Annotated in this window: 116 protein-coding genes and 2 pseudogenes (2 of these 118 running past the window's edge); 39 read left to right on the top strand and 79 right to left on the bottom strand. The window is 32.4% G+C overall.

The window, feature by feature from the left end:
* Positions 1 to 438 carry the 5' end (the start) of a glycosyltransferase family 4 protein gene (locus C7J89_RS11765; protein ID WP_103295392.1) on the bottom strand. Its footprint begins 612 nt before the window's first position, so only the first 438 of its 1,050 coding nucleotides appear in the window; the start codon lies at positions 436 to 438; its stop codon lies off the left edge, out of view.
* Positions 439 to 823: 385 nt separating this feature from the next.
* On the opposite strand from C7J89_RS11765, the gene gdpS reads away from it, so the two are divergent.
* The 4 genes from gdpS to pepT all read left to right on the top strand — a co-directional run bounded on the left by gdpS (position 824) and on the right by pepT (position 4,595).
* Positions 824 to 1,894: a GGDEF domain-containing protein GdpS gene (gdpS, locus tag C7J89_RS11770; RefSeq protein ID WP_103295393.1), complete on the top strand. Its 1,071-nt coding sequence runs from the start codon at positions 824 to 826 to the stop codon at positions 1,892 to 1,894.
* 177 nt (positions 1,895 to 2,071) lie between these two features.
* A complete protein-coding gene (locus tag C7J89_RS11775) occupies positions 2,072 to 2,833 on the top strand; it encodes a threonine/serine exporter family protein (protein ID WP_103295394.1) in 762 nt (253 codons plus the stop codon).
* Between the two features lie 19 nt (positions 2,834 to 2,852).
* Positions 2,853 to 3,347 carry a threonine/serine exporter family protein gene (locus C7J89_RS11780; protein ID WP_103295403.1) on the top strand — a complete coding sequence of 165 codons (495 nt, stop codon included), beginning with the start codon at positions 2,853 to 2,855 and terminating at the stop codon, positions 3,345 to 3,347.
* 12 nt (positions 3,348 to 3,359) lie between these two features.
* Complete coding sequence (pepT, locus tag C7J89_RS11785; protein ID WP_103295395.1) at positions 3,360 to 4,595, top strand: peptidase T; 1,236 nt, start codon at positions 3,360 to 3,362, stop codon at positions 4,593 to 4,595.
* 600 nt (positions 4,596 to 5,195) lie between these two features.
* Here pepT and C7J89_RS11795 read toward each other — a convergent pair.
* The 3 genes from C7J89_RS11795 to C7J89_RS11805 form a co-directional block, all read right to left on the bottom strand.
* Positions 5,196 to 6,317, bottom strand: a complete 1,122-nt coding sequence (locus C7J89_RS11795) for a glycerate kinase (protein ID WP_103295397.1) — start codon at positions 6,315 to 6,317, stop codon at positions 5,196 to 5,198.
* Positions 6,318 to 6,561: 244 nt separating this feature from the next.
* Positions 6,562 to 6,882 carry a bacillithiol system redox-active protein YtxJ gene (gene ytxJ, locus C7J89_RS11800; protein ID WP_061855249.1) on the bottom strand — a complete coding sequence of 107 codons (321 nt, stop codon included), beginning with the start codon at positions 6,880 to 6,882 and terminating at the stop codon, positions 6,562 to 6,564.
* A gap of 132 nt (positions 6,883 to 7,014) precedes the next feature.
* A complete protein-coding gene (locus tag C7J89_RS11805) occupies positions 7,015 to 7,908 on the bottom strand; it encodes an EMYY motif lipoprotein (RefSeq protein WP_103295398.1) in 894 nt (297 codons plus the stop codon).
* A gap of 119 nt (positions 7,909 to 8,027) precedes the next feature.
* Between C7J89_RS11805 and C7J89_RS11810 the strand changes: the two genes are divergently transcribed.
* The 3 genes from C7J89_RS11810 (at position 8,028) to C7J89_RS11820 (ending at position 9,927) form a co-directional block, all read left to right on the top strand.
* On the top strand, positions 8,028 to 8,552 hold the full coding sequence (locus C7J89_RS11810) for a GrpB family protein (RefSeq protein WP_103295399.1): 525 nt from the start codon (positions 8,028 to 8,030) through the stop codon (positions 8,550 to 8,552).
* Positions 8,553 to 8,648: 96 nt separating this feature from the next.
* Positions 8,649 to 9,599 carry a UDP-N-acetylmuramate dehydrogenase gene (murB, locus tag C7J89_RS11815; protein WP_103295400.1) on the top strand — a complete coding sequence of 317 codons (951 nt, stop codon included), beginning with the start codon at positions 8,649 to 8,651 and terminating at the stop codon, positions 9,597 to 9,599.
* 13 nt (positions 9,600 to 9,612) lie between these two features.
* Positions 9,613 to 9,927: a CHY zinc finger protein gene (locus C7J89_RS11820; RefSeq protein ID WP_061855253.1), complete on the top strand. Its 315-nt coding sequence runs from the start codon at positions 9,613 to 9,615 to the stop codon at positions 9,925 to 9,927.
* A gap of 137 nt (positions 9,928 to 10,064) precedes the next feature.
* On the opposite strand, the gene nrdF is transcribed toward C7J89_RS11820, so the two are convergent.
* From nrdF to nrdI, 3 genes are all read right to left on the bottom strand, one after another.
* Complete coding sequence (gene nrdF, locus C7J89_RS11825; RefSeq protein ID WP_103295401.1) at positions 10,065 to 11,033, bottom strand: class 1b ribonucleoside-diphosphate reductase subunit beta; 969 nt, start codon at positions 11,031 to 11,033, stop codon at positions 10,065 to 10,067.
* 104 nt (positions 11,034 to 11,137) lie between these two features.
* Positions 11,138 to 13,243: a class 1b ribonucleoside-diphosphate reductase subunit alpha gene (gene nrdE / locus C7J89_RS11830; protein ID WP_103295402.1), complete on the bottom strand. Its 2,106-nt coding sequence runs from the start codon at positions 13,241 to 13,243 to the stop codon at positions 11,138 to 11,140.
* Positions 13,206 to 13,604, bottom strand: coding sequence for a class Ib ribonucleoside-diphosphate reductase assembly flavoprotein NrdI (gene nrdI / locus C7J89_RS11835; protein WP_061855256.1), 399 nt, complete (start codon positions 13,602 to 13,604; stop codon positions 13,206 to 13,208). Before nrdI ends, nrdE begins: the two co-directional genes overlap by 38 nt.
* Positions 13,605 to 14,270: 666 nt before the next feature.
* On the opposite strand from nrdI, the gene C7J89_RS11840 reads away from it, so the two are divergent.
* The 5 genes from C7J89_RS11840 to C7J89_RS11860 all read left to right on the top strand — a co-directional run bounded on the left by C7J89_RS11840 (position 14,271) and on the right by C7J89_RS11860 (position 20,108).
* A complete protein-coding gene (locus tag C7J89_RS11840; protein ID WP_061855257.1) occupies positions 14,271 to 15,152 on the top strand; it encodes a DMT family transporter in 882 nt (293 codons plus the stop codon).
* Positions 15,153 to 15,176: 24 nt separating this feature from the next.
* Positions 15,177 to 15,677, top strand: a complete 501-nt coding sequence (gene queF / locus C7J89_RS11845; RefSeq protein WP_048792563.1) for a preQ(1) synthase — start codon at positions 15,177 to 15,179, stop codon at positions 15,675 to 15,677.
* A gap of 156 nt (positions 15,678 to 15,833) precedes the next feature.
* Positions 15,834 to 17,348, top strand: coding sequence for a peptide MFS transporter (locus tag C7J89_RS11850; protein WP_061855259.1), 1,515 nt, complete (start codon positions 15,834 to 15,836; stop codon positions 17,346 to 17,348).
* A 205-nt stretch (positions 17,349 to 17,553) separates the two neighbouring features.
* The gene (locus C7J89_RS11855; protein WP_061855260.1) at positions 17,554 to 19,059 is read left to right on the top strand and encodes a peptide MFS transporter; all 1,506 of its coding nucleotides are present in this window, start codon (positions 17,554 to 17,556) and stop codon (positions 19,057 to 19,059) included.
* Between the two features lie 119 nt (positions 19,060 to 19,178).
* Positions 19,179 to 20,108, top strand: coding sequence for a diacylglycerol/lipid kinase family protein (locus C7J89_RS11860; RefSeq protein ID WP_103294978.1), 930 nt, complete (start codon positions 19,179 to 19,181; stop codon positions 20,106 to 20,108).
* A gap of 40 nt (positions 20,109 to 20,148) precedes the next feature.
* Here C7J89_RS11860 and C7J89_RS11865 read toward each other — a convergent pair whose 3' ends face one another.
* From C7J89_RS11865 to C7J89_RS11925, 12 genes are all read right to left on the bottom strand, one after another.
* Positions 20,149 to 20,685, bottom strand: a complete 537-nt coding sequence (locus C7J89_RS11865) for a 5' nucleotidase, NT5C type (RefSeq protein WP_061855262.1) — start codon at positions 20,683 to 20,685, stop codon at positions 20,149 to 20,151.
* Between the two features lie 64 nt (positions 20,686 to 20,749).
* Positions 20,750 to 21,805 (bottom strand): histidinol-phosphate transaminase, encoded by a 1,056-nt coding sequence (gene hisC, locus C7J89_RS11870; protein ID WP_103294979.1) that lies wholly within the window; start codon positions 21,803 to 21,805, stop codon positions 20,750 to 20,752.
* A 147-nt stretch (positions 21,806 to 21,952) separates the two neighbouring features.
* Positions 21,953 to 23,467 carry an ABC transporter permease/substrate-binding protein gene (locus C7J89_RS11875; RefSeq protein WP_103294980.1) on the bottom strand — a complete coding sequence of 505 codons (1,515 nt, stop codon included), beginning with the start codon at positions 23,465 to 23,467 and terminating at the stop codon, positions 21,953 to 21,955.
* Positions 23,467 to 24,426, bottom strand: coding sequence for an ABC transporter ATP-binding protein (locus C7J89_RS11880; RefSeq protein WP_103294981.1), 960 nt, complete (start codon positions 24,424 to 24,426; stop codon positions 23,467 to 23,469). The genes C7J89_RS11875 and C7J89_RS11880 overlap by 1 nt, the downstream gene beginning before the upstream one ends.
* A gap of 214 nt (positions 24,427 to 24,640) precedes the next feature.
* Positions 24,641 to 26,419, bottom strand: coding sequence for a DNA helicase RecQ (gene recQ, locus C7J89_RS11885; protein ID WP_061855266.1), 1,779 nt, complete (start codon positions 26,417 to 26,419; stop codon positions 24,641 to 24,643).
* Positions 26,420 to 26,432: 13 nt separating this feature from the next.
* Complete coding sequence (locus tag C7J89_RS11890; RefSeq protein WP_172459012.1) at positions 26,433 to 28,316, bottom strand: ABC-F family ATP-binding cassette domain-containing protein; 1,884 nt, start codon at positions 28,314 to 28,316, stop codon at positions 26,433 to 26,435.
* Positions 28,317 to 28,549: 233 nt separating this feature from the next.
* Complete coding sequence (gene ltaS, locus C7J89_RS11895) at positions 28,550 to 30,490, bottom strand: polyglycerol-phosphate lipoteichoic acid synthase LtaS (protein ID WP_103294983.1); 1,941 nt, start codon at positions 30,488 to 30,490, stop codon at positions 28,550 to 28,552.
* A gap of 720 nt (positions 30,491 to 31,210) precedes the next feature.
* The gene (locus C7J89_RS11900; protein WP_103294984.1) at positions 31,211 to 32,215 is read right to left on the bottom strand and encodes a 5-oxoprolinase subunit C family protein; all 1,005 of its coding nucleotides are present in this window, start codon (positions 32,213 to 32,215) and stop codon (positions 31,211 to 31,213) included.
* Positions 32,203 to 32,910, bottom strand: a complete 708-nt coding sequence (locus C7J89_RS11905; RefSeq protein ID WP_103294985.1) for a 5-oxoprolinase subunit B family protein — start codon at positions 32,908 to 32,910, stop codon at positions 32,203 to 32,205. The genes C7J89_RS11900 and C7J89_RS11905 overlap by 13 nt, the downstream gene beginning before the upstream one ends.
* Before the next feature lie 368 nt (positions 32,911 to 33,278).
* Positions 33,279 to 33,887 (bottom strand): aminotransferase class IV, encoded by a 609-nt coding sequence (locus tag C7J89_RS11915; RefSeq protein WP_103294987.1) that lies wholly within the window; start codon positions 33,885 to 33,887, stop codon positions 33,279 to 33,281.
* A complete protein-coding gene (locus C7J89_RS11920) occupies positions 33,887 to 35,026 on the bottom strand; it encodes a chorismate-binding protein (protein WP_103294988.1) in 1,140 nt (379 codons plus the stop codon). Before C7J89_RS11920 ends, C7J89_RS11915 begins: the two co-directional genes overlap by 1 nt.
* On the bottom strand, positions 35,010 to 35,603 hold the full coding sequence (locus C7J89_RS11925) for an anthranilate synthase component II (RefSeq protein WP_106884414.1): 594 nt from the start codon (positions 35,601 to 35,603) through the stop codon (positions 35,010 to 35,012). The genes C7J89_RS11920 and C7J89_RS11925 overlap by 17 nt, the downstream gene beginning before the upstream one ends.
* A 236-nt stretch (positions 35,604 to 35,839) precedes the next feature.
* Between C7J89_RS11925 and queC the strand changes: the two genes are divergently transcribed.
* The 6 genes and pseudogenes from queC to C7J89_RS11955 form a co-directional block, all read left to right on the top strand.
* Entirely contained in the window at positions 35,840 to 36,514 is a 675-nt protein-coding gene (queC, locus tag C7J89_RS11930; RefSeq protein WP_103294990.1) for a 7-cyano-7-deazaguanine synthase QueC, read from the top strand.
* On the top strand, positions 36,514 to 36,939 hold the full coding sequence (queD, locus tag C7J89_RS11935; protein ID WP_103294991.1) for a 6-carboxytetrahydropterin synthase QueD: 426 nt from the start codon (positions 36,514 to 36,516) through the stop codon (positions 36,937 to 36,939). The genes queC and queD overlap by 1 nt, the downstream gene beginning before the upstream one ends.
* On the top strand, positions 36,932 to 37,648 hold the full coding sequence (gene queE, locus C7J89_RS11940) for a 7-carboxy-7-deazaguanine synthase QueE (protein ID WP_061855277.1): 717 nt from the start codon (positions 36,932 to 36,934) through the stop codon (positions 37,646 to 37,648). Before queD ends, queE begins: the two co-directional genes overlap by 8 nt.
* 255 nt (positions 37,649 to 37,903) lie before the next feature.
* Positions 37,904 to 38,491 carry a hypothetical protein gene (locus C7J89_RS11945; protein WP_103294992.1) on the top strand — a complete coding sequence of 196 codons (588 nt, stop codon included), beginning with the start codon at positions 37,904 to 37,906 and terminating at the stop codon, positions 38,489 to 38,491.
* Between the two features lie 70 nt (positions 38,492 to 38,561).
* On the top strand, positions 38,562 to 38,813 hold the full coding sequence (locus C7J89_RS11950) for a GlsB/YeaQ/YmgE family stress response membrane protein (protein ID WP_061855279.1): 252 nt from the start codon (positions 38,562 to 38,564) through the stop codon (positions 38,811 to 38,813).
* Positions 38,814 to 39,015: 202 nt separating this feature from the next.
* Positions 39,016 to 39,784: pseudogene (locus tag C7J89_RS11955) on the top strand (transposase); the annotation flags it as partial.
* Between the two features lie 71 nt (positions 39,785 to 39,855).
* Here the strand turns inward: C7J89_RS11955 and C7J89_RS11960 are convergent.
* The 10 genes from C7J89_RS11960 to norA all read right to left on the bottom strand — a co-directional run bounded on the left by C7J89_RS11960 (position 39,856) and on the right by norA (position 51,492).
* Entirely contained in the window at positions 39,856 to 40,890 is a 1,035-nt protein-coding gene (locus tag C7J89_RS11960) for a glycosyltransferase family 2 protein (protein WP_103294994.1), read from the bottom strand.
* Between the two features lie 232 nt (positions 40,891 to 41,122).
* Complete coding sequence (locus C7J89_RS11965; RefSeq protein WP_103294995.1) at positions 41,123 to 41,962, bottom strand: aldo/keto reductase; 840 nt, start codon at positions 41,960 to 41,962, stop codon at positions 41,123 to 41,125.
* 228 nt (positions 41,963 to 42,190) lie between these two features.
* On the bottom strand, positions 42,191 to 43,540 hold the full coding sequence (locus C7J89_RS11970) for a hemolysin family protein (protein ID WP_103294996.1): 1,350 nt from the start codon (positions 43,538 to 43,540) through the stop codon (positions 42,191 to 42,193).
* Positions 43,541 to 43,916: 376 nt separating this feature from the next.
* Positions 43,917 to 45,866, bottom strand: coding sequence for a PTS fructose transporter subunit IIABC (locus tag C7J89_RS11975; RefSeq protein ID WP_103294997.1), 1,950 nt, complete (start codon positions 45,864 to 45,866; stop codon positions 43,917 to 43,919).
* A 1-nt stretch (position 45,867) separates the two neighbouring features.
* Positions 45,868 to 46,791, bottom strand: coding sequence for a 1-phosphofructokinase (gene pfkB, locus C7J89_RS11980; RefSeq protein WP_061855285.1), 924 nt, complete (start codon positions 46,789 to 46,791; stop codon positions 45,868 to 45,870).
* Positions 46,788 to 47,546, bottom strand: a complete 759-nt coding sequence (locus tag C7J89_RS11985; RefSeq protein ID WP_061855286.1) for a DeoR/GlpR family DNA-binding transcription regulator — start codon at positions 47,544 to 47,546, stop codon at positions 46,788 to 46,790. Before C7J89_RS11985 ends, pfkB begins: the two co-directional genes overlap by 4 nt.
* 234 nt (positions 47,547 to 47,780) lie before the next feature.
* Positions 47,781 to 48,257: a Cys-tRNA(Pro) deacylase gene (gene ybaK / locus C7J89_RS11990; protein WP_103294998.1), complete on the bottom strand. Its 477-nt coding sequence runs from the start codon at positions 48,255 to 48,257 to the stop codon at positions 47,781 to 47,783.
* Between the two features lie 82 nt (positions 48,258 to 48,339).
* Positions 48,340 to 49,209: a UTP--glucose-1-phosphate uridylyltransferase GalU gene (galU, locus tag C7J89_RS11995; RefSeq protein WP_061855288.1), complete on the bottom strand. Its 870-nt coding sequence runs from the start codon at positions 49,207 to 49,209 to the stop codon at positions 48,340 to 48,342.
* Positions 49,210 to 49,338: 129 nt separating this feature from the next.
* Complete coding sequence (locus tag C7J89_RS12000) at positions 49,339 to 50,076, bottom strand: hypothetical protein (protein ID WP_103294999.1); 738 nt, start codon at positions 50,074 to 50,076, stop codon at positions 49,339 to 49,341.
* A gap of 249 nt (positions 50,077 to 50,325) precedes the next feature.
* On the bottom strand, positions 50,326 to 51,492 hold the full coding sequence (gene norA / locus C7J89_RS12005) for a multidrug efflux MFS transporter NorA (RefSeq protein ID WP_061855290.1): 1,167 nt from the start codon (positions 51,490 to 51,492) through the stop codon (positions 50,326 to 50,328).
* 205 nt (positions 51,493 to 51,697) lie between these two features.
* Here norA and C7J89_RS12010 point away from each other — a divergent pair, with 205 nt between their 5' ends.
* The 3 genes from C7J89_RS12010 to C7J89_RS12020 all read left to right on the top strand — a co-directional run bounded on the left by C7J89_RS12010 (position 51,698) and on the right by C7J89_RS12020 (position 53,309).
* Positions 51,698 to 52,126: a PPC domain-containing DNA-binding protein gene (locus C7J89_RS12010; RefSeq protein ID WP_061855291.1), complete on the top strand. Its 429-nt coding sequence runs from the start codon at positions 51,698 to 51,700 to the stop codon at positions 52,124 to 52,126.
* A gap of 284 nt (positions 52,127 to 52,410) precedes the next feature.
* Positions 52,411 to 53,043, top strand: a complete 633-nt coding sequence (locus C7J89_RS12015; RefSeq protein ID WP_061855292.1) for a DUF1361 domain-containing protein — start codon at positions 52,411 to 52,413, stop codon at positions 53,041 to 53,043.
* Positions 53,040 to 53,309 (top strand): hypothetical protein, encoded by a 270-nt coding sequence (locus C7J89_RS12020; protein WP_048792531.1) that lies wholly within the window; start codon positions 53,040 to 53,042, stop codon positions 53,307 to 53,309. Before C7J89_RS12015 ends, C7J89_RS12020 begins: the two co-directional genes overlap by 4 nt.
* A gap of 104 nt (positions 53,310 to 53,413) precedes the next feature.
* On the opposite strand, the gene C7J89_RS12025 is transcribed toward C7J89_RS12020, so the two are convergent.
* Genes C7J89_RS12025 through C7J89_RS12040 form a run of 4 tightly spaced genes read right to left on the bottom strand, consistent with a single transcriptional unit; the run spans position 53,414 to position 56,231 of the window.
* A complete protein-coding gene (locus tag C7J89_RS12025) occupies positions 53,414 to 54,022 on the bottom strand; it encodes a DedA family protein (protein ID WP_061855293.1) in 609 nt (202 codons plus the stop codon).
* 27 nt (positions 54,023 to 54,049) lie between these two features.
* Positions 54,050 to 54,349 (bottom strand): hypothetical protein, encoded by a 300-nt coding sequence (locus C7J89_RS12030; protein ID WP_061855294.1) that lies wholly within the window; start codon positions 54,347 to 54,349, stop codon positions 54,050 to 54,052.
* Positions 54,350 to 54,368: 19 nt separating this feature from the next.
* Positions 54,369 to 55,277 (bottom strand): aldo/keto reductase, encoded by a 909-nt coding sequence (locus C7J89_RS12035; protein WP_103295000.1) that lies wholly within the window; start codon positions 55,275 to 55,277, stop codon positions 54,369 to 54,371.
* 30 nt (positions 55,278 to 55,307) lie between these two features.
* Complete coding sequence (locus C7J89_RS12040) at positions 55,308 to 56,231, bottom strand: CobW family GTP-binding protein (protein ID WP_103295001.1); 924 nt, start codon at positions 56,229 to 56,231, stop codon at positions 55,308 to 55,310.
* Positions 56,232 to 56,459: 228 nt separating this feature from the next.
* Here C7J89_RS12040 and C7J89_RS12045 point away from each other — a divergent pair, with 228 nt between their 5' ends.
* Positions 56,460 to 56,903, top strand: a complete 444-nt coding sequence (locus tag C7J89_RS12045) for a global transcriptional regulator MgrA (protein WP_061855296.1) — start codon at positions 56,460 to 56,462, stop codon at positions 56,901 to 56,903.
* Between the two features lie 129 nt (positions 56,904 to 57,032).
* Here C7J89_RS12045 and cydC read toward each other — a convergent pair whose 3' ends face one another.
* Entirely contained in the window at positions 57,033 to 58,712 is a 1,680-nt protein-coding gene (gene cydC / locus C7J89_RS12050) for a thiol reductant ABC exporter subunit CydC (RefSeq protein ID WP_103295002.1), read from the bottom strand.
* A complete protein-coding gene (locus C7J89_RS12055; protein ID WP_103295003.1) occupies positions 58,709 to 60,340 on the bottom strand; it encodes an ABC transporter ATP-binding protein/permease in 1,632 nt (543 codons plus the stop codon). Before C7J89_RS12055 ends, cydC begins: the two co-directional genes overlap by 4 nt.
* A gap of 265 nt (positions 60,341 to 60,605) precedes the next feature.
* Between C7J89_RS12055 and C7J89_RS12060 the strand changes: the two genes are divergently transcribed.
* The 4 genes from C7J89_RS12060 to C7J89_RS12075 all read left to right on the top strand — a co-directional run bounded on the left by C7J89_RS12060 (position 60,606) and on the right by C7J89_RS12075 (position 63,390).
* A complete protein-coding gene (locus tag C7J89_RS12060; RefSeq protein ID WP_103295004.1) occupies positions 60,606 to 61,481 on the top strand; it encodes an undecaprenyl-diphosphate phosphatase in 876 nt (291 codons plus the stop codon).
* Positions 61,482 to 61,653: 172 nt separating this feature from the next.
* Complete coding sequence (locus C7J89_RS12065; RefSeq protein WP_061855300.1) at positions 61,654 to 62,352, top strand: hypothetical protein; 699 nt, start codon at positions 61,654 to 61,656, stop codon at positions 62,350 to 62,352.
* A gap of 7 nt (positions 62,353 to 62,359) precedes the next feature.
* Entirely contained in the window at positions 62,360 to 62,818 is a 459-nt protein-coding gene (locus tag C7J89_RS12070) for a YaiI/YqxD family protein (RefSeq protein ID WP_103295005.1), read from the top strand.
* Positions 62,819 to 62,823: 5 nt separating this feature from the next.
* Positions 62,824 to 63,390, top strand: a complete 567-nt coding sequence (locus C7J89_RS12075) for an LOG family protein (RefSeq protein WP_061855302.1) — start codon at positions 62,824 to 62,826, stop codon at positions 63,388 to 63,390.
* A gap of 31 nt (positions 63,391 to 63,421) precedes the next feature.
* Here the strand turns inward: C7J89_RS12075 and C7J89_RS12080 are convergent, their stop codons facing one another.
* The 4 genes from C7J89_RS12080 to C7J89_RS12095 all read right to left on the bottom strand — a co-directional run bounded on the left by C7J89_RS12080 (position 63,422) and on the right by C7J89_RS12095 (position 65,435).
* On the bottom strand, positions 63,422 to 63,967 hold the full coding sequence (locus C7J89_RS12080; RefSeq protein WP_103295006.1) for a GNAT family N-acetyltransferase: 546 nt from the start codon (positions 63,965 to 63,967) through the stop codon (positions 63,422 to 63,424).
* A 107-nt stretch (positions 63,968 to 64,074) separates the two neighbouring features.
* A complete protein-coding gene (locus C7J89_RS12085) occupies positions 64,075 to 64,371 on the bottom strand; it encodes a hypothetical protein (RefSeq protein ID WP_103295007.1) in 297 nt (98 codons plus the stop codon).
* Positions 64,372 to 64,657: 286 nt separating this feature from the next.
* Positions 64,658 to 64,924: an SA0632 family lipoprotein gene (locus tag C7J89_RS12090; protein ID WP_061855305.1), complete on the bottom strand. Its 267-nt coding sequence runs from the start codon at positions 64,922 to 64,924 to the stop codon at positions 64,658 to 64,660.
* Positions 64,925 to 64,967: 43 nt separating this feature from the next.
* Entirely contained in the window at positions 64,968 to 65,435 is a 468-nt protein-coding gene (locus C7J89_RS12095; RefSeq protein ID WP_103295008.1) for a GNAT family N-acetyltransferase, read from the bottom strand.
* Positions 65,436 to 65,526: 91 nt separating this feature from the next.
* On the opposite strand from C7J89_RS12095, the gene C7J89_RS12100 reads away from it, so the two are divergent.
* Positions 65,527 to 66,210, top strand: a complete 684-nt coding sequence (locus C7J89_RS12100) for a DUF1129 family protein (protein ID WP_103295009.1) — start codon at positions 65,527 to 65,529, stop codon at positions 66,208 to 66,210.
* Positions 66,211 to 66,248: 38 nt separating this feature from the next.
* Here the strand turns inward: C7J89_RS12100 and C7J89_RS12105 are convergent, their stop codons facing one another.
* From C7J89_RS12105 to C7J89_RS12125, 5 genes are all read right to left on the bottom strand, one after another.
* Positions 66,249 to 67,409 (bottom strand): MFS transporter, encoded by a 1,161-nt coding sequence (locus C7J89_RS12105; RefSeq protein ID WP_061855308.1) that lies wholly within the window; start codon positions 67,407 to 67,409, stop codon positions 66,249 to 66,251.
* A 189-nt stretch (positions 67,410 to 67,598) separates the two neighbouring features.
* Positions 67,599 to 68,081, bottom strand: a complete 483-nt coding sequence (locus C7J89_RS12110; RefSeq protein ID WP_061855309.1) for a DUF456 domain-containing protein — start codon at positions 68,079 to 68,081, stop codon at positions 67,599 to 67,601.
* A gap of 5 nt (positions 68,082 to 68,086) precedes the next feature.
* Entirely contained in the window at positions 68,087 to 69,295 is a 1,209-nt protein-coding gene (locus C7J89_RS12115) for a sugar efflux transporter (protein WP_103295010.1), read from the bottom strand.
* A gap of 26 nt (positions 69,296 to 69,321) precedes the next feature.
* The gene (locus C7J89_RS12120) at positions 69,322 to 70,176 is read right to left on the bottom strand and encodes a LysR family transcriptional regulator (protein WP_061855311.1); all 855 of its coding nucleotides are present in this window, start codon (positions 70,174 to 70,176) and stop codon (positions 69,322 to 69,324) included.
* A 218-nt stretch (positions 70,177 to 70,394) separates the two neighbouring features.
* Positions 70,395 to 71,018 (bottom strand): ribonuclease FAU-1 family protein, encoded by a 624-nt coding sequence (locus tag C7J89_RS12125; RefSeq protein ID WP_170066449.1) that lies wholly within the window; start codon positions 71,016 to 71,018, stop codon positions 70,395 to 70,397.
* 200 nt (positions 71,019 to 71,218) lie between these two features.
* Here C7J89_RS12125 and C7J89_RS12130 point away from each other — a divergent pair, with 200 nt between their 5' ends.
* Entirely contained in the window at positions 71,219 to 72,328 is a 1,110-nt protein-coding gene (locus C7J89_RS12130; protein ID WP_103295012.1) for a 5-methyltetrahydropteroyltriglutamate--homocysteine S-methyltransferase, read from the top strand.
* A 74-nt stretch (positions 72,329 to 72,402) separates the two neighbouring features.
* Here C7J89_RS12130 and C7J89_RS12135 read toward each other — a convergent pair whose 3' ends face one another.
* The 3 genes from C7J89_RS12135 to C7J89_RS12145 all read right to left on the bottom strand — a co-directional run bounded on the left by C7J89_RS12135 (position 72,403) and on the right by C7J89_RS12145 (position 74,456).
* Positions 72,403 to 72,885, bottom strand: a complete 483-nt coding sequence (locus C7J89_RS12135; RefSeq protein WP_103295013.1) for a cupin domain-containing protein — start codon at positions 72,883 to 72,885, stop codon at positions 72,403 to 72,405.
* A complete protein-coding gene (locus C7J89_RS12140) occupies positions 72,885 to 73,601 on the bottom strand; it encodes a YebC/PmpR family DNA-binding transcriptional regulator (RefSeq protein WP_103295014.1) in 717 nt (238 codons plus the stop codon). The genes C7J89_RS12135 and C7J89_RS12140 overlap by 1 nt, the downstream gene beginning before the upstream one ends.
* 195 nt (positions 73,602 to 73,796) lie before the next feature.
* A complete protein-coding gene (locus C7J89_RS12145; RefSeq protein WP_103295015.1) occupies positions 73,797 to 74,456 on the bottom strand; it encodes a Bax inhibitor-1/YccA family protein in 660 nt (219 codons plus the stop codon).
* Positions 74,457 to 74,805: 349 nt separating this feature from the next.
* On the opposite strand from C7J89_RS12145, the gene C7J89_RS12150 reads away from it, so the two are divergent.
* Entirely contained in the window at positions 74,806 to 75,624 is an 819-nt protein-coding gene (locus tag C7J89_RS12150) for a LysM peptidoglycan-binding domain-containing protein (RefSeq protein WP_103295016.1), read from the top strand.
* Between the two features lie 160 nt (positions 75,625 to 75,784).
* Here C7J89_RS12150 and C7J89_RS12155 read toward each other — a convergent pair whose 3' ends face one another.
* From C7J89_RS12155 to C7J89_RS12175, 5 genes are all read right to left on the bottom strand, one after another.
* Positions 75,785 to 76,792 (bottom strand): inorganic phosphate transporter, encoded by a 1,008-nt coding sequence (locus tag C7J89_RS12155; protein ID WP_103295017.1) that lies wholly within the window; start codon positions 76,790 to 76,792, stop codon positions 75,785 to 75,787.
* Positions 76,793 to 76,805: 13 nt separating this feature from the next.
* On the bottom strand, positions 76,806 to 77,423 hold the full coding sequence (locus tag C7J89_RS12160; RefSeq protein ID WP_061855319.1) for a DUF47 domain-containing protein: 618 nt from the start codon (positions 77,421 to 77,423) through the stop codon (positions 76,806 to 76,808).
* A gap of 340 nt (positions 77,424 to 77,763) precedes the next feature.
* Positions 77,764 to 78,798 (bottom strand): sensor histidine kinase, encoded by a 1,035-nt coding sequence (locus tag C7J89_RS12165; RefSeq protein WP_103295018.1) that lies wholly within the window; start codon positions 78,796 to 78,798, stop codon positions 77,764 to 77,766.
* Positions 78,791 to 79,465, bottom strand: a complete 675-nt coding sequence (locus tag C7J89_RS12170; protein WP_103295019.1) for a response regulator transcription factor — start codon at positions 79,463 to 79,465, stop codon at positions 78,791 to 78,793. The genes C7J89_RS12165 and C7J89_RS12170 overlap by 8 nt, the downstream gene beginning before the upstream one ends.
* An 18-nt stretch (positions 79,466 to 79,483) precedes the next feature.
* Positions 79,484 to 80,401, bottom strand: coding sequence for a Rossmann-fold NAD(P)-binding domain-containing protein (locus C7J89_RS12175; protein WP_103295020.1), 918 nt, complete (start codon positions 80,399 to 80,401; stop codon positions 79,484 to 79,486).
* A 113-nt stretch (positions 80,402 to 80,514) separates the two neighbouring features.
* Here C7J89_RS12175 and C7J89_RS12180 point away from each other — a divergent pair, with 113 nt between their 5' ends.
* Positions 80,515 to 81,021, top strand: a complete 507-nt coding sequence (locus C7J89_RS12180) for a GNAT family N-acetyltransferase (protein ID WP_103295021.1) — start codon at positions 80,515 to 80,517, stop codon at positions 81,019 to 81,021.
* A 51-nt stretch (positions 81,022 to 81,072) separates the two neighbouring features.
* Here the strand turns inward: C7J89_RS12180 and C7J89_RS12185 are convergent, their stop codons facing one another.
* From C7J89_RS12185 to C7J89_RS12235, 11 genes are all read right to left on the bottom strand, one after another.
* On the bottom strand, positions 81,073 to 82,104 hold the full coding sequence (locus C7J89_RS12185) for an alpha/beta hydrolase (protein ID WP_061855324.1): 1,032 nt from the start codon (positions 82,102 to 82,104) through the stop codon (positions 81,073 to 81,075).
* A gap of 280 nt (positions 82,105 to 82,384) precedes the next feature.
* Entirely contained in the window at positions 82,385 to 82,885 is a 501-nt protein-coding gene (locus C7J89_RS12190) for a hypothetical protein (RefSeq protein WP_048792497.1), read from the bottom strand.
* Between the two features lie 154 nt (positions 82,886 to 83,039).
* Positions 83,040 to 83,405, bottom strand: a complete 366-nt coding sequence (dhaM, locus tag C7J89_RS12195) for a dihydroxyacetone kinase phosphoryl donor subunit DhaM (protein WP_103295022.1) — start codon at positions 83,403 to 83,405, stop codon at positions 83,040 to 83,042.
* Between the two features lie 2 nt (positions 83,406 to 83,407).
* A complete protein-coding gene (gene dhaL / locus C7J89_RS12200) occupies positions 83,408 to 83,983 on the bottom strand; it encodes a dihydroxyacetone kinase subunit DhaL (protein WP_103295023.1) in 576 nt (191 codons plus the stop codon).
* Positions 83,984 to 84,004: 21 nt separating this feature from the next.
* Positions 84,005 to 84,970 (bottom strand): dihydroxyacetone kinase subunit DhaK, encoded by a 966-nt coding sequence (dhaK, locus tag C7J89_RS12205; protein ID WP_103295024.1) that lies wholly within the window; start codon positions 84,968 to 84,970, stop codon positions 84,005 to 84,007.
* Positions 84,971 to 85,092: 122 nt separating this feature from the next.
* Positions 85,093 to 86,109: a FecCD family ABC transporter permease gene (locus tag C7J89_RS12210; protein ID WP_103295025.1), complete on the bottom strand. Its 1,017-nt coding sequence runs from the start codon at positions 86,107 to 86,109 to the stop codon at positions 85,093 to 85,095.
* Complete coding sequence (locus C7J89_RS12215) at positions 86,106 to 87,107, bottom strand: FecCD family ABC transporter permease (RefSeq protein ID WP_061855329.1); 1,002 nt, start codon at positions 87,105 to 87,107, stop codon at positions 86,106 to 86,108. The genes C7J89_RS12210 and C7J89_RS12215 overlap by 4 nt, the downstream gene beginning before the upstream one ends.
* 10 nt (positions 87,108 to 87,117) lie before the next feature.
* Positions 87,118 to 87,921 (bottom strand): ABC transporter ATP-binding protein, encoded by an 804-nt coding sequence (locus C7J89_RS12220; RefSeq protein WP_061855330.1) that lies wholly within the window; start codon positions 87,919 to 87,921, stop codon positions 87,118 to 87,120.
* Positions 87,922 to 88,172: 251 nt separating this feature from the next.
* Positions 88,173 to 89,009, bottom strand: coding sequence for a YitT family protein (locus C7J89_RS12225; RefSeq protein ID WP_061855331.1), 837 nt, complete (start codon positions 89,007 to 89,009; stop codon positions 88,173 to 88,175).
* Between the two features lie 422 nt (positions 89,010 to 89,431).
* The gene (locus C7J89_RS12230; RefSeq protein WP_061855332.1) at positions 89,432 to 90,661 is read right to left on the bottom strand and encodes a NupC/NupG family nucleoside CNT transporter; all 1,230 of its coding nucleotides are present in this window, start codon (positions 90,659 to 90,661) and stop codon (positions 89,432 to 89,434) included.
* A 279-nt stretch (positions 90,662 to 90,940) separates the two neighbouring features.
* The gene (locus C7J89_RS12235; protein ID WP_103295026.1) at positions 90,941 to 92,659 is read right to left on the bottom strand and encodes an ABC transporter ATP-binding protein; all 1,719 of its coding nucleotides are present in this window, start codon (positions 92,657 to 92,659) and stop codon (positions 90,941 to 90,943) included.
* A gap of 232 nt (positions 92,660 to 92,891) precedes the next feature.
* On the opposite strand from C7J89_RS12235, the gene pbp4 reads away from it, so the two are divergent.
* Positions 92,892 to 94,181 carry a penicillin-binding protein PBP4 gene (gene pbp4, locus C7J89_RS12240; RefSeq protein ID WP_103295027.1) on the top strand — a complete coding sequence of 430 codons (1,290 nt, stop codon included), beginning with the start codon at positions 92,892 to 92,894 and terminating at the stop codon, positions 94,179 to 94,181.
* 436 nt (positions 94,182 to 94,617) lie between these two features.
* Here pbp4 and tagD read toward each other — a convergent pair whose 3' ends face one another.
* The 4 genes from tagD to C7J89_RS12260 form a co-directional block, all read right to left on the bottom strand.
* Complete coding sequence (gene tagD / locus C7J89_RS12245) at positions 94,618 to 95,016, bottom strand: glycerol-3-phosphate cytidylyltransferase (protein ID WP_061855335.1); 399 nt, start codon at positions 95,014 to 95,016, stop codon at positions 94,618 to 94,620.
* Positions 95,017 to 95,114: 98 nt separating this feature from the next.
* Entirely contained in the window at positions 95,115 to 96,173 is a 1,059-nt protein-coding gene (locus C7J89_RS12250) for a glycosyltransferase family 2 protein (RefSeq protein WP_103295028.1), read from the bottom strand.
* On the bottom strand, positions 96,170 to 97,261 hold the full coding sequence (gene tarB / locus C7J89_RS12255) for a teichoic acid glycerol-phosphate primase TarB (protein ID WP_103295029.1): 1,092 nt from the start codon (positions 97,259 to 97,261) through the stop codon (positions 96,170 to 96,172). Before tarB ends, C7J89_RS12250 begins: the two co-directional genes overlap by 4 nt.
* A 128-nt stretch (positions 97,262 to 97,389) precedes the next feature.
* Positions 97,390 to 98,190, bottom strand: a complete 801-nt coding sequence (locus tag C7J89_RS12260; protein WP_048792484.1) for an ABC transporter permease — start codon at positions 98,188 to 98,190, stop codon at positions 97,390 to 97,392.
* Between the two features lie 392 nt (positions 98,191 to 98,582).
* On the opposite strand from C7J89_RS12260, the gene tagH reads away from it, so the two are divergent.
* Positions 98,583 to 99,377 carry a teichoic acids export ABC transporter ATP-binding subunit TagH gene (gene tagH / locus C7J89_RS12265; protein WP_103295030.1) on the top strand — a complete coding sequence of 265 codons (795 nt, stop codon included), beginning with the start codon at positions 98,583 to 98,585 and terminating at the stop codon, positions 99,375 to 99,377.
* Positions 99,378 to 99,764: 387 nt separating this feature from the next.
* A pseudogene (locus C7J89_RS12270) lies at positions 99,765 to 99,953 on the top strand (IS5/IS1182 family transposase); the annotation flags it as partial.
* Positions 99,954 to 100,059: 106 nt separating this feature from the next.
* Here the strand turns inward: C7J89_RS12270 and C7J89_RS12275 are convergent.
* Both C7J89_RS12275 and tarA read right to left on the bottom strand, forming a co-directional pair.
* Entirely contained in the window at positions 100,060 to 100,860 is an 801-nt protein-coding gene (locus C7J89_RS12275; protein ID WP_103295032.1) for an ABC transporter permease, read from the bottom strand.
* A 35-nt stretch (positions 100,861 to 100,895) separates the two neighbouring features.
* Positions 100,896 to 101,642 carry an N-acetylglucosaminyldiphosphoundecaprenol N-acetyl-beta-D-mannosaminyltransferase TarA gene (gene tarA, locus C7J89_RS12280; RefSeq protein WP_103295033.1) on the bottom strand — a complete coding sequence of 249 codons (747 nt, stop codon included), beginning with the start codon at positions 101,640 to 101,642 and terminating at the stop codon, positions 100,896 to 100,898.
* A gap of 189 nt (positions 101,643 to 101,831) precedes the next feature.
* On the opposite strand from tarA, the gene C7J89_RS12285 reads away from it, so the two are divergent.
* Positions 101,832 to 102,575, top strand: coding sequence for a M50 family metallopeptidase (locus C7J89_RS12285; protein ID WP_103295034.1), 744 nt, complete (start codon positions 101,832 to 101,834; stop codon positions 102,573 to 102,575).
* Between the two features lie 131 nt (positions 102,576 to 102,706).
* On the opposite strand, the gene C7J89_RS12290 is transcribed toward C7J89_RS12285, so the two are convergent.
* Positions 102,707 to 103,351 (bottom strand): metal-dependent transcriptional regulator, encoded by a 645-nt coding sequence (locus C7J89_RS12290; RefSeq protein ID WP_103295035.1) that lies wholly within the window; start codon positions 103,349 to 103,351, stop codon positions 102,707 to 102,709.
* A gap of 122 nt (positions 103,352 to 103,473) precedes the next feature.
* On the opposite strand from C7J89_RS12290, the gene C7J89_RS12295 reads away from it, so the two are divergent.
* The 3 genes from C7J89_RS12295 to mntC are packed head-to-tail and all read left to right on the top strand — an operon-like array spanning position 103,474 to position 105,973.
* Positions 103,474 to 104,202, top strand: a complete 729-nt coding sequence (locus C7J89_RS12295) for a metal ABC transporter ATP-binding protein (protein ID WP_103295036.1) — start codon at positions 103,474 to 103,476, stop codon at positions 104,200 to 104,202.
* 14 nt (positions 104,203 to 104,216) lie between these two features.
* The gene (locus C7J89_RS12300) at positions 104,217 to 105,047 is read left to right on the top strand and encodes a metal ABC transporter permease (protein ID WP_103295037.1); all 831 of its coding nucleotides are present in this window, start codon (positions 104,217 to 104,219) and stop codon (positions 105,045 to 105,047) included.
* Positions 105,044 to 105,973 carry a manganese ABC transporter substrate-binding lipoprotein MntC gene (gene mntC / locus C7J89_RS12305; RefSeq protein WP_103295038.1) on the top strand — a complete coding sequence of 310 codons (930 nt, stop codon included), beginning with the start codon at positions 105,044 to 105,046 and terminating at the stop codon, positions 105,971 to 105,973. The genes C7J89_RS12300 and mntC overlap by 4 nt, the downstream gene beginning before the upstream one ends.
* A gap of 237 nt (positions 105,974 to 106,210) precedes the next feature.
* Here mntC and C7J89_RS12310 read toward each other — a convergent pair whose 3' ends face one another.
* The 9 genes from C7J89_RS12310 to C7J89_RS12350 all read right to left on the bottom strand — a co-directional run bounded on the left by C7J89_RS12310 (position 106,211) and on the right by C7J89_RS12350 (position 114,927).
* Positions 106,211 to 108,259 carry a cation:proton antiporter gene (locus tag C7J89_RS12310; RefSeq protein ID WP_103295039.1) on the bottom strand — a complete coding sequence of 683 codons (2,049 nt, stop codon included), beginning with the start codon at positions 108,257 to 108,259 and terminating at the stop codon, positions 106,211 to 106,213.
* A gap of 251 nt (positions 108,260 to 108,510) precedes the next feature.
* The gene (locus tag C7J89_RS12315; protein WP_061855346.1) at positions 108,511 to 108,957 is read right to left on the bottom strand and encodes a Na+/H+ antiporter subunit G; all 447 of its coding nucleotides are present in this window, start codon (positions 108,955 to 108,957) and stop codon (positions 108,511 to 108,513) included.
* Positions 108,932 to 109,234 (bottom strand): Na+/H+ antiporter Mnh2 subunit F, encoded by a 303-nt coding sequence (gene mnhF2 / locus C7J89_RS12320; protein ID WP_103295040.1) that lies wholly within the window; start codon positions 109,232 to 109,234, stop codon positions 108,932 to 108,934. The genes C7J89_RS12315 and mnhF2 overlap by 26 nt, the downstream gene beginning before the upstream one ends.
* The gene (mnhE2, locus tag C7J89_RS12325; protein ID WP_103295041.1) at positions 109,231 to 109,713 is read right to left on the bottom strand and encodes a Na+/H+ antiporter Mnh2 subunit E; all 483 of its coding nucleotides are present in this window, start codon (positions 109,711 to 109,713) and stop codon (positions 109,231 to 109,233) included. The genes mnhF2 and mnhE2 overlap by 4 nt, the downstream gene beginning before the upstream one ends.
* The gene (gene mnhD2, locus C7J89_RS12330) at positions 109,713 to 111,212 is read right to left on the bottom strand and encodes a Na+/H+ antiporter Mnh2 subunit D (RefSeq protein ID WP_103295042.1); all 1,500 of its coding nucleotides are present in this window, start codon (positions 111,210 to 111,212) and stop codon (positions 109,713 to 109,715) included. The genes mnhE2 and mnhD2 overlap by 1 nt, the downstream gene beginning before the upstream one ends.
* A complete protein-coding gene (gene mnhC2, locus C7J89_RS12335; protein WP_061855350.1) occupies positions 111,205 to 111,552 on the bottom strand; it encodes a Na+/H+ antiporter Mnh2 subunit C in 348 nt (115 codons plus the stop codon). The genes mnhD2 and mnhC2 overlap by 8 nt, the downstream gene beginning before the upstream one ends.
* On the bottom strand, positions 111,549 to 111,974 hold the full coding sequence (mnhB2, locus tag C7J89_RS12340; protein ID WP_061855351.1) for a Na+/H+ antiporter Mnh2 subunit B: 426 nt from the start codon (positions 111,972 to 111,974) through the stop codon (positions 111,549 to 111,551). The genes mnhC2 and mnhB2 overlap by 4 nt, the downstream gene beginning before the upstream one ends.
* Positions 111,961 to 114,357: a DUF4040 family protein gene (locus tag C7J89_RS12345; protein WP_103295043.1), complete on the bottom strand. Its 2,397-nt coding sequence runs from the start codon at positions 114,355 to 114,357 to the stop codon at positions 111,961 to 111,963. The genes mnhB2 and C7J89_RS12345 overlap by 14 nt, the downstream gene beginning before the upstream one ends.
* Positions 114,358 to 114,375: 18 nt before the next feature.
* The gene (locus C7J89_RS12350; RefSeq protein ID WP_103295044.1) at positions 114,376 to 114,927 is read right to left on the bottom strand and encodes a tyrosine-type recombinase/integrase; all 552 of its coding nucleotides are present in this window, start codon (positions 114,925 to 114,927) and stop codon (positions 114,376 to 114,378) included.
* A gap of 147 nt (positions 114,928 to 115,074) precedes the next feature.
* Here C7J89_RS12350 and sroA point away from each other — a divergent pair, with 147 nt between their 5' ends.
* Positions 115,075 to 115,281, top strand: coding sequence for a sigS mRNA-stabilizing protein SroA (gene sroA, locus C7J89_RS12355; protein ID WP_103295045.1), 207 nt, complete (start codon positions 115,075 to 115,077; stop codon positions 115,279 to 115,281).
* Positions 115,282 to 115,293: 12 nt separating this feature from the next.
* Positions 115,294 to 115,343, top strand: the 5' portion of a protein-coding gene (locus tag C7J89_RS12360) for a DUF2922 domain-containing protein (protein ID WP_172459013.1). The gene runs 184 nt beyond the window's last position; the window shows 50 of its 234 coding nt (coding positions 1-50); the start codon lies at positions 115,294 to 115,296; its stop codon lies beyond the right edge, outside the window.

The raw sequence follows: 115,343 nt of genomic DNA on the forward strand, positions 1-115,343 counted from the left end.
GGCATTAGTAATTGCTACAATCCAAATAATTGTAATTGGTACACTTAAAATTCCAAAATGAATCGTCGGACCAATAGGTAATGAAATAAAGTCAATTGTTACACCATAATAAACAACAACGATTGCTGCAACAATTTGACCAATCAATTTAATTATTGGTTTCAAATCATATATATCATCAATTAAACCGACAAGATAGATTAATACAGAACCAATAACTAGCGGTTTAACCTCCGTTTCAATCGGATGTCCTAACCAGATACCCAGTAGAAAAGAAAACAAAATAACAGTACCACCTAGAACAGATACTGGCTTAGTATGTACTTTTCTAAAATTGGGTTTATCTACAATATCCATTTTTTGCGATACTTTTATGATTATTGGTGTAAGTATTAAACTGACGATCATTGAGAAAATGATTAATAATAATGTATACATCAGTTCACCTTCATTATTTTTAATTCTGAATATTTTCAAATCTTATTACCGATTTATTTATTAAGATACTTTGCTGTTTAGTGTTTTATAATTAACTCACCAACACTGTTTGAATATTGTCATATATACTAGTAGTATCTTCATACTCACCTAACTAATATAACTTATATGTATTTATGAACACAAATACTTATGTATCTAGAAAAATAAAAATATTCTTAATGTCTATTATCAAATTATTTTTAGTTTAATTTATTATATCATTCACAAAGTTCATTTAACATGAAAATATTGCCATGTGATGAAATTACAGGAATATTAATGACAAATTGTAAGTTTTCACTTACAATAACAAAGTGTCTTTTTAAAGGAGCGTAAAAAATTAATGTTTGAAGCTATTGTTTATAATATTGCAGTTACAGTAGCTGGTATATATTTATTCCACCGGCTACAATACTCAGAAAACAAAATTATGGTTTTTTCTAAAGAATATGTATCTGTATTAATGACCATTTTAGCGTTATTATTATCAGCTTATCCTATTCCTCTATTTAATACCTATTATCTCGAATTAACTTTCGTACCATTATTATTTATAGGAAGATATACGAATGCTGTATATACCGTTGCCGCAGCGGTTATTGTGTCATTGGTCAATATTTTTATTTTCGACCATTCGATTATAAGTGGCATCATTTTAACAGTTATTGCGATTATCGTAAGTACAGTAGGTCCATTTTTAAAACAAAGTGACATCATGGCAGTACAAATTCTTAATGGTATCAGTTTAATTATCTATTTAATATTAGCTTTGATTAGTCCTTATGTTGAATTAATGGAAGTATTGTTCTTAATTCCGATTTCATTCGTATTAACGTTAACGTCGTCTATTACCTTTGTCGATATTTGGCACTTCTTCTCATTAGTTAACAGATATGAGCATGAAGACAGTATCGATTATTTAACTGGATTAGGTAACGTTAAAGAATTTGATAGACATTTAAATGAGGTCTCAAGCATAGCAGAACAAAACAACGAAAGTTTAGGTTTATTACTTATTGATATAGATGGCTTCAAAGATGTAAACGATCAATACTCACATAAAGCTGGGGATGCAGTGCTAAGACAAATGGCACAATTACTCATAAACTATGTGCCACAACATTTTAAAATTTATCGTAATGGTGGCGAAGAATTTTCAATTGTACTTAGAGACTATACTTTAGATCAATGTGTAAAATTAAGTGAATCGATTCGTACTGGTGTGGAACAATCATCATTCCACTTACCAGATAAAGCAGTTATTAAACTGTCAGTTTCTATCGGCGTTGGATTTTTAACAAAAGAAGATTATAAATCTCAACGTAAAGTATTCAAAGATGCAGATGATATGTTGCATGTAGCAAAAAACGAAGGACGTAACCAAGTCATGTTTAATCCTATCGTTAAATTATAATTACGGAAACAGCAATTCATTATTTATTATATGGATTGCTGTTTTTTAGGGTACAATATAAATATTGAATTTATTAATTACTAATTAAGATTAGAACCTTGTTGCTGACTATTGAAAGTTGGGTAAAGAGGTTGTAAACTTTCAATTGTTCTATTATCCAAGTTGGAGGTGGCATCAATGTCCGAATCAATCACCATTATTGATGAAAATAAAGTGATTGACCTAGTGCTTATTGCAGGTAGAATACTACTTGAAAGCGGTGCTGAAACTTATCGCGTCGAAGATACAATGAATCGTATGGCCGCAAGTTATGGCCTTGAAGATACATATAGCTTTGTAACTTCTACTGCTATTATTTTTTCGTTGAATAATCGTACAAACACAAGATTAATTCGTATAAGAGAACGAACTACAGATTTAGAGAAAATTGCGCTAACAAATAGTTTATCGCGTAAAATATCAAATAATGAAATAACAATTGATGAAGCTAAAAATGAACTTATTGAATTACATCGTTCATCTTTACAATATTCATTTTACACACAATTTTTTGCAGCAATGATTGCTTGTGGCTTTTTCTTATTTATGTTCGGTGGTGTCGCACATGACTTTATATTTGCAGCTATCGCCGGTGCACTAGCCTTTTTAACTTTTGGCTTTGTGCAAAAATTTATTCAAATTAAATTCTTCTCAGAATTTATTAGTGCCGCAGTCGTCATTACATTTGGTGCCATATGTACAAAATTGGGATTAGCTTTAAACCAAGATACGATAACCATTGCCGGTGTTATGCCTTTAGTTCCCGGTATTTTAATTACCAACGCGATTCGTGATTTATTAGCTGGTGAATTATTAGCTGGTATGTCGCGTGGTGTTGAAGCGGCGCTTACTGCTTTTGCCATAGGTGCAGGCGTAGCCATCGTATTATTGATATTTTAAGGAGGAATGAATCATGGTTTTGTTATATTATTTAAGTCAATTTGTTATTAGTTTCATAGCCACGACGCTCTTCTCCATTATCTTTAATGCGCCTCGTCGCCTATTATTGGCATGTGGTTTTGTTGGCGCTATGGGTTGGATTATATATAAATTCACACTTGATGCAGACCTCGGTAAAGTAATGGCAGCTTTTTTAGGAAGTTTAATATTAGGCGTCATGAGTCATACGATGAGCCGTCGTTATAAACGACCGGTAATTATATTTATCGTACCTGGACTTATCCCGCTCGTGCCTGGTGGTTTAGCTTATGAGGCAACAAGATTGCTTGTTTCAAATAACTATACACATGCCGTAAATACTTTTCTAGAAGTAACCCTTATTTCTGGTGCCATCGCCTTCGGTATATTATGTGCAGAAATAATGTATTACATATATACGCGAATCAAGCAATATTATGGTAAAATGAAGGGCAAAACATATAAAAAATCTTATGATATCAATAACAGAGCTTAAGGGGTGCAAAAAATGAAATCAGAAATAATAGAAAGATTAAAACGATACGTCCAAATTGACACTCAATCTAATCCAGAATCAGAAAATACGCCATCAACTGACAAACAATGGGATTTATTACATTTATTGGAGCAAGAATTACAAGATTTCGGCCTAACTACAGAATTAGACGACAATGGTTATCTATTTGCAACGTTAGAAAGTAATGTTTCTTATGATTTACCTACAGTTGGATTTTTAGCTCACGTCGATACGTCACCGGACTTTAACGCAACTAACGTAAATCCTCAGATTATCGAAGATTATGACGGTCAACCGATTAAACTAGGTCATACAAATCGCATATTAAGCCAAGACACGTTCCCTGCTATGCGTAAAGTTGAAGGACACACATTAATGGTTACTGATGGTACATCGTTATTAGGCGCTGATGATAAAGCTGGTGTTGTAGAAATTATGGAAGCATTAAAATATTTAATTACACACCCTGAAGTAAAACACGGCCGTATTCGCGTTGGATTTACCCCTGATGAAGAAATTGGGCGCGGACCACATAAGTTCGATGTTGAAAAATTCAATGCGGATTTTGCTTATACAATGGATGGTAGTGAATTAGGTGAATTACAATACGAAAGTTTCAATGCCGCTTCGGCAGTTGTAACAACAAACGGCGTCAATGTACACCCTGGTTCAGCAAAAAACGCTATGATTAATGCCATCTTACTTGGCAATCAATTTAATGCTTTGTTACCACAAAATGAAGTTCCAGAAAGAACTGAAGGCTATGAAGGATTTTACCATTTAATGCAATTTAATGGCGATGTAGAAAAAGCTACACTCCAATACATTATTCGTGATCACGATCGCCAACAATTTGAATTACGTAAAAAACAAATGCTAGAAATTGCAGATAATATTAATGCGCATTATGAAGATGACCCAGTACAAGTTTCAATCAATGATCAATATTATAATATGGGCGAAAAAATCGAACCTAATCCGCACGTTATCGATATTCCAAAAAGAGTGTTTGCAAAATTAAATATCGAACCTAACACTGAACCTATTCGTGGCGGTACAGATGGTTCACAATTATCTTACAAGGGACTACCTACACCAAACATTTTTACTGGTTGTGCTAACTTCCATGGTCCATTCGAATATGCTTCTATCGATGTTATGGAACAAGCAGTGTCTGTCATTGTAAATATTGCTGAGGAAGTAGTTAATTACTACGATGAACAATAATCATTAAATTAAATGATTCAATATAAAAGAAACGTCAAACGCTATCGTGTTTGACGCAGACTGTCGACAAAGTCTACGACTTTGTCGACAGTTTTTTATGCGCATACTTTCCCAAGATACAGTTTCAGCCAGAAATTCTACACAGATCAATCTGTGAGAATTTCTAAGGTCTTTAACTCTTACTGTTCCCTCCGGAGTCAGCGCATAAATACTGCCCAATGTAAATTTATTATATGATAATAAGTGTATTAATACATTGGTAGTGATGATGTTGTTAAACAAGTCTATGGATAAAAGAAATCAATATGAAATAATATCAATTTCTGAATTAGTTCCAAAAGCACATTTACTACGTAAAGTTGATAAAATGCTCGATTCGAATTTTGTATATCATCTTGGCGAAGACAAATACTGTTTATATAATGGACGACCCTCAATTGCCCTGTTATTTAAGTTAAAATACTATTAATCTAATGATTATTCGGTATTTAGTCAATGCGTCAAACGATTAAAGAAATTGAAACTACAGTATTAAAAAAACCTTTAAATAATATCGTATCTAATATCATTTAAAGGTTTTGTGTATTTATATAATATCATTTATTCAACATTAAATGGAGTCTGTAATAATTTCAAAGCTTGTATCGTATAATGTCTGATTTGAATACCCATTTTAAAATCAGTGTAACTTTCTGGCATTTCGATAAAGGTATTAAACATTGCCGTAACACCCATCGTTTCAAACTGATCAAATTTATCACTCGTTGCACAAACAGCTATAGCAGGCTTTTGATGTTTCGTCGCTAATTCAGCAATACGAATTGTTGTTGTCTCTAACAACTGGTCATCTTCATTCACACCTTCACCAAAAATAATTAAGTCCGCTTGTTCAATTAATGATTCTAAATGCGTAAGTTGATCTACAAGTTCATGACTCGTTAATATTTCAGCCTGATACAAATGACTTAAAAGAGAAGCGATACCGCCACCAGCGCCACCACGTTCTACTAAACCAATAGCACTATGTAACTCACCTTTTAAAATTTCACTGAAATACCAAATTAAATTATCAATCTCAACTGCTTCTTCACGACTCATATGCTTCGCTTCATAAATCTGCATAATTTCACTTTTCTTGCCATATAATTTACTATCAAAATCTGACATTAATTGGAAATTTACGTCTTTTAAGCGCGGATGTATATTAGAAAAATCAACACTACGTATTTGTTTTAAAATATGTGTACCTTGACGCGTATCGACTTCTACTGCCTCGTCATCATAAAATTTAACGCCTAATGCTTGTAACATACCAGCACCACCATCAAAACTATCAATACCACCTAATGAGATAATGATATGTTCTGATTGGTTATCTAAAGCATTAGCAATCACTTCCCCCATGCCATAACTTGAACGTTCACGTGTAGGTTTATGGCCTTTGAGGAATAAATTCCCTTCAATAACCGTCATATTGTTATCTGTAATGCCATAAACTGCCTCTACTTCATTCATGTCTGCATCGTGTGCCGTCACTCTATATTTCGTCCCTGATTGCCATAAAAATACCGAATCCATTAATTCATGGCGTCCATTAAACAATGGCACTTGCACGATATCAGCTTTTGGTATTTTATTAGCAATTGCCTCTTCCACATATCTATTGGCTTGATAACTAGAAATTATTCCGTTAAATTCATCCATAGCTACTAATACTTTCATTTTTGTCACCTCATATTTAACATAGTTGCACTTTTATTATTTTTTCTTCTAACTCGTTAAACAACTATTGATCCACTAAGTTATTGGTTGTTATTTACATTAATTTAACAGTTATCTATATTGATTTGTTCATTGTTATATTATACATGTAGTATCAAAATATTTCACATCAAAAGAAAAAGCTTGTTAGCCTTTAAATTATTTAGTAAGGCATAACAAGCAAATTTTAATTATTATGTGATTTTTATTCTTCTGCTTTAGCTAATGATGAAACATTAATTTGTTCATGACTAGCGTTCCATATTGCTTTTCCATCTACGAAATAAAACGCTTGTGGTGATTCATGTTTAACTTGTGTTTGTTCTTCAATGTAATCAGATAATTTACGCTCTTGTTGGACTACTAAATAGTATCCATCCATGTCTCTTTCATATAAAAATTTATTGAATTGATCATATGCGTTTGCTGATATTGGGCATGTTTCACTATGCTTAAACACAAAAACATATTTATTTTCATTGACGACTTGTTCAAACTGGTCAATCGAACTCAGCTTTATAGCCATTCTATTCACCTCTAAAAAGATTTAACGCACTATTACTAAATAACAGTGTGTAAGTTATAAGATATTTTCATATCAATGCTTTCCATTATACACAAATAACTTTTTGTTGTTAACCACCTATTTAAAAGTTATTTAATTGTATTTAGACTTTATTTTTTTGAATTCTTTATCGAAATCATCTTGATATTTATCTAAATCTTTACCTTCTTTAGGTAAATGTTTGTAATCAATTGTCGATAATTTTTGACCAATATCTAAAGTCTCTTCTCTCGTTTCATAGTAATTTTGTAAACTATAATACATTTCTATCGTGTGTTTGCGCGCTGCATTAACGTGTTCATCACTAATATTCGTTTGATTCAAATCTTTAATTTGTTTATTAATCAGTGGCATAATGTCATTGTTAATTGACGCTTTTATTTCTTTTGGATTTGAAGTCTGCGTACTCTTTTCTGCTGTTTGTTTTAATTCCTTATTATTGTCTTCTATTTTTTTGGTAATCGTTGCTACATCGCTACTATTACCCGATTTTTCGGCTGTTTTCATATTATTTTCTACGATGGATCTATTTTTTTCAAATAATTTAGTGTAATCTAATATATCTTCGTTAGCCTTAATAGATTGATTACATAAATCCACAAACCTTTTAAGTTCATTCAACTCATAAACTTGTTTCTTTACATCTTTTTTATACGTTTTCTTTAATCCTTTTAATTCACTCGTCTTTGCTTTAAGATCATTTGCAGACTTTTCATACGCTTTTATTTTAGGTACTAAATCACTATTAATTTCGTTTTGTATATCATTAATTTCTTTTTTGTTTTTATCTGTAGTATCAGTCTTTCTTAATGAGTCTAATTTTTCGATATGTATTTTATTAAGTGTCTTTTTTACTTCATGTTCTTTACTTTTCGAATCGTTTAATGACGATTGAAAGTCTTTAAAATCAGCATCATGCTTATTACCACAGGCAGTTAGTATAAAAATGAGACAGACAAATAAGATTAAACTTATGATTTTTTTCATCTTCGCACTCCTTATTACTCGTATTATACATAAACATATTTAACTTGAAAATGATATGTGATATATTATTTCAGAATTTACTAATTCCTTAACAGCATATAAAGGAGCTATGATTACTTATGTATAGCAAAGTTCAACCACTTATAACTGCATCTAACAATCCAGATTTTAAACGACAATATAAAGAGATTCAAGCTGTGTTATTTAATTTATTAGATTCACCAGTTAAATCTACATATCATATAGGTGGTACTAGCCATTTTAGTTATCCAACTGAACCTGTTTTAGATATTTTAGTTGGCGTAAATAACTTGCATGATATTACGGCTTTAGATGAAAAACGTTTAAATTATGAAGGTTTTTACCGTTTACATCATTCATATAAAAAGAAAGTCATTATGGCAAAATTCAATAATTTAATTGAGTTAAAACAAGTTGTTCGCTTACATATATTACAACAAGATAGCGATTTATTCGAACAATATTTAACGGTGCATGATTACCTATCTAATGACCAAAATGTAGCAATGTCATTTGCACAACGTAAACAAGAAATTTTAAATAATGTAGAAACAATACGTGCATATGAAAATCAAAAACAACAAGTCTTCTCTACTTTATATAAACAAATACCTAAAAAATAATTTTAACTTTTACAATTAAGTCTAACTATTTAATTATTACTAAAAATAATGCCTTACAATTTAGCATATTTAGTTAATAGTTGCTATAATAAATAAATGAATTCATTCAGAAAGGATGTTCTAGTAGTGCATAAAGATTCTATCTTAAAAGAACTAGAAGCGCTTGTTCCTGAAAGTATTATTAAAGTTGACGAGCCGCTTAAACGCTACACTTACACAGAAACTGGAGGTAAAGCGGATTATTATTTAACTCCAACTTCTAACGAACATGTACAAGCAATACTACGTTTCGCATATAAAAATGACATACCTGTTACATATTTAGGCAACGGTTCTAATATTATTATTCGAGAAGGCGGAATTAGAGGCATCGTTATTAGTTTATTATCATTAGATCATATTGAAGTGTCAGACAATGTCATTATTACTGGTAGTGGTGCTGCTATAATTGATGTTTCACGTAAAGCAAGAGATAATTCACTTACAGGCTTAGAATTTGCATGTGGTATACCTGGCTCAATCGGAGGCGCTGTATTTATGAATGCTGGCGCTTATGGTGGAGAAGTAAAAGATTGTATCGATTACGCATTGTGCGTTAATGAACAAGGCGATCTTATTACGCTAACAACTAATGAACTAGAATTAGACTATCGTAATAGTATTGTACAAAAACAAAACTTAGTCGTACTTGAGGCTTCATTCTCGCTTACACCTGGCGACAAAACGGAAATCCAAAGTAAGATGGATGATTTAACAGAACGTCGTGAATCTAAACAACCATTAGAATACCCTTCTTGCGGCAGTGTTTTCCAAAGACCACCAGGTCACTTTGCAGGAAAATTAATTCAAGATTCCGATTTACAAGGTTATCGCATCGGTGGTGTTGAAGTTTCTACAAAACATGCCGGCTTTATGGTTAATGTAGATAACGGAACTGCAACTGATTACGAAAATCTTATTCATTATGTTCAACAAACAGTCAAAGCTAACTTCGATATCGAACTTAATCCTGAAGTTAGAATAATTGGTGAACATCCAATAGATTAATAGGAGACATTGTATGGTTAAAGTATATGGTTCTACAGTAGACGATGAAACAAGATGTACACACTATCAAACACCATTAGATGTTATCGCTATTAAATTTAAATGTTGCGATAAATATTATCCTTGTTATAAATGTCATAACGAACATGAATCACATCAAATAGTGCGCTGGGAGTCCTCTGAGTTTGACCAAAAAGCGATACTATGTGGCGTTTGTAAACATGAACTTACAATTAATGAATATATGATGACAGAAACATGCCCAAATTGTAACGCGCATTTTAACAATCGTTGTAAGTTTCACTATCATCTTTATTTTGTAATTTAAATATAAAAAGGTTAGGCTTCCTTAAATGGAGGACCTAACCTTTTTTGCTTAACTAAAACATACTAAGATTAGCTATAAAGAAATCTATGACGATAGATTTCTTCATAGCTATTTTTTATAGTTATTTATTATTTTATTTAGTCTTCAAAGATAAAATCTTCATCTTTTAATGCTTCAACGTTTAACGCTAAAGTATAGCCATCGCCTTTAACTGAGAAGAAATCATGGTTTTTTGTTGAAGTATCTAACGCGTTTTCAATAATTGGGTTAAATTCGCGTTCTTCAAAATATGGTTCGAAACCTAAGTTTGATAATGCTTTATTACCATTGTATCTTACATAGTTTAATACATCTTCTGCAATACCAATTTCATCGTAAAGTCCATGTGTATAGGACACTTCATTTTTATATAATTCATCTAGCAATTTATACATTTCTTGATCTGCTTGTTGTTTTTCACTTTCTGATAACTCATTGCGTAAACTTTGAGCATCCATACCAGTGAATACACCATGGATAGATTCATCTAATAAAATTTTACGAATGATTTCGCCAGAAGTTGTCATGCGTCCTTGTCCAGCTAAATATAGTGGATAATAGAATCCTGAATAGAATAAGAATGTTTCTAAGAAGACACTTGAAACACGTGCCATATATTGATCGAAAATAGAGGCCTCTTTACCCCATAACTTGTGATAGTTCGCAATAATTTTATCTGATTTAAATTTTAAATGTGGTTCTTCAATAACCCATTTATCTAGTAAATAGTTAGTTTCACTAGACGGTAATAACGTCGTAAATATATGTGAATAACTTTTAGCATGAATTTGTTCCATCATTGCCATAAATGAATAAACGGCTTTCTTACGTAAATCAGTCGTATGTAACATAATTAGTGGCATACCATCATCAGCTTGATGTGTATCCAATCCAGTCAAACCAGCTAGAGCCTTTTTAAAAGCGTCTTTTTCAGCATCTGTTAATGTTTTCCAACTTGCGATATCTTTTGATACTTTAAATTCAGTTTCAACCCACATTTGCGAGATGTTTTGGCGCCAAAACATATTCGTCATATCTTCTTGCGTATTCCAATTGACTGCTTTCATAAGTTTAATGCTCCAATCTATTTTTAAAATGAACAATGATATGCAGAGATTAGTATATGATCTAATCCCTGCACCATTGCTTTTTGTCGTTTCTTAATGCTTAGTTAAATTGCACAGCTTGTACACTCTTCAACGCTTAATAATTTATTACGCGTATAATATAGTGACTTAAGACCTTTATGGTGTGCATATACATATAATCTAGAAAGTTCACGTGTAGAAATCTCAGAATTTACATATAAAATAGTAGAAATACCTTGGTCTACGTGAGTTTGTATTGTAGAAACTAAATCAATAAGCTTCATTTGATCAGTATTGAATGCTGATTTGTAATACCACATTGTTTCTGGTGATAAGAAAGGCATAGGGTAAAATGTTTCAGCATTACCGTAAGTACGACGTTCAATTTGATCAACGATTGGCATTACAGAACTTGTCGCATTTTGTACGTAAGAAATACTTTGTGTTGGTGCAATCGCTAGACGATAAGCATGGAATAAACCATGTGTTTCGACTTTTTCTTGTAAAGCTTTCCAATCTTCTGGTGTTGGTATTTCTAAACCGTCAAATAATCTACTAACTTTATCATATTTTGGTTCAAATGATTGAGAAGTATAGAATTCAAAATATTTTCCATTAGCATAATCTGATTTATCGAAGTCTTTGTATACTTCACCACGTTCTTTAGCTATTTCCATTGAACGTTCAAGAGAATAATAGTTCATAATCATAAAGAATGTATTGGCAAAATCTTTTGCTTCTTCTGATTCGTAATTAATTTTATTTTTCGCTAAATAACCATGTAAGTTCATAACACCAAGACCAACTGAATGTAATTCACTGTTAGCTTTTCTAACTCCTGGCGCATTTTTAATATCTGCTTCATCACTTACAACCGTTAATGCATCCATACCTGTGTGTACTGAATCTCTAAATTTACCAGATTCCATCACATTAACAATGTTTAATGAGCCTAAATTACATGAAATGTCACGCTTAATTTCATCTTCTGTACCATAGTCGTTAATTATAGAAGTTTCTTGTAGTTGGAAAATTTCAGTACATAAGTTACTCATTTTAATTTGGCCAATATTAGAGTTAGCGTGGACTTTATTCGCATTGTCTTTAAACATTAAATAAGGATAACCTGATTGCAATTGTGTTTGAGCAATTGTATTTAACATTTCACGTGCATCTTTTTTCTTTTTATCTACATTAGGATTAGCTACAAGCTCATCATAATAAGCATCTAAATCGATATCATCTAATGTAACACCGTATTCATTGTATATCGTATGTGGTGCGAACATATGGAAGTCTTTACCTTCTTTAGCTAATTCAAAGAATTTAGCAGGTACGATTAAGCCAGTTGAAATAGTAGATAGTCTCAAGTCCTCATCAGCATTTACTTTTTTAGTATCTAAAAATTCTTCTACGTCGTAATGGAAAATATTTAAGTATACTGCACCCGCACCTGGACGTTGTCCAAGTTGATCTGCATAACTAAAACCACCTTCTAGTGATTTAGCAACTGGTAGCACACCTTTTGCTACACCTTTGATGCCTTTAATTGCTTCTCCACGTGCACGTAATTTAGATAAGTTAATTGCAACGCCGCCACCAATTTTACTTAATTGTTTAGCTGTAGCATCGATAAAGTTAATAGAATTCAAGCTATCGTCTACTTCAAGTAGGAAACAAGAAACAAGTTCACCACGACGCGCACGTCCAGCATTTAAAAATGTAGGTGTTGCAGGTTGGTAACGTTGTTCTATCATTGCTGAGATAAATTGTTTTGCAGTCTTTTTGTCACCATTTGCTAAATATAAAGATACGATTGCTACGTGTTGGTTGTAGTCTTCTAGATATTGTTGTTTATCGTTTGTTTTCAATGCATAATCTTTGAAAAATTTACTTGCAGACATGTAACTAGCAAATTTGAAATCGAAGCTACGTGCATATTCTGTCACTTCTTCTAGTTCTGCTTCTGAATATTTTTCAAATACATCAAAATAAAAATCATTATCTACTAAATAATGAAGACGTTCAAGTTCAGTATCAAAGTAAATTGTTTTATCTTGAATTTCTTCTAAATATACTGCTAAAGCTTCTTGATCTTTCTCTAAATTGAAAAAGCCATTCTCTTTACGTTTAGTAACTTCATTATTTAATTCAATATGATTGTATTTCTTCTCGTCTATAGTCTTCATAGAATTGCCCCACCTTATCCTTAAATTGTTCTACATCATTGGATGTACCTTGTACTTCAAACTTTATTAATAATGGTACTTGATAGCTTTCAGCTATACTACGTCCGGCTTTGGCAAAATTTTGGCCCCAATTACGATTTCCGCTTGCGGCCACGGCTTTTAATAAGTCACCGTTTGTGTCTAAAAATGACTGTACTGGTTGAGGAACCTCGCCAAACCCTATTGTTCCAGTGACCAAAATGAAAGGTTCATCAATACGTTCTGAACAATTCGTTTGTGTAATTTCCATCGTGTTTGTTAATTCTGCTTTGTTGATAAATCTTCTGACATTACCCGAAAATGAAAAGAATACGACTTTCATTGGTACACCTTCTTTCTAAATCAACATTGAACATTTAAAAATAAAACGTTAATTCACACTAACGTTTTTCAAACACAAAACTAATATGGTAAACACAATATATAGTGTAATTAATTAAAAACTGTCTATATATGGAACAATTAAGGTCTTTAAAAACCTTAATTTGTCATGTTTCCATTAAATTTTCATAATAATTAGTTTGTAATTTTGTATTTTTACAATTATTAATACTGTTTTAAAACACAACATATAGTAGTGCTGTTTTTTAACCAGTACTATATTATGTGTTTAATTATACATAACAAACAATTACTTTTAAAGGCTCAAGAAGTGACAAATTTCTTACTAAACAGCATAAATGGCACCATTTCAACGTTACAAAACGAAAAAAATTTTTTTCTAAAATTTTAAGGGCTTTTAGTTGATTTTTCCTGAAAAATCGCAACTCGTTGGCGCACATAGCTTTAAGCCCCTCGCTTTATTCTTCAATTTTTATTAAATAAATTTATTACTAAATAGCTTTGTAAATTAGTATCGCTAAAGAGAACATTTGTTCGTATAAATATGATAGTATACTTTTATATTTATTGCAAGCGCATGTGTACATTTTAAGATTAACTGTGCTAATATAAATACGTTAAAATTTTAAGAATGAGGCGATATACAGTGAATCCAAAAGTGAAAGGTATCATTGCTATATTAATTTCTGCAATTGGCTTCAGTTTTATGTCTGTATTTTTTAGATTAGCCGGAGATCTTCCTGTTTTCCAAAAGTCACTTGCCAGAAATTTAGTATCATTATTTATACCTTTATATTTCATAATTAAATACAAGCAACCTCTATTCGGTAAATTAAGTAGTCAACCGTTGTTAATTTCTCGTTCGACACTTGGTCTCATCGGTGTGCTTTTAAACATCTATGCAATCGATCATATGGTACTAAGCGATGCCGACACATTAATGAAATTAAATCCATTTTGGACGATTTTGCTTAGTCTTATTTTCTTAAATGAGAAAGTACGAAATTATCAAATTATCGCAATGATCGTTGCTATTGGCGGCATGCTTTTCGTAGTCAAACCAGAATTTTCATCTGCTATGATTCCGGGAGTCGGCGGTCTATTATCAGGTATTTTTGCCGCTAGTGCTTATACATGTGTACGTGCTTTAAGTACGCGTGAAGCACCTTATACGATTGTATTCTACTTCTCATTATTCTCAGTAGTAGTACTTATACCTTTTACACTCTTTACGTATGAACCTATGACTTGGTTACAATTGCTTTATTTAATAGGCGCTGGCTTATCTGCTGCCGTCGGACAAATAGGTATTACATTGGCATATAGTTACGCACCGGCAAAAGATATTTCAATCTTCACTTATGCATCTATTATTTTTACAGCATTTTTCGGTTTAATTATCTTTGGAGAATCTCCAGATGTATATGCCGTCTTAGGTTATATTATAATTATTGGTGCGAGTTACTACATGTTCGAAAAAGCACGACGACAAAATATTGCTGCCGTTAAAGAAAATCAACGTAAGTAAATAATTTTAAAGGAGGTAATCAAATTGGCACAAGGCCGAAATAATGAAGAATTACAAGATATAACACTTTTAGGTAATCAAAATAACAAATATGACTTTGATTATACCCCTGAAGTATTAGAATCATTCGATAACAAGCATCAAGGTCGAGACTATTTCGTGAAATTCAACTGTCCTGAGTTCACATCTTTATGTCCTATCACAGGACAACCTGATTTCGCTACCATTTATATCTCATATATACCTAATATAAAAATGGTAGAGTCTAAGTCTTTAAAGCTATACTTATTTAGCTTTAGAAATCATGGTGACTTCCATGAAGATTGTATGAATATTATTATGAATGACTTAATTGACTTGATGGATCCACATTATATAGAAGTTTGGGGAAAATTCACTCCTCGTGGAGGTATTTCGATAGACCCTTACACAAATTATGGCAGACCTAATAGTAAATATGAACAAATGGCAGAACATCGCTTAATGAACCATGATTTATATCCAGAAAAAATAGATAATCGCTAATAAGCATTCTCCGTAATAAACTTAGTTTATTATGGAGTTTTTATTTTCGTACAAATTTAATAAAAGAAATCATTAATATGTACCCACAAAAAATACACTTGTTTTTTATATAAAAACAGTATAAAATTAGTTCAACTATTTAAGGGGAGTGAACAAATGAGGAAAATTAGTTATACACATGAAGAAATCATGGAAAGTACACCAAGAACAGGATTTTTCGGACATCCGAAAGGACTAAGTACTTTATTCTTTACTGAATTTTGGGAGAGATTCAGTTACTACGGAATGAAAGCAATACTGATTTATTATTTATACTATAGCGTCGCAAAAGGCGGATTTGGTTTAGATGAAGCCGTAGCACTACAAATCGTTGCGCTATACGGAACACTCATTTACATGTCTGGTGCCATAGGAGGATGGATTGCTGACCGAATTACAGGTACACAACATGCCCTATTCTATGGTGGCGTTCTAATAATGATAGGTCATATTTTGCTATCATTACCAAATAATTTAACACTTGTAATGGTCGCTTTATTATTCATTATTGCAGGAACTGGTTTATTAAAACCTAATATATCAACAACTGTCGGCGAGTTGTACGATCGTAATGATGTTCGTACAGACTCTGCATTTACAATATTTTACATGGGGATTAACTTAGGTGGTTTATTAGCACCTTTAATCACTGGATTTTTACAAACTCGAGTAGGATTCCACGCTGGATTTTTAGTTGCAGCTATCGGTATGTTCTGTGGTTTAGTAGTATTCATCATCAGACGTAAAGGTACGTTAGGCCTAGCAGGATTAAACGTACCTAATCCGTTAACAAAACCTGAAATTAAACGTCTTAGTTTATTAACGGGTATAGTGGTTGTTTTATTCCTTATCTATTTATTAGTTCTTAAATTGAACAATGCACTAACGTTAGAAAACTTCAGTCTACTTGTTACTATTATAGGTATCGTATTACCTATTGGTATTATTATAAATATGATAGCAAGTAAAGATGTTACTAAAGATGAAAAATCTCGTGTACTTAGTTATATACCACTGTACATAGCTTCAGTAGCATTTTGGATGATTCAGGAACAAGGTTCTACAGTATTAGCGAACTTTGCAGATAAAAAAACACAACTAGAAATGTCCGCTTTAACAAATGGATTAATAGATTTCTCTATACCGGCGTCATGGGCCCAATCACTTAATCCTATATTTATCGTAGTTCTAGCACCTATTTTCGCTACGCTATGGGTAAAATTAGGTAAGCGTAACCCACCTACTGTACATAAGTTCGCTTACGGTACAATCATTGCCGGTTTGTCATATCTAGTAATGATTATTCCATTAGCTACAGGCGCAGCATTAATTAATCCACTGTGGTTAGTATTAAGCTTTTTACTAATTACAATTGGGGAACTATGTATTTCACCAGTAGGTCTATCTACTACTACTAAATTAGCTCCATTAAGCTTTACGGCTCGAATGATGGCTTTATGGATGTTAAGTAACGCGACGGCTCAAGGTATAAATGCACAACTTGTAGTCGTTTATACAAAGATAAATCAAAGCGATTATTTCATGTACTCAGGTGCATTCGCAGTAGCGATTGGTGTTATCCTTTTAATTATTTCACCTATCGTTAAACGTGCTATGAAAGGCGTTTACTAATATTACAAACTAACGGTCAACCATTTAGGTTGCCGTTTTTTTATTGCGCAATAATTAACATTTTTTATTTTTATTGTTAAAAAACTTATTATTAAAATAAACTGAATTTTTAGAATATTATTATTATTAGAATATTATTGCAATTAATTTTATTTAAGAGTAAAATCCCTTTTATACATAATTGTAGAAGAAAGGTTGGGTGTTTATGCATAACGATAGCACATACAAACAACAGCTTGACGGGATTCCACAGAAAGGATTCTTTGGACATCCAAGAGGATTAGGCGTACTATTTTTTGTCGAATTTTGGGAGCGATTTAGTTATTACGGCATGCGTGCGTTACTAATCTTTTATATGTACTATAGTCTTAAAGATGGTGGCCTAGGTATCGATGAAACAACTGCTCAATCGATCATGGCTGTCTATGGTTCATTAATATTTATGACTTCCGTTCTTGGCGGTTGGGTAGCCGACCGTATTACCGGAACGCGACAGGCAACCATTCTTGGTGGTGTGCTTATAATCATCGGTCATATTTGTTTAAGTTTACCAATTGGACTAACTGGCTTATTCATATCGATGTTCTTTATTATCGTTGGTTCTGGCCTTATGAAACCAAATATTTCAAATATTGTGGGTCGTCTTTATCCAGAAGATGATAAAAGAATGGATGCCGGATTTGTAATTTTCTATATGGCTGTAAATAGTGGTGCCTTAGTTGCGCCATTCATACTAAACCAATTTATTCACGGTGGTAATTTCCATATTGGTTTCTCAATCGCAGCTTTCGGAATGTTCTTAGGATTAATTTGGTATATGTTATTTAATCGTAAAAACTTAGGAGATGTGGGTATGTCACCAACAAACCCATTGACTCAAGATGAACGAAAAAAATACATAGGTATATTCTCTGGAATAATCGCACTTATTATTATTATAGTAGTCATCGCAGCTTTAACGCACACGTTATCATTTAATTTAGTAAGTTACACAGTCCTTGTATTAGGTATAGCTTTACCTATCGCTTACTTCATTATTATGATTCGTAGTAAAGAAGTAACAGACGATGAACGTTCTAGAGTTTACGCATTTATTCCTTTATTTATATTAGGTGTGCTATTTTGGTCAATACAAGAACAAGGTTCAAATGTGTTAAATATTTACGCTATTAAAAATTCTGACATGTCGTTAAATATTTTTGGTTGGCATACGCCATTTGGAATGGCTATTTTCCAATCAATTAACCCATTATTTATTATTCTGCTCGCACCAATTGTTTCAGCCTTATGGAAAAAACTTGGTACAAAGCAACCAAGTTTGCCTTCTAAATTCGTTTTAGGTGCAGCACTAGCGGGTGTTTCTTATTTACTTGTTGCTGTTATTGGGCACGCTTCAGGTGCATCACACTTTAGTGTAAACTGGGTAATCTTATCTTACGTCATTTGTGTGGTTGGGGAATTATTCCTATCACCTACAGGTAGCAGTGCCGCAGTTAAATTAGCTCCAAAAGCATTTAACTCACAAATGATGAGCTTATGGCTATTAACTAATGCAACTGCACAAGCAATTAATGGTACTTTAGTTAAATTAAGAGCACCACTAGGCGATACAAATTACTTCTTATTCTTAGGAATTATCACGGTAGTAATCAGTATTATCATCACTGCCTTTATTCCTAAAATTGTTAAAGGTATGCGCGGTATTAAATAAGAACTATCATTCAACAATATTGGGTGCAACACCATGGTTATTTAAAATAATCGTGGTGTTTTATTATGTGCTTTAAAATATAGTATAATAAGTTTATGCACTACCTAGGAGGCACTTTAATGACGCAAACATACAATCATGGCGTTTTATTTTACCATGAACATTCTGGTATTAAAGATATATACGAAGGCTTAGGAGAAGTCGCTAAATCTTTAACTACTATATGTAAACACTTATCAATACAGTTAAGTGAAGATGAAGGAAATATCATAGAATTTTGTAAATCAATCAAATCACAGCAATATAGTGATGATGTAGATATAATTTTCATTCTTGGTGGCGACGGTACCGTTAACGAATTAATCAATGGTGTGATGCAGCATGAATTAAATATCCCTATCGGTATTATTCCAGGTGGCACGTTCAATGATTTTACTAAAACATTGAATTTAAATAATGACTTTAGAGTTGCTAGTCAACAATTAACAGAAACTACATTAAAATCATATGATGTTATGAAGGTAAATGATCGATACGCATTAAACTTCGTAGGCTTAGGTCTAATAGTCCAAAATGCCCTTAATGTTCAAGAAGGCAATAAAGACCTTTTTGGCAAATTAAGTTATGTGAGTTCGACGATGAAAACACTTGTAGATCCTGTGAAGTTTAATTATAAAGTAAATGTAGACGGTAAAGAACTAAGTGATGAATCATCAATGATATTAGTGGCAAATGGACCATTTATTGGCGGTAACCGCATCCCATTAACGGATTTAGCTCCAGACGATGGCTATTTAAATATATTCATTTTTGATGAGCAAAAATTTAATATATTTACGGATGTCTTTAAACAACGTGATAGTTTAAATTGGAACAATATGACAAAAGGTATAACACATATCCCTGCAAAAGAAATCACTATAGAAACAGACGACACACATAAAGTAGATATCGATGGTGAAATTGCCTTAACGACACCTTTAAATATTCAAATTATTCCTCAAGCCATCAAAATATTAACCGTTGTTGATGAATCAACAAATAATTAAAAAGACTGAAGCGCTGCTTATGCAACGCTCCAGTCTTTTATTATTTATTTCCCAAGAAATAATCTTCTACATCTTCCCAGTTATTAACACGTGCAAATCTATTATCATCAACATTATGAGATGCTGTGTACATAATAGGTTTACCTGTAAAGATACTTAATTGTCGAGGATTATCATCAATTAAATAATCTGCTTTGACTATGTTTTTACGCCCACAAAACACAAAATGTTGTGGATCTAAAAATGGAAAGTGTTGTCTTAACCATTCATATTTGTCGTGGAATGACGTTGGTACGTCCATCGCTGCCGTAGCAATATAAACGTCATAATGGGCAGTTAGTTTTTTAACTGCTTCTTGTGCACCTGCCATCACGTCAAGTTGTCTGAAAAAGCCAGGCTCTCTTAATATTTCAGTTAATAAGCCATCATGTTCAGGCATCGCATGACGTAATTTCTTACCTTCTAACATATCATATGTGATACTTAAGTCCATACGGTCGTTTACACGTTCAATAAGTGACCCCACAGTATCTGCTAATACTTCATCCATATCAATTGCAATTGATTCTCTAGTCATTAATCATTCTACTCCCTTTTATAAGCTATTCTCTCTGTGCCATTATTACTAGCATCAATCACACTTAGTAATCGAAAGATTTTAATACTTCTATCATTTTATCATTTTGTTCAGGAAAACCAATTGTTATTCTAACACCATTTGGGAATGGTCTAGTGATGCAGCCTACTTTAAGAAGTTCTTCATATAAAGCATCTGGACGATTAGTATTGACGAACACAAAGTTCGTTTGACTTGGATAGAAATGCTCGCTTTGAGGAATAGCAAAGAACTTTTCTCTCTCTTTAGCATTATAGTCAGTTATAGATTTAAGATAAGCTTGATCTTCGAATGCGGCTATTGCAGCATATTCTGATAAACGACCTACGTTAAATGGAGGTCTTATAATATTCCATTTTTCTATAGCTTCTTTAGCTGCAATCACATAACCTACGCGCAAGCCAGCTAAACCATAAGCTTTTGAAAATGTTCTTAGTAAAAAGGCATTATCATGTTCTTGTTGTAATGCTAAAGAATTTGGAAAATCATCAGCTGTTACAAATTCAGCGTATGCTTCATCAATAAGTACAGGTATATTACTTGGTGCTTGATTTAAGAAATGTTTCAACTCATCATGTGTAAAATATGTACCCGTTGGATTGTTAGGATTACATAACCATATTAATTTTGTATTTTCGTCCACGGCGTTCAACATACCTTCTAAGTCAAAATGACCATTATTTAAAGGTACTTGTTTTACTTCTGCCGCTTCGACAACAGCATTATGCGTATATTGGCCGAATGTCATTTCACTCGTTACAATATTATCTCCAGGAGTTAGCACCGCTCTTGAAATCATTAAAATTACTTCATCTAGACCTGCGCCAAATAAAATACGACTTTCATCAATATTTAATTCATTACTTATTGCTTCTCTTAATAACGGAGACCCTGTTTCAGGATAGTAATATAATTCATCTAAATGCGCAGTAATCGCTTCTTTCACTTTTGGTGAAGGTCCATGTAAATTTTCATTTGACGCTAATTTATATAATTCTCCTTCAATGCCATAAGCCTCTTTTAGCGCACGTGGCGACAAACCTGGTTGATAAGCTGATAGTTGTTCTATTTGTTTTTTCATCTTGTTGTTGGTCCCCCTTTAGATCTTTTATAATAAAAACTTATCCGTTATTATAACGCTTTAACTGAATGAAAAGCAATAACATCAGCTATTAAACATAAAAAATGAGTTGAACGATCATGTTGCAATCGCTCAACTCATTTCTAGTTATTTAATTAAATGATGCTTTTTCAAATAATTTTTGGCTACAGTATATGGATCTTTATTTTTAACTGTGACTTGATAATTCATTTCTTGCATATCTTCATCAGAAATTTTACCGGCTAATTTATTCAATGGTGCCTTAATTTCAGGATGCTTTTTCAAGTATGATTGTTTAAACATTGGCGCGCCCTGATAAGGTGGGAAAACGTGTTTATTATCTTTTAATGCAACCATATGATACTGTTTTAATTCAGCATCTGTAGAGTATGCATCTATCAGATTAATGTCACCTTTTTGTACGGCTTGATATCTCAATTTAGGTTCCATCGTTCTAACCTTACCTAGGTCTAAACCATAAGCTTTTTTAACCGCTGGATAACCGTCTCCACGGTCATTAAATTCTAAAGTAAAACCAGGTTTAATTTTATCTTTAACTTTGTTTAAATCATCAATGGTTTTAATATTATTTTTCTTCGCGAAGTCTTCCTTCACAGCCAATGTATAAGTATTATTATATTTCATTGGTTTTAACATCGTCATATTATATTTATGCTCTAAGCTTGTTTTAGCTTGATTATATACTTTTGGTTCTTCTTTAGATGTTAACTTCTCTTTTGTTAATTCACCTAATACGGTACCAGTAAATTCTAAATAACCATCTATATCGTCTGATTTTAAAGCGTTGAATAAGAATGACGTTTTGCCCATTCCATCTTTCACATCGACAGTATCATTCGTATTTTCCTCTATAAGAATTTTATACATATTTGTGATAACTGAAGGTTCAGACCCTAATTTACCGGCGATAGTTACTTTATCACCTTTATTGGCTAACATAGGGCCTATAATGACAAGTAATAAGATTACCGCTATAGAAACTAAAGAAATAATTAGTTTTTTGTATGATAGCTTTTGCATAAAACGCAATACTAAATCAAATAAGATAGCAAGTAATGCTGCCGGAATGGCACCAATTAATATGAGTGATGAATTGTTACGGTCAATCCCTAGTAAAATAAGATCACCAAGACCACCCGCACCAATTAAAGCTGCTAATGTTGCAGTACCGATAATAAGTACCATCGCAGTTCTAATACCTGCCATAATTACAGGCATAGCTATTGGTAGTTCAACTTTAGCAAGTCTACGTCCAGGCTTCATACCTATCCCTTTTGCTGCTTCGACTAAAGAAGGATCCACTTCATCTATACCAGTATATGTATTGCGTAATATTGGTAATAATGCATATACGACAAGTGCAATTACAGCGGGTATTTTACCTATACCAAATAACGGAATCATCAATCCTAATAATGCTAAAGATGGTATAGTCTGTAACACAGCAGCGATATTCATAACTATTTCTGATACTTTTTTTGTTTTTGTTAATAATATTCCAAGTGGCACACCAATTAAGGCTGCAATCAGTAAAGCAATAAATGACAGTTGTATATGTTCAAATATTGTCGTTACAAGTTGTCCTTTACGATCAGAGAGCGTTTGAATTAACTCATGCATTAGTTGCTCCCCCCTTTAACTTCTGCTAAATAATTAAACATATCTTCTCGCTTTAAAATATGCTGTTTATTATTTTGTTGATTAGTGACAATGACTGCAGGATGTTGGGCAAGATAAGCATACGCATCTTTAATGGTAGCTTCACCATCGAGTGTTGGATATTCATTCTTCAGATCATCCACTTGTTCAACATCATGGTTAATAACATCACGTAATTTTATATTGCGTGTATCGCGTTCTAAATGGCTACCCATAAATTGTTTTACAAAGTCGCTTTGTGGATTGGTCATAAATCCTTCTGGCGTATCTATTTGTTCAACTTTCCCATCATTCATTAAACAAATCCTATCCCCTAATTTCATTGCTTCCTCAATGTCATGCGTAACGAATACGATAGTTTTCTTAATTTTTTGCTGTAATTCTATCAAGTCGTCTTGTAATTTCTCACGACTAATTGGATCCAGTGCACTAAACGGCTCGTCCATTAAGATTACAGGCGGATCTGCAGCTAAAGCACGAATAACCCCAATTCTTTGGCGTTGTCCCCCAGATAATTCATCGGGTTTACGATTTTTAAATTGTTCTGGATCCATATTTACCATGTTGAGTAATTCATCTATACGGCTATCGATGTCTTTTTGTTTCCACTTTTTCATTTGCGGTACTTGCGCTATATTTTCTTTTATCGTCATATGCGGAAACAACGCAATTTGTTGTAGTACATAGCCTATATCCCAACGCATTTCATAGACCGGATAATCACTAATCGGTTTGTCATTAAAGTATATATAACCACCGGTTAAGGCAATTAAGCGATTAATCATTTTTAAAGTTGTGGTCTTCCCACAGCCTGAAGGCCCTATCAAGACAAAGAATTCTCCTTGTTCTATATTAAAACTTACATCTTCTACTGCTAATTTATCCCCATAACGTTTTGACACGTTATTAAACTTAATCATATCTTCACCTTCAATTTTTATTTCCTAAAGTGCAATTCCACATCATTTATTTTTATATCGTTCTACATATACCCGTAAAAAAAAGTATTAAATATAAAATTTTACATTTCTATATTTCTTTTTATAAAAAACGTTTGCATAGCTAAACTTTCAGTCTAACTACGCAAACGCTTATACGTTATTATTAACTTTTCAAATGTAAGTAAGTTTTTAATTAAATTTGAGCTTTATATGATTGAATCGTTTCTAAAAACTTCGGACAATAATGTTTTAATTTATAGCTACCGACGCCATCAATAGAAATCATATCTTGTTTGGATTCTGGTTTACGTTTAGCAAATTCTTCTAACGTATAATCAGAAAATACGCTAACAGGCGCGATATCCAATTGCTCACTTAGTTTTTGACGTACATCTTTTAATTCATCAAATAACGCTTTATCAACACCTTCAACCGTATTGATACTTACTTTTTCTTTCGACTTACGTTTAAATGGTGTTGTAAATACTACTTTTTCTGCGTTCAACAATGATTTAACGTTACTGTCACATGTCAGAATCTCATCGTTTTCATTTAAATAACCTTTAAAGCGTAATTCGTCGATTAAATGACTTAAATCAGAAGTCGTATAATCTTTCATAATGCCATGCGTTGATAATTTATCATATTCACAATAACGAATATAATCAGTTAGTTCACCGCGTAACACTTGAATAATCACACCATAGCTTTCTTGTTGCTTCATACGTGCAATACAGCTAATAATCATCTTCGCTTCATGCGTCATATCATAAGTTTTATTTTCACGCACACAATTACTACATTGTTGGCATTCTTCTAACTTTTCGTTAGGTTCAAAGTAATGTACTAACGTCGCTTCTAAACATTTTTTAGTTTTCGTATATTGAATCATTTTAGTTAATTTTTCGCCCATCTTGTCTTTATAATCATCGTCTGCTTTAGATGATGAGATAAAGTATTGATGTAATCCGATATCACGTTCACTAAAGAGTAAAATACAATCACTTTTCAAGCCGTCACGACCTGCACGTCCTGCCTCTTGGTAATATGATTCCATATCTCCTGGCATGTTGTAGTGAATAACAAAACGTACGTTAGATTTATCTATACCCATACCAAAGGCATTCGTGGCTACTACGACTCTCACACGGTCATAGACAAAGTCATTTTGAGCTAGTTCTCGTTCTTTATTCGTTAAACCAGCATGATAAATCGTACTATTAACATTATTATCTTCAAGCGCCTCATGTAATTCTTCTACTTGTTTACGCGTCGAACAATAAATAATACCCGCTTCTTGTTTATGCTGACTTACATAATCAATCACAAATTTTTGTCGTTGATATGTAGGGTTTACTTTAAATACTAAATTTCGTCGTTTAGTACTTGTCTTTACTTCATCAGCCTTATTAATATTCAAGCGTGACATAATATCTTTTTGAACTTCTGCTGTTGCTGTTGCCGTTAAAGCTACGATGGCAAAGTCCTGTGGCAAATCAAAAACTTTATAAATGACATCTTGATAGCTTGGTCTGAAGTCATGTCCCCATTTTGATATACAGTGTGCCTCATCAAACGCAACTAATCGAATAGGAAGTTGTTGTAATAGGCTAATAAAATAATCGTTATCAAAACGTTCTGGTGCTACATATAAAAACTGTATTTCACCCTTTAGCAATTGTTGTTCTATTGCTTTTTGTTGCTTTTGAGTCAAACTACTATTTAAAAACGCAGCGCTAATGCCTGACGCTTTTAATTGGTCTACTTGGTCTTTCATTAATGAAATTAACGGACTGATAACAATCGTCGTCCCGCCCAGCATTAAACCTGGTACTTGATAACAAATTGATTTTCCCCCACCTGTAGGTAATACACCTAACACATTACGATGAGATATAATTTTACTTATGATTTCCTTTTGGCCAGGACGGAAGGTGTCGTAACCAAAATAATGTGATAAAGTTGCTTCCATGTTATAAAATCCCTCATTGTTCTTTTAATTCTTCAAGCTCGGCCCATCTAGTAATATCTTCATCATATAGCTGCTGAAGTTGTTGTTGTTCCTCGTTTAATTCTTTGATTTTACCATAATCAGAACTGGCATCTATCATTTCTTGTTCAATATTATTTAATCGTTCTTCAGTTTGATCTATTCTATCAATTATCGTGTCAAACTCTTTTTGTTCTTTATAAGATAAACCTTTTTTACGTTTCGTCGGTTGTGATGTCTTTTGCTTATGTTGCACTTTATTACCAGCACTCGATTTATCTTGCGCTTTTTTATGTACTTCATAATCTTCAAAACTACCAATTATACGTTCTATCTTACCGTCATGAATATACCAATATTCTTGTGCAACTTTATTTAAAAAGTAACGATCATGACTAACAGTGATTACTGTACCCCCAAAAGAGCTAATGTAATCCTCTAAAATTGTTAATGTTTCAGTATCTAAGTCATTTGTCGGTTCATCTAATAATAATACATTAGGTTGATGTACAAGTAATTTTAATAAATATAAACGTTTCTGCTCGCCACCAGAAAGTTTAAATAACTTTTTACCATGTGTAGCACTTGGAAATAAGAAGCGCTCTAAAAGCTGTGTAACTGACACCGTTGTCCCATCTTGTTCACGTGCCATTTCACTTTCTTCTCTTAAATAGTCAATCATTCTGATGTCTCTATCTAAGCGCTCATCGGTTTGTTTGAAGTAAGCCACTTTAACTGTCTGACCAATTTTCAATGTACCTTCATACTGTTGATCATCATTATTTAAAATATTAAGTAACGTTGTCTTACCTACACCATTAGCACCTACGATACCTATACGTTGGCCATTTTGAATAATTTCAGTAACATCCGCAAATAATGTACGCTGATTAATTTGTTTAGTCACATGTTCTAATTCAAATACTTGTTTACCTAATCTAGAATAAGCTAAATTCAGAGACCCTTTATCTTGTTGATGTTGCTCTTTTACGTCTTGTTCTAAATCATTAAAGCGATTAATACGTGCTTGTTGTTTCGTCGATCTAGCCTTCGCACCAGCACGCATCCAAGCCAACTCTTGCTTATATAAAGCCTTTTGCTTTTGTTGTTGTTTTTGTTCTATAAGTTCATTCTCAGCCCTCATCGCAATATAACTTTCATAATTGCCTGGATATGACGTGAGACGACCACGGTCTAATTCAATAATTCGTGTTGAAACCTCATTTAAAAAGTATCTATCATGGGTTACAAACAATACAGTATGCGGATATTGTTTTACATAATTGATTAACCAATTAATTGATTCAAAGTCTAAATGGTTTGTCGGCTCATCTAGTAATAATAAATCTGGTTGTTCTATTAATGTTTTAGCTAAACCTACGCGCTTTTGTTGACCACCAGATAACTCATTTACTTTTTTTGTCGTATCTACAATACCTAATTTTGATAAAATCGTTTTAATTTCAGCATTGTAATCCCAAGCATCGTTTGCATCCATAGCTTCTTGTGCTTGCATCATACGTTGAAAATCTGTGTCACTTTGTGTTTCGCTATATTGTTTAACTGCCAGTTCATAGCGTTGTATTACTTTTAATGTTGTAGTGTCGGAGTTTAATACGGCTTCAAAAACAGACACATCTTCATCAAATGACTGTTTTTGAGATGAATAACGAATGCGATAATCGTTAGGATGATTGATATCCGCTTCAAAATCTTCGTCTATCCCAGCCATTACCTTTAATAAAGTACTTTTTCCTGTACCATTAATACCAACTAATCCAATCTTTTCGCCACTAGAGATTGATAATTGTAAGTCATCAAAAATTATTTTGTCGGCATAAGATTTATGTAAATGTTCAATTTTATATGCTTCCAACATGCAACATCCTTTTAACATCGAATATTCTGATTATCTCTATTAAATTAATTTTCAGTTCTATATATTATACACCTTTTAATAGCTAAATGATACTCTTGCGCCGACATCCATTAGATTTTCCAGTAAAGTAACTATCTATAGTTCATAATTTTTCAGCATTAATTGAAAACCCTATCATTTTTTAATCATAAAAAAAACCAAGACAACTCATGTCGTCTTGGCTAAAAACTATATTATTTTTTCTCTTGTCCTTTAGGACCTGATTTATATTCATATTTTGCTGGATTAACTTTTTTGAAATCTGGATTTTTGTAGAATCTGAATAAATCACCGTTTAAGACATCGTCACTCATTTCTAAATCTTTATCTGTTTGTTGTTTACGTTTTTCGAAGTCTTTCGGTTTAGTAGTCATTGGTTTGTTATCTTTGTTTGAGTAGATTCTACCATTTACATATTTATAATCTTTAGTCACAAAGTCACCATTTCTGAATGGTACTGTATCGTTGTGGTCTTTAGATAATAAGTCAGTACCCATCATCAAGTAGTTTTTAGAATCGATACCTAATAAGTGTAATACTGTAGGCATAACGTCTTGTTGACCAGCATAAGTTTTATCAATTGTACCTTTTTTACCAGGTATTTTCAGCCAGAAACCAGTACGATTTAAGTCTGTGAATTTAGCTGCGTCAATTTTTTCGCCTAATAGTTTTTCCATTGCTTTGTTATGATTTTCAGAAATACCATAGTGGTCACCATAAATCATAATTATAGAGTCTTTATATAGACCTTTTTTCTTAAGATCACCGATAAATTGTTCTAATGATTGGTCTAAATAATTAGCCGTTTGGATATATCCATCTACAGTTGAATCACCAGTGTGTGGTTTTTCAATTGACGCATCTTGTGGTGATAAAGTGAATGGGTAATGGTTTGTTAATGTAATCATATGATTGTAGAACGGTTGTTTTTCTTTCGCTAAGTAATCAACTGATTCTTTAAAGAACTCTTTATCTTTAAGACCTAAGTTTTGGATATTCTTTTGTGACATATCATAGTATGTTGCATCATAGAACTTATCGATACCAAAGTGTCTATAGATTTGGTCACGGTTCCAGAACGTTTTGTAGTCACCATGCATTACGCTAGATGTATAACCTTGTTGTTGGTCTAAAATAGCTGGTAATGATTGGAACGTGTTGTTTCCTTTAAGAGAAAAGGCAGACCCTTGTGGTAAACCATATAAACTGTTGTCCATCATAAACTCTGAGTCAGATGTCTTACCTTGACCAGTTTGGTGGAAGAAGTTTGGATAGTATCTGAAATCTTGTTTACCAGATGAAAGTTTATTTAAGAATGGTGTTACTTCTTGTCCATTTACTCTCTTATTAATTAAGAATGTTTGGAAACTTTCTAAGTGAATTTTGATAATGTTTTTCTTCTTAGCCACACCATAATATTCTTTGTTTGGTGTAGTACGTCTTTGTTTGGTGTAATTTAAGACTTTCGTTAAATCATCTTCGTTAGCCAATGCTTTTTGTTGGCTGTTTTGAATTGTTTTAACACCATCATAAACAGTGAAGTTGTATGGTCCTAAATATTTAACTAAGTATTTGTGATCAAAAGTACGTGATAATAATTGAGGACGATCAGATTCTGCAAATGCTAAATTTAAGAAAAATAGTGCTACTGATGCTGCCATTACTACCGGAACAAACTTTTTACTAAATACACGTCTATCTAACCATTTGTGCTTGAATATCAATACGAATAAATAAATAATCGTATCAATAAAGTATACAAAGTCATACCATTTGAATGATGCAGTTACTGCGCCACCCATTGAATCAACGTTTCCTACTTGGTTTAAAGTACTAAATGTTAAAAAGTCAGAGAAGAATCTGAAATAAACAACATTCGCGTAAAGTAAGAAACTAAGTAAAAATCCACCTATAAAGATAAACCAAAATGCTTTTTTACCTTTAAAGAATAAGAACACACTTAATATTAGTGCTATCAAACTATATGGATTCATTAAAAGAATTAAGTTTTGAACTAATCCTTTAACACCTAAAGAAAAATCAACATAATAAGAAAAATACGTTTTTAAAGTAACAGTTAACACTGTTAGAATAAAAAACGCAAATAGCGTTAATTTCTTCTTGTGTAAACTCATGATCGTTTCCCCCGATATTATCAATTTACAGGACGGAGATTATAATTTCCTATCCATATTAATACATTTAACTATTGCTTTAATAAATAATTAAGCAAAACTGATAACTTATTGCAAAGTTATGTATTACTGTTGGCTAAAGTTACATTCGATGAGTTTAACATTACACTTAACGTTGCATAACACAAGTTGCTATTAAGCCCAATCCAAACTCCTAATTTGATTTAAAGTAATAATTTTTAATTATAGTTAATGACTGAAATAAATTTTTGTTAATGGTTGTAAAAACACTCTAACAATTATAGCGTTTTGTAACCTTTTTGTAAAAAACGCACATAGTTCAATTTATAAATATATAGTAATAATCAACAAATATCAAGTGTTAGGGTGATTTAAACATGAAATACACATCACCTTTATTTATAATTCAAGCCTTCAAAATTAATGTCATCAATAGATTATACTTATTTTTTTCCGCTAATTAATCAGACCACAGACTTAGAAAGCAAAGCGTAATATCTCACTTTTATAAATAATTGTAATGCAAATTGTCCACTGGCTTACATATAAGCATTTAATACATAGAAAAATATTTATATTTTAACATCGATGAACCCTCAACTAATATTTAATAACAATTATCGACATTCATTGAGAAGCAAATATTAACTTGGTGCACAAAAATAGAGATGAAGTTCTAATGTAGAACCCCACCTCTATTTATTTTTGCATTTCGAGCTGCATTCTATATTCTATACCATGGAATAATTGGTTTAACCAGTTATTAAACTTAATTAAATTTTCTTCCGCCGTCTCAACATCGATAAATTGGAATTTCAATTTTTCTCCTTGATGCTTTTGTCCTAATTTAGTTAGATGGTAAGTTGCAATCGTTCCTATTTGAGGATAACTACCTAACGTGTAATGGTCATTTAATAAAATAATTGGCGTACCGTCTCTTTTAACTTGTATCGTGCCACGTTTAACAGATTGATGTAGCGGCATATCTTCGTAATACGCTTTAACAGACTGACCTTCAACTAACATACCTACCCTATTGGCTTTACTCGTGACTTTATATTCACTCAAAGTAAAACGATCTAATGTATCTTGGTCAAAATCCTCTGTACCTTTATTTTTTATAACGTGAAATACATCAGACATATAGTTGAACGACAATGCATAACCATCTATTCCCCAATTGGTTTGTCTCGTATGTTCTAAATTCTCAAATAATTTGTGATGACGTTTAGAATAATTACGTTTCATATTAATTTCGTCACCTTTTTTCAAGCTACGTCCGTGGAATCCACCAATTTTAGCTTTAAAATCTGTAGCGGTTGAACCTAGCCATTCATCTAATTCAAATCCACCACCTACGGCTAAATAGACTCTTGATGTACGTTGTGTCTCAACAAATCGTAAGACATCACCTTTTAACATCAAGTATAATTTATTTGGTAATACGGTTAAATCATCAGTCGTCGCCTTAAATGTCCCACCGCTTAAAGCGATCAATGTTGGTTCAGTAAAACGTATACGAGCCATTCTATTAGTCATTTCAAGTGTTGCTTCATTTTTGTCATTTGCTACAAGTCGGTTAGCAATTTCGTGAGACAAAGTGTCTAAGGCACCACCTGGAATGACACCTCGGTCTTCATAACCTTGTCTACCAAAGTCTTGAAAGCTTGAAAATAATCCTTCTTCCTCTATTATGATTGACATGGTTTGAAGCCCCCTAAATCTATCTCGTTTTCTTTACATGGTATAAATCTTACATTATCGCCAAGTGTAAGCTTAGTAAAATCGTCTTTCTCAGGATTGAATAAAGTTTCTGGCGTATAACCAATAACGAGCCAATCTCCATATGTATCTGTCGTATTAATGCCAGTCTTTTTCCCTTCAATAATAACCGCACCTGCTGGAATAAAGGATTTTTGTTTTCCTGTATGATTAACAAATAAGCGCTCATCCATGCCTGTTAAATAAGGAAAGCCTGGAGAATATCCCATCGTAGATACAAAGTAGGTACAATTTGTATGTCGGTTAATAAAAGTGTCTAAATCAATATTATAGTATTGTAATAGTTGCTCTAAATCAGGCCCATATTCTCCACCGTATATGACTGGAATATTTGTTATCCCTTCAGGTGTATCATCATGAATAATTTCTAACCTAATTGAATAAACTAAGTCTTTCATATATTGAAAAGGTGATTGAATATGATGATGCTTAATCATACTGCGCGCATCATAACAAATCATCATATCTGATTCAGTTGGTACAATTTCTGTTATAAATGGGAAATTGCGTTCTAAAAGATAGGACTTTAATGCTAATAAGTCTTCAGTTAAATCCTTTGATACCTTTTTCTCTATAGAGACTACTATAGCTTGATCCCCTTGACTATATATTTTCATACTTGCACCTCATCATAATTTCTTAATGATAAAAAACATTTAATCCTTTGACTAAAAGTTCAATAATGTCACCAACCAAAAAATAAACTAATACAAATTGTATTAAGCAAAAAACAATAAGCACACAATAATTCACTATCGTAGCATGGTCTTTATGGTTGTGATTAATAACCCACTTAGCAATTATCGTTACTCCAATAATTAATAGTAGCCATAAAATTATCATTATTTTCTCCGTTCGGGTTGTTAGTTAAATTTATCAATATAATTTCTTTACTATAATTTTTGAATCATTGTTGTTCACTTGAGTAATTAAATTTCTAAATAAACTGTATATAGTAATAGTTTACCTTTTTTCTTTATATATTCTATAGATAAATTTCTACATCGGCAACCTCACGTAAACTATTTAATAGAAAAACTTTAATCTCATTGTTTTGTAGTTTACGTACGAAAGTAGTCACATCATAATTTTTAATTTCTAATGAACCTTGTTCTATCAAAGATCTTCTCATCGTGCCACGTAAAAAATCTTGTTCGAATTCTGGCGTATAGCATTGTTCGTCTTCTTTTACCATTATATTACCAATATCAAATTCTAATATTTTACCTTTGTCATCATGTAATAAAATAAGATCTGTAGAATGATCGTGTTGCAGATGATCTCGCTGCGTTGTTTTATGAATAAGGTCTTGTTTATTAACTGCTTTATCTAACTTAACCAAACGAGCAGTAAAGTATTGTTTGTCAGGTAATTCAGCTATTTCAAATGACACTTCTCCTTGTTGATCAATCATTATTTTTAATCGTTTAAGTTGATTAGGATAATTTTCTAAAATGTGACTAATCACTTTGTCCCACTGCTTATTATCAAAATTTATCTTCAATGCTTCGCAAGAATTTTGAATTCTCTCTTTATGTAATGCTAATCGTTTAATTTCATTATTTTCGAGTCTCATCGTTTCAAATAATTTCATTATAAGCACTCCAATATTTTTACTTTGTCATTAAATTCTTTTATTTCTTTATCCGCTTCCGAATCTATCGTTATACCTGCACCTACACCATAAATTGCTTGTTCTCCTATATATTGAATAGTTCGGATTGGTACGTTGAAAATGGACTTACCATTCGGCATTAGCAATCCAATCGTTCCGCAATATACATGTCTCGGTACTTGCTCTAATGATTTAATAAATTTCATTGTATTAATTTTAGGTGCACCGGTAATTGAGCCACACGGGAACAGTGATGCTAATATTTTATTCAATGACGTCGATTGAGGAAGTTGTCCCGTAACCATCGATGTCATTTGAAATACAGTATCATATTTTTCAATATGAAATAATTTGTAAACTTTTACGCTATTTGTTGTTGCAATACGTGCAATGTCATTGCGTAGCAAATCCACTATCATGACATTTTCTGCTTTATCTTTCTCAGATTGTGCTAACGTTGTATATTGCATTTCATCATCAGCGGGTGTAACGCCACGAGACATTGTACCTTTCATTGGTTTACTAACAATAACATTGTCGTTATTGTTAAAAGTTCCTTGTTGAAAGAATAATTCTGGTGAAGACGAAGCTATTTGTAATTCATCAGTATCTATCATTACTGAATAATTTCCATTATTAGCAAGTTGCAATTGTCGATATAAATCGTAAATAGGTCGTTGAATGTTGTCAGTTAATCTTGTAGTGTAATTAACTTGATACGTATTACCGTTAATAATTTCTTGCTGTATACGTTCAATGTTTTTCGTTAATATTTCATTGGATTCTGTAAATTGGAAATTGTGACATTTATCATACTCATATGGTGCTTGTTCAGTTACTTGTGTGACTGAATCAAAAACATAAGCAGCTGCATACACATATGGACCATGAACACTCACCACTGCCATATCTTCATTATAATAATTAGCTGCTTCATAAGGTAAATAAAGTGCTACATATTTATCTTGGCTTTGCATCGCTTCGGCAAACGATACTACAGCCCCTACCTCATCAATGGTCCAAGCTATTTTTTTAGCGCTATAATCTGTACATTCAATATGATACGTTTCAAAATCATTTGCGTCAGTCATATAGCGATAATTAAATTGAATGTGCACAGTGTTCACCTGCTTTCGTTAAAAATAATTGTAACTGTTTATGTCCATATTCACTTGAAATAGATTCAGGGTGATATTGAACTCCATATAACGGTAATTGTTCATGCTCAACTGCCATAATAATTTGTTCTTCATTATAAGCTACAATATTTAATTCAGATGGTATTGATGCCGTATGTGCAATCAATGAGTGATAACGCATAACTTGAAAATTTTGCTTTAAGCCTTTAAAAATACCACTATTTGTATGCGTCAAAGTCGTTACATGACCATGCACTGGTTTGTCACTTTTAATTATTTTTCCTCCAAAATACTCAACGATTAATTGAAAGCCTAAGCAAACACCGAGAATAGGTGTAGTTGCTGCAAAAGTTGTAATTACATAACTTAATACGGGATAATCACTTGGTTTACCTGGCCCTGGCGAGATAATAATTGCTTCAGGTTTTAAGTATTGTAATGCCGTTATATCAACTTGATCCACATCAATGACTTTGACTGGTTGCTGAGAAATATTTTTTGTATAATCAACAAGATTATATGTAAATGAATCTTTATTGTCGATGACGATAATCATATTATTACCTCTTTCATACCATTCTATTGTTAGCCGATTAGTGCTATTATGCCAAATATCAACTTGATTTTACAGTTTAAATATATTATTCTAGTCATCATGTAAATGAATAAACAGAGGTTTCTAGCTGACACCCTCTATAAAAAACTAGACTTAACGCGTCTATCTTTTTATAGAGATAGACGTTTTTTTATGTCTTATTACAGTAGTTACTTTTAAGGAGAGCGAATTTTTAAATGAACGAACAATTACTAGATAACAATAAAGCCATTGTAGTGTTTAGTGGTGGCCAAGATAGCACAACATGTTTATTTTGGGCCAAGAAACATTTTGATGAAGTTGAATTAGTAACTTTTAAATACGGACAAAGACATGCGCAAGAAATCGAAGTTGCACAAGCTATAGCCGAAGAGCAACAACTTAAACATCACGTTCTGGATATGTCTCTATTATCTCAATTAACACCTAACGCTTTAACAGACCCTAATATGGCTATTGAAGCAAACGACGATGAAATTCCAAATACTTTTGTCCCTGCACGCAATTTATTATTTTTATCTTTTGCTGGCGCTTTAGCTTATCACCTTAATGCGAAAAATATAATCACAGGTGTATGTGAAACAGATTTTTCTGGTTACCCAGATTGCCGTGATAGTTTTGTTAAATCTATGAATGTTACTTTAAATTTATCAATGGATAAAAACTTTGTAATTCATACGCCATTAATGTGGTTAGATAAAAAAGAAACTTGGGCATTGAGTGATGATTTAGGAGTTTTAGATTACGTTAGAGAACGCACATTAACTTGTTATAACGGTATTATTGGCGATGGCTGTGGCACGTGTCCAGCATGTAAGTTACGTGCACGTGGTTTGAACAATTATTTGGTTGAAAAAGGAGCGAATAACTAATGTTTCAACAAAATTATCCTCAAGTAAATCATAACTATGTATTCGAATTAAATAAGGACTTTAACTTTTCAGCTGCTCATTATATTCCAAGTGAAGATGCCGGAAAATGTATGCGCACACACGGACATACTTATTTTGTAAACTTAACAATAGCTGGTGATGAACTTGATCACAACGGTTTTTTAGTTAATTTTAGTGATTTAAAAAAACTTGTTCACGGTTCATTCGATCATCAATTATTAAATGAATTGCCAATGTTCAAAGGTAAAAGTCCATCAACAGAAGTAGTGGCACAAACAATTTATGAAATAATACAAAATAACTTAGACGCTCGCTCAAACAAGCCTCACTGCTTACAAGTATATGTTCGTGAAACACCAACTAGTTACGTTGTCTATCGACCAAAGGAGCATCAAAATGGCTAAAATTCCTGTTCTCGAAATATTTGGACCTACGATTCAAGGTGAAGGCAGAGTAATCGGACGTAAGACGATGTTTGTAAGAACGGCTGGTTGTGATTATCGTTGTAGTTGGTGTGATTCTAGTTTTACTTGGGACGGAAGCGCAAAAGAAGATATTCGCATGATGACTGCCGAAGAAATTTATTCAGAGCTATATGAAATTGGTGGAGACATGTTTAATCATGTAACTATTTCAGGCGGTAATCCTGCACTGATTAAAGGTATTCAAGAGCTAGTAGATTTGTTTGAAACAAAAAATATTTATAGTGCATTGGAAACCCAAGGCAGTAAATTCCAACCATGGATGACACAAATCGACGACTTAACTATTAGTCCAAAACCCCCTAGTTCTAAAATGAAACCTAATTTATTAGTCTTAGATGAAGTCATCGAACAATGTAAACATGACACTTTGAATTTAAAAGTAGTTATATTTGATGATGAAGATTATGACTTTGCTAAAATGATTCATCACCGCTACCCATCCATACCATTTTATTTACAAGTAGGTAATCCATATTTAGACGGTGAACACGTAGCGCAACATACTGAAAAACTTTTATCGTTATATGAAGATCTTGTCACTCGTGTTATGGAAAGTAGCGATATGAACAATGTCTATGTTTTACCTCAACTTCATACATTATTGTGGAGTAATAAAAAAGGGGTATAGTCCCCTTTTTGAGCATATTATACTAACTTTTACGCTATGTTATTAAAATATATTCATTTTACAACTACGATTGGCTACTTATACTATTTATCGCAATTAATAATTTATAGTGCTTAATTACTTGGATTGTAGAATGTTTTAATAATGCAAACACTAACAAAAGATAAAAGTTTACAATATTTATTGTTATTAAATGCTTAATGTGACATATATTGGTATAATACTGCAATGAACTATTAATGTAAGGAGACCAAAATGCTAATATCTATTATCATCAACATATTAGTTACAGTCGTCATATTAAGTTTTGACCTGTTTCGCCAGAATTTTAAACAACTTAAGTATAGCTCTATTCTCATTGCAATTACTGTTAATGGTCTTATTAATTTATTTATAAGCGGTGAATATGATTTTATAACATTCACTTTTATATTGTCATTAATTATTTGGACACTATTACAACTGTACATAAATAATAAAGTTCGCGTCTTATTTATTGAAGATCAAAAATTCATAGCAGCTGTACTTACAATTATTTTAAGCACATCTACTATTCTTGCTTACGATACGAGCCACGACTCCTATTATATGTCAGTCCCATATCTAGCACCCACCATTTCATTGATTGGCGCAATATTGCTCTTCTACAGTACATTTAAACCTACTGAACAAGCACAATTGCCCTTTATTAAACGCGTGAAAAATCCAATTTTAGTTGGCCATATACTTTATATTATATCCTTTGCGGTAATGATGTTATTGACACCATATTGGTATGCCTTCATTTTAATATACATCATTTTCATTTTATTTATTTTATGGCAAAAGATATTTAAAAATTAAAATGATTATTTAATTTACTTTAGTGGTATATATAAATAATAATTAAGTTACAAAAAGGAGGCCGATTTTTATGGGCTTTATACTCATGTTAATCGTCGGCGGTTTAATAGGTTGGATCGCTGGTGGCATTTTAGGTAAAGATATTCCTGGAGGTATTCTTGGTAATATAATCGCTGGTATTGTAGGTTCAGCTTTAGGTTCTTGGTTACTAGGTGATTGGGGCTGGCATTTAGGTGGCATCGCTGTCTTCCCAGCATTGATTGGTACAATCATACTAGTAGCTGTTGTGTCATTTGTAATTGGTAAATTACGTAAAAAATAACACATGCATAAATAAGAGTTCGAGACATAATTCTTAACTCGAATTAAATAACACCTCATTCTACTGATTTATTCAGTAAAAATGAGGTGTTATTTTTTATAATCTACGATTTTATTCGTGCATGCTTGCCTTGATTTAGGATAGTATGGCTCGAGTCTGTAGTCTCTCACTCATACGATTCCCTTAGGCGTCAACACTTTACAAAATCGCTACAAATTCACAGTTCTTTTTATCATATGATATTTTTCCGAATCCCACAGATACTAGAATTTTAATCCCATTTTTAAATAACATCAAAAATAACTATTTTGATTTACCTGAGTACATTGTTGCAGATGCTGGTTATGGTAGTGAACAAAACTATAAAAATGTATTAGATTTGTTTAATCGAACACCACTCATAACATATAGTATGTATTTAAAAGAACAAACGAAGCAATATAAAGAAAATGCATTTAACACTCAAAATTGGACTTACGATGAAATCAAAGATGAGTTCATATGTCCTGACAATCGTAGATTGCCATTTAAGAGATATGCTTACCGAATTAATAAGTATAATTACCAACGTGATTTTAAATTATATGAATGTAAAAACTGTAGTAATTGTGACTTATTTAACTTATGTCGAAAAAATGCATATCAAACTACAAATTAAAAAATTATGAAAAAATAATATGTGGGAATACTTCAAATATGACTCAAAAGTTGCTTTCAAATCCTGAAACTGAAAAAATCCACAAAGAAAGATAGATGTAGAACCCGTTTTCGGATATTTGAAGACTATTTTGGGTTTCACTCGTATGTAATTACGGGGGGACTCCAAAGTAAAACGCGAACTTGGAATTGCCTTAATGTCAACAAATATAAGAAAAATGGTAGCTCTAAGAGCTACTAAAAATACTTTGAAAATGAAATACAGTGGAAATTCAATTTTACTAATGAATTTCCACTGTATTTTTACTTTCTAGAATATTTCTGTCCCGGACTCATTATTTAAAATCTTATACTTATATCAGACATGACTAGTGATAACCTATAGTCATTTATTATCAATAGTCGCCTTATTTGATTGACGTCTTGCAGTTTCTTCAAGGTCTTGTGTATAACCCGCATCCATTTGTGCGTCATCTTTAGACTTATCAGTAATATTCGTTGCTAATACGATATATTTAGGTCTTCGTTTTACTTCGTAATAAATTCGGCCAATATATTCTCCGATGATTCCGATAGAAATGAGTTGAATACCACCAAGCAGTAGAATGGCAGCAATAGTTGAGAAATAACCCGGCGTATCTATACCATCAATTAAAATACCGCAAAAAATGTATATAATATATAACAAACTAATAAGAGAAACAAACAAACCTAAATATATTACTGCTCTTAACGGTTTATTGTTAAAAGAAATAAGTCCATCAATTGCATAATTTAATAAATTGCCAAATGACCATTTGGATTCGCCTTCTTCTCGTTCAACATTTTCATAGGTGAAGACTTTTGTATTATAACCAATCCATTCATATAATCCTTTGGAAAATCGATTATATTCCTCTAATGAAGCAATAGATTTTACCGCCCTATTACTTAACAATCTGAAATCACCGACACCATCTTCGAGATTAATATCTACAAAATAATTAATTAATTTATAGTAACTACGTGTCAGTAATTTTCTTGGTTTTTTCTCACCTTCACGATTACGTTTAGCAATGACTTGATCATAGCCATCCAAATAACCTTCTATCATTTGAGGTATGAATTCAGGAGGATGTTGTAAATCCGCATCTATCATAATTACAGCATCACAGTCAGTACTATATTGATAACCTGCAAGCATGGCAGACTCTTTACCAAAATTCCTACTAAATGAAATAAACTTAATGTGTTGGTCTTTATTGGCAATATCTTGAATATAATTTACAGTAGAATCTTTACTACCATCATCGACAAACAGTAATTCATAGTTATATTGTCGTCGTTCACTATCTTGCGCTAACACTTCAGTTAATCGCTCATAGGTTTTTACAATGTTTTCACCTTCATTATAACAAGGTACAATGACCCTTACGTTCATACATTTGCCACCCTCATTCTCTATTTTTACTTACATTTCCAATCCCTATACCATAGTTATAATAAGCCTATTTACACTAACTTCAAAGTTGTGTTCGCCTGTTCTAAAAGTAAAATTGATACTTATAATTTTTTCAAAAGTATATTTATTTTAGCAAATTAAGTCTTATAGCTAAATTAAATCATTCTAGTACCTTTGTTTTATTTCTCAATATTTTGCTTCAGTTATGCAGTTATTTTAACGTGCCGATACGTACATCATTAGGATTCTTACCTTGGCGTTGATTTTTATTTAAACTATCAATTTCTGCGATATCTGTCAGTTCTAAATTAAAGTCTAAAATATTATAATTTTCTTTAATACGTGCTGGGGTTTTTGATTTTGGTATCACCAATCTATTATGTGCTAAATGCCATCTAAGTACTATTTGAGCGGGTGTCTTATCATATGATTTAGCAATATCCACAATTATCGGATGATCTAATAAGCCTTTATTTCTCATTAGCGGCATCCAAGCTGTTACTGCAATATCCTTTTCATCACAATATGCTTGTAACTCATGTTGATTGAAATAAGGGTGTACTTCGATTTGATTGACTGCTGGCGTAACTTTAGTTTCTTTCATTAAAGTTTCTAAATGATGCTGTTCGAAATTACATACACCAATGGCTTTTATTTTTCCTTCTTCATATAACTCTTCCATTACTTTGTAACTTTCAATAAATAGTCCATCTTCTTCACATGGCCAATGTATTAAATATAAATCTAAATAATCTGTTCCTAAATTTTTTAAAGTTTTATTAAAGTATTCTTTTGTACTATCGTAACCTTGATAATCATTCCATAATTTAGAAGTTATAAATAAGTCTTCTCTATCGATATCAGTACTACGTAAAGCTTGTCCTAAAGCTTGTTCATTACCATAAAAGTATGCTGTATCAAAAGCACGATAACCAGCTTCTAATGCACTATGGACAGCTACCTCCATCTCCTCATCGGTAATTTTATATACACCTAAACCAATTTTAGGCATAGGGTAACCGTTGTTTAAATAATATGTGTCATTGCCCATAGCTATTCTCCTCTCAATCAATAAAAATATTAAATTAATACATTTACTATATTTCCAGTTTTTATAAATTTAATCATTACGATTTCACTACAATAATTATTTTTAAGTAAAAATATAATACTACTTTTTATTGTGTATTATTTATTCCACTATATATATCACACTAAATGTCTAAAAATAAAAAAGCACGATAAATCCCTTTAGACAAGATTTATCATGCTTCGTATGTTAGTCTGCGTCTGAATCTTCTTCATCATCAGTGTCAGCTATGCGTTCTTTATTATATTCAATCTTCAATATTACTGAGATAATCTGATGATTTTCAATTTCTGAAATAATCCAACGATCGAATTCGGTATCGACATAATCCTTTTGTTGTAAATTAGTGTTATGTGCTTGTAACCAACCACCAATTGTATCTATATCTTCAGAATCTTTAAATTCAATGTCGAATTGTTCATTTAAATCATCTAACAACACTCGACCATTTATTTGATATGTTTTATCGTCTTTTTTAACGATATCGTTTACTTCGTCGTCGTCAAATTCGTCACGTATTTCTCCAACAATCTCTTCTAAGATATCTTCCATCGTTAGAATACCTGCCGTACCGCCATATTCATCTATAATTAAACTAATATGAACATGTTCACGTTGCATTCTAACTAAAGCATCACTGATACGTGTTGTTTCTGAAATCATCGGTAATTCATGTACAAAGTTGCTTATTTTAATAGGTTGGCCTGAGGCGTACTCAGTTAAAAACTCTTTCACATTTATGAAACCTTTGACATGGTCTTTATCCCCGTCTTCGGTAATCGGATAACGTGTGAACTGATGCTCTTTTATCGTCTCTAATAATTCATCCACATTGAATGGCTCATTCATAGTTATCATTTGAGTTCTAGGGACCATAATATCTTTCGCATGGCGTTCATCAAATGAAAATATATTTTGCATATAAGCCAATTCTGTTTGGTTTATTTCTCCACCGTTATAACTATTGTTAATAATAATTTTAATTTCTTCTTCTGACATTGCGTCATTGTTTGCATCAGGATTCACACCAAACATGCGTATTATCACACGTGCAGAACCATTCATTAACCAAATTAATGGCTTCATAACGATACCAAAATAATAAAGCGGTCTTGAATAGATAAGTGCTAATTTTTCAGTGTATTGAATCGCTAATGTTTTAGGTGCTAATTCACCTAATACAACGTGCAAATACGTTACAACAATGAATGCGATAATAAATGAAATTGTCGTAGTTAGGGGCTCAGGCAAATGTAATAATTCAAACAATGGATGTAATAATTTATCAAAAGTTGGTTCCCCTAACCAACCTAATCCAAGTGATGTTACTGTGATACCAAGTTGACAAGCAGATAAGTAATAATCTAAATTACTAATCATTTTTTTCACAACTTTAGCATTACCATTACCTTCTGCTGCTAATTGTTCAATTTTTGTTGCTCTTACTTTAACTAACGCAAATTCCGAACCTACGAATACAGTGGTCAATGCAATTAAAAGAAAAAATATTACTAAGTTTAATATGGGTACTGTTTCCAATTAACTCCCTATTACTAGGGATTCACCTCCAAATTTTTACGTGTCACAATAGGTGACCGTCTTTGTTTTAAATTTTGATAATTACTAATAATAAAGACTAAATCCTTCCCATTGTAACACCTCCCAAAAAATTGACGTATGAATTACATTTTATCATATCATAACTGTAAGTTGTAACATTGCGTATTAATTTAATAACAATATTTATCACTAATTAAACTCATATAATAATTACTATTATTAGCAATCTTTATACACTTGTATATAATTTGAGTTCAACAAAATATATTAATATTTTTCAAATAATTATACAACAAAAACGTTACCACCTAATCTACTTTAAGTGATAACGTTTTGATTATTTTTAATTTTTTTATTATTCGTTCATAGCTTCTGAAGCTTCTGCTTCTACTTGTGTAACTTTCGGTTTTAATAAACCATAGATAATCGCTGCCACAACTGCACCTATTATTATCGCAATTAATGATTGCAATGCATGTGTGATATCAGTTGCAAAGATAACGATAATACCACCATGTGGCGCTTGTATTGCTGAACCTAATCCTAATGCGATAGCTCCTGCTACACCTGATCCAACCATCATTGATGGAATAACACGTAATGGGTCGGCAGCCGCAAATGGTATTGCACCTTCAGTTATAAAGGAGAATCCCATTACAAAGTTAGGAATAATTGACCCTTTTTGTTCTTTGGTAAATTTCTTACGGAAAATCAACATAGCAATTGAGATTGCGATTGGAGGCACCATACCACCTATCATTGCTGCAGTAATTGGCGCGCTATTTCCTTCAGTCAACGCTGCAGTCGCAAATACATATGCTGCTTTATTGAAAGGACCACCCATATCAATAGCCATCATTGCACCAATGACTAAACCAAGCAACACAATATTGGCACCTGATAGACCATTTAGACCATTTAATAATAAGTTATTTAACCATGAAGCAGGCGGATTAATAACGTATACCATTAATAGTCCAGTTATCGTAACTGACAATACCGGATAAATTAAAGTTGGTTTTAAACCTTCTAAAGATTGAGGTAAACCATTAACTAAACGTTTAACGCCTTGAGTTAAGTAACCTGCTAAGAAACCTGCTAAAATACCACCAATAAACCCTGCGTCACCTGAAACAGCTAACATACCACCTACTAAACCAGCAGCGAAACCTGGTTTATCCGCAATACTTCTAGCAATGTAACCAGCTAAAATTGGAATAATTAATGCAAAGGCACTATTTTTACCAATATTCCACAGTTGTTCGGCGAATGCATTATGTTCAGAACTTTTCGGATCGAATGAATTGGCACCAAATAAAAAGACGATTGCCATCAAGATACCACCAGAAATAACTAACGGTAACATATTCGATACACCATTCATAAGGTGTTTATAAATGGTTTTCCCTATACCTTTGCTATTGTCTTCAGCCGCTTGATTACGTTTACCACCAGACGCAACAAATGGTTTTCTAGATGTATCTTGAGCTAAATTAATCAACGTTTCTGGTCGTTTTATACCATCTGCAACAGGTACTTCTACTACATTTTTACCATCAAAACGGTCTGTTTCAACATGCACATCCGCCGCAACGATAATACCAGTAGCTTTAGCGATATCTTCATCAGTCAGTGCGTTTTTCACACCACCCGAACCGTTTGTCTCTACTTTTATTTGTACACCCATTTGTTTAGCTTGTTTTTTCAATGAATCTCTTGCCATGTAAGTATGCGCAATACCAGTTGGACAAGCAGTTACAGCTAATATATATGGTTCATCTTTTGCTTCATCATCAGTTGATGTAGTTGTAGCAACACTTTGTTGCTCAGCATTTTCTTCTTCAGTTGCTTCATCATCTGCACGGTCAATAATTTGCAGTACTTCTTCAGGTGATTGAGCCGCTAATAAATCTGCTCTAACTTTGTCATCCATCAATATACCTGATAACTTAGCTAAGGCGTCGAGATGCGTTTGTGCGCCTCCTTCGGGAGCTGCAATCATAAAGAATAAATGGGCAGGTTGCATATCAAGACTTTGATAATCAACACCACTTTGCGATTTACCAAAGGCGATAGCTGGTTTATTTACAGCCGCAACCTTAGCATGAGGTATAGCTATACCTTCACCAATACCAGTAGTACTTTGTGATTCACGATTAAATATTGCTGATTTAAATGATTCAACATCATTTAAAATTCCCGCTTCATCGAGTTGAGTTACAAGCTCGTCTATGACTCCATTTTTCTCCGTGGCATTTAAATCCATTGCTATCGTATCTTTTGTTAATAATTCAGTTATTCTCATCTTAATCACTCCCATCAAGTTTGTGAATTTCAACTTGTGATTCTATATTTTTTATTGCTTCACCTTGTGCTAAGTCATCATTAAAGGCTGTTGCTGTCCCTGCAGCAACTGCTAATTTAAATGCAGATGATACTGAGTAACCACTCGTTAAACCAGCAACCATTCCTGCTACTGTACTATCACCCGATCCAACAGTATTTATTACTTTACCTTTAGGAACTGTGGCTTTGAAGCTTTGTTGATGGTCAACGTAAATTGCTCCTTCTCCCCCAAGCGACACAATCACTGATTTTGCACCTTGTGCTAATATTTCACGGCCATACTTAACCACTTCCGTGTCACTGTTAATCGTGACATCAAACATAACCTCTAATTCGTCTTTATTAGGTTTAATAAATAACGGACCATACGGTAGTACACTTTCAACTAAATGTTTCTCAGCATCTACTACTAATTGAGCACCTGTCGATTTAGTAATAGCTGCTATTTTTTCATAAACATCATTTCCTATACTTTTCGGTACACTACCAGCCACGATAACGATATCGTCAGCCGCAGTATTTTTAATCTTTTCAAGTAATGTATTTAATTGTTCCTCAGTAATTTGAGGACCCGGTGCATTGATTTCTGTCTCATTGTCAGTTTTTAATTTCACATTGATACGCGTGTCTTCATCCACTGTGACGAAATCTGTAGCAATGTTGCTGTTTAATAATGTATCTTTAATAAAGTTTCCTGGAAAGCCACCTACAAACCCTAAAGCGGTTGATGCAACATTTAATGTTTGCAGTACTCTTGAGACATTAATGCCTTTCCCCCCAGCAAATTTATGCGTTGATGAAGCACGATTTAAACCATCAATTTGGAAGTCTTTCGAAACCATAATATAATCTATTGATGGGTTAAAAGTTACTGTATAAATCATCGTTTTCCTCCTAATATGTCGTAATGGCGACTAAATAAATCATAATTTTCAATTTCTTTAATTTGTTCTGAAGTGATTATTGATACATCTTGATCAATAGGTACATTGGTGAAAAAGACTTTATTAAATTTAGAGCTGTCAGCAACAACAAATTTATTTAACGCTTGTTTCAAGGCATATTTTTTAACAAAAGCTTCTTGATCATCTGGTGTAGTTAAGCCATAGTTTATATCTATACCATTAATACCTATAAATGCTTTATCAAATCGGTATCGGCCCAGCGTTTCGATAGCACTAGGTCCGACAGTAGCAAACGTATTGGATTTAACTTGACCACCAATCGTTATCGTTTTGATACCATTTTTGATTAATTCTTCAACGTGGGTGAGACCATTGGTTACGACTGTAATGTTATTGCTAGTAATAAAAGGAATCATTTCTAGCGTAGACGAACCTGCATCTAAAAATACACAATCGTTATCTTCGATTAATTCTGAAGCTATTCGACCTATATCTTTCTTTTCATGAAGATTTTGGCTACGTTTATCAATAAGATTAGGTTCTATGACAACTGACTGGTTTAATGTAGCACCACCATGCAGGCGCGTTAACTTCCCTAGTTGTTGCAGCTTAGATAAATCTCTACGTATAGTAGATGCACTACAGCCTATATTGTCGATTAATTCTTGTAATGATAAGAAATCTTTTTTTGAAAGTTCATTCAAAATCAATTCATGACGTTTTTCAGTAATCATCTTCCCACCTCATCTCACGACTAGTATAATGTATACGTTTTCTTAAATCAATCATTTTTTATCAATTTCATTCAAAAACAATCACATTTTTTGTATTTTTAGCTAAATTCATTCAAAAACAACCATTTAACGCCAATCACATTCCAAAAGAAATAAAAAAATAGCAATTCAGTTGTATTACTGAATTGCTACTGCTTTTTAAATTACATTAAACTTATAACCACAATTAAATCGTTATTCTATAATATTGGCAGCTTCTGCTTCTGCTATATAAATCAAATCTTGGCTATTTATTTTAATTTGCATACCGCGTTCTCCGCCGCTAACATAAACATTTTGTAGCTGTAATGCACTTTCATCTATATACGTTGGAAAGTGTTTTTTCATGCCTATTGGTGAACAACCACCTCTCACATAACCTGTAACTTGTTTCAGTCGCTCAAGTGGCAATAACGCTAATTTCTTTTGTTGTGCGGTATGCGCTGCCTGTTTCATATTCAACGTTTCCTCGACTGGAATTACAAATATAAAACATTCATGTTGTGCATTTTCTAGTACTAGCGTTTTATACACAAACTTAGCATCTACACCAACAATTTGCGCAACCGTAGCCCCGTCCATATGTTTATTCGTAACTTCATATTTGTTTAGCTCATAATCGATATTGGCTTTTTCTAATATACGCATCGCATTCGTTTTTTTATGTTTCATGAGAGACACCTTCTAGAAATATTTATAATGTTCCTTCAAACGTTAGATGTCAAAAGCAACAATATTTAACCTCGCTATTAATTTAATCAAGGTTGAGTGATTTAATAAATGTTTTTAACTCGTCACGCATCGACTGGTCTTTTAATGCAAATTCAATCGTCGTTTTAACAAAACCTAACTTTTCACCTACGTCAAAACGATTACCTTCAAAATCATAGGCAAAAACTTGATTATCTTTATTTAAACGTTCAATCGCATCTGTTAGCTGAATTTCGCCACCTGCACCTTTACCTTGTGTCTCTAAATAATTGAAGATTTCTGCTGTAAGGACATAACGTCCCATTATTGCTAAATTCGAAGGCGCAGTGCCTTCAGCTGGTTTTTCAACAAACTTTTTCACTTCATAGCGTCGTCCTTGTTGTGCTATAGGATCAATAATGCCATATCTATGCGTTTCTTCTTCTGGAACTTCTTGAACACCTATCACTGACTTTTCAGTTTGCTCATAAATATCCATAAGTTGTTTGATTGCAGGCGTATCTGATTCAACGATATCGTCACCTAATAATACAGCGAATGGTTCATCACCTATAAATTGACGTGCTGAATAAATAGCATGCCCTAATCCCTTTTGTTCTTTTTGTCTTACATAGAAAATATTGGCTAATTCAGTTGAATATTTTACACGTTCTAATAAATCATCTTTTCCTTTTTCTTCTAAAATCATTTCTAATTCTTTTTGATTATCAAAATGATCTTCTATTGCTCTTTTATGTTTACCTGTAACGATAATAATGTCTTCGATTCCAGCTTTTGCTGCTTCTTCGACTATGTATTGTATTGTTGGTTTATCTAATATAGGCAACATTTCTTTAGGCATTGCTTTTGTTGCCGGTAAAAATCTTGTACCTAACCCCGCAGCAGGTATGATTGCTTTTTTTATCTTTTTCACAAAGTTCACCCATTTCATAATATATATACTTCATTCATCTATATCGTATCATTGATTTTTTATGGAATAAAAAATCACATAAATCTAGTTTGATTTATGTGAATCATAACATTTTTTTAAACGCGTCGGCTACTTCATTGTTGGTAAATTAACGACATTACCTGAATTTGTTACATGTGCTTTTAAGCGTTTGTGATTTAATGGATTAACAAATAAATAAGTCATCCCTTTTGTTGTACGACTAATATTACTTAATGTCGCTTGGGGTGATAATTGGTCTTGCGCATATCTTTGTGCTATAACGCCCATTTCTTGTTTAGACATAGTAATACTTTGTCCTTCAGTTTTAACTGGCTTAAAAGCGTCATCATAAATATGAGCTTTATTTTGAACATCGACTGTCACTCTAAAATAAGTGTTTTGTTTTTTGGCATTTTCAAAAGTGAAAACATAATAGTATTTACCTTTATAATTTTTATCGATGGCATAATCATTATATCGATTATGCGTCTGATTCGTATTATTTACCAAAGATTGGGCCGAACCTAAAGCAGAAGTAAATGGAGGTAATCGTTTGTTTGCTGTTTCATTGTTATTAGATACTTGTGTAGTATTTTGGGCAATAGGAGTAGCATTTTTACCATTGCGCGGATTATTTAAACCTGAAGGTTGAATAGCTGCATCAATTGTATGGTGATATGCAAAAATACTTTCAACTTTATTAACTGCAACATTTTTTACAGTGGGCTTACTACAAATCAATTCATGAACTTTTACGAGCGCATTTTGATTCGTGGCGATAAATAACAGGAAGGCTAGAAAGCATGCTAGTAAAAAAGTTACTAACCCTAGCATTAAATTTTTCATAAGTTACCTCCCCATCACTGATTTATTTTAATAAATAGTAACATAAAAAAAGTGATTATAACGTTAAGTGTAGTACAATTTAAAAAGAATGTAATGTATGTAACATATTTATTACGAATTTAAAAAATTACTATAACAAAATTGTCACAAAACCACTAACATCGTAAATTTCCAATAAAAAAACACTCTTATCTACATTATTAGATAAAAGTGTTGATTAAATATCTTTTTACTTAATTAATTTTTTAGTTAAGCTTTTGCTTTTTTACGTTTCATTCTTAAAGCTTTTTCAATGAAAATTACAATTATCCCTAAAATCATAACGACTACTGACATATATAGTGGAAATTCAAAATTAACATCAAACAATGATCCTGCAACTAATGGTCCAATAAAGTTACCCATACTCGTAAACGTGGAGTTTAAACCGCCCGCAAAGCCTTGACGATCTCCTGCGATATTGGAAAAATAATTCGTAATTGCTGGACGAATCATATCAAATCCAATAAAGACAATGAAACTAACAATCATGATTCCCCAGTAACTTTGCGTTATCGTCAATGCGACCAACACAATTGCAGAATATACCAATGAATATGTTATAAAATTGAGTTCACTGAAATATTTCATAAATTTATCGAAAAAGAACACTTGGAATACTGCGCCTGCTATACCACCACCAGTAATGGCGATAGAAATATCTAATGGTGAATAATGAGCTTTATCCGCAGTATATAATGGAAACAATGTCTCAAATGAAGACAAACCAAAAGCTAATACGAGCGTTAAAATGATTGGCGTTAAAAATACTTTCCAATTTATTTTACTCAATAACTCTGGCTGATAATTTGTAAAACCAGCCGTCGTCGCTTTCTTAGGGTTATGAATAAGTATGATCGATAAAATTAAAGCTAAAATACCACTAAATCCTGCAACAAAGAATGGTAAACGGTGTGAAAATTCGGCTAAAAAGCCACCTAATCCAGGTCCTAAAATAAAACCGGAATTAATAATGGCCGACATATAACCAAAGTTTTTAGCTTTATCTCCTGCTGGTGATATATCTGCTATTAAGCCTGTTACACCTGGCATAACCATACCTGCACTAAAACCGCCTAATATTCTTGATACAATTAGTAAAGTGAAGGAGTGACTAATCGCAAAGAGAAATTCTGAAATTGCGAAAAGTAACAACCCGATACATATAATTAACTTTTTACCAAGTTTATCGGCTAGCGTACCACCAAAAGGTGATATAACCATTTGAGCCAATGCAAAGACAGCTACTAAGACTCCTAAATCGCTCCCTTTTAAGCCTAAATCTTTCAAATATACAGGTAATACAGGAACGATTAACCCTATACCTAAGAAAACTAGAAATATATTAAAATATAAGACGTAAAACTGTTTATTCATAATTCACTCTCCCTACACTCAAATTAAAGGTTTTAGTTGGATTATTATACAACTTATCAACGTGTATATTTTGCATAATATTACAATATTCTATTACAACTATCATAATGAACACAATAGAAAAATTTAAATTTTTTGAGTTATAAACAAAACAACTCTGGGTAATTAATAATTATACAGAAATAAACAAATGGGTGGGAGTTATATGAACTATAAAGTTGATGGTCAAACTATTATCTTAGTATTAGAACAAGGCGAAGACATTGTTGAACAAGTAACTGCAATCGCGCAGCAACAAAATGGTAAATTTGGTACTGTTAGTGGTATTGGAGCTTGCCAAGGCGTAGAATTGAATTTTTATAATCTTGAAACGCAAACGTATGAAAAGCGAGCAGTAAAAGAACCACTCGAACTTATAAGCTTGCTCGGTAATATTTCACATGTTGACGATAAACCATTTGCTCATTTACATGCTACTTTTGGTACAAATCAATATCAAACTTTAAGTGGTCATTTAACTAAAGCAATCGTTTCTGCAACTGCAGAAATTGTCATTACAATGACTGATGTAGATATCAACCGTAAACATAACAGTAAAATTGGCTTGAATTTATTAGATTTATCATCAGATTGATAATTTATAGCCATAAAATAATACAGAGGTGTATGCTTGCTATAATGAGTTGTCGCCTCTGTTTTTATTTGTTTTTTTAAGTATTATGAATTTTAAATGACTTAAAAATAACTTTAAACTGCCTGCTCATAGCTATTACAGGTTAAAAAGAAGTCTGCTATTATATTTCTTTTCCATTGCTTATAAAAAACAAAACATGTATTATTAAATCTCATATTCTCAAACACACTTTATACTATTAGTATATATTCAAAATAGTCGTTTTAGTAAGGAAGGTAAGTCTTATGAACTTTAAATATAAAGTACGATATATAGCACGTATTGTATTTTTATTACTCATAATCATTTCTATCTTAAAAAATAATGTTTATGGGTTTATGACACTCAATCTCTTTTTAGCATATATTCCTTTAGAATTATGTTTATTACTTAAATTGTTTAAACCTAGACGTAAATTTGAATGGCCCCTATTCGTTATCTTTTCACTTATTTTCGTCTTTATGGTGCCAAATACGTTTTATATGATTACTGATTTAATACATTTAAATCAATTCGCTTTTAACTTTTATGCTGGTTTGAATATTATCGAATGGAAATACTTCTCATATTTAGTTGCTGCAGTATTTTTCGCTCTCTATTGTTTAATGTTGATATTCTTAGAAATGAGTACATTCACCCGTTATATGTGGTTAAATCGTACAATTATTCTAATCATGATGTTTTTAAATGGGCTTGGTATATATATGGGCAGATTTTTACGTGTTCATTCAGTTTACTTGATAAACGAGCCATTAAGAATTATCAGAGAGGTATTCGTAGCAATTTTTAACGTAGATACAATTATTTTCGTATTGTTGATGGTTTGCTTACAATTATTGCTTGTATTGTTTATGAAAGGAGTTCGTATGGCAAAATGATCACAAAAATTATAATTTTGTTAGTTATCATTATCTTACTCCAACTCATTATTGGTCATTTTTTACACGAAGTAGGATTTTCACTACTTCATAGTATTATTTTAATGCTATTCCCATTAGGTATAGGGCTGTTCTTCTTGCAATTATTTTATTATGAGCAACGCTATCCAGAATGGTCAGTTCCTTTAAAAGTAAAATTAAGATTAAAATATATGTATATCATTACATTCTTTGAATACGTTGCTGTTTATATTTGCTTATTTTAAAAATTTAAAAACCGGTCATTACCCCATTTTAATAATGGACGTAGTGACCGGCTTTTTATATGTGATATGTGATTTCCATCGCGTTTATATGATTAACTTAGCTATTATTTTTGTCGTATTCTTTTTAACCATTTAAATAATATATATATAACAAGAAGCAATAATAAGACATAAATAATTTTAGAATAGATATCCATATAATTAACGATAACGTGCCAATTGCCACCTACTGTTTGTCCTAAATATATTAAAACAATATTCCATAGTAGCGTACCAATCGTGGTAAAAATAATAAAAATCCATATATTCATTCGCGTAATGCCAGCAGGGATTGAAATAAGACTTCTTATTAAAGGAATAAACCTACAAAAGAAAATCGTCCAATAACCATACCGTTCAAACCACTTAAAAGTTTTTGTTAAATCTTCTGTAGTTACACGTAGAAATTTCCCGTACTTTTGCACTAAATTGTATAGCTTATTTTCCCCAATCCAAGTACCAATACCATAGAGGGCAATAGCCCCAATTACAGAACCAATTGTAGATGTTATGACGACGCCAACAAAAGTTAAGTCAGTTTTTGTCGTCATAAAGCCACCAAAAGTTAAAATGATTTCAGACGGTATAGGTGGAAAAACATTTTCTAAAAAAATTAACCACGCTATACCGAAATAACCATATTGTTCCATAAAATGAATTATCCATTTTTCCATTCATTTTCTCCTAATAATAACTAATTTTTAGAACAAATTATTAAATGAAGCATATAAGTACATCAGTGTACCAAATATTGCGCCTGTTAATACTGTTAGTACCAATGATAGTAACATTGTACGTTTATAATGTTTAACAAATGAGACGAATAGTAATCCGCCATTATATAAGAAAAACAAACCAAATAATGCTAGAAAAATATTTATATCAGGATAGGCAATATTTAGTATTAATATAACTATAGCAAAACCTAAAAATGGAAAATTAATTAAGTTTCGTTGAAATTTTGTTTCTTTCTCTTGATGTTGTTCGTTCTTTTGACTCATTTTCTATTTCTCCTTTTAATTATGGAATATCATGGCCGAGTGACGCAGTATAAATATCAAACCATTCTTGGTCACTTAGCGTAATATTCATTCCTGCAAGCGCATCATCTACTCTACTAATTTGATGTGTACCTAACACAGGCATTACTTGAGACGGGTGTTTATTAAGCCACGCCATGATTATTCCCGAAGTTGTAACTTGATATTTTTGTGCCAGTGATTCAATTTTTGTCATTATACGTTGTGCTTTAGCGTCATCAGCATTAAATAGCTTACCGCCAGCAAGCGGACTCCATGCCATTATTTTAACCTCGTCTTTATACATATGATTGATTGTGCCATCTTCTAACGCGTCGAGCGTGTAAGGAGATAATTCTAATTGATTCAACGTAATATGTAATTTGTCACATACTAAGTGTTTATTTAACAAATCATATTGAGACTTTTTAAAATTAGATACGCCAAATGATTTAACTTTTCCTGCTGTCACTAAATTTTTTAATGCCTCAGTAATTTCATTCGGGTCCATTAATGGTGATGGTCGATGGATAAGTAAAGAGTCAAGATGATCAACGTTCAACTCTGATAACGACCTATTTACTGATTGTTCTATATGTTGCTGAGAATGGTCATAGCGATGTCCATTCGTCCATGAGAATTTGTCTGAAGGTAGTACTATACCGCATTTAGACACTATTTCTATCTTATCTCGAAGTTCTGGAGATAATTTTAACGCTTGTCCAAATATGCCTTCACATGAATAATCGCCATAAAGGTCAGCGTGATCCACAGTAGTAATACCTCTATCTACTAATTCATGTAAATATTTATTTAATTGTTGCGGCGACCAATCCCATGCATTTGCGCGCCAAAAACCTTGTATAATTTTTGAAAAAGAAACATGCTGATTAATTGTAACTCTATCCATCTAAACACATCCTTAATAGCGTTTTGTTAATTACGTAAATTGTAACATGTCTAACTTATTTTTTATTCTCTCAACATCTAAATGTTCTCCGATAATCACAATTGTTAAATTTTTATCACATTCTATCGGTTGATAATTAGGAACACCAAACGCATATTGGAATTCATAAATAGTTTCGGGCTCATCGCGGAATTTTACAAATCCTTTAAGTCTCAATACATTTTCTGGCAAGCGTAAAATAAATTGATAAAATAAACGTCTATCAATAGGACTAGTGAACGTATAATTTAAAGTATTAATATTATGATGGTCACCATGTGTATGTTCAAAATCAATATCTTGTTGGCTAACTGCGTTTAGTTGTTTTTCAGTAACTTGTCCATACTCTGTGTAGAAAATGGCTGCCTTATCGTTAATCGCGCGCAATTGTGTTAAATTTTCACGAGAAGCATCTGCTATCAAATCCATTTTATTTACCAATATTAAGCTACATACCTTTAATTGCTCTTCCATAAGCTGTTTAGTTTGTTGCGTATAGTTATCTCTTGCAACAAATGTCGAAGCATCTGCTATGCCAATAATAAATGGCTGAGCAACTTCATCAATGATTTCAGGGTCTTGGCATGCAGCAACAATTTCTAGTGGATTGGCAATACCAGTCGCCTCTATTACGATATGGTCAGTTTGTCTATTAGCAATAAGTTGTTTCATTTGTATTAGTAAGTCTTGTTTCAAATCACAACAAACACAACCATTTAATATAGGAATGACGTTAATGTCATGTGATAATTGGTTATTCACATCAAAATTACCTACCTCATTGACGATAAGCTGTGGATTTTCATCTCGTTGCAATAAATATTGAATATAATTATCAAGAAATGTTGTTTTTCCACTGCCCAAAAAACCAGTTACAATAGTAACGGCTAGCTTTTCTTTCTTAAAACTTGTCATAGAAATCACTCATTTCAAAATTTAATGTTTGCATAAATAATAAATTAAACCTATAATTAACCTTTTACTTGATAAAAGATTAAATATCTTCTACACTTTAATTACACTTAATATTTTAGCATGGCAAAGTATAAAAGTGTGTTTGCAAATGGAATCTAAACAACATAGACGGATTTAATTCCGATGCACAGAGAAAAATACGGATTAGGATGTCTGGAGGAGAACTTAATGTCTGAGCAACTAAATTTAAAGGAACAATTATGTTTCAGTTTATACAACGCACAAAGACAAGTAAATCGCTACTACTCAAACAATGTCTTTAAAAAGTATAAACTAACTTATCCACAATTCTTAGTTTTAACTATCTTGTGGACTGAATCACCAGTTAATGTTAAAAAGGTCGTTACCGAATTAGCATTAGATACAGGTACTGTTTCACCGTTATTAAAACGTATGGAACAGGTAGATTTAATTAAACGCGAAAGATCAGAAGTCGATCAACGCGAGGTATTTATTCATTTAACAGATAAAAGTGAAGCAATTCGTCCTGAATTGGAAACTGCATGTCAAGACGTTGCAGTAGCATCTTCACTTGATACAGATGAAGCAGCTGAGCTTAATAGATTACTTGGCAAAGTGATAAAAGCATTTACTGAATACGAAAATGAGTAATTAGGGTGCATGCTAAAATATTGTAGAAGTTATAGTAATTGACATCAATAAATGTAAATTTAAATTTGAATAAAGAGGTTAAACAATTTATTGTTTAACCTCTTTATTTTTTTATATTCACACATATTTTTACTGAGCATCATTTAATTTTAATACATCATATAAATAACCTCGTTGTGTTATTAATTTATCATAACTTCCGCGTTCTATAATTTCGCCTTCGACCATAACAATAATCTCATCGAAATAAGGTAATAAACGTAAGTCATGTGTTGCTACAACAAGCGTCTCAGCGTAATCATGAATTAATGACATAATTTTATCTGTATTATAAATATCTAATGCAGTCGTTGGCTCATCCATTATCCATAGATCACTTTCTTTTAATAACAATCTAGCAATACTAATACGTTGCAATTCTCCTCCTGAAACATTGTTACCGCTAAGGTCAAGTTCTTTATCGAGTGGCATGTCAGAAAGCCCAACTAAATCTAACACTTTTCTTATTTCGTCATCACTTCGTTGTGTAAATAAATTATCTCTTAGAGAACCATCAAACATTTGCTGCGACTGTAATAACGCATTGATTGAAGCATATTTTTGTTCATTTTTTATATGATGAATATCTTGTCCTCGATAAGCTATATTGCCTTTAGTAGTTTCATATAGACCTAACATTAAATTCAGTAATGTACTTTTACCAGAACCTGAAGGACCAACAATTGCTACATGTGATCCTTTGTTAATTTGTAAATTAATATTGTTAACTACAGGTAAATGTTGTTGCCAATATTTAAACGTGACGTTATTAAATTTTAGTATTGGCTTGTTGCTGACAGTTTTTGTTATTAAGTTCTCATTACCTTGCTCTACTGGGTGCGCCATTATATTATTAACGCTATCCAATGCATCATCCGTATCTGCTTTAAAATAAGCAACATTACTCATAGGTACAGCTTGCTCAAATAACGTCAACATCATTAACACAATGCTCGTTAAATAAACAACATCCATACTTCCTTTTTGCACTTGAAGCACTCCTAACAGTAATGTGAAAAAGAGTGCTACCATCGCTATCAAATTCAATAAAAAATCATAACGCGTTAAAAACTGTTGCTCTTTATCTTGTGCCTGACTGTAATTTTTCAATGCATGTTGTACTTTATCTTTATAATCGTCAACCTTACTAAAACGATTTAATTCATCATAACCTGCTTTATAATCATAATAATGATCCATAAAGTCTTTTTCAGATGCACGTTTAATTTGTTTTATTTTTCTCGCCCTTTTGGCACTAATCCAAGGCACTATACCTAACGTAATGAGCATACTAATAAAAATAACCGCAGCATGTACATAAGAAAAAACAAACAAGACGATTACGGATACAATTGACGTTAACCCTATAACAATCGGCGGGTAGTATACACGTAAATAAATGTTTTGTAAGGCTTCAATACGCCCTATCATATTAGATAATAATTCTGTGGATTTAAATTTTCTATAAATATCCGGAACAACTGGTATCAAGCCTTTAAAAAACTGAACTCTTACGTTTCTCAACATCGTAAAAGTTGTTCTGTGTGATAATAGTCGTTCAATATATCTAAAAATTGCGCGTAAAAAGCCAAACATTTTCACGGAAACGATAAGCACCATTAACGCAAATAATGGTGCACCGAGTGCGCTTTGTGTAACCATATAACCACTCAAGAAAAACATCGCTAAAGCAACTAAACTGCCAAGCACACCAACGGCGACTGCAAGTATTAAATCTTTATCTATTTTAAAATGAATGCGTGGTTTCATTGAAAATCATCACCTTTTAACTTTACTGCAGATGTTAAGCTATCAATATTTTGAACCTTACCTTGACTAAGTTCAATAATTATATCTGCTTGTCGTATAGTACTGTCTCTGTGTGCAATAAAAATAATTGTTTGTTGCTGGAAATGGCGTGCTATCGCTGCTTGGATAATTTTTTCAGTGCGAATATCTAAGCCTGTCGTAGGTTCATCAAAAATCACTACATCGGGTTGTAGTAATAAGACCCTTGCTAACTCAATTCTTCTCATCTCTCCACCAGATAACATTTCTCCGCCTTCACCAATGTGTGTGTCTATGCCTGCTTCTAATTGACTAATTTTGTCTATTAAGTTCACTTCTGCTAACACATTATTAATAACTTTATCTGCGATTGTGTCATCAAACATCGTTACATTATTTCTAATTGACGTATTAAAAATATAAGGATGCTGGCTTAACACACCAAAGTTAATAGTGTGCTCGTTCGTGTATATTTCACCACTCGCTGGTTGCAATTGTTGACTGATTATTTTAGCTAAAGTGGACTTACCAGCACCGCTTGGCCCTACTAATGCGATTTTGTCACCACGTTTAATCTTCAGATTGATATCTTGTAACACATAATTCGCTGTATCATTGTACTTAAACCAAACATTTTGGAGCGCCATAATATTATTTGAAGATATTACTTGTGGTTCAGAGACAACGTGAGGCTCAGCACTATCTAGAAAATCGAATAACACATCACTTGAGCCTTCACTTTGTTTACCTGTATGGAATGACTGACCTAAGTCTTTAATAGCATTGTAAAATTCAGGTGCCAAAATAATAACAATGGCCGCTGTTTCAAAATTTATATTGTGAAATAACACAAGGCCTAAACCTACTTCCAATGCGACTAAGCCAATACCCAACATGGTAATGAATTCTAGCATCAAACCAGACAAAAAAGCACTGCGTAAAATAATCATAGTTAACGTTCTAAAATGCGTGCTTTCTTCATATAATTCGCGTTCTGTGTGTGCAGTACGATTGAATAACTTCAAAGTGACTAAGCCTTTTACTTTATTTAAAAATTGTTGACTAAATTGATTTAAATAAGTCATTTTATCTTTAGCTTCATCTCGCGTTTTCAATCCAAAAATAATATAAAACAACGGTATAAAAGGTGCCGTAACAAGCATAATTAAAGCTGTATTTAAATGTATAAAGAACATCGCTACAATGATAAAAAATGGTATCATCATTGACTTAAATACTTGAGGAAAATAACTATTAAAAAATGGTAGTATACCGTCTATAATTTCAGTAACTACATTGACTTGGCTACCAATTGGCGTATTCGAATTTTTATCGATTGCCTGTTGTCGAAAATGTTGTGCGACTTTAGAAGCCATTCGGTTACCTAAGTTCAGATTTAACATGTTAAAAGTAGCTCTTAATAATAAAACCACTCCAGTTAAACTGATTAACCCATATATTTGAAAATGCTTATTAATTAATACTTCGTTTAAAACTTTAGCAATAGCTATGTTTTGTATTACAACTGTTAAAGCTAAAAACATGCTGACAATCGCCATGCCTATTAAATATATTTTATATTCCATCGCAATCTTTGTTAATCTTTTCACAAGTATCACCTAAATTACATTATAGTCTCTTTGTTATATTTTTAAATGAATAAGGTTTGTATTTTCCATCAAATTCATAAGGCTTTACATATTTTTGTCACAAACGCTATATATCCTTGATACCTAGAGGATATAAACTTCGTTTAGTATTTTCTACAAACATGAATAGTATTACTATTATTAATATATCTTTACATAATTTCATGATATTATAAGAAAATGAATTATGTAAAAAATTAATAATAGAGATGAAAGTAGGTAACTTATGTTCATTCTTGAATTGATCAAAGGAATTATATTAGGCATTGTTGAAGGTTTAACAGAATTCGCACCAGTTTCCTCTACTGGACATATGATTTTAGTTGATGATATGTGGTTAAAATCAAGCGCATTTTTAGGCTCTGAATCGGCATTTACTTTTAAAGTAGTCATTCAGCTCGGCTCCGTTTTTGCAGCTGCATGGGTCTTTAGAGAACGTTATTTTGAAATGCTTCATATAGGAAAATATAAATCCCAACCTATAGATGGTCTAAGGCATAAACCTAAACGCTTAAATCTATTACACATTTTAGTAGGTATGATACCTGCAGGTGTGTTGGGACTACTATTTGATGATGTTATTGAAAAGTATTTATTTAGTGTTCCAACTGTAATGATTGGTTTGCTAATCGGTGCTGTCTACATGATTATGGCCGATATTTATAGCAAAAAAGTACCTAATCCTAAAACAGTGGACCAAATAAATTATTTACAAGCTTTTATTATTGGATTATCACAAGCCATTGCTATGTGGCCCGGTTTCAGTAGATCTGGCTCTACCATATCGACGGGTGTACTTATGAAAATGAATCATAAAGCAGCTTCAGACTTTACATTTATGATGTCTGTGCCAATTATGCTAGGTGCAAGTTGTTTATCACTAATAAAAAATATTGAATTTATTCATTTAAATCAATTACCTTTCTATATTTTAGGATTTTTAGCAGCATTTGTATTTGGATTAATTACTATCAAATTATTCTTACATTTAATCAGTAAAGTTAAACTATTACCTTTTGCTATTTATAGAATAATTTTAGTAATCATTATTGCTATACTTTATTTTGGTTTTGGTATAGGTCATCATATTACAAGTGCATAATATTTGTGGGACATTATTTTTAACATTAAATGTTATGATTAATGTCCCTTTTCTATTAGAAATGTTAATATTAAAACTTAAGTAAATGAATATTTGTTAATTCATTTGTAGCGTTTATTGTCGTCAGACAAAGGGTAAATGTTACATAGTATATTTATATGGAGGCAACGTTATGGACAAAAAGAATTTAGTGAAAACATTAATTAACGTTTTACCAATCTTTCTCGTTCCACTTGTTTTAGAACGTAAACGTATTAATGAACAACCAGATGTTAAAAAAGCAACTGATGCTACAGTGAAAGCTTCAAAAACGGTAGCACATAAATCTGTTCAGTTCAAAGATGCTGTTGTAGATAAATCAGGTGATGCAAAAGATTATGTTGTTGAAAAGAAACAGCATTTGGACGAAAAACGTCAGCTTAAACAAATTGCCAAAGAGAGCGACCCAGCTTATATAGAAAAACAAGAAGAAAAAGCTGCTAAAGAAAGACACAAAGAAGCTGAGAAGTTAGATAAAAAATTACAAAAACGTATTGAAAAACGTCATAAAGAAGAAGAAAAATTACGTGCAGAGAACCAATCTGAACGCATTAAAAGTATTAAAAAAGCCAACAAGTATATGGATGAAGTTGGCTTAACTCCTGGTAAAGTTGATAAAGAAACTGAGAAAAAAGGTGACAAACTTGCCAAGGAAAATCGTAAAGAAATTAGTAAGTTAGATAAAATTTTACAAAAACGCATCGACAAAAGACATAAAGAAGAAGAAAAAGAGCTGGAAAAAAATAAAAAAGCACGCCTTGCCGAATTTAAAAAATATAAAAATTATGACGCTAAGAGTGTCGTAAAACAAAATAAAGAGCAAGACGAATAAGCTATTTATGACTAGAGTTATAATAGATGGAGATGCTTGTCCTGTTACTCATTCAGTTATTGAAATGACTACAGGGACAGGCATTTTTGTTATCATTGTACGCAGTTTCAGCCACTTTTCTACAGCTATCCAGCCCGACCATGTGCGTACCATTTATGTTGATAGTGGCCCAGAAGCCGTCGATTACAAGATTGTACAAATTACAAAACCTAACGATATCGTTATTACACAAGACTATGGATTAGCTAGTTTACTTCTAAATAAAGTCGCAATTGTATTACATCATTCCGGCCGTCATTATACGAATGACAATATCGACACTTTGCTCGCTCAGCGACACGCTAACGCACAATTTAGAAAAAGCGGCGGAAGAACTAAAGGCCCTTCTAAATTCACTTCTGAGGATCAAGTGCAATTTAAAGTAAAACTAGCACAAATTTTAAAAGATTACATAGAAGAGGAGTAATGAGCATGAAAAAAATTGCAGTATACTGTGGTGCAAGTAAAGGTAACAATCCTATATATGTTAAAGAAGCGTATAATTTAGGAAAATATATGGCAGAAAAAGGTTATGAGTTAATATTTGGTGCCGGTTCAGTTGGCATTATGGGCGCAATTCAAGATGGCGTATTAGACGCTGGTGGTAAAGTAACCGGTGTAATGCCTAAAATGCTTGATGAGCGCGAAATTACGAGTCAAAAAGTTAGCGAACTGATACTTGTTGATTCTATGCACGAACGTAAAAACAAAATGGCAGAATTGGCCGATGCTTTCGTTATGGCTCCTGGTGGTGCTGGTTCTTTAGAAGAATTTTTCGAAATGTATAGTTGGTCACAAATAGGAATTCACCAAAAGCCAATTGCAATGTTCAATATCAATAACTTTTTTGACCCGTTAGCAGATTTATTGTTACATATGATTGACGAAGGATTTATTGACCAAAAATATAAACAACTAGCCCCATTATGTAATACAAAAGAAGATTTACTCACTACTTTAGAACAATACAAACCACTCGGTATACGTACTTATGATTAAAAAAGAATGTAGCTTATTAGCTACATTCTTTTTATTTACTTAACTTTTTATAGTATCTGACATGTTTTTTTAATGGATTATAATTACTTAAATCGGGATACTCAAAGTGGTCGTAAAATTGCATGTTTATTTTTTCCATTACTTTAATAGAGCTAATATTTTGTTCTGCAGTTAGGGCATAAACTTCTTCGATACCTTTTGACGCAGCATAGTCTAACACCGCTTCCGCACCTTCTGAAGCAATACCGTTGCCCCATACTTCAGGTATTAATCTCCAACCAATTTCATAAAACGGCAATTCTTCAAAGCTATATTTACTGTCTGTGGCTATATAATTCACACCTATAAACCCTAGCCAACCTCCTGTTTCTTTCAGTTCGACAGCGAATAATCCTATGCCGTGTTCTTTAATAATCTCGTCCATCTTTTGCATATCTAATTCAGAACGACGATAACTTAATAAGCTAGGAAAGAAACGTCTAACTTGTTGATTTGCATTCATTTGTTGAAATGGTAATAAATCTTCTTCATGCCAATCTCTTAAAATAAGACGATCAGTTTCGATATAAACTGTCATAATTCACACCTCGTTATTACTAATGGTAATGATAGTATTATAAAAAAGTAACGCGTTATGACTAATCATATCGCGCTACGTAATAGTTTTTATAAATAAAATTGCTGTTATGCCTTAGTAATATAACTAATTAACTCTACGTTAACAGCTACTTCTTTTAATCTGTTTCTTTCGCTTTTTGGAGCCGTAAATGTAGCATCTATTAAATCATTTTGATGATTTAATCTATATGTAGCTACGAATGTATCAGTATCTGATTCAAAATTAGGTAAATGTGCAACGACACGTTTAATTTCACCAGTAGAATCTTTTATTTGTCTACCTGTAATATTTTCTAATTCTTTACCTAGTTCAGGTAACGTAATTGAACGACCTTCTAAAATATTAAAATCTTGTTCATGCATGAATACTCCCTCGCTTTCTTCACCAGTCATCAAATTATAGCTATTTATTACGAATTCATTTAAAAGTCTAACGTTAATATTTTACATTTATCGTGATATCTCATAAATCATTTAATCTTGTACTTCAATTTTTATTTTATGACAAGTACATACCCTTTAAAGTTGAAGCTAAAACCCTTACAAATTATTTTACAGGAAACATTGTAACATATTTGTTAATATTAATTAAATAATTTTTCTATTAGTTATACATATATATTTCTAATAGCGTCCATAATTCGTTCGTTTACTTATCTTTCTTTTTATCCGAATCTTTTTTCTTATCACTACTATCGTCACTAGTAGAACCACTATCAATATCCTTTTCTAGTTGGTCTGCTTGATCTTTTAGTTTATCTTGTTGCTTGGATAATTTTTCCTTTTGTTGTTTTAATTCTTTATTTTCTTTCTCTAATTTACTAATGTCTTTTTGTAATGATTCTTTTTCTGCACTTTTGCCACAACCTGATAAAGCGATGGTCGAAGCTAATATTAGAACAATCCACTTTTTCATACGTGAGCTCCTTATCATTATACTATCAAGCATTATTTTACCATTATTTCTTACGTTGTTCATCCATTGTTGTAAGTTCCTTAGACATTATAATTTTTTCCGAACTGTAGCCTAATTTATTATTTAATTGAATCATCGCTTCATTGTCTCTATTTACAGTACCGACAACTTTATAGATATCGTTTTCTATCGCCCATTGTTCAATGGCTTGCTTTAATTCAGTTGCTATTTGTTTGTGCCTATAATCATGCGAAACAAATAGCATTTCAACCACTACTACTTTATCTTTTTTGTGGCAATGACCCCAAATAAAGCCAATTAGACGTTCTTCTTTAACATAACAATATATAACATCATTCATATATTTTATGCGGCGAATAATCATTTCTTCTCGTAAACTTACGGCAAATGTTGTAGGTTTTGTCTTATGTGCTTGCTTCGCCAATTCAAGCTCGTGAATATAAGCTATTTGCTTTATAAACTGTTTATCTTCTAGGTTTAATTTTCTCATATTAGCCTCTCTATATAGTATTGATTTCTGTATTAATATTAGTCATAATTGTGTAGAAATCAATATTCTAATAAAAGGAACCTAAATTCAAATGAAATCTACTGATAAATTAACACGTGAAAATAATGTTAAATCGTTACGCTTAAATAATACAGATAGAGAAATCTTTGAAAACTATATGACTTATGTCAGAGCTGATTTAAGTGTAAATCCACATGATTCAGAAAAAATGTTGAATCGTATCTTAAAACAATTGCTCAACGCCGAAGAACGTGGCATACATGCTATGGATTTCTTTGATCACGACCCGAAAAGTCATGCCAAAAGAGAATTAAAAGCCCTACCTAACGAAACGATAATCAATATTTTTAAATATATCGTCGAACATTTCATTTTATTTGTAGGTATCTTTTGCTTTTTAAAAGGGTTTATTGGTTTCTTTATTGGTGCTAAAAACATTTATTTATATACATTCCCTATTATTTTAATCATCGGCATTTTTATTGTGTTTTTATTTATTTGGATGATTTTCAAAGCAATACAAATGCAATGTTTCAGTAGATCTCAACTCAGTTGGTTAATAACTTATTTCGTTATTATTGTGCTTATATGTACGTTATTTTATGTGTTCTTTATGCCTCAATCTTATTTATCATTTGGACCCCATATATTTATCGGCAATTGGACGTTTATTATCATATCTTTAATTATCATACCGATATCATTATATATTGATCATCATTATTCAAATAAAAACGCCGATACAACTTTATAAAAAAACAGAGGCTCAACGAAGAGTCTCTGTTTTTTATTTTATGCTGTTTGCTGATCTTTTTTCTCAACTTGGATGCTAATTATTAAGAAGACAAGTCCGATAAGTGTTAATATAGGGGCTATTAAGCTTAAAGAAGCAACTGGTAATTGTGTTACCACTACGCCTCCTAAAAATGCTCCTAAGGCATTACCTAAGTTAAAGGCTGATTGATTTAACGTACTTGCAAGTGTCGGAGCGTCTTGTGAAATCAATGTACTCTTAAATTGTAATGATGGACTCATACTAAATCCAATTAAGCCAAAGAAGAAGACGCCGGCTACCATTAAGAAACCGTTCATTTGTACGAAATACAATAGTATAAAGTACAAAATAAATGTTACAAAGATAATTTTTAATGCTTTATTTAAATTCCAATCTGCTAATTTGCCCCCAATAATATTACCAAGTGTTACACCCACACCAAAAATTATTAATATATAAGAAATTAAATTTTCAGCTACATGTGATACATCTATTAAAACTGAGGAAATGTAAGTGAAATAAGCAAACACACTACTAAATCCAAATAGTGTAACTGCTAATGTTAGCCATAAGCGTTTTTCTTTCAATATCTTAAGTTCATTAAGTACTGATGCGTCATTATTAGGTTTTGTTTTAGGTACGAAAAAGATAATACCTATAAACGCACAAACACCAATTATTGCGATTACAACAAAGGTCATTTGCCATCCAAAGTTTTGTCCAATTAACGTGCCAAATGGTACACCTAAAATATTACTTAGGCTTAAGCCCATAAACATTAACGCCATCGCGCTTGCTCTATATGCTGGTTTAACCATACTTGCAGCTAATATTGAACCTATCCCGAAAAATGAACCGTGAGCTAATGACGTTATAATTCTACTTGTTAGCATAACCCCATAAGTTGGACTTAACGATGCTGCAATGTTACCGAAAACAAATATTGCCATTAACACGAGTAACAGCATTTTACGATTCCATTTAATTGTAAGCATCACTAATATTGGTCCACCAATCGCAACACCTAACGCATATCCAGTAATTAATTGCCCTGCTTGGCTTACAGAAACGCCAAAATCTCTAGCTACGTTTGGTAATAGACCCATGATTACGAATTCTGTCATACCTATCGCAAAAGCGCCAATTGCCAACATCCATATTGCTATTGGATATTTCATTTGCAGTACCTCCTATTTCGTTTTTTTGCACATGAATGAGATTATACTAAAAACTAAGCTTAAGTAACAAGTGCATTGCTTAAATATTTTCATAAATTTTTATTTTAATTTTCTGATGTTATATAAAATGCCGGATAAATTAAAAAGTAGCCAAAACCATAATAAGGTTTGACTACTTTTACTATCATATTAAATTATCACTTCAATGAAAAACCAGATTACCATAATAATCATGATTATCGCCTGCGCGATGGAACTAGCTAAAAAGGCAATAACCGACCCGAAACTAGCACTTAACGCTTGTTTAAAGTTAGATTCTAATATTAATTCAACTACAAGTACTGCAATAAACGGAATAATGATAATACCAAATGGTGGAAATACAAAACAACCAACTAGTACTCCGATTAATGCAACATATTCGCTTATTTTAGAACCGCCAAATTTATTAACAAAGTATTTATTCATAATAAAATCTGCAACTAAAATAAATATTGTAAATAACAACATCGAAACATAGAATACCCAAGAAAGATGGCTATTATGAATACCAAATTGATAAATTAGAAAACCTACCCATAACATAAGTACTGACGGGATTATTGGCTTAATTAATCCTATAAATGCTAATGCAAAAGCTATGATAATCAATAACCATATTAAAACTGACATACTATCTACTCCGTAACTTCTTCTGTATATTTGTGATCTTTAGTAAAGAATATTAGCACCATACCGATAAATAACGATATAGCTGAAACATAGAATACATTGCCTAAACCTACCCAATGACTCATAGCCCCACCTAATAAATTACCACACAATTGACCTATTACCATCGCATTTGCGAACAATGTAGATGCATAACCAGGGAATGCAGGTAAGATATCTTGAAAGTAACTAATACCTAATCCTAATAAAATAGCTAAGAAGATAGCCAAGAACACTTGCCCTACTAACATCATTGCTACACTATCAAAAAAGCCGATACTTAGGAAAAACAAGCCGCCAAAAAGTCCGCCAGACATCAACAGAGTTCTTGTTTGTAACTTGGCAGATAAAACGCCTAAGACTACCATAAACGGTACTTCTAAACCTGCACACAAACTAGCTAAATACCCTACATATCGTTCACTTTCTCCTAAATATTTCGTTACAAATAAAGGCATATTCAATGTATACATCCATTGCCCTATATGTAATAAAATAAAAGCTAAAAATGGCACAATTAATGATTTATCTCTAAGCATGTTTGGCGCTGCCGCTTCTACATAATTCGTATCCGTAGTTTTAGGTGCTGATTTAATATCTCTAAAGAAAAGCACCTGTAATATTAAAGTGAATAAAATAATGCCTACTGTGCCACCAAATAATCCTGAATATCCTTTTAGCGCTAATAAACCATTACCAATTAATGGACCAAATAAAAAGCCGAATGAAAACATTGATCGTAATACTGCATTGGCAAACTTCGCTCTATCTTTTGAAGTGGATGCATTGATGGATTCTCTTGCAGAAGCATACATTTGTGGCATCGCAGGTGCAAATAAACCTTGGAAGATTGCGTACATTGCAATAAAAATCCAAATTTCTCTAATATAGAAATAAATACTAAAACTCATAGCACCCATAAAGAGCGCTGCAATAATTAAAAATTTACGATTAATATTTTTCGTATCTGAAAAGCGCGCAACTATGGAATTAACAGTAAATTGACTAATAGCTGCTAATGCCAATAACAGCCCATATTGCGTCGTCGTCATGCCTAAATCATTTGTCGCAAAAAGTACGAGATAAGGGAGAGTGATTGCAATGCCCATACCTAGCAACATCATATTGAATACAAATAATTTATAGTTTTTTATATGTAACAACTGTATAAACATTTATTTACCCTCAATCCTATTTAGCTTTATTTAACGTATTCCATCACCAAATTAATAAACGATTCTACTTGTGGCAGTTGTATCATACTCGCATCATAACTTAAATATGTTGAACGAATTAAAGGCTGTGAGTCTATATCGACACGTTTAAAATCAAATTGTTCTTTATCCATATTTTTCATCATAATTTCAGGTAAAATTGTAACTCCTACACCATTTAGCAGCATTTCTTTACAAGTTGCAACTTGATCGACCGTAATCATAGCATGATAGTCTTGGCCTAAGTGGTTGTTATACCATTCTTTAATTTGATTTATGTATACTGGGTCGGCTTGAAATTCAATGAATGGAAGTTTATTAACTTCATCACGTCTATGATGTGGATGAATAAAATAATGTTCATCATTAAATAAATGTGTATTATTTAAGTTCATTAATTTATTTCCTCTAATAATCATTACGTGATAATCTCTATGGTTGGCCTTAATTTGCTCACTTGAACCGACTTGCACTTGTATTTCAACGTTTGGAAATTGACGTGTATATAAGTTAAGTACTTCTGGTAATAATGTTTGTCCAATTAGAGACGAACAACCTATTGATATAGTACCGTTGACCTCGCCTATGTGTGCTTGCATTTTATCTAAAAATAATCTTTCTTTTTTCAACATTTCTTTGGCATGTTCAATAATCATTGAACCTTCTGTCGTTGTGATTAATTGCTTTTTTGTACGTATAAAAATATCTACACCAAAAGCATTTTCTATTGCCTTTAATCTTTGTGTCACAGCTGGTTGAGAAATATATAATATTTCAGCAGCTTTTCTTAACGTTTTAGTTTCATCTAAAGTCGTAATTAAACGATAATCGTCAATCTTCATAATAACCCCCTAAAGCTTTTCTATATAAGTTTTATTCTTCTTTAGATGATGTGTATTAATTAGTTTTTAGTTAATTAATTACGTTAGCATTATTAAAATTTATTTATAATTTTTAATAACTAAACTTTAAATACTTACTAACGATATATTAACAATTTAAAAAAATGCACAATTCATTCTTCATGCGTTCATATGATTACTGGTTGTGAAGCACTAATCTAGCTCTCAAGATGTTTATTTTCTTTATGCCGTGGGTGCTTTTTATGCTGGGGTTTCACTTTATTAAACTTGTTTGATTTATGTGTAGGCGTTTTATGTTTAATTTTGTGGAAACAGTACATAATTTTTTCTTGCATTTGAGGGAAATCTTTATCAATTTTAATCATTAATTGATGTGCAATAACATATGCCTCATGATATTGCTGTCTTGTTATTTGACTTTGTTCTAGCGCACGCTGTAAATCTTCTTCATCGACTAATTCATACTCACCGTTCGGCAATACTAAAACGTCTAAAAATAAATCTAATGTTCTTGCATTACCTTTTTGCGTAATATTTTTAATATTAATATCAAAATAATATTCTAGCGGATTTCCTTCGCTATCAATCATAACGGTGATACTATAACGCTTTTTTTCCGGTAGTATTTGTAACCACTGATAATTATCGTCTGCTACCGTAATTTTTTGACCGACTACCGAAACTTCGAGTGGTTCACGCACCTTTTTCATAGTAACTAAGCCAATAATACCTTTAAATTTATTATTATTAACTTTTACTTCTACATATTCTCTATCTACGATTCGACGCCAGTGACGTTTATCGATATATTTTACTTTCACTGTCACCAACTCCTTGCTCTTATTATATAAAACTGATTTCATAATGTCATCCATAGTATGAATTAATTGAACGCCAAATTTTAATTGTAACTATTGTACTATATTTCATAGTAATAAAGCTAAATTGACAACCTCTGGCTATTTTGTTAAATTGAAGTATATTTTCAGAAAATTCTATACAACTATTGGGGGAAAGATGAATGACAGTATTACAACGACCATTTCGCGCTGACCATGTCGGCAGTTTGCTAAGACCAGAAAGATTAAAAGAAGCGAGAACACAATTTCAAAATAATGAAATTTCAGCTGCTGATTTGCAAAAAGTAGAAGATGAAGAGATTGTACGCATCATAGAAAAACAACTAGAAGTAGGTTTACATAGTATTACTGATGGTGAATTCAGAAGAAGTTGGTGGCATTTCGATTTCTTAGAAAATTTAGACGGCGTTCAGGGCTACACTCCAGAACACGGATTGTCATTCGAAGGCGTGGAAACACGTAGTCATAATGTACGTATCACAGACAAAGTAAGTTTCAATCCAAACCATCCTCATTTTGAACATTTCAAATTTTTATACGATAAAGTTGGAGACCGCGGCATAGCAAAAGTATCTATTCCAAGTCCTAATCAATTGTTCCATCCAAATATTTTAAACGAAGATCTTTACCCAGATATTAAAGACTTTGCACATGATGTGGCACAAGCTTATCACGAGTCATTGCAAAAATTTTATGATTTAGGCGCTCGCTATATCCAGTTAGACGATGTTTATTGGGCTAATTTAACTTCTGGCACTCAAAAAACACGTGGACGTGACCGTTCTGAAGAAGAAAAGGAACGTGCTAGACAATTAGCATATGCAGTTATTAATGAAGCAATTCAAGGTTTGCCAGAAGATTTATTAATTACAACACATATTTGTCGTGGTAATTATAAATCTACTTGGGCCATCTCCGGTGGTTATGAACCTATAGCACCTTATCTATTTAAAGAGAAATTAGGTGGTTTTTTCCTAGAATATGATGATGACCGTTCAGGTGATTTTGAACCGTTGCGTTATTTCCCAGAAAATCGTGCTGCCGTATTAGGCTTATTTACTTCTAAAAGTGGTGAGTTAGAAAATAAAGAAACAATTCTAGCACGTATTGAAGAAGCTAAAAATTATATTAGTGAAGATCAAATATGTTTAAGTCCTCAATGTGGTTTTGCTTCGACTGAAGAAGGAAACAAATTGACTGAAGAAGAACAATGGAAAAAATTAGCTTATGTCGTAGAAATTGCTAACGACGTTTTTAATACATCAAAATAAGTGCTTTGTTCTATGATGATAATAAAAAACAGCTTCTCAACTTTAAATTGTTGAGAAGCTGTTTTGCTTATTTATTATTTTTCTGCCAAAGCATAACGTTCTATAACGTCGTTTAAATGTGGGTACAATTGTTTTAATTCAGCTTGAGTAAACATTTCGAAGTGATTAAAATCAAATGCTGGTTGACACATACACCCTACTAAAGCGTATCCTTCCTCGTTAGCAATCGATGACGCAAATATCGTACCTTTAGGCACGACATATTGCAATACATCGCCTTCGTCTGTATTCTTACCCAACCTTATACATTTATATTGACCATCAGGATCAATCATATGCACTAATAACGTGTGTCCCTCATGATGGTACCATATTTCATCGGCGTCTATGCGATGGAAATGCGATATATTGTCATGAGATAATAAGAAGTAAATACTAGAATATGGCGCGCGTGTTGAGCCTAAACTATCACCAGTAATTATCTCTCTATAATAACCACCTTCAGGATGTGGTGTTAAGCTCAATTGTTCAATCCAATGCGCAATATTTTGAGTCATTAATTTAACTCCACATTATGGAAGACATTTTGTACATCCTCTAAGTCTTCTAGAGCATCAATTAGTTTTTCAAACACTTCTTGATCCTCAGCAGATAATTCGACGTCACTTTGTGGTAACATTTCGAATTCTGCTACTTTAAATTCTTCTACACCATATTCTTTTAAAGCATCTTGCACTTGTGCAAATTGCTCTGGTTCAGCGTAAACAATTGTTAAATCTTCTTCTTCAACAACGTCTCGTACATCGATATCTTGTTCCATTAGTTGCTCTAAAATATCATCTGCAGCATAACCTTCGAAGCCAAATACTGCCGTATGGTCGAACATATACGCTACAGAACCAGACACGCCCATATTACCACCATTTTTACCAAAAGCGGCTCTTACGTCTGAGGCTGTTCTATTTACATTATTTGTTAAAGCATCAACAATAATCATTGAACCACTAGGACCAAATCCTTCATATCTTAAGTGGTCGTAGTTTTCTTCTCCTGCACCTTTAGCCTTTTCAATCGCTTTTTCAATGATATGGTTTGGCACAGAATACGTTTTGGCTCTTTCTAGAGTTAAGCGTAAAGTTTGATTTGATTCTGGATCAGGTTCTCCTGATTTTGCAGCAACATAAATTTCTTTACCGAATTTCGCATAAATACGACTCGTATTTTTATCTTTTTGGGCTTTTTTCTCTTTAATATTATTCCATTTACGACCCATAATTTCATCTCACTTTCTTAATCCTCAAATTGTAACATTTATATTATAGCGTAAATCACGCTTATTATATAGTTGAAAAGCTATAAACTTTGTATTTATATACCCACTAATTATTTAAACATAAAAAAGACGAGTATGTCGTTAGTGAACAACAAAACTCGTCTCTTCTATATAAATATTTGATTTACTTACATATTATTTTCTGTTCAAGCGTACGGCTAAGTTTAACACGTATTTAATAATGTGTAGTAAGTTAATAAATAAGTTGAAGCCCATTTCTCTAGGTGAGAATTTACCACGCTTCATACGGTTAAAATCGTATAGTGTATATAGTAAGAATAAGAATAAACCAACGATTGTAATAATTGTATGGAATATTGGATTATGAATAAACATTCCTACAATACCTGCAATAACTAATGCTATTAACGTTACGAATAAATATTTACCCATACTAGAGGCATCACCTATTAAGAAATAACCGATAAGTCCAAAAATGATAAATGCAGCTATTGCTAAGATAACGTTTTTGTAGAATACCTCTTCACCTAAATTTTGTAAGTAACTAGTAAATGTGGCATATGCCAACAAACCAACTACAACAGTATAAATATGAGATATTATTAAACCTGACTTACGCGCTCGATTAGTAAATAAGGTAACTAATACTAGCACTAATAGTGCAATAGATAACGGTTTACGCCAAGACATAGGTAAAAATTGTCCAAAATAACAACCGATACCAAAGATTATCCAATAATATACAAAGAATAACCATACTTTACCGTATGCTTTTGCTTGGTCTTTATTTTTCTTCATATTATAATTCTTTGTTTGTTGCGATGCTTCCGCCATGTTCTTCCCTACCTTTATACATATTATTGTTTCTAAATTAACATATATATAAAGTAACACATAATAATAGATGTGTATTTAAATCTTCAATATTTTGTATTACTTAATATTACAAATTTTAAAATTATTAATCCCACTACAATGTAAAATGTCTTATAAAAGGCGCAAAAAGGCACAGTCGAACATTTTGGTAATTTTACACTCATATATTGCTAATATTACAAGTTTATAACATCATACATAAACAACTATTTTTCTGTTAGTATGGTTTGTGAATTAACAATATATGGACGTTCTATGAACAATTTAAATTTACATACATTCATAGAGACATTGAGGAGGAGTAATTTTGAAAAAGTTAGCATTTGCAGTTACTGCTGCATCAGGGACAGCTGCTATTTTAGCAAATCATGATGCACATGCATCTACACAACATACTGTAAAATCAGGTGAGTCACTTTGGTCAATCGCTCAAAAATATAATACTTCAGTAGATGAAATCAAAAAGAATAATAATATTAGTAACAATATTGTATTCCCAGGACAAGTCATTGAAATTGGTGGTAGCGGATCACAAGACTCTAGCTCTAACACAACTTCAAACACTTCTTCTGAGGTGTCTGGCGGTTCAACTCATACTGTTCAATCTGGTGAAACTTTAGCAGTAATCGCTAATAAATATGGTGTTTCAGTTGATGAATTAATGTCAGCTAACAACTTAAACAACTATATTATTCAACCAAACCAAACATTAAAAATTCCTGGCGCAGGTACTGCTGGTGGCGGTGCAGGTGGTGGAGACACTTCTACTAGCCCAGCACCAAGTCAATCTGCAAACAGTTCAAACCTTTATGACTGGGGTCAATGTACTTGGCACGTATTTAATCGTCGTGCAGAAGCAGGCAACCCAATCAGTACTTATTGGTACAACGCACAAGATTGGTATAGTAATGCAATTAACGAAGGTTATACAGTAAATAATAGTCCTAGCGTTGGTTCTATCTTACAAACTAGCGAAGGCCCTGTAGGACATGTAGCTTATGTTGAACGCGTTAATCCAGATGGTAGTATTATGGTCTCAGAAATGAACTATAATACAGCACCTGGTACAGTTGGATACCGTACTATCCCAGCTTCTCAAGTTTCAAGCTATAACTACATTCACTAAGAATGTGAAAACATAATATATTATTAAATACGTCAGAACATCTATTATTGAATGTTCTGACGTATCTTTTTATTCATTAAAAAACCATTGTTACTCAAAGTATCTTTCAACTTTAAATAACAATGGTTTTTAATATATGTCTATTGATGATTATTTACAATTATATAATTAAATTTACAATGTAGAAAATCAATGCAGCTAAAATTGCTGAAATCGGTAAGGTTATAACCCAAGTTATAATCATACGTTGCGCAGTTTTCCACTTCACACCTTTAATACGGTTAGATGAACCAACCCCTAGTATTGAAGATGATACAACGTGTGTTGTTGATAATGGGAAGTGCAGTGATGATGCTACAAATATAGTTAAAGCAGAAGATAAGTCTGCTGCTGCCCCATTTGCTGGTCTTATTTTCATAATATTACCACCAACAGTTTTGATGATCTTCCAACCACCTACTGCTGTGCCTAGCCCCATTGCAGTTGCACAGGCAATTTTTACCCATAATTGTGGTTCAACACTTGAACCTGTTTGAATGTTTGCAACAATAAGCGCTAACGTAATAATACCCATAGACTTTTGTGCATCGTTCGTACCATGTGAGAATGATTGTAATGATGCAGTAAATATTTGGAAAAATCTAAAGTTACGATTTGTCTTTGTTAAATTTGCATTTTTAAATATAACTTTAACAATTGAATAAATGATAAAGCCGACTATAAATGCAATAACTGGTGATAACAATAATACTACGATAATTTTAGTAAATCCTTCGTAGTGTAATACCGCAAATGAGCCTTGCGACGCAATAGCTGCACCCGCGATAGAACCAATTAAAGCATGTGAAGAGGAACTTGGAATACCGTAAAGCCACGTAACTAAGTTCCAAATAATTGCAGCGATAATAGCTGACAACACTACGACAAGTCCATTCTCAAGTTTGAATGGATCTACAATATCCTTCGTGATTGTACCTGCAACACCGGTAAAAGTTAATGCACCAATAAAGTTCATTATTGCGGCAACAAAGATTGCAGTTTTAGGCGTGAGTGCTCTAGTTGAAACGGCAGTCGCTACAGCATTGGCAGTATCATGAAAGCCATTGATAAAGTCAAATAATAGTGAAAATATTACGATAGCTATAGTGACGATTAAAATATATTCCATAAATTAGGACTCCTTAGCTATTTTTCATAATAATTGTTTCAAAATTATTTGCCACGACTTGGCATTTATCAGCAATATCTTCTAAACTTTCATATATTTCTTTAATTTTAATTAATGTAATAGGATCTGTTTCGCTATTGAAAATATGTTTGATAGATTGACGTAAAATACCATCACAATTAGTTTCAAATTCTTTAATGTTAATAGAATGTATACGCATGTGAGATAATTTTTTATCTACTAATAATCCTACAGCTAACTTCATTTCAGCTACTGCTTTTTGGATATTATCAACAAATTCTGCCATATACTCATCAGTATATTCTATTGAGTACATTTCGAACATGCCAGATGTTTCTTCAATTGCATCAAGCACATCATCAATTGCATTACATAAAGATAAAATATCTTCACGTTCAATAGGTGTAATGAATGTTTGATTCAAATCTGAAATCACTTGATGCATTAATTCGTCACCGTGTGATTCATAAGTCTTAATATTGTCCGAATACGCTTTTAAGTCTAAGTGTGTATTAAAATCCATTTTTCCAAATTCAATCGCAGCGCGGTCTAGATTAAACACCATTTCCTCTAGTTGTACCATGAATTTGTCTTTTTTCTTATTAAACATTCAATAAAATCCTCCATTTACAGCGATCGTTAATAATCACCATCAATAAATTTAATAATTTAAAGCCTTAACAGCTAAACATTTGTCCCTCAGTTATTACAAATAAAAATAAATTATATATGTAGTAAATTGTTCATTAAATGAATATTGCATACTACCTATAATACTAACTTTCAGAACTTGTTTTGCCTTATTTGAAAATAGCACAAAATTTACAATACTACAATTGAATTTACAAATTCTTAACATTCATTTCATCAATTTAAAATACAACTTAATTCATTTGACAAAAACCTATTAATTTCGACTTTTACAAAGAAACAAATAGATAAGTTATAACTTAATCTTCTGCATGTTGAGAAAGACGTTTTACAATATCGTTTTGTTCAGGGAACGTAAAGATAACTTCTGTCCCCTTATTTAATTCTGAGTTAATATTAACCGCTACTTTCAGAGCTTTTTTCAATTCATTTACTAAGTAAAGACCAATACCTGACGAAGCAGAATCATTGTGGAATGTAGTTGATGTAAATCCTCTTTCAAATATACGTGGTAAATCTTTAGCACTTATTCCTCTACCTTCATCTTTAATACTTAATGTGACGTGATTATTTACTAGCGTAGCCTCTATGACAATCGTACTGTTTTCACTATATTTAATAGCATTTGATAATGACTGTCTAATCATCATGCGACATAATTTAGTATCAGTATAAATTTTCATCTCAGCATCGATTAATAAATCAAAACCTATACCTCTCGCCTGACTGATAAATCGCGTTAATTGAATTTCTTCTATTACTAGATTTCTTAAAGTTACATGTTCAAAATATAAATCTTTATTTTGAGATTGCATACGTGTTAAATACAGTTGCATATCTAACATAGCGTTAATACGTGACCACTCATACATTAACGACTTCTTGCGCTCACTATCTTGCTCTTTATCAATTAACAATTTCATTGAAGTCACAGGTGTTTTTATATCATGGACAAAAGACGTTAGCGATTGCTCATATGTCTTAATTTGTTGTCGTTGTTGATTTAAGATAGCCTTTTGATTTGCTATATTATTATATAAAAATGTGACGACTTCTCTTTGAAAAGGTGTATCGGCTAAATTTTTATGTTTAATCTCTTCAATTTCTTCATTATTTATAATATGTCGTATAAACTGTGTTTCTTTAATAAACGAAAAGATGAGATACACCAAAGTTAAACCAATATTCAAAATAACTATATATACTACGCTGCCGATATCGATATTGTAATCAATCGCAGCGATGACAAGAATAATGATGTTTAAAAAGATAATCCATAAAATCCATCGCAAGCGTGAAATCAAATACATCCACAACAATTTCACATTACCCATGTGCTAAGTATCCTCTTCCAACTTTAGTTTCAATTTCATTATCCATGCCTATATCTTTTAATTTCTTCCGTAAACGATTGACGTTTACCGTCAACGTATTATCACTCACAAATGCCTCATCATCCCATAAAGCCGTTATAATAGTATCTCTAGTTACGATTTGATTTTGTTTTCGTACAAGCATTTCTAAAATAATCATTTCTGTTTTAGATAACATAATATCTTGATTGTCTTTACTAATAACGTCTTTCGTTAAATCTAACGTAGCACCTTGCCAGTCGATATTTCTTTTTTCTTCAGTACTAAATTCATATACTCTACGATAAATAGCCTGCAATTTAGCTATAAGCACATTCGTATTGAATGGCTTTTGTACGTAATCGTCTGCACCAAGTTCCATACCCATTACTTGATCCATGGGGCTATCTCTTGAAGATAAAAAGAGTATAGGAACATTGGAAGTTTGGCGAATTTTTCTCGTCCAATGGAACCCATCATATTTAGGCAATTGAATATCCATGATAATGATTTTCGGTTTTACTTGTTCAAAAGATGCAACTACATCTGAAAAGTCAGCTACACCTTCCACCTCAAAATCCCATTGATTTAATTCTTTACTTAACTCATTAAATAATGTCTTATCATCTTCTACTAATAATATTTTCACACACGATGCCTCCAATGATTATTTAGTGTATTTCATGTTTTCGCCTAAACGAAGTCGTTGTTGAAAATTTTTAATACGACAATCAACGTCAAAGCCGCGTAACATCATCTTTTGAAATGGTGCTTGTGAAATATAATAAATTGGCCATATCACTTTAGGGATATAGTCATATAAATGAACCATTACCTTAGATGAACCCTTTAAAGATCTAAATTCTAACTTACCTTGCTTTTGGATATTAGGTTTAGTCAGACTGCCACCAACTAAATGCATAGTAATTATATCTTCCGCAGTTTGCACTTTGTGTAATATTAATAATGGCCTATCTTTACGTTTTAAATAAATAAAAAAGTTGTCACCTTCATTGTAGCTATGAATAATTGTTCCCTTTGTTTCGTTTAACCACGACATATACGCTTTTACCATATAATCTAATGTCCAATTAACGGGTAATTGCATATTCATTGCCGTACGTACATCATCATATTTTGACACTTGTAGTTCGGCAGAAACATTAGGTCGTACAACTCTATTTTCCGTTTCTTCTACTGTAACACCATATGCTGATAATCTTTCAACCGTTTCGCGATCAAAACGACTACCGCCGATATAAATAATTTTTGTTATTTTATTAATTGCTGCCGCACGACCAAAATTATCTGCAGCGATAATATTTAAATCTTTTGCAGTAGCGTCTGTTAGCTTTGCCGAGTGCTTAGTAGGATCCAAATAATAAATGGCAATATTCATTCCCTCCATTGCGCTAACAACGTCTTGATAATTATAAATATCTTTTTTTAACCAAATGACTTCTTGCACTTCTTCCTCTTTTGGATATTTAGATAATGTATATAGTTGCGCTTCTGATTTAATTGAAGCTATTAAATTTTTTCCTATATATCCTGTAGCTCCTGCAAGTAGCACTTTAGGCTTCATCGACGCCACTCCTTTTTATTAATAAATTATATTGTTTTGAGAAAACTAAAGATTATCTTTGCAATTTATATTATACTTAATATAAATTGCCTAGAAATGAGGTGTTTAAAACCATGGTCCATCAAATACGAGAAATTGGTATAAATGATGTTCAAGACTTTATTAAATTATTAAAGTCTATATACGATGAGTCTGACTTTATGATATATAATCCAGGTGAATATGCACCATCTATCAATGATGCTTTAAGTAAATTAGAACATTTTATTACTTCTCCTACAAATGCTATCTATATAGCAGAATATAACAGTGAACTTGTAGGTTTTGCTACGGTTACAACGAAAGACTATGAACGTGCAAAGCATGAAGCTAAATTTTCTATGGGTGTCGTTAAATTTTATAGAGAAAAAGGTCTTGGACAATCACTTATTAATTCAGTGGAGGCTTGGTGTTTAAACCATAATATTAGACGTATTGAAGTTACCGTCGTCACTGAAAATGTTGCCGCAGTTGATATATTCAAAGCTACTGGTTATCAAATTGAAGGCGAACTAAGAGACAAACTTTTCATCGATAATAAATATTATAATGAATATGTAATGTCAAAATTATTACTTTAATTATAACATGTTGAAAGGGCATAAAACGCTAAGTTTTATGCCCTTTCTTATTTAATATGGATTTAAATCTACACCATTTGGATTACTGTCTTCATTATTCACTTTTGTTTCAACACCAGAAGAACTTGTGTTACGACTTAAGAATGCTAAAACATCTTTCATATTTTGTTTAGATTCAGGTAACTCTAAATGGAATTGATATTGATGTCTTAAGTGATGTGTTCCATTATAGAAAAGGTCATCTACAGGCACATCTTCTTCTTCTAATTTTTTCTTAAATGCAATATTTTGACTGTAAAATGGGTCTGCATCTCCTACCGATAAATAAGTAGGCGGATAGTTTTTGGTAACTTGATTTATTGTCGACATTTGCGAAATATTTTTAAATTGTTGTTCCCAGTTTCTTTCACCAGTATAACTTTGCATAAATAGTTGAATTCTTGGAAATTCTGTTTGTCTTACTGTCTTCATATCATAAAAACCACCGAAAAATATCGCTGCTTTTATTTGGTCATTATCAAAACGTTGTTTAAAATTCATTTCATCTCGTAATGACTTATTCGTTTGCATAGCCGTATATTGACTCGACATTTGAGCCCCAGCTGAATCCCCGCCAAAAATAACTTGGTCAAAATCAATGGGCAACTCATGCTTGTTTCGTTTAATAAATTGTACAGCTTGATCAATTTGATGTAATTGACTTGGATATTTAAAATCAGGTGCTAACGCATAATTGATATTTACAACAATATAACCTTGCTCTGCTATTTTAGCCAACAATGGGTTTTTATACTGTTTATCACCGGCAATATACCCGCCACCATGCATCCAAAAAATAACAGGTAATTTGTTATCTTTAGCAAGATCTGTTGGCGTTAAAATATCTAACCGACTATTCGCCCACCCTTTACTATATGTAATATTCGTAAACGCATTAACGTTTTTATTGTTAATTTGTACTCTCTCTTTTACTTGTTGCGTATGTTGCTGGTCAAAATGTCTTTTCAACAATAAGCCAACCACTGTGGCAACTACTACAATTACTACAATTGTAATAACAATCCATTTCTGTTTTTTATTCATGACTGACCTTTCCTTTCGGAAGCATTGTACCATATTTATAATTTCTAATGTACAATTTATGGATGAATTCTAATTAACCAATTTTTAATATAAATAATAACTGCTTATTTCTAGTTTGAACAAGAAAAGTAACAATACTCGTCTTTTATTATCACTCTTTTTGGATTTAATAATATAAAACGAATGATAAAAAAAGTAACTATTGCATATTTGACATACAACAGTTACTTTAATTTCAATTTTATTAAATTAACAAATAATAGTTACATGTAATTAACAATTAATCGGCAGTTTTACCACGATTAAGTTCATTAAAGTCTACTACTACGTCATCCATACGTTTAGCTGTTTCTTTCAACACATTACGTGCAACACTATTCGATGGATCAAGTTTCAATATTTGTCTTGATATATCAAAAGCTTTTTTATCTGAAATAACTGGTTCTGGTACAGCGTGTAATAACAACATCTGTAATAAACTTTTAACTTCTTTACCGTCAGTGAGCTTTATGGATGATTCAGCATGATAATAAGCAGAGTCTAAAGCACCTTGAGTTTCACTTAATGGATAAACTAAAAGTAAAAATGCTAAGTCATGCATTTCTGATGTTTCTTCTTTTTTCAACATATCTAATATACATGTATAAAACATCATACTTTCGACTTCGTGTGCGCTAGAAATATAAGCCTCTTCAAATTCCATAAAATCTGCTTCGGACATTAAACTTTTAACTGACTCAAATTCGCCGTTTAAGACATGTTTCTTTATTAAATCTTGCATGGCAATGTCCTCCTATAGTCCAGATTCCTTCTACATTTAGTCTATATTTTAGCACATTTTTAAAATTTAATCATTTGTAATACATTAAATTCTATAAATTTTAGTAAATAACTAGATATATCAGACAAAATATTGATTTATTTTTCGAAAATATTTATTTTGTGAAATTATTCTTCAATTCTTCCAACGTTTCATCGATAGAGCCACCAACTGACAGTTTCACTGCCGCCGTGAAGCTACCTTCTACAATTGGTGCCGTCGCTTTTTCAACTCTAAAATTACCATCATACATATCAATGGCCATATCTAAGTTCATTTCAGCTGAACCAATATCATAGAAACAAATGGCATCTTCTTCAAGGGAAGTTAATGTTTGTTGAATATCATCAAAAGATGTACCAATTTCTCCATTTGTGCCGCCCTGTGCAATTACTGTAACACTTTGTGCCATTTGTGCTAATAATGCCTTTGTGCCTTGTGCGATATCTTCACTGTGACTGACTAATACAATTGCTGTCATAGTTATTCATCTCCTATTAAAGCGTTTAAAATATAAACACTACTTTGTGCGCCGGGATCGATGTGACCTTTAGAATCTTCTTTAAAGTATGCCGCTCTACCTTTAGTTGCAACCATATCTTTAGTATCATCAGCAAATCCTTGTAAAGTTTCTAGTGTCACCTTATTACCTTCATCAACTGCTTGTCTTGTCCGTTCAATCACGTCAAACATTGTTTTTTCATTTAATGTGACTTTCCCTCTTTCAGCTATGGCATCTGAAAATGCTTGTAATAGTTGTTTCAAATTATCTGCTGTAATTTCATCTTCTGCTACTTGCGACATTTTAACAAAACTAAAACCATATAATGGCCCAGAAGCACCACCGATATTTGACATTAATGTCATACCCGTTGATTTTAATACTGAAGCTACAGATTGTGTATCAATCTTATCAGGTAAAGCTTTAAAGCCTCTCAACATATTTACGCCATGGTCACCGTCACCAATTGCACGGTCTAATTCTGTTAAATTGTCTTCTTGCTCTGTAAAAGCATCTACGAGATTTAATAAGTTTTGTGATAAAGTTTGTGCGTCCATCATTGTTCCTCCTTAAATAATCTATTCAAAATAACGGCTTGCTGTCGGTGCTTTCAATGCTATTTTAACTTCCTCAGAATAAGGGGCCAACGTGATTGAAAAACCTTGCATATCTAATGAAGTCATATATTCTCCAACTATCCAATGCTTAACATTTTTACCACGGTTTGATAAGTTTTCTGCTACGTATTTCGTCACTATATCTAATTCAGATATTGGGGTACCACCCATGCCATTAATCATAACAATTAACTCTTTATCAGCTATTTCTTTAACTAACTCACTCGTTAATTTGTCTACAATTTCATCTACTGGTGCGATTTGCTCTTTTGATATACCTCTTTCACCATGGATGCCGATACCGATTTCAATTTCATCTTCTTCAATATCAAAACCATATTTACCTGTAGAAGGAACTAAAGGAGCGGTTAACGCCATACCAATTGTTTTAATGCTCTCTATAAATTGTTGTACTTTTTGTTGGATATTATCAAGATTTTCACCTTGCTCTGCTAAATAGCCGGCATATTTATGTACTAATACTGTACCAGCTACACCACGTCTTTGTGCTTCCTCATCTACAGCAATATCATCTTTGACTACTACCATGGCAACATTGATATCTTCCATTTTCGCCATATCTTGCGCCATTTCAAAGTTCATTACATCACCAGCATAGTTCTTAACAATGAGTAAGACACCATCGCCGTTATCTACCGCTTTAATAGCATTTAATATTTTATCAGGCGTTGGAGACGTAAAAATTTCTCCGCAAACTGCTGCATCCAACATCCCTTGTGCTACGAAGCCAGCATGTGCGGGTTCATGACCGCTTCCTCCACCAGAAACTAATGTTGGGCCTTGTTGCTTTTTCTCTTTTTTAACGACCACTGTATCTGAGATAACTTCGATACTATCTGAAGATACTTGCATACCTGCTAATATATCTTGTAAATAATTTGTTTTATCTTTCACTAACTTTTTCATATAGATACCTCCCTAATATTAACCATTCACTTTATATTATACCCAACTACCAAATGCAAACGCTATCATTTGAAAATAAAAAAAAATCGAATTAAGTAACGTGGACTTAATTCGATTCATATTTATACTGTTTTCGATTTATACATTAAGAATAAGAAATAAGGTGCACCAATAATTGCGACAATTATCCCTGCGGGTATGCCACTCGGTTGCAATATTACTTGACCTATTGTATCTGAAACTACTAATAACAATGCACCAAGGACAATAGATATTGGTAAAAATAGTTGGTGACGTGGACCGACAATAGATTTAGCAATATGCGGTCCCATCAAACCAATAAAACCGATGGCACCAGCTACAGATACTGCCGCCGAAGATAAAATTACTGCAAGTATTAATAGGACAATTCGTTCTGTACTTACTTTAACACCTACACCTTGCGCTATATGTTCATGTACGTTTAATAAATTGAGTACATTAGATTTCATTAATAAGAATGGAATAATAATAATTAGCCATGGCACAAATGCAATAACAAATGACCACTCGTCTCCCCATATATTACCGGCTAGCCATGAAGCGATAAATTCTGATTGATCTTTATCGAATTTAGACATTAATGTTAGTGAACCACCACTTAGAGCAGTTGCTAGACCAACACCTATGAGTACCATACTAGCAGGCGTAATACCTTCACCCTTGTTATAACTAAAAGTAAAGATTAATAAGGCTGTACCTACACCGCCAATCATACTAATAATTGGTAGTACATAGACAAAATTGTCGGCATTGACTTGGCCAATAACGATAAACAGGGCGATAGCAAATCCACTACCTGCATTGATACCTAAAATACCTGGTTCGGCCAATGGGTTACGTGTAACACTTTGTATTACTGCACCACTCATAGCTAATGCTATACCAGCCAATATTGTAATGAGCATTCTCGGCAATCTAAAATCTAATAAAATTAAAGAATCTGTATAGTTACCTTGCCCTAATAAAGTTTTGAAAAAATCACCCATCGACATTTTATATTCACCAGAAGTCATACTCCAAGCGCATGCTAACAATAGTAATACTATTAAAATTATCATTGTTAACCATTGCTTGTGTCTTAGTTTAGGGTTAATCATGAGAAGCGCCCTCCTTTTTTAACTAAATATAAAAAGTAAGGCACACCAATGAATGAAATAATTGCACCCACAGGCGCTTCGCCAAGCATTCTAGCTAATGTATCCGCAACTAAAACTAGCAATCCACCGAGCACTGCAGTTAACGGAATAACACGCGCATAATCTGTTCCTACGATATAACGTACGATGTGAGGGACCATTAGACCAACAAAGGCAATTTGTCCTACCATGGCAACTGCAATACCAGCTAAAATCATAGAAAGGACTAAAGTAGTACCTCGAATTGCAGTCACATTTTGCCCTAATCCTTTAGCTAATGTTTCACCTAAGTTCAAAATAGTTAATTGTTTACTAATTGAAATAAGTATAATGAGTGCTACTAATATAAATGGAGCAGCCCAAAACAGTTGTGGCCAAGTCGTACCAGAGACACCACCAGCGCTCCAAAATGTTAAACTTTGATTTAATCTAAACAATAATGCAATGCCTTGACTTAACGCTGTTAATAAAGCACTTACTGCAGCGCCTGCTAAAATGATTCGCATTGGGTTAAAGCCATCACTACGAGAGCGTCCAATCATTAACACGATAAAACCACCGAGCAAAGCACCTACAAATCCTGCAAACATTAATAATAGAAACGGTGCCTTAGGTACCATTGCATAAGTTAGCGCTAACATAAATGACGCACCAGAGTTCAAACCAATTAAACTTGGATCTGCCAATCCATTCTTTGTTACGCCTTGTATAACGGCGCCAGCAGTTGCCAATGCCATACCTACTAAGATGGCACCAACGTCTCTCGGTATTCGAATTTCGCTAATAATATTATGTTGTTGATTACTAGAGTCATAATTGAAAATCGCTTGCATAATGGTTCCGATATTTATTTTAGCTTCTCCTAATAAAATGGATATAAATAACATAACCACCAACAATATTACGGCAATACTAAAAGTTGTCGTAAAGCTATATTTTTTTCTGTTCTGTGTAGTCATGATTATACCCCTATACTTGCGAATAGCTACGACGACATAAATCATATGTGACTAGCATTGGTTTACCTGTGCGTGGATCTTCACTAATCTCTACATCAATGTTAAAAACTTTCTCTAAAATATCTTTAGTTAAGACATTTTCAGTTGAACCGTCAGCAACTATATCACCATTTTTCATAGTAATAAGGTGATCTGAAAAACGTACGGCTTGGTTAATATCATGCAATACCATTACAATCGTACAACCTTGTTCTTGATTTAACTGAGTAATAAGTTCTAAGATTTCTAATTGATGTGAAATGTCTAAGTAAGTCGTTGGCTCATCTAAGAAAATAATATCTGTTCTTTGTGCCAAAGCCATCGCTATCCATACACGTTGTCTTTGACCACCACTTAAGTCATTGATTGAGCGATCTTTAAAATCATAAGTGCCAGTAACATTTAAAGCCCAATCTATTTCCTTTTTATCTTCTGCAGAAAGACGTCCGAATCCTTTTTGATGAGGGAAGCGACCATATGATACAAGTTCCCCTACTGTTAATCCATCTGCAACTTCTGGCGATTGAGGTAAGATAGCAATCTTTTTGGCAATATCTTTTGTAGATTGAGAGTGAATGCTTTTACCATCTAATATAATATCTCCATTTGAAATAGATAATAGTCTTGATAATGCTTTAAGTAACGTTGATTTCCCACAACCATTTGGTCCGATTATAGACGTAATTTGACCATCTGGTATTGTAACATCTAGATTATCGACAATTACGTTATCGCCGTAACTGATGGTAACTTGATTTCCATTTAAACGTGTCATACATACCCTTCTTCCTAAATAATAAGCATAAAAACTTGGTAGCGACATATTAATAATCGTTATATATAAAAACTAAAATCATTATTTTAATAAGTCAGTAGTAAATGATAATCATTATCATGGTAAATATTATATCATCTTTTATATTCATTGACTATTACAGAACAGCAACAATTTCATTTACCTTTTTAAATCAAAACAAAAAAAGATTACGCCAATTGCTAATATCGGCGTAACCCTTTTTATATTATTTAATGTTCATCGATTAAAAAACCATTTCCATAAACATCACGTACATCATGTATTACGAGGAAGGCATTTTCATCTATTTTTCGAATTAAACGTTTTGCTCTAGTCACTTGTGTTTTAGAAATTACAACATATAAAACATCTTTTTCTTGTTTTGTGAAATAACCTCTACCGTTTAAAATCGTTAATCCTCTACCGACCTTCTCATCAATAACTTTAGCAACTTCATCGGGCTGGCTAGAAATAATTGTCATTGCTTTTTTCGTATTTAGACCTTCAATTACAAATTCCATTACTTTTGTGCCAATATATAATGAAATAACTGTCACTAAAGCACTGGATAATTTAATTTGTGTAAGTGATATTAATACGACAAGTAAATCAAAGAATAATAATGCATATGGTGTGCTAACATCTAAATATTTCGTTGCTATTTTAGCAAGAATCGTTGTACCTGCAGTTGTACCTCCTGCTAGCACAATGACACCAATACCTATACCAACACAAGTTCCACCAAAAATAGCATTCACTAATATATTGTCAGTTTCAACGCGCCAAGTATGTGTGAGTGATAAAAATACTGAAATTAATACAGTAGCTAAAATAGTAAGATACATACTACGCTTACTTAAAAACTTATATCCTAAACCTATTAAAATAGCATTCAGTACAAAGTTTGTAAGACCCGGTGATATATGGAAGCCATAGTAAAGGACGATAGCTAAACCTGTTACGCCACCTTCACCAAGATTTGCCGAAATAATAAATGTATTTACACCCGCTGCAAAAATAAATGATCCTATGACTACTAAAGCAATATCTCTTAAAGTTTTGTTCACATTTTCCAACCTCCCGAATTCATAGTCCAATCAATAAAATAGTAGCAAATTAAACTAAATACCTCAACAGCACTAATTAATACTATAAAACACTTATAATTTAAAAAATTCTGAATTTTCTATTTACTTATGTTTTATACCTTGCTATAATGTTATTTATCTTCTTATTGAAACCCAATAAGAAGCCATCTCCTTTGTGTTGTTTATAGTAACAAACAAAAACAAATTTTTGCTCGAAGTATGTTATAAGTACCTAGTCCTTGCTTTTAACATACATTTAATTCATTTCCCGTAAAAGCCAAGTAACCGTTACTTGGCTTTTATTATGTTGTATTTTATAACATTAAAAAAGCTCGCCATGTAACGATGTTACGGCGAGCTTTTGCTTATTAAATAAGAAAATTTATAATTTTTTATATCGCTTACCAAGCGAATAATCCTACAAATCCGGCAGTCATTAGTGATACTAAGATACCAGCTAGTAATAACATTGGTACATATTCAGAAACGAAATCTGATGTCTTTTTATCAACAATGCCTTTTAACGTACCTACAATCATACCAATCGTAGAGAAGTTAGCAAATGAAATTAAGAAGGTCGTAAGTACCGCACGTCTATGTGGTGAGTATGTACTTATAACATCTTTAATTTGGCCCATGACCACGAATTCATTAGTTACAATTTTCTTAGCCATTTGTTGTGCCACTATCCAAGCTTCATCCCAAGGTAATCCTAATAATAAAGCAAATGGATACATGAAGACACCTAAGATTTGGTCTAGTCCGAAGCTACCTTTTATTCCAACCCAAGTACCAATTACACCTGTTAACGCATTGATTAAGCGATCAATCAAGTCTGATAATGCTACAAAACTAATAACAAATGCGACAATGATTAAAATTAACTTACCAGCATTTAAAACAGAATCACCTAAGAAAGAGAAAAATGGTTGTTTTTCAATTTCATTATTTTTAATGCTGTAAATGACATCATTTTGTTCTTCAACACGTACTGGATTTAAGATTGCCGATACTATAATCGCATTAATAATATTTAACGGTATAGCCGTTAATACTAAATCCCCTGGCACCATAGCGACATATGCGCCTACAATTGCACCGGATACAGAACTCATCGACATCATCGCTACAGTAAGCACACGTGCTTCATTCATTCTTTTTAATTGTTCACTTGAAACTGCTAAAGCTTCAGTATTACCTAAGAACATCATTTCGATACCGAAGAATGATTCGAATTTAGGTTGTCTCGTAATTTTCGCTAACACCCAACCAATACCACCAATCACACGGGGTAGTATATTGAAATACATTAAAATATCAAATAGTGGCACAATTAATAAAATAGGGAATAACGCACTGACTGCCATATCCATATTTTTTTGACCAACCCAGCTTGCAAACGCAAAGCCTGTACCAGCATGTGCCGATTGTATTATCCATGCAATACCGTCAGCGAGTGCATGAACCGCTGCTTTCCCCCATGGGAAATAAATAAAGAACCATGCCAAGATGACATTCACGATAACTAAAATAATAATCGATTTCCATTGAATGTCTTTGCGATTTCTAGAAAAAAGAACTGCGATTGCTAAAAATACAAGCAATCCAATTATGTTAATAATTAAAAACATTTAACCCCACCATTTCATCTATCTTTTAGTTATTTAACTCCCAAAATTTACTAACTTACTTTGATAATAAAATTATGCAAAACATGTAACCCTGTGCACAAATCTCTTACTAGCACTATTCAGCCGACGCCATATGTATTCGCTTACAAAGGGTCCATTAAAAGCTTTTCTTCATTAAATAGTCATCTTTGATAGCAAGTTAATTATAGCATGGTACTACTCGTTATAAAATAAATTTTTTATGATTACTAATATCTTTGATAATGGATTACTTTAGTTTTAATTATTATTTAAATTTTGTGTTGTTACAAATTGCTGGTACTTTTCATGTGATTCAATTAATGATTCATGACTTCCTATACCAGTGACACGACCTTGATCTATAAAGACAATTTGGTCTGCTTTTCTAATTGTCGAAAGTCGATGTGCAATAACTACCGTTGTTCTATTAATCATTAGTTCTTCTAATGCTTCTTGAATTTTGCGTTCACTTTCACTATCCAAGTTTGCAGTTGCTTCATCTAATAATAAAATATCTGGATTTTTAACAAAGCTACGTGCAATATCTATTCTTTGACGTTGTCCACCTGATAGTTTCACGCCTCGTTCTCCTACCAATGTGTCATAACCTTGTTCTAAATTCATAATAAAGTCATCGCAGTTGGCTAATTTGGCATATTTTACTAATTCTTCATCAGAAACTTCGCGATTAATACCATACAAAATATTATCTTTTATCGTACCATTCATCATCGCATTAGATTGCATGACATAGCCAATTTTATTACGCCATTCGGCAAGTGGCATATCGTAAATAGAAGCATTTCCATATGTAACAGCACCTGCATCTATATCGTACATACGTTCAATAATATTAAAAATTGTACTCTTACCAGAACCTGATGGTCCTACGAAAGCAGTAACTTTTCCAGCAGGAATTTCAAAATTCACATCATTTAAAATTGGTTTAACATCATATTTAAAATCAACTTGATCAAAATGCAAAGTACTTCCTTGAATAATATTTGCATTGGCATCATTCATAACTTCTAAAGGCTCTTGCATAATTTCATGTATCCTTGCACTTGCACCCACTGCTTTTTTATAGTCTGTAACCAACGTAGACAAATTGACTAGTGGTGATGATAGTTGTACGACGTAAAATATCATGGCAATCAATGTACCCGCAGATATTGCGCCAGATGAAATACGTAATGCTCCGAAGCCTAAAATGATAGCGATCGTTAATAACATAATTAGGCCTGACAAAGGTTGAATGATGGCTGTGATTTTCGCTTGTTTCAAACCTAATCCATAAATTCGGTTCAAATTACGATGGGCGTTATCCAATTCGTCATCTTCAGTATTTGAAACTTTCACTAATCTCATTTCTGTTAGGACACGTCCTAATAAACCACTGAAATTCGCAATTTCTGCCTGTGTTTTTTTCGAGACATTTTGCATTACTTTACCTAAAGGAATCATAATAATGACAAATACTGGTATCGTTATAAATGTCAATAATGTCATCTTCCAATCCATGATGAATAACATAACAAAAGAACCAATAATAGTAATGGCAGACGGCAAGAGATTAGGTAATTTTTGTGAGATAAACTCATTAATCACTTTTGTATCATCTGTTAAACGACTCATTAACTGACCACTTTCATTTTGGTCAAAAAATGGCATTTTTAGATGTATAATATGTTGCCATAATAGCGAACGTATGGCATAAATTATTTTTTCACCAATTTTACTTAATAAATACAGACCGATACCGCTTAAAATGGCATTAAGTAAAAATACGCCTATAAAAAGTATGATAAAATTCCAATTCATGCTTTTAAAAGAAAAATTATCAACCAATTTCCCTGTAAATGCAGGAACAATCAAACCTGTAATACTTCCTAATGATGAAATAATAACAGCTACGATAATTAATAGCGTTGGCCAATTAATCTTCTTAAATAAATAGAACAATGGATTAGCTTGCATAGCGTTGTGTACCTCTTTTTCTATTAATAATTTTATGCTAGGACTTAAACAGTTAAATCCACTCAATACTATGATAACATTTTTTATTCGGAAAATATTAAATATTGTTATCAACATTTATGTATTAAACTTTGTTGCTTTCTATTACCTATATTCATTTATTAATTTTACCCAGTATGCTAAAATACTTCTATTATTAAAAAAGAGAATATGTTAAGAGGGTTTGTAATTTATGAGAAAGTTAATTCTAATAATGGTAATGCTATTCTTTATATCTACAATATCATCACCATTCGCTAACGCTGAAAGTGAAACTCCGACAAGTATTGCTAATCAATATGGCTACAATGTTTCTGATGCCTATCAACCTAAAGGGGCTGCAAACATTTCGCAAACAGGTCAAATATTATATCAATATAATATTGACCAAAAATGGTACACAGCATCTATGGCTAAACAAATGACAATGTATTTAACATTGTTAGAAATTAAAAAAGGTAATTTGTCGTTAAATGATAAAGTTAAAATCACTGACGATCATTATAGAATGTCGACTTTACCTGAATTGAGTAACACGAAGTTATATCCTGGTGAAACTTATACGATCAAAGAGCTATTACAAATTACTGTTTCTGCTTCTAGTAACGCAGCAGCATTAATATTAGCCGACAAAGTTTCTGGCAATACTTCAGATTTTACAGATTTAATGAATAAAAAAGCTAAAGAAATCGGTATGACTAATACTCACTTCGTAAATCCAACAGGTGCAGAAAATAAACAGCTTAAAGACTTTGTACCAAAACGTTACAAAGATGAAGATAGTACGATGTCTACAACAAGAGACTTTGAAATATTGTCTCAACGCGTAGTGCAAGATACACCATCTATTCTTGATTTCACTAAGAAAGTTGCTCCGACACAACACGGCGTTACATATTACACATACAACCATTCATTAGAAGGTGCCGATATGAGCTTAAAAGGTACTGATGGTTTGAAAACAGGTTCAAGTGATTTAGCCAATTACAACCATACAATAACGACAAAAAGAAATGGTTTCAGAATAACGCAAACTATCATGGGCGCAGGTAACTACAATAAATTTGGTGGCGAAAAACAACGTAACATGATGGGTAACGCTATGATTAATAAATCATTCGATCAATATAAATACGAAAAAATATTGAGCAAAGGCGAACATAAAATCAACGGCAAAAAGTACTTTGTAGAAAAAGATTTGTATGATGTATTACCTAAAAACGCAACTTCAAAAGATTACAAATTCGTAATTAAAGATAAAAAGGTTCATATAGATTATGACCGTGAATTTATCTCAGATAAATATGGACCACCTTCTGTTAAAGTGAAAAAACCTTTAGTACACCAAGCTACAACTATCGTTAAAACAACATGGGATGACCACCCTGTATTAACATTATTAGGCTTAGTACTCATTATTGCTGCATGTGCAATATTAATTTATTTATTAATCGACTTTATTAGACGAAGAAGCAATAAATAATAAGACATAATATTTTAAAAGCAATTTCTATTGAAATAATATAGAAATTGCTTTTTTATATAAAGATATTCAAAAAAGTATTAGACAGAAATATTCAATCATGTTATAACCTCTATACATAAGGCTCCTCGTTAATTTGGTTTTTGTCATGATTAATTAAATTATATGAGCGTGCTTTATTTTTTGTATAAAATTTTAACTTTGTAATGATTTTGCAAAGTGCTGACGCCTGAGGGAAGCGTATGAGTGAGAGACTACAGGCTCGAACCATACTATCCTAAATCAAGGCAAGCATGCACGAACAAAATCGTAGATTATAATAAAAAAATAGCACCTCATTTGTACTGAATAAATCAGTAGAATGAGGTGTTATTTGATTTAAGTTAGGAATTATGTCCCAAACTCTTTGCCTTAGAATTAACGTACAAACCTTACTTTATTTAGCTTCGTCGCCGTATAATTCTTTTTTAATTTGAGTAGTTGAAATACCTTCTGTACGTTTAAGATAAACGACTTCACATTTATCTTTTAGGAAGTCGAATTCGCCTTCCCAATCGTGTCCCATTACGAAGGTATCTACTTCGAAACGTTCAACGTCTTTTTCTTTTTGTCCCCAGCCTTCTTCAGCAATTACGAGATCTACATAACGTATCGCTTCAAGCATTACTTTTCTTTGTTCAAAATTATAGTATGATTTTTTATCTTTGATACGATTGAATTCATCTGAAGACAATGCAACGATAAGATAATCACCCATTTCACGGGCTCTTCTTAATAATTCTATATGCCCATAATGTAATAAATCATAAGTACCATAAGTAATTACTCTCTTCATTATAAATACTCCCTAAAGTTATTATATGTCTAGCCATATTAAAATAAATTATAGCATATACTTTTTATTAATACTAATAGATTAAAAGTATATAAATTTTATCTTTTTAATATTTTTTTTAGCTTCAACTTACCTCTAAACTTAGCTTTATGCGGTAATATTTCGACTTTAAAGCGATAGTAATTGGGACGACCGATACCTACATAATGTAACGTGTTTCGCCATTCTTCATATAATGCTTTAGTCCAACCTCTACATCCTTGTTCGACAACTTTTACAATTCTAAATAATGATTCACCTTCATAATCAGTGCTTTGCATCGCTTTAATATAAGTAGTCACACTATTAATTAAAGCTTCAGTAACTAGATTATTTGAAGTCACGTAAGCTTGTATCAAGTAGCTAACTATAAGTTCGTCCATGCGATAACTATAGTAGCGTCTTACGTGTTCTAATAATAATTCATCCATCACACGTTCTCGCACTTTTAAAGCATCTGCCATATACGCTAAAAAACGTTCTGTACGTTGTTCAGTAACAGATCCTTCAACCTCATTATAGGCGTAGACAATATTAGGCAATAATTGAATATCACTCGCTTTTTTATAAGCTTTAGCGATAAAGGTATGTTCTTCACAAAAAACTACATCCTCGTCGAAACGTAAATCAGCAAATTTGGCGTTGAACATTTTAGCTCCAGGTCCGATAGATTGTAATACTTCTGGACATTGCGCTAGGTTTACTTTTTCAAATTTATTAAGTCCTTTATGTGTTGGAATATGTTGCCATTCGCCATCTTTCCCTCTCCCAATTTGTCCTATCACAATATCGACCGCTTCATCTTTAATATAATAATCAGCCATATAATCGATGCGACTAGGTAAAAATTGATCATCAGCATCTAGAAACATAAACACGTCACTCGTCATTTGTGCTAGTCCGTTGTTACGGCTAACGGCCGCGCCTTTATTCTCTTGATTTATAATTTTTATATTTTTATATTCTTTTGCCAATTGTTCTAGCACTTCTTGTGTCTTATCAGTAGAGCCATCATTAACACAAATAATTTCATAATCGTGTTTTGTATCAATAGATGATACGGCCCTACGTATCGTTTGTTCTGCATTAAAAACTGGAATAATGAAGGCTATTTTCATTTGTTAGTCTCCTCTTCAATAAAATGAATAACGTCTTCCGTACTTTGTTGTGTATTAAATTTATGCCATTCCTTAAATAAAGGTTGGAATTGTGTGTCACCATTTTGGATAAGTTCAATTAATTCGTCCTCAGTAAATGCTTTATAAGTATTAGGTATATCTTTATAAAAGCGATTTAATCCTCTATCTTTATCATAATCATCTTCATCGTAGACATAAAAGATAGCTGGTTTATTTAATAAACTTGCTTCAATTGCTAAAGAACTGTAATCAGTAATAATGATATCTGCCATAATCATAAGCGATTGAATATCTAACGTTGTCTGAGAATTACTCGCTACTGCTGGATGTAATTTGTTTAACAATGTATAGTCATCAAGTTGTTGTTCAAATTTTTGTTTATTAATGTGTCGATTAGCCTTTTGTTTTTCTCTATAAGTTGGTAAATAGACTGCAACCTTACCTTCTATATTATATTCCGTTTTAAGTTGCTGTTGTTGAAGCCTTATATCCATTTCATTATAAGCGCTCAGTCTAGGTAAACCAGTCGGTAAAATTTGGTCATCACGTGCCTCAAATGATTCCTTGAAACATTGTGCCATTGGTTCTCCACCTACTAAATAGTAATCCGTCGCTTGATATACACGACGATATTGTTCAACTTGCGTAGCATTCGATAAATCTACTTGATGATCTGTTAACCCAAAATTTTTCAGTGCGCCTGTCGCATGCCAAGTTTGGATAATCGTTTGTTGGCGTTTCTTTTTATAGCCGCCTAACATTAAATAATATGTGTCTATAACAATAACTTTAGCACTACTTAGTGCACGCATATGTTTAAAAATTTGTTTGTTTCCTGCAGGTATGAATTGTACCTGCTTAAATGTTTTAACTGTTGTGCTGAGTTCAGGTTTAGCAATCACTGTTATATTATAATTTTTGTTCACTAAAGCTTTTATAATCGGCATCACATCTTCGGAAAACGTCATCATAATTACAATGTTATTTTTTTTAATTTTATTTTTAGCAAAGATAATATTTAATATGCCGACGATTAACATATATACCTTTTTTATTACTTGTCTCATTTGCTCCACCACCACTTATATATATCTTGCCCTTATTATATCTATCTTAGCTATAAATTTATAGAAAAAATCCTTTAGCCCAACATAATTCAGACTAAAGGATTACAATAGTTGTATTTATCTGTTCGTTACATAAAGTCAGCAAAATGATCTCTATATTTCACATGTAAAATTGAACCTACTATGAATAAGACGATTACGATAGCGATATTATATACTGCTAATTCCCAATGACTGATAAAATACCAGTCTTTATATAAAATTGCAGCTCTGTAACTTTCTGCTAAAAAGTAAACAGGATTAAGTTGCATCACGTCTGTTACGATACCTTTAGGCGGTACGATCAAGATTGATGACACAAAGAATACAATTCTCATAAATGCTTGCATCGCCATTTGCGTATCACGAATTAGTACACCTAAGGTTGATGTCACTAATGATATTGCTGCTGTTAAAATAAATGCGTATGGCACGTATAATAACAACTGCACTGTGTAAATTGAAGGATGATAGCCTGCAAAATAACAAATAACCATGACGATGGCTAATAATCCAATATGACCATAAAATCTACTAAACACTATATACGTAGGAATAATCGACAATGGAAAATTCATTTTCGCCACATGATTATACTTACTGGCAATAGCCTTTGTACCTTCTAAAACACCTTGGTTCACAAAGAACCACATACTAATACCTACGATTAACCAATAGATAAAAGGCACACCATCATGGGGTGCGTTGCTTCTCATACCCAATCCAAAAACAAACCAATAAACTGCTATTTGCAAACCTGGATTTAAAAGTTCCCATGCCATGCCTAAATAGTTACTATGGTTTGATAATCTTAATTGGAATTCTGCTAATCTTTTTATTAAATAGAAATTTTTAAAATGCTCTTTAAAAACTAACCATACTGCATTCATCTATATAAACCACGCTTTCAAACGATTTACTCTTTTTTATCATCAAAATTATTTAATATTATAAGTTATTCATTACATTGTTTGCACAATAATCGATTATACATTATTTTAGAAAAGGATGTAAACTTACTACATAATAAAACAAAGTTTAACTTAATTCATAACTTAATGTTATAATGATTTTCGAATATTCAAACCATACATTTAATTGTATTTTACAATATTTATTATCTTTAAAGTTGATTTAACCATACAAATTCAGTAAAATTTAACAATTGAAACTGATATTTGTATTCATCGTTCTCACCTACTTTACAATAGGTTTATAAATTTAACAACTCATTTAATATATAATATAATTCAAGGTAATTGGAAATAAGGAAGGTAAAATTATGACTGTATCGGTAAACATTGAACACGTATCGAAAGAATACCGTATTTATCGCAATAACAAAGAACGTATTAAAGATGTTTTAGTACCATTCCATAAAAATAAAACTTTTTACGCGTTAAACGATTTATCATTAACCGCTCATGAAGGTGATGTTATAGGCTTAGTAGGCATCAACGGCTCAGGCAAGTCTACACTGAGTAACATGATCGGTGGTTCACTCGCACCAAGTACAGGTAATATTTCTCGTAATGGCGAAGTGAGTGTTATTGCAATCAATGCTGGTTTAAATGGTCAACTTACTGGCATGGAGAATATCGAATTCAAAATGCTTTGTATGGGCTTCAATAAAAAACAAATAAAAGAATTTACACCACAAATTGTAGAATTTAGCGAACTTGGTGAATTCATTTATCAACCAGTTAAAAAATATTCAAGTGGTATGCGGGCTAAGTTAGGATTTTCAATTAACATTACGACAAACCCTGATATTTTAGTTATTGACGAAGCTTTATCCGTCGGTGACCAAACTTTTGCCCAAAAATGTTTAGACAAAATTTATGAATATAAAGAACAGAAAAAAACAATTTTCTTTGTCAGCCATAACATGAAACAAGTTAAAGACTTTTGTACTAAAATAGCATGGATTGAGGGCGGAAAATTAAAAGACTTTGGCGAATTAGAAGATGTCTTACCTCAATATGAAAAGTTTTTAAACGACTTTAAGAAACGCTCTGCTAAAGAACAAAAACAATTTAGAAGCGAGTTGGACAGCTCACGTTTCGTAGTAAAATAATTAAAAAAAGAGTCTAGGACATAATTCCTAACTCAAACTAAATAACACCTCATTCTACTGATTTATTCAGTAAAAATGAGGTGTTATTTTTTTAATCTGCGATTTTGTTCGTGCATGCTTGCCTAGGGTATGGTTCGAGCCTGTAGTCTCTCACTCATACGCTTCCCTCAGGCGTCAGCACTTTACAAAATCGTTACAAATTTAAAATTTTATACAAAAAATAAAGCACGCTCGTATAATTTAATTAATCATGACAAAAACCAAATTAACGAGGTACCTTATGTATAAAGATTATAATATGTCTCAAATAACGCTATCACTAAATATTGATTACAGAAAATGACATTGCACATTATATGAATCAAATTGTAGAGTCTATACCTAATGAAGAATTCTACAGATACTAGAACTTTAATCCCATTTTTAAATAACATCACAAATAACTATTTTGATTTACCTGAGTACATTGTTGCGGATGCTAATTATGGTAGTGAAGAAAACTATAAAAATGTATTAGATTCGTTTAATCGAACACCACTCATAACATATAGTATGTATTTAAAAGAACAAGCGAAGTAATATAAAGAAAATGCATTTAACACTCTAAATTGGACTTACGATGAAATAAGATATGTCGTTACGGGGGAAATTTAAAGTAAAACGCGAACTTGGAATTGCTTTTTTACATATAATCGTCGAATGTATCTCTATAACGCATATGTAATATAGACCCTACGATAAATATTATAAGCACGAGCGCAAAATTATAAACCGCTAAATGCCAATGCGTAATAAAATACCATTCCCGATGTAATATAGCTGCCCTATAGGACTCTGCTAGAAAGTATATAGGGTTCAATTTCATCACTGTAGCTACAATGGCTGAGTTAGCCGGATATAAAATGGAAGAAACGAAAAAGATAATACGCATAAATGCCTGCATAGCCATTTGTAAATCTCTAATTAATAAACTCAACGTTGACGTCAATAACGCAATTGACATCGTCAACAGTAATGCATAAGGAATATATATTAATAACTGTAAAGTATAAATAGTTGGATGATAGCCACCTGTTAAACAAATAATCATTACCACAACTAATAATAAAATGTGCGCATAAAATTTACTGAATACAGTATAGCTCGGTAAAATAGACAATGGAAAATTCATTTTTGAAACTTGTCGATATTTAGTAGTTATAGCCTTTGTACCGTCTAAAACTCCTTGGTTCACAAAAAACCACATACTTATACCAACTAATAACCAAAATATAAAAGGTACACCTTCCACAGAACTATTTTGTCTAACACCTAACCCAAAAACAAACCAGTAAATTAAAATTTGAAATGCTGGGTTAATTAATTCCCAACCTAACCCTAAATAGTTGCTATGGTTTGATATTCTTAATTGGAAATCAGCCAATCTTTTGATTAAATATATATTTTTAATATGTTCTTTTAACACGATATATACCGATTTCACGCTAAGATACCTACTTTCTTTATTCTCTAGTTGTATTATTTAGCTCTCATTTGTTTCCATACTTTAAATAAAAATATTGGAATACTTTTAGTTCTGCCAAGTCGTTTCCAATCAATGACGACCCGATAAACCCATTCTAAATTTAATTTTCGTATTAGTTTTGGCGCTCTTTTTTTGACGCCGCCAAATACTTCAAGAGAACCGCCTACCCCCATTAGGACAGTTTGTTTAAATTGCTCTCCATACTTTTTAATCCATTGCTCTTGTTTAGGATAGCCCATCGCCACAAAGACATAATCTGGATTAAAGTCTTTTATCATCTCTAAAACATTATTATCATCTAGATCAATGTAACCATGATGATGCGCAAATGTAATATTAGGATATTTAGCAGCTAGATTGTTACGTGCTTGCGATACGACTTCCTCTTTTGAACCTAATAAAAACACACGTTGTTTATTTGTATGTGCCAGTTTCAAACATTCTTCCATCAATTCTATACCAGGCACGCGCTCACTTAATGGTGTCTTTAACAGTCTTGCAGCTTTAACTACGCCTGTACCGTCTGCAATAACATAATCTGCACTATTAATTAAATCACGATAATTTTTATTATTTGATGCATAATCAACAATTTCAGGATTCGCAGTGACGATAAATAAACTTTGATGCTGTTGCTGTTCAAAATAATTTTTTACATTTAGTCTCATATCTACTAGCGTGACATTGTCAAAATAAACAGATAAGACATTAACTTTTCGATTATGTTTGTTTTCCACCATTTTAGTTGGCTCCAATCTAATATCTAATTAAATAATTTATAGTAATTTTAACACATTATAATTTAACATAATATTAAGAGTTACATGTACATATTTCATAGGTCAAAAGTCTAAATGTAATTACTCATCATTTACTATATAATGATAATCAACAATTAATTTTTCAAACACTTATAACGAGGTTCCACTATGGAGAAAATAAATGCATTTTTAAGCTCGACAATACATTTACACATAATATGGGTCATTCTTATTGGTGTCCTATATGTTATTATTCACCAATATAGACATAAACCACTCAACCGCATATTAGATATATATTTTAATTATATCCCGGTGTTAACACATGAATTCGGCCATATTATATTTAACAAATTAAGTGGCGGTAAAGCACGAGACTTTGTCATCGTTGCTTCTCCTAAAGAACGTATGCATACATCACAGCAAGGTTATGCAATAACTCAATCAAAAGGCCGTTTAGGTCAAATCATTACGACTTTCGGTGGCTATGTCATGCCACCTGCTATGTTGTATTTAGGTTTTTTAGCAATTCAATGGCAATATCCAAGCCTATTTATAACGTTATATCTAATTATATTTTGTTATTTTGTCGTACTAACATCACGCAAACTATTGCCTATTATTATTGTTATCGTTTTAGGCACATTATTATATTTTTTAGTGACTAGTGACAATCAACTTATAATGATGAATCTTATTGCCATTTGTTACCATTTTATCTTAGGTGTGTTACTCGGAGAAGTCTTACAATCTTCTTGGACAATCTTCAAATTAACATTTAGTAAACAAGTAACTGAATGGGATGGCTCGGCATTAAAAGAGCTTACAAATATTCCAACATTCTTTTTTAGTCTATTATGGATTATTATAAACCTATCCACTATATATAAATTAGCAAATATTTTTATTTAATAACTACATTTTCTATTGCAAAAAGCATTCAAACAGTACTTAAACACTGTTTGAATGCTTTTTTATAAGAAGTTGTATTTTGATTTACGTGCTAACAGCTATATTGTTAATTTTTTCAGTAATGGGCCATATTATTTTTCAGCGTAAATATGTTCTGCATTGTCATAACTTAAAATGGTAATATTGCCATCTTTTTGAACCATAACTACTTTATTAGTTTCATCTTTATTAATAATTTCAACCTCATCACCAATTGAGATTTCTTTACTTGAAAGGTAAATCAATAATTCAGTTCTATCTCTTACTCTTTTAATATTTACGATGTCCCCAGCTTCAAAAGATAACAAGTTATCAGTATAGATTTCCTTATACTGATTGTCTCTTGGTATAACCCCACCATGAGGACAAGTCGTTGGGTAGTTCAACAATTTATCTAATCGTTCAACGAATAAATGTGAGACGCGATGTTCTAACACCTCAGCCTCTTGATGCACTTCTTCCCAATTGTATTCTAATATTTGTATTAAAAATAATTCAATTAAACGGTGTCGTTTAATAATATCTAACGTATATGACAAACCTTCTTCAGATAACATAACACCTTTATAAGGTTTGGTTTCAACATAGTTTGATTTCTCTAATCTATTTATCATTTCACTAACTGAAGGTGGCTTTATATTAAGATATTGAGATAATTTTTTATTTGAAACGAATGTTACGTCACCTTCATGTGTCAATATCGCCTTCAAATAGTCCTCTTTTTCCTCTGTCAGCATATTTTCACTCCTCATAATCAGTGTCTATATTGTATCACGAAATTTCTTGACATGCTAAAAGTTCGTAGTATATTATAAATTTAATTAGGTTAGCCTAAATTTTTTATTAAAGAAGGTGAAATATGTTAGAAATAAATAACTTAAATCTACATATTGGCAATAAGCATGTTCTAGAGGATATCAATTTGTCTATCCCTGTTACCGGCGAAATAATAGGTATAATGGGACCTAATGGTGCAGGTAAGAGTTCGTTGCTAAAATCTCTTATTGGCGAATTTAAAGCTAGCGGAGAGAAACTATTATTACATAAACCGCTTACCTCATCTTTCAAATACATAACTTACATACCCCAAAAAGCCAATATTGACTTGGACTTTCCTATCAGTGTAGCGGATGTCGTCATATCTGGCGCTTATAAAAATATAGGCTGGTTTAAAACGGTAGATAAAAAGAGTAAAGAACGATTAAATCAATTGTTAGACGTGCTAGAGTTGCAAGATTTAAAATCGCGTCAAATTTCGCAGTTAAGTGGTGGCCAATTGCAACGTGTTTTGGTTGCTCGTGCTTTAATGAATGATAGTGAACTTTATTTATTAGACGAACCTTTCGTCGGCATAGATTTTCATAGTGAGCAACTCATCATAAAGCTTATAAACCAATTAAAGGCTAACAATAAACTTATTTTGATTGTTCATCATGATCTCTCAAAAGCCAGTGAGTATTTCGATCGCATTATTTTACTTAATCGCAATATTCGCTTTTTTGGTCCAAGTCACATCGCGATGCAGCCAGATAATTTAAATAATGCATTTTTAAATCATCAAAATACAGTTACTTCAAAGAATATTTAGGCTGAGGTGGTTACATGATAGAGTTTTTCCAACATTTATTTAGTTATCAATTTTTAAATCGTGCATTGATTATTGCAATCGTAGTCGGCATTGTTTGTGGCACTGTAGGTAGCTTAATTGTATTAAGAGGTTTGGCACTCATGAGTGATGCCATGAGTCATGCCGTTTTGCCTGGCGTGGCATTGTCTTTTGTTTTTGGTATCCCTCTGTATATTGGTGCTTTAGTGACTGGTATGATTGCCAGTGTCCTTATCGGCTTTATTACTACGGGTAGTAAAACTAAACCAGATGCAGCGATAGGAATTAGTTTCACTGCATTTCTATCATTAGGTATTATCATTATTAGCCTTATACATAGTACTACCGATTTATACCATATTCTATTTGGTAATATTTTAGCTATTACATCGTCTTCATTTTGGACGACCATTGTAGTTAGCGTTGTTGTTGTGTCACTCATCATTATTTTCTTTAGGCCTCTAATGATTTCAACATTTGATGATACGTTCAGTAAGATGAGTGGGCTTAACACGACGTTAATTCATTATTTTGTAATGCTGATGCTTTCAATGGTAACGATAGCAAGTATACAAACTGTAGGCATTATTTTAGTTGTAGCGTTATTAATTACGCCCGCAAGTGCTGCATATTTAATCGCAAAAAGTTTACCTTCAATGATGATAATTGCTAGCACTATCGGGGTCATTAGTTCAATAACAGGTATGTATTTCAGTTATATATATAATATACCGAGTGGCGCTACAATCGTACTTTGTGCCTTTATTCTCTATATCTCTATATTTAGTTTTGTAAAAATACGTAATAAGAAAGGACTTGCAACATGAAAAAATTACTTCCTATATTACTACTGTGTATCTTATTTATAGCCGCTTGCGGCAATGACAAAAAAACTTCAACAACAAAGGGCGATGACAAATTAAAAGTAGTTACAACAAACTCTATTATTTATGATATGGCCAAAAATGTAGCAGGAGATAATATCGAATTACATAGTATCGTACCTATCGGTCAAGACCCGCATGAATACGAAGTTAAACCTAAAGATATCAAAGCACTCACAGATGCTGACGTAGTTTTATATAACGGTTTAAATTTAGAATCCGGTAACGGTTGGTTCGAAAAGGCTTTAAAACAAGCGAATAAATCTTTAAAAGATGACGATGTAGTTGCCGTATCCAAAAAAGTAGATCCTATTTATCTTGAGGGTGCTAAAGGCGACAAAGATAAATTAGATCCACATGCTTGGTTGAGTTTGGACAGTGGCATTAAATATACAGAAACTATAAAAGAAACACTATTAGCCAAATCGAAAAAACATAAAGATGCTATTGAAAAAATGGGTGACGAATACTTAACACAACTTAAAGATTTAAACGATGAAAGTCATGACAAATTTAAAGATATTCCTAAAAAAGAACGTACAATCGTTACAAGTGAAGGTGCATTTAAATACTTTGCTAGACAATATGATATTAACCCTGGATATATTTGGGAAATCAACACCGAAAAGCAAGGTACACCTGAGCAAATGAAATCAGCAATTAAATTTGTAAAAGACAATAATGTTAAACATTTACTAGTTGAAACAAGTGTTGATCGTAAAATCATGGAAGGATTAAGCGAAGAAACAAAAAAAGATATTTATGGTGAAATCTTTACCGATTCAATTGGTAAACCAGGTAGTAAAGGTGATTCTTACTACAAAATGATGAAATATAATATCGAAACAATTCACGGTAGTATGCAATAAAGAATAATTTAAGGCTATTCTACCTAACAAGGTGAATAGTCCCATACCGTACTTAACACCTAATACTGCAATCATTAGTACGGTATGGTGGTATTCAAAGCCTTAAATAAACTCCTTAAGCCATCAATAGGTTGAAATCCTCCCCCTGTTGATGGCTTTTCTTTTAAAAAAAGTTAGCAACTTAACCTCAGTTCCAAGCTTTAAATGAGGTTAAACGCTAACTTCTAATTTTATCTATTAAGTTAAACTATCAACGAGTACCATTTCGTCATAGTTAATTGATTCTCTGATTTTTAATGCTGTTGCTTCACTAATATCTTCGTCATCTACTAATTGATTTAATAACTTTCTTTGCTCTTTCAGTGCTGTTAACTTCACTTTCGTAATAGATGTTTCATTCTTCTGATCGAAGAAATTTTTTGGTGCTAAGTTTTCAATTCTTAGTAAATAACCGTCACAAATCATGCCTACTTCTAATTTGTTCTCTTCTGTTGTTTCCTTACTCAATCTACTTACTACACGATAATGCACAGTTCTCATTACATTTGAAATTTCGACAAGGTTATCGACAATAGATAATGAAGAAGCTGCGTTAGTTTTCATACGTGTTTTAATGCGACGTTTTAAAATAAAAGCACGAAATTCAACTTTTAAACGTTGAATAAGTGAAGCTTGTTTATAGATTTGTGTACGTTCAGCATAACGCATGTAGTTATCTAACACACTCGTTGTAATATCGCCATTTTCTACTAAACTATTAAGCGTACTATTCTCCGCATCAAAGGCGATTTTTTGTAGTCTTTGTAATTCTTTCGCATCTTCATCTTCATTTTCTACAGATTTTAAGAATGCAAGTTTGTCGTGATAATCTTTTATAACACTGCCGTATCTGAAGCTCGATTCAATCGTCGACATTTGATTCAAACTATCTATAACTTTTTCTAAAATATAGATGCGCGCTTGCTTATAATTCATGCCTTTTTGTTTTGGTTTAGCTGCTGCTGGCGTAACGAGCAGTACAATAAATTGCGCAACTATTAAACTGATAATAACCATGCCTGAGGCAATGAATAATAAATCATCTCTGAACGAAAATGAATGGTGGTTAGCTAACATGTATGGCAAAGTCAGTGCGATGGCCAATGAGATGGTTCCATGCACACCACAAATTGACATGATAAATGCGTAAGTCCCTCTTTTAGGAGGTACTTCTGAGGTCATCGAGTCCTCTTCATTATGGGTAATCATTTTTTGGAAGGGACTGATTGGTAAGTAAAAATAAGGATATAGTACAAGTACCCATAAAAATCTAAATAAGTAAATTGCTAGTGCAACTAAAAATGTTACGACGATTAAAAAAGCTAGATTATGGGGTTCATTTTTAATAATACGACCGACAACTTCCGGAATTAAATAACCTAAAATAGAGAAAACAAAACCATTTAACACATAGCCTAATATATTCCATGTGTGGTTATAACTCATTTGTAACCTTGTACGTGCTTGTGCTATACGATCACGTTCAAACCCATGTACTAGTCCTGCTACTACGGCAGCTATAATACCAGAAGCATGGAACATTTCTGCAACTAAATAAGTTATAAACGGCGTAATCAACTGAATAAATGTAAACATGTTGACATTTTCTATGCCTCTTCGTGTTAACGTAACTCTCATTCTTACGAAAGCTACCCCGATAATCAGACCAACAATAAATCCACCGATGGACGAAATTAAAAATTGTTCGACTGCACTAACAACAGAAAATGTACCAGTTATTAAAGCCGCTACAGCTATTTTAAAAGATATGATACCCGCGGCATCATTAAGTAATGATTCACCCTCTAAAATAGTCATAGATCCTTTTGGTAATATTTTGCCTTTTGTTATTGCTTGTACAGCTACGGCATCAGTTGGACATAAAATTGCAGCTAGAGCAAAAGCTGCTGCCATAGGTAATTCTGGCCAAATCCAATGGACAAACAATCCAACAACGATAACCGTCGTGACAACTAAACCTAGTGCCATCATTAAGACGGGTTTAATATAACGTCTTAGATGTACTCGAGATACTTGTACACCTTCAACAAATAGCAATGGTGCGATTAATGCTACCATAAATAATTCACTATCGAATTGAAACTGTACGGGAACAGGAGTTACATAAAGCAACATACCTAGAATTATTTGAATAAAGGCTAATGGCACTTTAGGCAATAATGTATGTACAAATGAACTTAATATAACTACTGCTATAAAAATTAATAGTGTTTCAAATATCTCCATAGTTTCACCTCTCTTCGATTCAATATGCGCATCATAATTGCTGAGGTTGAAACAAACATTTCGTGAATACAATACTTAAAAGACTACTATTGATTCACATCATGATTTCATATTTCAAAGTTTTCTCCCAAATACTTTAAAGAAAATTTTTCTAATTTCACACAATTACAAATATACACTATTTTATCACTTTTTTTGTCACTTATTAAATTTAAAGCACTACTACACGGCCGTATATAAAACAATCATAACTAATAATCATTTTCTTCTTTGTATCGTTGTTGGCGCAATTGTTCCCGTTTTTGAGCACGCTCTTTTAATTGTTCAAAACTACTTTTTTCATTAGCGCTTAATAAGATATTAGCATTACCAACATTGTCATTTTTACGATACATATACGCACCTGTACGATATGCTGCTCTTGAAATTAAGTGTCCACCTACTGGTGATGTTAGATTAATAAATACTAAGGCTAAAATTAAACGAACACTTACATAGCCTTGAGCTGAAACAAAGTACACGATTACACCAACTAATGTTAACAACACAGATAAAGTAGAACTTTTCGTTGCAGCATGACTTCGTAAAAAGACATCTTGGAATTTAATTAAACCGATTGCACTAATAAGTGCGATAATACTCCCTAAAAACAACATGATTGCTGCGATGAGGTTAACGATTTCGCTTATTGTTGGCATTGAAAACGTGACCCCCTTCTATATAGCGTGAAATAGATACCGAACTTACAAAGGAGATGATGGCAATTAATAAAATAGAATCTAAGAATGAGAAGGTGCCATATACAACACTCATAACGCCAACGATAGACATTAATATCGCACTTGAAGCATCGAATGCCACTACTCTATCTGCCGTTGTTGGACCTTTAATAAGTCTGAACAAACTAAACAGTAAAGCAATACCAAATACTATGATCGAACTCGTAATAAAAAAGTTTGTTAGCGATGCTATCATTCTGCCACCTCCAATATAAGTCCTTCGTATTGTCTAATACTCTTTAATAACTTTTGTCGTTCTTTTTCCGAAATATCTATAGCATGGATAAAGAATTTCTTTTTTTCTTTTGAGATACGAATCACGGTTGAGCCAGGCGTAATAATGATTAATATCGTTAAAAATGAAACACTCCAATCACTCGTCAGTTTCGTTTCATAAGTGACCAATCCAGGATTCATATCTTGCGTTTTAAATAAAATATAATTGATTGTAGTCATACTTGATGTAATTAACTGATATAAATAAACAGCTAAAAACTTTACTGCTACCCACACTTTTTTTAGATAAAATTCTTGTCCAAAAAAGCGATGTAAGATATAGATGACAATCAACCCAATTAAATATCCAGAGAAGAAAGTTGTTACTTTAAACGCTTCTTCGTCTTGAAAAAGCACCCATAAAAAGGCAATGATGACGTTCAAAACTACTTGTCTCATTATTTCTCCTCCTTCAATAAATGTGGATTTACGAGCTGCTCGTATTTACCTTCATCCATATTTAGATGCGTGGCATTATTTGTCACTTTCAATATCATTGGTGCAGCTAAGCCAATAATGATAACTACAGCTACTAAAACGCCGATTAACGTCGAACGATATCGCGGTATTTTGTTATAGTTGAGTTGTTTTCCAGTTGTCGCACTACCTAAATACATAGTGAAATAAATTCTAAACAAGCTGAACATCGCTATGACACTAGTAATAACCATTAATGTTAAACCAATATAATTGCCATTTTCTATAGCGCCTTGGAATATTAATAATTTCCCAGGAAATCCACTAAATGGAGGTACGCCACCGATAGCAAGTGTAGTGACAACTAATGCAATACCTAGTATAGGTTCTCGTTTAGCTAAACCTTGTAAATAATTATATTGTCGGCACCCTGTTATATATACAAGACTACCAATAACAAAGAACAGTAAGGTTTTCACAACAATATCATTCACTAAATAAAATATTGCGCCATTCACGCCAACGAAGGTATGAGAGCCTAATCCTAAAATAATAAATCCTATCGATAAAATAACTTGGTATGCTGCAATCTTCTTGATGTCTTTATAGGCAATGACTCCAAATGCGCCGATAAGCATTGTGATACAAGCTAAAAATACGAGTAGTGAATGCGTAATATGATCATGCCCATTAAACATTAATGTGAAGAACCGTATTAATGCATAAGCGCCCACTTTAGTCATCAACGCAGCAAATAATGCTGCAAGTTCTGTATTTAATACAGCATAAGCTTTAGGTAACCACATGAACAATACCAATGCAGCTTTAGAACCGAATGCGATTAAAAATACCATAGACACAATTACGATAGCATTATGGTTATCTAGTTCTTTTAATCTTTGGGCTACGTGTGCAAAGTTCAACGTTCCAGTCAACTTATATAAAAGTCCTATACCTAGTAGCAACAGCCACGAACCGATAATATTTAATACGACAAATATAATTGCGGCACGTAATTGTTCAACCGATTGACCTAAAGTAATCAACACGAACGAAGCTAGTAACATAACTTCAAACATAACGTATAAATTAAATAAATCTGCAGTTAAAAATGAGCCAATTACGCCGACCGTTAAGAAAAGTATAAAACTTGGTAAATAGAAGCGAATAGCTCGTTTTTCTGCACGTCCAAAACCGTAAGAAATGATTAAAGTTACAACAAAGCTAGACGTTGTCACCATTAATAAACTTAAAGAATCACCTACAAATTGAATGCCATATGGTGCCTCCCAACCACCAAAATCAAGTGTGATTGGCTTATGGTTTAATACATAAATTAACAAGATTAACGAAATAATTGTAGAAACTGCCATCGTCCCAATTGCAAATATGCGAGATAATAAACTACGTTCACGAATAAATACTAAAATAAAGGCACATAATGCCGGGAGAATAAAAGGTAATATTAATAAATTACTCATCGTTATCCTCCTCTCCACGTAACACGTCAATTTCATCTTCTTTCGTTACGCGGTATGTTCTATAAACTAATACAAGTAAGAAAGCAGTCATTGCGAAACCAATTACAATTGCTGTCAAAACGATAGCTTGTAGCAATGGATCTACAAAATTGTTATTACCTGTACCAATTAAAGGTTCTGCCATATTCTTACCGTAATTACCCATACTCATAATAATTAAATTTCCAGCATGCGTATAAATAGAAATGCCAATCACAATACGTATTAAATTAATTGAAAGAATCATATAAGTACCAATAAATATTAAGAAACCGATAACTAATAATAATATTAAATTCATGAGCGACCACCACTTATCGATAACATAACCGTTACAATAACACCCACAACAGTTAAAACGACACCTAACTCAAATAACGTCACCGTCGTCAAATGCATGTCGCCTAACAATGGCAAGTGAACATGCGCATCAGTTTGATACAGAAACGGTTTACCGAAAAACATTGGTAAAATGGCTGTAGCCATAGACACTAATGAACCTAATACGATTAATATTTTAAAATCTACTGGTACCGATACTAAAACTTGTTTTACATCGAAGGCTAAAAACATTAACAAGAATGCCGAGCTAAATACTAATCCGCCTATAAAACCGCCACCTGGATTATTATGTCCTGCTAAAAACAAATAAAAGCCAAATGTTAATAAAATAAACACTACAATTTTTGTTATGGTACGCAGTACAACATCATTCTCTTTCATCTTGTCCCCTCCGATCTCTAAAGTTAAGTAATGTATAAATACCTAAACCTACTATTATAAGTACGACACCTTCAAATAAAGTATCAAAGGCTCTAAAGTCTCCTAATATTGAGTTAACAATGTTTTTACCACCTGTTAACTTATATGCGTTGTGATAGTAAGTAGATATTGAACTAATAGACTTACCTTGTTGAACAATGAATACTAATGTAACAACAGTTGCAGCCATTATAAGCGACACGATAATTTTAAATAATTCACGTTTTTTATGTACCTTGCCACGTGGTACGTTTGGTAAGCGTGAGAAACTTACGATAAATAATATTGTCGTAATCGTCTCTACTACGAGTTGTGTTAAAGCTAAGTCTGGAGCTTTCATTAATATAAAGAATATCGTTACACAGTATCCTACGATACCGTTTAGGATAACCATCGTTAAACGTTGACGAATAAAAATCAACGCCACCCCAAGTACAAATACTACAATGACCGTAATAACTTCTAATGGCCCAAATTCGCTGACATGTATTTGATGTACCTTAGGGAAACCAATTTGAATAATTGAATAAATCACAACCAATGTAAAAATTAATAACGTCATATTGATGTATTGATTTAATCTGTTATTCATTAAATTACGTATGCTATAACCAGAATATGATTCAAACTGTTTATATGAATCATTGTATAAATTTGATAGTGATATTAACTTGTATTTACCTGCTATTTTTGTCCAATCAACTTTCAATGCCGCAGTTAAACCAACAATGATGACTAAAATACTAAAGATTAGCGGTAAATTAATACCATGCCATTGAGAAATATGTGGCGCGATTTCATCAATCTTTTCACCAATTGTAATGCTTCGTAACGCTGGCAGTATTAAATGCTCACCTACAATATTTGGCACAAAGAAAATAATTGGTAATAAAATCATCATTATCATAGAAGGCAAGGTAAATAAGACTGGTTCATGTATATTTTTCTTAGGTAAATGCGTTTCTTCATACTTACCCCAAAATACTTTCTTAATCATAAACATGGAATATATCATTGTAAAAATACTCGCAACGACGCCAATAGCAACTATTATAATAGTTAATACGCTACTAAAGCCTTTAAGTTGATGCGCATTCACTAAGCCATCAAAAAACATCTCTTTACTTAAAAACCCATTTAATAAAGGCATGCCGGCCATTGATAGTGCAGATAATAACATCACTATATGTGTTATAGGTAATACCTTACGCATGCCAGATAACATTCTTATATCTCGCGTACCTGTTTCATGGTCTATAATACCTACACCCATAAACAAGGCACCCTTGAATAATGCATGGTTTGATAAGTGGAATAAAGCTGCGAATAAAATCATGGCATAAATTTCTGTAAGTTCACCTTTAGTATGACCAGCTATTCCCCCACCTAATCCTACCATCGACATAATCATACCTAACTGACTAATTGTCGAATAAGCTAAAATACCTTTTAAATCATATTGTCTAACGGCATTTAAAGCACCAAAGATCATTGTTATTAATCCTACAAAAGTAACGGCGTAGATATAAAATTGACTCAAACCAAGTAAGAGCGTGAATCTAAATAATAAGAAGATACCTGCTTTTACCATTGTCGCCGAGTGAAGATAGGCACTAACTGGTGTTGGTGCAGCCATAGCTTTAGGTAACCATACATGAAATGGAAATTGAGCCGACTTCGTAAATGCACCGATAAGCATAAGTACTACAATAGCAAGGAATAATGGACTTTGAGCTATTTGATCGCTATGCGCAATAATTTCTGTAATTGTGTTAGTCCCTGTAATTGTGTAAATCATAATAAATGCAATTAATAATGCCAAACCACCAAGTACAGTAATAACAAAAGATTGTATTGCGCCAAATTGGCTATCTTTGTTGTCGTACCAATAAGAAATAAGTAAGAATGAAGATACACTCGTTAATTCCCAAAAAACATATAAAATGATTGTATTATTGGCAGTTACAATACCTAACATACTCAACATAAAAAGTATTAAGTATATATAAAAACGAGGTAAATTATCATGTTGCTTTGAAAGATATTGTGTAGCATAGAAAAATACAGCTAAGCCTATTACTGATATTATAATTGAAAAGAAAATGCTTAAACCATCTAAACGAAATGCTAAATTAATATCAATGGTACTCAGCCAAGGTATGTTGATATTAAGAAAATGTCCGTGAAGCACTTGAGGTAGTTGCCAAATGAAGTAAATTGTTGAAATAATGGGTGCAATGATAGCTATATGTCCTGCATAACGACTCATCTTGTCGTTGGCAAATGTAATAGCTAACAGCACCATAATAATGATTAGAATACTAAATAGGTATATCAGACTCATCGTTGCCCCCCTTTACTGTTATAAATTTAAAGCTATTGTTGTCTTGCTCGCATTTCTAGAAATGCCTATAAATTTCATGGTTTCATATGTTGTCTGATGCCCTAAATATTTTTGAATTATCGATATTGAAATACCCGATTGATAAGCATGATAAGCGAATGTTTTTCTCAATGTAGTCAAACCAATATGTACCATTCCAAGTTCTTCCGCTGCAGCATGAATAATACGGTATGCTTGTTGTCTCGATAAACCTTTATGCGTACGATTTGATTGAAACAGTAAATCGCTTGTCACTAAATGTTCTGTAGAAATAAAGTCTTTTAAATCCTGCTGTAAATCCTCTGGAATCATAATATTTATATTTGTGGCATGTTCTTCTACCCAAAATGATTTAATCAATTGATTTGATGCAATAACATCTGCAACTGTTAAATTTAATAATTCGTTCAATTTCACACCAGTATGTATAGCAAATTTAAACAATAAATAATCTCTTTGAGACTTTGATTGTAATACTTTGTACATCTCCTTAATTTCTACCAAATCTCGTATTGGATCAACTTGATTCATGACTTCACCTCTCGCTTATAAACGTTTCTTATTCAATATTAAATGATATTTAAGTAACATTAAAGTGTTTTGCACTAAGTTTTTAAAATTTTCTGTCTCATTTTACATTTGCTAACGATATATATAGTGAAAGGAGGTTTAAACATTATGAATGAAGTTAGTCAATTAACTGTCGTACTGTCACGCATCGTACTTAATGAAGCTGGTAAAGCTACAAGAGTTTCGCGTCGTTTTGCCAATTTAAATCCACAGGCCACTAATGACCAATTAAGACAATTCAAAGCTATTATCGAACAACTAATTAATGAAACTTTCGATACATTTGAAGTAGTCAAAACAATACATTTACAATAAGGAGGTTAAATTATGACTCAAACATTAGAACTGACATTTACGAATGATTTGAAAAAACCGTT

The sequence above is a fragment of the Staphylococcus kloosii genome (assembly GCF_003019255.1).
GTDB lineage: Bacteria > Bacillota > Bacilli > Staphylococcales > Staphylococcaceae > Staphylococcus > Staphylococcus kloosii.

What these genes read in the sequence shown, in the direction of transcription:
- C7J89_RS12035 (WP_103295000.1), bottom strand. Translation starts at nt 55,277, where the DNA reads ATGGATAGAGTTACAATTAATCAGCATGTTTCTTTTTCAAAAATTATA.
- mnhD2 (WP_103295042.1), bottom strand. Translation starts at nt 111,212, where the DNA reads ATGAGTAATTTATTAATATTACCTTTTATTCTCCCGGCATTATGTGCC.
- C7J89_RS12230 (WP_061855332.1), bottom strand. Translation starts at nt 90,661, where the DNA reads ATGTTTTTAATTATTAACATAATTGGATTGCTTGTATTTTTAGCAATC.
- C7J89_RS11890 (WP_172459012.1), bottom strand. Translation starts at nt 28,316, where the DNA reads ATGTTGGAAGCATATAAAATTGAACATTTACATAAATCTTATGCCGAC.
- C7J89_RS12185 (WP_061855324.1), bottom strand. Translation starts at nt 82,104, where the DNA reads ATGAATAAAAAACAGAAATGGATTGTTATTACAATTGTAGTAATTGTA.
- C7J89_RS12155 (WP_103295017.1), bottom strand. Translation starts at nt 76,792, where the DNA reads ATGGAATATATTTTAATCGTCACTATAGCTATCGTAATATTTTCACTA.
- C7J89_RS11880 (WP_103294981.1), bottom strand. Translation starts at nt 24,426, where the DNA reads ATGATTAAGTTTAATAACGTGTCAAAACGTTATGGGGATAAATTAGCA.
- tarB (WP_103295029.1), bottom strand. Translation starts at nt 97,261, where the DNA reads ATGAGACAAGTAATAAAAAAGGTATATATGTTAATCGTCGGCATATTA.
- C7J89_RS12285 (WP_103295034.1), top strand. Translation starts at nt 101,832, where the DNA reads ATGGAGAAAATAAATGCATTTTTAAGCTCGACAATACATTTACACATA.
- dhaK (WP_103295024.1), bottom strand. Translation starts at nt 84,970, where the DNA reads ATGAAAAAGTTAGTGAAAGATAAAACAAATTATTTACAAGATATATTA.
- C7J89_RS12215 (WP_061855329.1), bottom strand. Translation starts at nt 87,107, where the DNA reads ATGACTACACAGAACAGAAAAAAATATAGCTTTACGACAACTTTTAGT.
- C7J89_RS12220 (WP_061855330.1), bottom strand. Translation starts at nt 87,921, where the DNA reads ATGACACGTTTAAATGGAAATCAAGTTACCATCAGTTACGGCGATAAC.
- C7J89_RS12120 (WP_061855311.1), bottom strand. Translation starts at nt 70,176, where the DNA reads ATGAAGATTGACGATTATCGTTTAATTACGACTTTAGATGAAACTAAA.
- queC (WP_103294990.1), top strand. Translation starts at nt 35,840, where the DNA reads ATGAACGAACAATTACTAGATAACAATAAAGCCATTGTAGTGTTTAGT.
- C7J89_RS12315 (WP_061855346.1), bottom strand. Translation starts at nt 108,957, where the DNA reads ATGCCAACAATAAGCGAAATCGTTAACCTCATCGCAGCAATCATGTTG.
- tagD (WP_061855335.1), bottom strand. Translation starts at nt 95,016, where the DNA reads ATGAAGAGAGTAATTACTTATGGTACTTATGATTTATTACATTATGGG.
- ybaK (WP_103294998.1), bottom strand. Translation starts at nt 48,257, where the DNA reads ATGAAACATAAAAAAACGAATGCGATGCGTATATTAGAAAAAGCCAAT.
- C7J89_RS12310 (WP_103295039.1), bottom strand. Translation starts at nt 108,259, where the DNA reads ATGGAGATATTTGAAACACTATTAATTTTTATAGCAGTAGTTATATTA.
- C7J89_RS12115 (WP_103295010.1), bottom strand. Translation starts at nt 69,295, where the DNA reads ATGTTTATACAGTTGTTACATATAAAAAACTATAAATTATTTGTATTC.
- queE (WP_061855277.1), top strand. Translation starts at nt 36,932, where the DNA reads ATGGCTAAAATTCCTGTTCTCGAAATATTTGGACCTACGATTCAAGGT.
- murB (WP_103295400.1), top strand. Translation starts at nt 8,649, where the DNA reads ATGAATTCATTCAGAAAGGATGTTCTAGTAGTGCATAAAGATTCTATC.
- C7J89_RS12075 (WP_061855302.1), top strand. Translation starts at nt 62,824, where the DNA reads ATGAAAAAAATTGCAGTATACTGTGGTGCAAGTAAAGGTAACAATCCT.
- C7J89_RS12095 (WP_103295008.1), bottom strand. Translation starts at nt 65,435, where the DNA reads ATGAGAAAATTAAACCTAGAAGATAAACAGTTTATAAAGCAAATAGCT.
- C7J89_RS11950 (WP_061855279.1), top strand. Translation starts at nt 38,562, where the DNA reads ATGGGCTTTATACTCATGTTAATCGTCGGCGGTTTAATAGGTTGGATC.
- gdpS (WP_103295393.1), top strand. Translation starts at nt 824, where the DNA reads ATGTTTGAAGCTATTGTTTATAATATTGCAGTTACAGTAGCTGGTATA.
- recQ (WP_061855266.1), bottom strand. Translation starts at nt 26,419, where the DNA reads ATGGAAGCAACTTTATCACATTATTTTGGTTACGACACCTTCCGTCCT.
- C7J89_RS12110 (WP_061855309.1), bottom strand. Translation starts at nt 68,081, where the DNA reads ATGTCAGTTTTAATATGGTTATTGATTATCATAGCTTTTGCATTAGCA.
- C7J89_RS11810 (WP_103295399.1), top strand. Translation starts at nt 8,028, where the DNA reads ATGTATAGCAAAGTTCAACCACTTATAACTGCATCTAACAATCCAGAT.
- C7J89_RS12000 (WP_103294999.1), bottom strand. Translation starts at nt 50,076, where the DNA reads ATGAAAAATTTAATGCTAGGGTTAGTAACTTTTTTACTAGCATGCTTT.
- C7J89_RS12015 (WP_061855292.1), top strand. Translation starts at nt 52,411, where the DNA reads ATGAACTTTAAATATAAAGTACGATATATAGCACGTATTGTATTTTTA.
- C7J89_RS12250 (WP_103295028.1), bottom strand. Translation starts at nt 96,173, where the DNA reads ATGAAAATAGCCTTCATTATTCCAGTTTTTAATGCAGAACAAACGATA.
- C7J89_RS12300 (WP_103295037.1), top strand. Translation starts at nt 104,217, where the DNA reads ATGATAGAGTTTTTCCAACATTTATTTAGTTATCAATTTTTAAATCGT.
- C7J89_RS12030 (WP_061855294.1), bottom strand. Translation starts at nt 54,349, where the DNA reads ATGAGTCAAAAGAACGAACAACATCAAGAGAAAGAAACAAAATTTCAA.
- C7J89_RS11865 (WP_061855262.1), bottom strand. Translation starts at nt 20,685, where the DNA reads ATGACTAGAGAATCAATTGCAATTGATATGGATGAAGTATTAGCAGAT.
- C7J89_RS12010 (WP_061855291.1), top strand. Translation starts at nt 51,698, where the DNA reads ATGAACTATAAAGTTGATGGTCAAACTATTATCTTAGTATTAGAACAA.
- C7J89_RS11795 (WP_103295397.1), bottom strand. Translation starts at nt 6,317, where the DNA reads ATGAAAGTATTAGTAGCTATGGATGAATTTAACGGAATAATTTCTAGT.
- C7J89_RS12140 (WP_103295014.1), bottom strand. Translation starts at nt 73,601, where the DNA reads ATGGGTCGTAAATGGAATAATATTAAAGAGAAAAAAGCCCAAAAAGAT.
- pbp4 (WP_103295027.1), top strand. Translation starts at nt 92,892, where the DNA reads ATGAGAAAGTTAATTCTAATAATGGTAATGCTATTCTTTATATCTACA.
- C7J89_RS11975 (WP_103294997.1), bottom strand. Translation starts at nt 45,866, where the DNA reads ATGAGAATAACTGAATTATTAACAAAAGATACGATAGCAATGGATTTA.
- ltaS (WP_103294983.1), bottom strand. Translation starts at nt 30,490, where the DNA reads ATGAGTTTACACAAGAAGAAATTAACGCTATTTGCGTTTTTTATTCTA.
- pfkB (WP_061855285.1), bottom strand. Translation starts at nt 46,791, where the DNA reads ATGATTTATACAGTAACTTTTAACCCATCAATAGATTATATTATGGTT.
- C7J89_RS12160 (WP_061855319.1), bottom strand. Translation starts at nt 77,423, where the DNA reads ATGTTTAATAAGAAAAAAGACAAATTCATGGTACAACTAGAGGAAATG.
- C7J89_RS12165 (WP_103295018.1), bottom strand. Translation starts at nt 78,798, where the DNA reads ATGGGTAATGTGAAATTGTTGTGGATGTATTTGATTTCACGCTTGCGA.
- dhaL (WP_103295023.1), bottom strand. Translation starts at nt 83,983, where the DNA reads ATGGACGCACAAACTTTATCACAAAACTTATTAAATCTCGTAGATGCT.
- tarA (WP_103295033.1), bottom strand. Translation starts at nt 101,642, where the DNA reads ATGGTGGAAAACAAACATAATCGAAAAGTTAATGTCTTATCTGTTTAT.
- C7J89_RS12135 (WP_103295013.1), bottom strand. Translation starts at nt 72,885, where the DNA reads ATGACTCAAAATATTGCGCATTGGATTGAACAATTGAGCTTAACACCA.
- tagH (WP_103295030.1), top strand. Translation starts at nt 98,583, where the DNA reads ATGACTGTATCGGTAAACATTGAACACGTATCGAAAGAATACCGTATT.
- C7J89_RS12065 (WP_061855300.1), top strand. Translation starts at nt 61,654, where the DNA reads ATGGACAAAAAGAATTTAGTGAAAACATTAATTAACGTTTTACCAATC.
- C7J89_RS12040 (WP_103295001.1), bottom strand. Translation starts at nt 56,231, where the DNA reads ATGACAAGTTTTAAGAAAGAAAAGCTAGCCGTTACTATTGTAACTGGT.
- C7J89_RS11915 (WP_103294987.1), bottom strand. Translation starts at nt 33,887, where the DNA reads ATGAAATTATTTGAAACGATGAGACTCGAAAATAATGAAATTAAACGA.
- C7J89_RS12020 (WP_048792531.1), top strand. Translation starts at nt 53,040, where the DNA reads ATGATCACAAAAATTATAATTTTGTTAGTTATCATTATCTTACTCCAA.
- C7J89_RS12090 (WP_061855305.1), bottom strand. Translation starts at nt 64,924, where the DNA reads ATGAAAAAGTGGATTGTTCTAATATTAGCTTCGACCATCGCTTTATCA.
- C7J89_RS12180 (WP_103295021.1), top strand. Translation starts at nt 80,515, where the DNA reads ATGGTCCATCAAATACGAGAAATTGGTATAAATGATGTTCAAGACTTT.
- hisC (WP_103294979.1), bottom strand. Translation starts at nt 21,805, where the DNA reads ATGAAAAAACAAATAGAACAACTATCAGCTTATCAACCAGGTTTGTCG.
- mnhB2 (WP_061855351.1), bottom strand. Translation starts at nt 111,974, where the DNA reads ATGAAAGAGAATGATGTTGTACTGCGTACCATAACAAAAATTGTAGTG.
- norA (WP_061855290.1), bottom strand. Translation starts at nt 51,492, where the DNA reads ATGAATAAACAGTTTTACGTCTTATATTTTAATATATTTCTAGTTTTC.
- ytxJ (WP_061855249.1), bottom strand. Translation starts at nt 6,882, where the DNA reads ATGGCTATAAAGCTGAGTTCGATTGACCAGTTTGAACAAGTCGTCAAT.
- C7J89_RS12130 (WP_103295012.1), top strand. Translation starts at nt 71,219, where the DNA reads ATGACAGTATTACAACGACCATTTCGCGCTGACCATGTCGGCAGTTTG.
- C7J89_RS12190 (WP_048792497.1), bottom strand. Translation starts at nt 82,885, where the DNA reads ATGCAAGATTTAATAAAGAAACATGTCTTAAACGGCGAATTTGAGTCA.
- C7J89_RS12105 (WP_061855308.1), bottom strand. Translation starts at nt 67,409, where the DNA reads ATGAAATATCCAATAGCAATATGGATGTTGGCAATTGGCGCTTTTGCG.
- C7J89_RS11820 (WP_061855253.1), top strand. Translation starts at nt 9,613, where the DNA reads ATGGTTAAAGTATATGGTTCTACAGTAGACGATGAAACAAGATGTACA.
- dhaM (WP_103295022.1), bottom strand. Translation starts at nt 83,405, where the DNA reads ATGACAGCAATTGTATTAGTCAGTCACAGTGAAGATATCGCACAAGGC.
- C7J89_RS12045 (WP_061855296.1), top strand. Translation starts at nt 56,460, where the DNA reads ATGTCTGAGCAACTAAATTTAAAGGAACAATTATGTTTCAGTTTATAC.
- C7J89_RS11900 (WP_103294984.1), bottom strand. Translation starts at nt 32,215, where the DNA reads ATGTCAATCATAATAGAGGAAGAAGGATTATTTTCAAGCTTTCAAGAC.
- mnhF2 (WP_103295040.1), bottom strand. Translation starts at nt 109,234, where the DNA reads ATGATAGCATCGCTAACAAACTTTTTTATTACGAGTTCGATCATAGTA.
- C7J89_RS12260 (WP_048792484.1), bottom strand. Translation starts at nt 98,190, where the DNA reads ATGAATGCAGTATGGTTAGTTTTTAAAGAGCATTTTAAAAATTTCTAT.
- C7J89_RS11875 (WP_103294980.1), bottom strand. Translation starts at nt 23,467, where the DNA reads ATGCATGAGTTAATTCAAACGCTCTCTGATCGTAAAGGACAACTTGTA.
- C7J89_RS12025 (WP_061855293.1), bottom strand. Translation starts at nt 54,022, where the DNA reads ATGGAAAAATGGATAATTCATTTTATGGAACAATATGGTTATTTCGGT.
- cydC (WP_103295002.1), bottom strand. Translation starts at nt 58,712, where the DNA reads ATGAAACCACGCATTCATTTTAAAATAGATAAAGATTTAATACTTGCA.
- mnhE2 (WP_103295041.1), bottom strand. Translation starts at nt 109,713, where the DNA reads ATGAGACAAGTAGTTTTGAACGTCATCATTGCCTTTTTATGGGTGCTT.
- C7J89_RS12210 (WP_103295025.1), bottom strand. Translation starts at nt 86,109, where the DNA reads ATGATTAACCCTAAACTAAGACACAAGCAATGGTTAACAATGATAATT.
- nrdI (WP_061855256.1), bottom strand. Translation starts at nt 13,604, where the DNA reads ATGAAAGTCGTATTCTTTTCATTTTCGGGTAATGTCAGAAGATTTATC.
- C7J89_RS11850 (WP_061855259.1), top strand. Translation starts at nt 15,834, where the DNA reads ATGAGGAAAATTAGTTATACACATGAAGAAATCATGGAAAGTACACCA.
- C7J89_RS12080 (WP_103295006.1), bottom strand. Translation starts at nt 63,967, where the DNA reads ATGACAGTTTATATCGAAACTGATCGTCTTATTTTAAGAGATTGGCAT.
- C7J89_RS11855 (WP_061855260.1), top strand. Translation starts at nt 17,554, where the DNA reads ATGCATAACGATAGCACATACAAACAACAGCTTGACGGGATTCCACAG.
- nrdF (WP_103295401.1), bottom strand. Translation starts at nt 11,033, where the DNA reads ATGAAAGCAGTCAATTGGAATACGCAAGAAGATATGACGAATATGTTT.
- C7J89_RS12085 (WP_103295007.1), bottom strand. Translation starts at nt 64,371, where the DNA reads ATGCATGAACAAGATTTTAATATTTTAGAAGGTCGTTCAATTACGTTA.
- mntC (WP_103295038.1), top strand. Translation starts at nt 105,044, where the DNA reads ATGAAAAAATTACTTCCTATATTACTACTGTGTATCTTATTTATAGCC.
- C7J89_RS12345 (WP_103295043.1), bottom strand. Translation starts at nt 114,357, where the DNA reads ATGAGTCTGATATACCTATTTAGTATTCTAATCATTATTATGGTGCTG.
- nrdE (WP_103295402.1), bottom strand. Translation starts at nt 13,243, where the DNA reads ATGAAGACTATAGACGAGAAGAAATACAATCATATTGAATTAAATAAT.
- C7J89_RS12145 (WP_103295015.1), bottom strand. Translation starts at nt 74,456, where the DNA reads ATGGCGGAAGCATCGCAACAAACAAAGAATTATAATATGAAGAAAAAT.
- C7J89_RS12175 (WP_103295020.1), bottom strand. Translation starts at nt 80,401, where the DNA reads ATGAAGCCTAAAGTGCTACTTGCAGGAGCTACAGGATATATAGGAAAA.
- C7J89_RS11805 (WP_103295398.1), bottom strand. Translation starts at nt 7,908, where the DNA reads ATGAAAAAAATCATAAGTTTAATCTTATTTGTCTGTCTCATTTTTATA.
- sroA (WP_103295045.1), top strand. Translation starts at nt 115,075, where the DNA reads ATGAATGAAGTTAGTCAATTAACTGTCGTACTGTCACGCATCGTACTT.
- C7J89_RS11965 (WP_103294995.1), bottom strand. Translation starts at nt 41,962, where the DNA reads ATGGGCAATGACACATATTATTTAAACAACGGTTACCCTATGCCTAAA.
- C7J89_RS11925 (WP_106884414.1), bottom strand. Translation starts at nt 35,603, where the DNA reads ATGATTATCGTCATCGACAATAAAGATTCATTTACATATAATCTTGTT.
- C7J89_RS11860 (WP_103294978.1), top strand. Translation starts at nt 19,179, where the DNA reads ATGACGCAAACATACAATCATGGCGTTTTATTTTACCATGAACATTCT.
- C7J89_RS11775 (WP_103295394.1), top strand. Translation starts at nt 2,072, where the DNA reads ATGTCCGAATCAATCACCATTATTGATGAAAATAAAGTGATTGACCTA.
- C7J89_RS12295 (WP_103295036.1), top strand. Translation starts at nt 103,474, where the DNA reads ATGTTAGAAATAAATAACTTAAATCTACATATTGGCAATAAGCATGTT.
- C7J89_RS12350 (WP_103295044.1), bottom strand. Translation starts at nt 114,927, where the DNA reads ATGAATCAAGTTGATCCAATACGAGATTTGGTAGAAATTAAGGAGATG.
- mnhC2 (WP_061855350.1), bottom strand. Translation starts at nt 111,552, where the DNA reads ATGAATTTAATATTATTATTAGTTATCGGTTTCTTAATATTTATTGGT.
- C7J89_RS12100 (WP_103295009.1), top strand. Translation starts at nt 65,527, where the DNA reads ATGAAATCTACTGATAAATTAACACGTGAAAATAATGTTAAATCGTTA.
- pepT (WP_103295395.1), top strand. Translation starts at nt 3,360, where the DNA reads ATGAAATCAGAAATAATAGAAAGATTAAAACGATACGTCCAAATTGAC.
- queD (WP_103294991.1), top strand. Translation starts at nt 36,514, where the DNA reads ATGTTTCAACAAAATTATCCTCAAGTAAATCATAACTATGTATTCGAA.
- C7J89_RS12290 (WP_103295035.1), bottom strand. Translation starts at nt 103,351, where the DNA reads ATGCTGACAGAGGAAAAAGAGGACTATTTGAAGGCGATATTGACACAT.
- C7J89_RS11945 (WP_103294992.1), top strand. Translation starts at nt 37,904, where the DNA reads ATGCTAATATCTATTATCATCAACATATTAGTTACAGTCGTCATATTA.
- C7J89_RS12070 (WP_103295005.1), top strand. Translation starts at nt 62,360, where the DNA reads ATGACTAGAGTTATAATAGATGGAGATGCTTGTCCTGTTACTCATTCA.
- C7J89_RS11985 (WP_061855286.1), bottom strand. Translation starts at nt 47,546, where the DNA reads ATGATTACTGAAAAACGTCATGAATTGATTTTGAATGAACTTTCAAAA.
- C7J89_RS11905 (WP_103294985.1), bottom strand. Translation starts at nt 32,910, where the DNA reads ATGAAAATATATAGTCAAGGGGATCAAGCTATAGTAGTCTCTATAGAG.
- C7J89_RS12235 (WP_103295026.1), bottom strand. Translation starts at nt 92,659, where the DNA reads ATGCAAGCTAATCCATTGTTCTATTTATTTAAGAAGATTAATTGGCCA.
- C7J89_RS11960 (WP_103294994.1), bottom strand. Translation starts at nt 40,890, where the DNA reads ATGAACGTAAGGGTCATTGTACCTTGTTATAATGAAGGTGAAAACATT.
- C7J89_RS12060 (WP_103295004.1), top strand. Translation starts at nt 60,606, where the DNA reads ATGTTCATTCTTGAATTGATCAAAGGAATTATATTAGGCATTGTTGAA.